This is a genomic window from Tessaracoccus sp. OH4464_COT-324, assembly GCF_003932855.1.
Lineage (GTDB): Bacteria > Actinomycetota > Actinomycetes > Propionibacteriales > Propionibacteriaceae > Arachnia.
This window is the reverse complement of record NZ_RQYZ01000007.1, coordinates 1-89,866: the sequence shown is the minus strand read 5'-3', so window position 1 is coordinate 89,866 and position 89,866 is coordinate 1. Positions and strand designations below refer to the sequence as shown.

The 89,866-nt window shown below is 66.3% G+C and carries 78 protein-coding genes, 1 tRNA gene and 1 pseudogene; 51 read left to right on the top strand and 29 right to left on the bottom strand.

The genetic code is table 11. The annotated features are described in order from the left end of the window. Positions 1–111 precede the first annotated feature (111 nt). Complete coding sequence (locus EII42_RS05985; RefSeq protein ID WP_125171205.1) at positions 112–381, bottom strand: metal-sensitive transcriptional regulator; 270 nt, start codon at positions 379–381, stop codon at positions 112–114. Between the two features lie 59 nt (positions 382–440). On the opposite strand from EII42_RS05985, the gene trxA reads away from it, so the two are divergent. The 5 genes from trxA to EII42_RS05965 all read left to right on the top strand — a co-directional run bounded on the left by trxA (position 441) and on the right by EII42_RS05965 (position 4,414). After that, the gene (trxA, locus tag EII42_RS05980) at positions 441–818 is read left to right on the top strand and encodes a thioredoxin (protein ID WP_125171204.1); all 378 of its coding nucleotides are present in this window, start codon (positions 441–443) and stop codon (positions 816–818) included. Beyond that, on the top strand, positions 818–2,479 hold the full coding sequence (locus tag EII42_RS05975; protein ID WP_125171203.1) for an FAD-dependent oxidoreductase: 1,662 nt from the start codon (positions 818–820) through the stop codon (positions 2,477–2,479). Before trxA ends, EII42_RS05975 begins: the two co-directional genes overlap by 1 nt. Before the next feature lie 41 nt (positions 2,480–2,520). Continuing rightward, a complete protein-coding gene (locus EII42_RS13275) occupies positions 2,521–2,670 on the top strand; it encodes a hypothetical protein (protein WP_199729809.1) in 150 nt (49 codons plus the stop codon). A 159-nt stretch (positions 2,671–2,829) separates the two neighbouring features. Next, entirely contained in the window at positions 2,830–3,306 is a 477-nt protein-coding gene (locus EII42_RS05970) for a SigE family RNA polymerase sigma factor (RefSeq protein ID WP_125171202.1), read from the top strand. A 1-nt stretch (position 3,307) separates the two neighbouring features. Beyond that, on the top strand, positions 3,308–4,414 hold the full coding sequence (locus EII42_RS05965; RefSeq protein WP_125171201.1) for a hypothetical protein: 1,107 nt from the start codon (positions 3,308–3,310) through the stop codon (positions 4,412–4,414). Positions 4,415–4,482: 68 nt separating this feature from the next. Here EII42_RS05965 and EII42_RS05960 read toward each other — a convergent pair whose 3' ends face one another. Further along, positions 4,483–5,355 (bottom strand): ion transporter, encoded by an 873-nt coding sequence (locus EII42_RS05960; protein ID WP_233558293.1) that lies wholly within the window; start codon positions 5,353–5,355, stop codon positions 4,483–4,485. 147 nt (positions 5,356–5,502) lie between these two features. Here EII42_RS05960 and EII42_RS05955 point away from each other — a divergent pair, with 147 nt between their 5' ends. The 6 genes from EII42_RS05955 to EII42_RS05930 all read left to right on the top strand — a co-directional run bounded on the left by EII42_RS05955 (position 5,503) and on the right by EII42_RS05930 (position 11,768). Beyond that, positions 5,503–6,996: a methylmalonyl-CoA carboxytransferase subunit 5S gene (locus EII42_RS05955; protein ID WP_125171200.1), complete on the top strand. Its 1,494-nt coding sequence runs from the start codon at positions 5,503–5,505 to the stop codon at positions 6,994–6,996. A gap of 10 nt (positions 6,997–7,006) precedes the next feature. Then, complete coding sequence (locus tag EII42_RS05950; RefSeq protein WP_125171199.1) at positions 7,007–8,563, top strand: acyl-CoA carboxylase subunit beta; 1,557 nt, start codon at positions 7,007–7,009, stop codon at positions 8,561–8,563. Between the two features lie 13 nt (positions 8,564–8,576). After that, a complete protein-coding gene (locus EII42_RS05945; protein WP_125171198.1) occupies positions 8,577–8,840 on the top strand; it encodes a hypothetical protein in 264 nt (87 codons plus the stop codon). 20 nt (positions 8,841–8,860) lie between these two features. Then, positions 8,861–9,226, top strand: coding sequence for a biotin/lipoyl-containing protein (locus tag EII42_RS05940; protein ID WP_125171197.1), 366 nt, complete (start codon positions 8,861–8,863; stop codon positions 9,224–9,226). A 167-nt stretch (positions 9,227–9,393) separates the two neighbouring features. After that, on the top strand, positions 9,394–10,857 hold the full coding sequence (locus tag EII42_RS05935) for an AI-2E family transporter (protein ID WP_125171196.1): 1,464 nt from the start codon (positions 9,394–9,396) through the stop codon (positions 10,855–10,857). Next, positions 10,857–11,768: a polysaccharide deacetylase family protein gene (locus tag EII42_RS05930; RefSeq protein ID WP_125171195.1), complete on the top strand. Its 912-nt coding sequence runs from the start codon at positions 10,857–10,859 to the stop codon at positions 11,766–11,768. Before EII42_RS05935 ends, EII42_RS05930 begins: the two co-directional genes overlap by 1 nt. 46 nt (positions 11,769–11,814) lie before the next feature. Here the strand turns inward: EII42_RS05930 and EII42_RS05925 are convergent, their stop codons facing one another. Both EII42_RS05925 and EII42_RS05920 read right to left on the bottom strand, forming a co-directional pair. Beyond that, complete coding sequence (locus EII42_RS05925; RefSeq protein ID WP_158676423.1) at positions 11,815–13,014, bottom strand: type II toxin-antitoxin system HipA family toxin; 1,200 nt, start codon at positions 13,012–13,014, stop codon at positions 11,815–11,817. Further along, a complete protein-coding gene (locus EII42_RS05920) occupies positions 13,007–14,719 on the bottom strand; it encodes a DUF262 domain-containing protein (RefSeq protein WP_158676422.1) in 1,713 nt (570 codons plus the stop codon). Before EII42_RS05920 ends, EII42_RS05925 begins: the two co-directional genes overlap by 8 nt. A gap of 242 nt (positions 14,720–14,961) precedes the next feature. Here EII42_RS05920 and EII42_RS05915 point away from each other — a divergent pair. The 5 genes and pseudogenes from EII42_RS05915 to EII42_RS05895 form a co-directional block, all read left to right on the top strand. Further along, positions 14,962–15,486, top strand: a pseudogene (locus EII42_RS05915) (DUF4391 domain-containing protein); the annotation flags it as partial. 2 nt (positions 15,487–15,488) lie between these two features. Further along, the gene (locus tag EII42_RS05910; protein ID WP_199729808.1) at positions 15,489–17,393 is read left to right on the top strand and encodes a site-specific DNA-methyltransferase; all 1,905 of its coding nucleotides are present in this window, start codon (positions 15,489–15,491) and stop codon (positions 17,391–17,393) included. 49 nt (positions 17,394–17,442) lie between these two features. Beyond that, a complete protein-coding gene (locus EII42_RS05905) occupies positions 17,443–19,305 on the top strand; it encodes a site-specific DNA-methyltransferase (RefSeq protein WP_125171191.1) in 1,863 nt (620 codons plus the stop codon). A 13-nt stretch (positions 19,306–19,318) separates the two neighbouring features. After that, positions 19,319–20,968, top strand: a complete 1,650-nt coding sequence (locus EII42_RS05900; protein ID WP_233558292.1) for an RNA-binding domain-containing protein — start codon at positions 19,319–19,321, stop codon at positions 20,966–20,968. 99 nt (positions 20,969–21,067) lie between these two features. Continuing rightward, positions 21,068–24,148 carry a type III restriction-modification system endonuclease gene (locus EII42_RS05895; RefSeq protein ID WP_233558291.1) on the top strand — a complete coding sequence of 1,027 codons (3,081 nt, stop codon included), beginning with the start codon at positions 21,068–21,070 and terminating at the stop codon, positions 24,146–24,148. A 73-nt stretch (positions 24,149–24,221) separates the two neighbouring features. On the opposite strand, the gene EII42_RS05890 is transcribed toward EII42_RS05895, so the two are convergent. From EII42_RS05890 to EII42_RS05875, 4 genes are all read right to left on the bottom strand, one after another. Then, positions 24,222–24,953, bottom strand: a complete 732-nt coding sequence (locus EII42_RS05890; RefSeq protein ID WP_125171189.1) for an SDR family oxidoreductase — start codon at positions 24,951–24,953, stop codon at positions 24,222–24,224. A 111-nt stretch (positions 24,954–25,064) separates the two neighbouring features. Further along, positions 25,065–26,936: a bifunctional UDP-sugar hydrolase/5'-nucleotidase gene (locus EII42_RS05885; protein ID WP_125171188.1), complete on the bottom strand. Its 1,872-nt coding sequence runs from the start codon at positions 26,934–26,936 to the stop codon at positions 25,065–25,067. 147 nt (positions 26,937–27,083) lie between these two features. Further along, positions 27,084–27,830, bottom strand: a complete 747-nt coding sequence (locus EII42_RS05880; protein ID WP_125171187.1) for a phosphoglyceromutase — start codon at positions 27,828–27,830, stop codon at positions 27,084–27,086. Between the two features lie 141 nt (positions 27,831–27,971). Next, positions 27,972–28,457, bottom strand: coding sequence for a hypothetical protein (locus tag EII42_RS05875; RefSeq protein ID WP_125171186.1), 486 nt, complete (start codon positions 28,455–28,457; stop codon positions 27,972–27,974). Between the two features lie 223 nt (positions 28,458–28,680). On the opposite strand from EII42_RS05875, the gene EII42_RS05870 reads away from it, so the two are divergent. The 6 genes from EII42_RS05870 (at position 28,681) to EII42_RS05845 (ending at position 32,523) form a co-directional block, all read left to right on the top strand. Then, positions 28,681–29,166: a CarD family transcriptional regulator gene (locus EII42_RS05870; protein ID WP_125171185.1), complete on the top strand. Its 486-nt coding sequence runs from the start codon at positions 28,681–28,683 to the stop codon at positions 29,164–29,166. A gap of 2 nt (positions 29,167–29,168) precedes the next feature. Then, entirely contained in the window at positions 29,169–29,852 is a 684-nt protein-coding gene (gene ispD, locus EII42_RS05865; RefSeq protein ID WP_125171184.1) for a 2-C-methyl-D-erythritol 4-phosphate cytidylyltransferase, read from the top strand. Between the two features lie 3 nt (positions 29,853–29,855). Further along, complete coding sequence (gene ispF, locus EII42_RS05860) at positions 29,856–30,326, top strand: 2-C-methyl-D-erythritol 2,4-cyclodiphosphate synthase (RefSeq protein WP_125171183.1); 471 nt, start codon at positions 29,856–29,858, stop codon at positions 30,324–30,326. Positions 30,327–30,360: 34 nt separating this feature from the next. Continuing rightward, positions 30,361–31,026 (top strand): hypothetical protein, encoded by a 666-nt coding sequence (locus tag EII42_RS05855; RefSeq protein WP_125171182.1) that lies wholly within the window; start codon positions 30,361–30,363, stop codon positions 31,024–31,026. A gap of 127 nt (positions 31,027–31,153) precedes the next feature. Continuing rightward, on the top strand, positions 31,154–31,495 hold the full coding sequence (locus tag EII42_RS05850) for a hypothetical protein (RefSeq protein WP_125171181.1): 342 nt from the start codon (positions 31,154–31,156) through the stop codon (positions 31,493–31,495). An 86-nt stretch (positions 31,496–31,581) separates the two neighbouring features. Then, positions 31,582–32,523: a hypothetical protein gene (locus tag EII42_RS05845; RefSeq protein ID WP_125171180.1), complete on the top strand. Its 942-nt coding sequence runs from the start codon at positions 31,582–31,584 to the stop codon at positions 32,521–32,523. A gap of 60 nt (positions 32,524–32,583) precedes the next feature. On the opposite strand, the gene EII42_RS05840 is transcribed toward EII42_RS05845, so the two are convergent. Beyond that, the gene (locus EII42_RS05840) at positions 32,584–34,020 is read right to left on the bottom strand and encodes a glycine hydroxymethyltransferase (RefSeq protein ID WP_125171179.1); all 1,437 of its coding nucleotides are present in this window, start codon (positions 34,018–34,020) and stop codon (positions 32,584–32,586) included. 95 nt (positions 34,021–34,115) lie between these two features. On the opposite strand from EII42_RS05840, the gene EII42_RS05835 reads away from it, so the two are divergent. Beyond that, positions 34,116–35,270 (top strand): hypothetical protein, encoded by a 1,155-nt coding sequence (locus EII42_RS05835; protein WP_125171178.1) that lies wholly within the window; start codon positions 34,116–34,118, stop codon positions 35,268–35,270. A 154-nt stretch (positions 35,271–35,424) separates the two neighbouring features. On the opposite strand, the gene rlmB is transcribed toward EII42_RS05835, so the two are convergent. Further along, on the bottom strand, positions 35,425–36,369 hold the full coding sequence (gene rlmB, locus EII42_RS05830; RefSeq protein WP_125171177.1) for a 23S rRNA (guanosine(2251)-2'-O)-methyltransferase RlmB: 945 nt from the start codon (positions 36,367–36,369) through the stop codon (positions 35,425–35,427). Beyond that, on the bottom strand, positions 36,370–37,797 hold the full coding sequence (gene cysS / locus EII42_RS05825) for a cysteine--tRNA ligase (RefSeq protein ID WP_125171176.1): 1,428 nt from the start codon (positions 37,795–37,797) through the stop codon (positions 36,370–36,372). It abuts the gene before it with no gap. A 107-nt stretch (positions 37,798–37,904) separates the two neighbouring features. Between cysS and EII42_RS05820 the strand changes: the two genes are divergently transcribed. Next, positions 37,905–39,287 (top strand): MBL fold metallo-hydrolase RNA specificity domain-containing protein, encoded by a 1,383-nt coding sequence (locus tag EII42_RS05820; RefSeq protein ID WP_233558290.1) that lies wholly within the window; start codon positions 37,905–37,907, stop codon positions 39,285–39,287. 2 nt (positions 39,288–39,289) lie between these two features. On the opposite strand, the gene EII42_RS05815 is transcribed toward EII42_RS05820, so the two are convergent. The 6 genes from EII42_RS05815 to EII42_RS05790 all read right to left on the bottom strand — a co-directional run bounded on the left by EII42_RS05815 (position 39,290) and on the right by EII42_RS05790 (position 46,247). Continuing rightward, positions 39,290–40,267 carry a hypothetical protein gene (locus EII42_RS05815; protein ID WP_125171174.1) on the bottom strand — a complete coding sequence of 326 codons (978 nt, stop codon included), beginning with the start codon at positions 40,265–40,267 and terminating at the stop codon, positions 39,290–39,292. Positions 40,268–40,445: 178 nt separating this feature from the next. After that, entirely contained in the window at positions 40,446–41,480 is a 1,035-nt protein-coding gene (locus tag EII42_RS05810) for a WD40 repeat domain-containing protein (RefSeq protein ID WP_125171173.1), read from the bottom strand. Positions 41,481–41,730: 250 nt separating this feature from the next. Continuing rightward, entirely contained in the window at positions 41,731–43,104 is a 1,374-nt protein-coding gene (locus EII42_RS05805) for a DUF4032 domain-containing protein (RefSeq protein ID WP_125171172.1), read from the bottom strand. A 10-nt stretch (positions 43,105–43,114) separates the two neighbouring features. Continuing rightward, a complete protein-coding gene (locus EII42_RS05800; RefSeq protein ID WP_125171171.1) occupies positions 43,115–44,293 on the bottom strand; it encodes a PLP-dependent aspartate aminotransferase family protein in 1,179 nt (392 codons plus the stop codon). Positions 44,294–44,494: 201 nt separating this feature from the next. After that, positions 44,495–45,070, bottom strand: coding sequence for a DNA-directed RNA polymerase subunit beta (locus EII42_RS05795; protein ID WP_125171170.1), 576 nt, complete (start codon positions 45,068–45,070; stop codon positions 44,495–44,497). Positions 45,071–45,149: 79 nt separating this feature from the next. Then, complete coding sequence (locus tag EII42_RS05790; protein ID WP_125171169.1) at positions 45,150–46,247, bottom strand: ABC transporter ATP-binding protein; 1,098 nt, start codon at positions 46,245–46,247, stop codon at positions 45,150–45,152. Between the two features lie 146 nt (positions 46,248–46,393). On the opposite strand from EII42_RS05790, the gene EII42_RS05785 reads away from it, so the two are divergent. After that, entirely contained in the window at positions 46,394–47,149 is a 756-nt protein-coding gene (locus EII42_RS05785; protein WP_125171168.1) for a DedA family protein, read from the top strand. Between the two features lie 101 nt (positions 47,150–47,250). On the opposite strand, the gene EII42_RS05780 is transcribed toward EII42_RS05785, so the two are convergent. From EII42_RS05780 to EII42_RS05770, 3 genes are all read right to left on the bottom strand, one after another. Further along, entirely contained in the window at positions 47,251–47,856 is a 606-nt protein-coding gene (locus EII42_RS05780) for a trans-aconitate 2-methyltransferase (RefSeq protein ID WP_125171167.1), read from the bottom strand. A 94-nt stretch (positions 47,857–47,950) separates the two neighbouring features. Then, on the bottom strand, positions 47,951–48,538 hold the full coding sequence (locus EII42_RS05775) for a dienelactone hydrolase family protein (protein ID WP_125171166.1): 588 nt from the start codon (positions 48,536–48,538) through the stop codon (positions 47,951–47,953). Between the two features lie 134 nt (positions 48,539–48,672). Further along, positions 48,673–48,748, bottom strand: a tRNA-Thr gene (locus tag EII42_RS05770). Positions 48,749–48,807: 59 nt separating this feature from the next. On the opposite strand from EII42_RS05770, the gene EII42_RS05765 reads away from it, so the two are divergent. Next, positions 48,808–49,695, top strand: coding sequence for a PfkB family carbohydrate kinase (locus EII42_RS05765; protein ID WP_158676421.1), 888 nt, complete (start codon positions 48,808–48,810; stop codon positions 49,693–49,695). On the opposite strand, the gene manA is transcribed toward EII42_RS05765, so the two are convergent. After that, complete coding sequence (gene manA / locus EII42_RS05760; protein WP_125171164.1) at positions 49,684–50,865, bottom strand: mannose-6-phosphate isomerase, class I; 1,182 nt, start codon at positions 50,863–50,865, stop codon at positions 49,684–49,686. The genes EII42_RS05765 and manA overlap by 12 nt on opposite strands. A gap of 120 nt (positions 50,866–50,985) precedes the next feature. Between manA and EII42_RS05755 the strand changes: the two genes are divergently transcribed. The 8 genes from EII42_RS05755 to EII42_RS05710 all read left to right on the top strand — a co-directional run bounded on the left by EII42_RS05755 (position 50,986) and on the right by EII42_RS05710 (position 58,399). Continuing rightward, complete coding sequence (locus EII42_RS05755) at positions 50,986–51,252, top strand: DUF3263 domain-containing protein (RefSeq protein ID WP_199729807.1); 267 nt, start codon at positions 50,986–50,988, stop codon at positions 51,250–51,252. Between the two features lie 101 nt (positions 51,253–51,353). Continuing rightward, entirely contained in the window at positions 51,354–51,962 is a 609-nt protein-coding gene (locus tag EII42_RS05750; protein ID WP_125171162.1) for a hypothetical protein, read from the top strand. A gap of 37 nt (positions 51,963–51,999) precedes the next feature. Then, positions 52,000–53,739, top strand: a complete 1,740-nt coding sequence (locus EII42_RS12885) for a hypothetical protein (RefSeq protein WP_158676420.1) — start codon at positions 52,000–52,002, stop codon at positions 53,737–53,739. Further along, positions 53,736–54,710, top strand: coding sequence for a hypothetical protein (locus tag EII42_RS05730; protein ID WP_125171159.1), 975 nt, complete (start codon positions 53,736–53,738; stop codon positions 54,708–54,710). The genes EII42_RS12885 and EII42_RS05730 overlap by 4 nt, the downstream gene beginning before the upstream one ends. 213 nt (positions 54,711–54,923) lie before the next feature. After that, the gene (gene groL / locus EII42_RS05725) at positions 54,924–56,555 is read left to right on the top strand and encodes a chaperonin GroEL (protein WP_125171158.1); all 1,632 of its coding nucleotides are present in this window, start codon (positions 54,924–54,926) and stop codon (positions 56,553–56,555) included. A 94-nt stretch (positions 56,556–56,649) separates the two neighbouring features. Continuing rightward, entirely contained in the window at positions 56,650–56,994 is a 345-nt protein-coding gene (locus EII42_RS05720) for a VanZ family protein (protein WP_125171157.1), read from the top strand. Between the two features lie 219 nt (positions 56,995–57,213). Then, the gene (locus tag EII42_RS05715; RefSeq protein WP_125171156.1) at positions 57,214–57,918 is read left to right on the top strand and encodes a copper homeostasis protein CutC; all 705 of its coding nucleotides are present in this window, start codon (positions 57,214–57,216) and stop codon (positions 57,916–57,918) included. Next, positions 57,905–58,399, top strand: coding sequence for an NUDIX hydrolase (locus EII42_RS05710; protein ID WP_125171155.1), 495 nt, complete (start codon positions 57,905–57,907; stop codon positions 58,397–58,399). Before EII42_RS05715 ends, EII42_RS05710 begins: the two co-directional genes overlap by 14 nt. A gap of 144 nt (positions 58,400–58,543) precedes the next feature. On the opposite strand, the gene EII42_RS05705 is transcribed toward EII42_RS05710, so the two are convergent. Further along, the gene (locus tag EII42_RS05705) at positions 58,544–59,305 is read right to left on the bottom strand and encodes a hypothetical protein (protein WP_125171154.1); all 762 of its coding nucleotides are present in this window, start codon (positions 59,303–59,305) and stop codon (positions 58,544–58,546) included. A 123-nt stretch (positions 59,306–59,428) separates the two neighbouring features. Between EII42_RS05705 and nagB the strand changes: the two genes are divergently transcribed. From nagB to EII42_RS05685, 4 genes are read left to right on the top strand one after another with little or no spacing between them, the layout of a single operon-like run. Next, positions 59,429–60,181, top strand: coding sequence for a glucosamine-6-phosphate deaminase (gene nagB, locus EII42_RS05700; protein ID WP_125171153.1), 753 nt, complete (start codon positions 59,429–59,431; stop codon positions 60,179–60,181). A gap of 51 nt (positions 60,182–60,232) precedes the next feature. Next, complete coding sequence (locus EII42_RS13755) at positions 60,233–60,616, top strand: cold-shock protein (RefSeq protein ID WP_125171152.1); 384 nt, start codon at positions 60,233–60,235, stop codon at positions 60,614–60,616. 2 nt (positions 60,617–60,618) lie between these two features. Beyond that, the gene (locus EII42_RS05690) at positions 60,619–61,401 is read left to right on the top strand and encodes a DUF3027 domain-containing protein (protein ID WP_125171151.1); all 783 of its coding nucleotides are present in this window, start codon (positions 60,619–60,621) and stop codon (positions 61,399–61,401) included. Positions 61,402–61,460: 59 nt separating this feature from the next. Continuing rightward, the gene (locus EII42_RS05685; RefSeq protein WP_233558289.1) at positions 61,461–62,972 is read left to right on the top strand and encodes an NCS2 family permease; all 1,512 of its coding nucleotides are present in this window, start codon (positions 61,461–61,463) and stop codon (positions 62,970–62,972) included. Between the two features lie 54 nt (positions 62,973–63,026). Here the strand turns inward: EII42_RS05685 and EII42_RS05680 are convergent, their stop codons facing one another. Beyond that, entirely contained in the window at positions 63,027–64,544 is a 1,518-nt protein-coding gene (locus EII42_RS05680) for a M81 family metallopeptidase (RefSeq protein WP_125171150.1), read from the bottom strand. Further along, the gene (locus tag EII42_RS05675) at positions 64,541–65,743 is read right to left on the bottom strand and encodes an ROK family transcriptional regulator (protein WP_158676419.1); all 1,203 of its coding nucleotides are present in this window, start codon (positions 65,741–65,743) and stop codon (positions 64,541–64,543) included. The genes EII42_RS05680 and EII42_RS05675 overlap by 4 nt, the downstream gene beginning before the upstream one ends. A 195-nt stretch (positions 65,744–65,938) precedes the next feature. Between EII42_RS05675 and EII42_RS05670 the strand changes: the two genes are divergently transcribed. From EII42_RS05670 to EII42_RS05645, 6 genes are all read left to right on the top strand, one after another. Continuing rightward, entirely contained in the window at positions 65,939–67,759 is a 1,821-nt protein-coding gene (locus EII42_RS05670; RefSeq protein ID WP_125171148.1) for a peptide ABC transporter substrate-binding protein, read from the top strand. A 64-nt stretch (positions 67,760–67,823) separates the two neighbouring features. Next, positions 67,824–68,780, top strand: a complete 957-nt coding sequence (locus tag EII42_RS05665) for an ABC transporter permease (RefSeq protein WP_125171147.1) — start codon at positions 67,824–67,826, stop codon at positions 68,778–68,780. Next, positions 68,777–69,667, top strand: coding sequence for an ABC transporter permease (locus EII42_RS05660; RefSeq protein ID WP_125171146.1), 891 nt, complete (start codon positions 68,777–68,779; stop codon positions 69,665–69,667). Before EII42_RS05665 ends, EII42_RS05660 begins: the two co-directional genes overlap by 4 nt. A 3-nt stretch (positions 69,668–69,670) precedes the next feature. Then, positions 69,671–71,671, top strand: a complete 2,001-nt coding sequence (locus EII42_RS05655) for an ABC transporter ATP-binding protein (protein ID WP_125171145.1) — start codon at positions 69,671–69,673, stop codon at positions 71,669–71,671. A 5-nt stretch (positions 71,672–71,676) separates the two neighbouring features. Then, entirely contained in the window at positions 71,677–72,594 is a 918-nt protein-coding gene (locus EII42_RS05650) for an ROK family protein (RefSeq protein WP_125171144.1), read from the top strand. Positions 72,595–72,604: 10 nt separating this feature from the next. After that, the gene (locus EII42_RS05645; RefSeq protein WP_125171143.1) at positions 72,605–73,897 is read left to right on the top strand and encodes an alpha-L-fucosidase; all 1,293 of its coding nucleotides are present in this window, start codon (positions 72,605–72,607) and stop codon (positions 73,895–73,897) included. A gap of 28 nt (positions 73,898–73,925) precedes the next feature. Here the strand turns inward: EII42_RS05645 and EII42_RS05640 are convergent, their stop codons facing one another. From EII42_RS05640 to EII42_RS05630, 3 genes are all read right to left on the bottom strand, one after another. Beyond that, positions 73,926–74,636, bottom strand: coding sequence for a hypothetical protein (locus EII42_RS05640; RefSeq protein ID WP_125171142.1), 711 nt, complete (start codon positions 74,634–74,636; stop codon positions 73,926–73,928). Beyond that, a complete protein-coding gene (locus EII42_RS05635; protein WP_125171141.1) occupies positions 74,620–75,516 on the bottom strand; it encodes a HipA domain-containing protein in 897 nt (298 codons plus the stop codon). The genes EII42_RS05640 and EII42_RS05635 overlap by 17 nt, the downstream gene beginning before the upstream one ends. Before the next feature lie 101 nt (positions 75,517–75,617). Further along, positions 75,618–76,124, bottom strand: coding sequence for a GyrI-like domain-containing protein (locus EII42_RS05630; protein ID WP_125171140.1), 507 nt, complete (start codon positions 76,122–76,124; stop codon positions 75,618–75,620). Positions 76,125–76,201: 77 nt separating this feature from the next. Between EII42_RS05630 and EII42_RS05625 the strand changes: the two genes are divergently transcribed. Next, the gene (locus EII42_RS05625) at positions 76,202–79,600 is read left to right on the top strand and encodes a pyruvate carboxylase (RefSeq protein WP_125171139.1); all 3,399 of its coding nucleotides are present in this window, start codon (positions 76,202–76,204) and stop codon (positions 79,598–79,600) included. A 164-nt stretch (positions 79,601–79,764) separates the two neighbouring features. Here EII42_RS05625 and EII42_RS05620 read toward each other — a convergent pair whose 3' ends face one another. Then, positions 79,765–80,376 carry a hypothetical protein gene (locus EII42_RS05620; protein ID WP_125171138.1) on the bottom strand — a complete coding sequence of 204 codons (612 nt, stop codon included), beginning with the start codon at positions 80,374–80,376 and terminating at the stop codon, positions 79,765–79,767. A 186-nt stretch (positions 80,377–80,562) separates the two neighbouring features. Here EII42_RS05620 and EII42_RS05615 point away from each other — a divergent pair, with 186 nt between their 5' ends. The 3 genes from EII42_RS05615 (at position 80,563) to EII42_RS05605 (ending at position 85,741) form a co-directional block, all read left to right on the top strand. Then, on the top strand, positions 80,563–81,519 hold the full coding sequence (locus tag EII42_RS05615; RefSeq protein WP_125171137.1) for a hypothetical protein: 957 nt from the start codon (positions 80,563–80,565) through the stop codon (positions 81,517–81,519). Between the two features lie 122 nt (positions 81,520–81,641). Further along, a complete protein-coding gene (locus tag EII42_RS05610; protein WP_125171136.1) occupies positions 81,642–84,641 on the top strand; it encodes an ExeM/NucH family extracellular endonuclease in 3,000 nt (999 codons plus the stop codon). An 83-nt stretch (positions 84,642–84,724) separates the two neighbouring features. Further along, complete coding sequence (locus tag EII42_RS05605; protein ID WP_125171135.1) at positions 84,725–85,741, top strand: alpha/beta fold hydrolase; 1,017 nt, start codon at positions 84,725–84,727, stop codon at positions 85,739–85,741. Here the strand turns inward: EII42_RS05605 and serC are convergent. Further along, entirely contained in the window at positions 85,725–86,738 is a 1,014-nt protein-coding gene (serC, locus tag EII42_RS05600) for a phosphoserine transaminase (RefSeq protein WP_233558288.1), read from the bottom strand. The genes EII42_RS05605 and serC overlap by 17 nt on opposite strands. A 182-nt stretch (positions 86,739–86,920) precedes the next feature. Here serC and nagA point away from each other — a divergent pair, with 182 nt between their 5' ends. The 3 genes from nagA to EII42_RS05585 all read left to right on the top strand — a co-directional run bounded on the left by nagA (position 86,921) and on the right by EII42_RS05585 (position 89,534). Further along, on the top strand, positions 86,921–88,042 hold the full coding sequence (nagA, locus tag EII42_RS05595) for an N-acetylglucosamine-6-phosphate deacetylase (protein ID WP_125171133.1): 1,122 nt from the start codon (positions 86,921–86,923) through the stop codon (positions 88,040–88,042). Between the two features lie 63 nt (positions 88,043–88,105). Continuing rightward, the gene (locus EII42_RS05590; protein WP_125171132.1) at positions 88,106–88,795 is read left to right on the top strand and encodes a metal-dependent transcriptional regulator; all 690 of its coding nucleotides are present in this window, start codon (positions 88,106–88,108) and stop codon (positions 88,793–88,795) included. Then, complete coding sequence (locus tag EII42_RS05585) at positions 88,788–89,534, top strand: class I SAM-dependent methyltransferase (protein WP_125171131.1); 747 nt, start codon at positions 88,788–88,790, stop codon at positions 89,532–89,534. Before EII42_RS05590 ends, EII42_RS05585 begins: the two co-directional genes overlap by 8 nt. The last annotated feature ends 332 nt before the right edge of the window (positions 89,535–89,866 follow it).

Below are 89,866 nucleotides of genomic sequence, written 5' to 3'. Positions count from 1 at the left end.
GCCACCACAGCCTCCGCACCCACGCCATGCCCCATCCTCCCGCACCCACCCCGCCCCCGACGGCACCCGCCCCAAAATGAGCAGCCAAACTTCGGGCCCGGGCGTAGCTGGCTAGGACAGCGTGAGGAAGAGCTTCTCCAGTTCGTCGGGGGTGAGGTCGGCGTCGTCGCTGGTGAGGCAGTGGTGCATGGCCTGCGCGACGATGGCGTAGCCAGCCTTGTCGAGCGCCGACGACACCGCCGCCAGCTGCGTCACCACGTCGCGGCACTGCGCCCCTGACTCGAACGACTCGATCAGCGCGTTCAGCTGCCCGCGGGCGCGCTTGAGCCGGTTGAGGATCTTGCGCTGCGCCTGAGCCTCCTCGGGGGTGCGGGGTTTCATCCTGCCTCCTTCGCGGTCCAACATTGCCCAAGTATACCCCAGGGGGTATATTCGGTGGCATGGCAACCATCAACATCACCGGAGAGAACTTCGATTCCACCATCGCCCAAGGAATCGTGCTCGTCGACTTCTGGGCCTCCTGGTGCGGCCCCTGCCGCATGTTCGGACCCATCTTCGAAGCCGCCGCCGAACAACACCCCGACATCACCTTCGCCAAGCTTGACACCGAAGCCAACCAGCAATTCGCCGGCTCGCTGGGCATCATGAGCATCCCCACCATCATGGCCTTCCGCGACGGCATCCTGCTGTTCAACCAGCCCGGCGCGCTCCCCGCCGCCCAGCTCGACGAACTCATCAAACAGCTGCGCGAAGTAGACATGGAGAAAGTGCGCGCGGAAGTAGCCCGCCAGGAAACCCAGTCGAAGGAGGCCAAATAATGCGAGCCATCGTCGTGGGCGGCGTCGCCGGCGGTATGAGCGCCGCCGCGCGCCTGCGTCGCCTCCAAGAAGACGCCGACATCATCGTCCTCGAACGCGGCGGCGAAGTGTCCTTCGCCAACTGCGGCCTGCCCTACTTCGTCGGCGGCGAAATCACCGACCAAGCCAGCCTCCTCGTGCAGACCCCGGCGTCGCTGCGCGCCGCACTCAACCTCGACGTGCGCATCAACTCCGACGTCACCGCGCTCGATACCGCCACCCGCACCGTCACCGTCGCCAGCGCGGCAGGCACCTACGAGCTCACCTACGACGAGCTCATCCTCGCCCCCGGCGCCAGCGCGCTACGCCCGCCCATCCCCGGCATCGACTCCCCGCGCGTCAGCACGCTGCGCACCGTCCCCGACGCCCTCGAACTCGCCGCCCGCGTGCCCAAAGCTAGCCACGCCGTCGTGCTCGGCGCGGGCTTCATCGGCCTCGAAGCCGCCGAAGCCCTCAGCCACCGCGGGATCAAAACCAGCATCGTCGAGCTGGCCCCCCACGTGCTGCCGCCGCTGGAGAACGAGATGGCCGAACTCGTGCGTGCCGAGCTCGCCCGCCTCGGCATCGCCGTCCACGACGGCGTGGCCGCCACCGCCATCGAAACCGGCGAAGCCAGCGACACCGTCGTGCTCGCCGACGGCACCCGCCTGACTGCGGACATCATCGTGCTGAGCGTCGGTGTCCGTCCCGACACCGCCATCTGGGAGGCCGCCGGCGTGGCCTGCGAGCGCGGCGCCATCATCGTCGACGAACACGGCCGCACCAACGTCGAACACGTGTGGGCCGTCGGCGACGCCACCCTCAGCGTCGACGCCGTCACCGGCCAGCGCCGCCCCGTCGCGCTCGCCGGGCCCGCCAATCGCGCCGGCCGCCTCGTCGCCGACGCCATCTCCGGCAAGCTCGGCCACCGCGTGCCCAGCGCCGCAGGCACCGCCATCGTGCGCGTCGGCGAACTCACCGCCGCCCTCACCGGCGCCAACCGCCGCGCCCTCGACGACGCCGGGATCCCCCACCACACCATCCACCTGCACCCGCTCAACCACGCGGGCTACTTCCCCGGCGCCAGCCAGATCCACCTCCTCATGCACTTCGGCGCCGACGGCCAGGTGCTCGGCGCGCAGGCCGTGGGCCGCGACGGGGTGGACAAGCGGATCGACGTCATCGCCGTCGCCATCAAGGCCGGCCTCACGGTGCACGACCTCATCGACCTCGACCTCGCCTACTCCCCGCCCTACGGCTCCGCCAAGGACCCCGTGAACATGGCCGGCATGCTGGCCGCCAACGTCCTCGACGGCACCATGCCCGTCTGGCACGCCGCCGACCTCGACGACGTGCTCGCCAACAAGCTCATCCTCGACGTGCGCAGCCCCGCCGAGTACGCCACCGGCCACCTGCCCGGCGCGCTCAACATCGCGCACACCGAGCTGCGCGGCCGCCTCGACGAGGTGCGCGCCGCCGCGAACGGCCGCGCCATCGCGGTGCACTGCCAGTCGGGGATGCGCTCCTACCTGGCGCACCGCCAGCTCGTGGCCGCAGGCTTCGACAGCGCAAACCTCTCCGGCGGCATGCTCACCCTGCGCGCCGAGCTGGGCGCCCGCGCCGCCGAAGTGATCGTCAACTGAAACCCACCCAAGAGAAGGAAAAGAAAAATATGTGCCGCAAGGTGAATTGCAAGAAGTGCGGAAAGCCGACGTGGGCCGGGTGCGGCCAGCACGTTGAGCAGGCGCTGGCCGGCGTGCCCAAGGGGGAGCGCTGCCAGGGGCACGCCCAAGAGCCCGGCCAGGGCTTCTTCGGCAAGCTGTTCTCGCGCTGACCCGCGCTTCCCGGATCCGCCCGGGCCGTCGTCGCACCCCTGCGGCCGGCGGCCCGGGCGGACCTGCGTCTTCCCCGGGCAGGTGGGCGCGAAAAGTGTTTGAGCCGGTCAACCTCCCGGGCCGGCCAAGCGGTTTGAACAGGTGAAGGAGGTGTTGACGTGGACAAACTTGGATTCGACGAGTTCGTCACCCGCCGTGCGGGTGTGCTGTGGCAGTCTGCATGGTATCTCACGGGCGACCGCCACAAGGCCGAAGACCTGGTGCAGACGGCGCTCGCCCGAACCTACGGCCGCTACTCGAAGTGCGCCACCGACCGGGCATTCGAGGTCTACCTACGCACGACGATGTACCGCGTCTACTGCTCGTGGTGGCGCAGGAAATGGAACGCCGAACGCCCCACGGCCCAGCTGCCGGAAACCCACTGGCAGGACCAGAAACCAGACCTGGACCTGCGCCGAGCCTTGGCAGCGCTACCGAAGATGCAGCGCGCGGTGCTCGTGCTGCGCTATTTCGAGGATCGCACCATCGCCGAGACGGCGCAGCTGCTCGGGATCTCTGCGGGGAGTGTGAAGACCCACGCTTCGCGGGGCATCGCGAGCCTGCGCCTCTCGCTCAAGCTGGTTGAGGAGGAATGAAATGGACCGGCTGACAGATGCTTTTCACGACCAGGCCCCGCTGCCGCCCGACACCACAGGGTGGGCCGACGTGGCGCGCCGCCGGCGCACCATTCGCAACTCCGCCATGGCGGCTGCGCTCTTCGCCACCGTGCTGCTGATTCCAACCGGCCTGCTGCTATCCGGGTCGGACAGCGCGATCCCGGCGGCCCCGTCGTCGCCCGCCACCGCCCAGACGCCGTCGCCGAGCCACAGCGAAGCGGGGGGCGAACCCCCCGGCCCCGACGCATCGACCGCGACCGACCCGGCAAACGAGTCGAACCCCTGCACCGCACTGCCCGGCGGCAAAGGGGTGGCGTTCAACTGGGAGCCCGTCGAGCGTCTGCCCGACGGAGCGAACCGGGTGTGGCTGTGCCCGTCACCTGCCGCGCCAGAGCTGTCGCTGCTCCTCCCCGACCGGCCGCTCGACCACCCGGACAAGGTGAGTTCCGCCGTCGAGCTGTTCAACTCCCTCGGCGAATTCGAGGGCGAGTGGCCCTCGCCCGGATGCGACCGGGCAGAAGTCGGCCCCTACGTGGCGCTCTATGGCTACCCCGACGGACGGCTGATCCCCGTGCGCGGTGCGCTGGACTCCTGCGACCCAGTGATCACCGGGCAGGGCGACAACGTTCGGCTGCACAGCGACTGGGTGAACTCGAAGAACCGACCGGAGGGCGAAACAGAATACTACTTCTACGGGCTGCGCGGGCTCTGGCCGGCCGAGCAGCTGAGTTCTCCCGAAGGCTGCCCGGCGGCGACCGTCAACCCCGGCAAAGAGTTCCCGCTTGCCGACGCGGTGGAGGGCTGGCTGTGCCCGCTAGATCTCAAAGCCCAGCCTTTTGAGAAGCTGACGCCGCAGCAGCTGGAAAGCCTGCTGGCATCGGACAACGGCTACATCGGGGACGGCGGTCCGGAGCCCATTATTCGCATCGTCCTGCGCAACCGCGAGGGCCAAGTGGCCGACGCCTGGTTCGACGGGGAGGCCTTCCAATGGGCGGGGCCCCTGCCCGATGAGAACTCGGGCCCGACCATCTTCCCCTCGAAGAAGCTAGCTGAGCAACTCTCGGAGGCCGCCAAACGCATCCGCTGACCAGCCCCGGCCCACCGACGATGGCGCGAGTCCCCACCGACCCGCGCCATCGTCGCGGCGGGCGGGGCCTACCTGGGCTCCGGCGGTACGAGGATGGAGTCGCGGCGCAGCTGCGCCAGCTCGGTGCGCACGGCCGCCAACTGGCGTAGCACCTCGGCCATCGCTTCCTCAGATTCCGGGCCTGCGACGACGGCCTCCGACTGTGCGCGCTCCACCTCTTCGGCGTCGGCCTTGAGGGCTTCGCTGTGCATGTTCTGCATGGTGTCGACAATGACCGCGATGAACAGGTTGAGCATCGTGAACGCCGACACGAGCACGAACGGCACGAAGAAGAGCCACGCCCAGGGTGCGCCCTCCATCGTCGGGCGCACGACACCCATCGCCCACGACTCCAGTGTCATCACTTGGAAGAGTGTGAACAGCGACTTGCCGATGTCGCCGAAGAACTCCGGCTGCTGGGCGCCGAACATCACGGTGGACATCACGGCGGCAACATAGAACAGTAGACTGAGCAGCACGCCGATGGCCCCGATGCCGGGGATGGCACGCAGCAGGGCCTCGACGACGCGGCGCAGCTGCGGGAAGAACTTCACCAGCCTCAGCGCCCGCAGCACGCGCAGGGTGCGCAGCATCGACAACGGCCCGCTGCCCGGCACGAGCGCGACGGCGACGACGGCGAAGTCGAACACGTTCCAGCCGTCACGGAAGAAACGCAGCGGCCCGAACGCGACCATCTTCAGGGCGATCTCGATGATGAAGATCGCCAGCGCGGCGAGGTCCAGGGCATGCAACGTGGGGTAGAGGCCGGTGCCGGGACCCCAGGCGGTTTCGAGGCCGATGGTGGCGGCGTTCACGAAGATGACCGCCATCACGAAGTACTGCACGGGCGTCGAATCGACGAATGCGCCCAGCTTGGTGCGCCAAGTTTCGGTTGAAGTCACCCGCACAGTATGACGGTGCTCCGGCGCAGCGGCCACGACGTCCGCCGCCGCACCCCGCCCGAATTGGTCCGAACAATTGACGGTTTTGGGCCCCTTAGCCCGGGGGTACCGCTAGCCACGGTTTCGTGACGTGGTTGGATTGTCTCCATGAGTGCGCGAAAGATTGGCGTCACCGAGCTGGCTCTCCGTGACGCGCACCAGAGTTTGCTGGCAACCCGCATGGCCATGGAGGACATGGTTGATGCGTGTGAGGACATTGATAAGGCCGGTTACTGGTCTGTTGAGTGTTGGGGCGGTGCAACCTATGACTCCTGCATCCGCTTCCTGAACGAAGATCCTTGGGTGCGGCTGCGGACGTTCCGCGAGTTGATGCCGAACACCAAGCTGCAGATGCTGCTCCGTGGGCAGAATCTGCTCGGCTACCGGCACTACGAGGATTACGTCGTCGACAAGTTCGTGGAGAAGTCCGCCGAGAACGGCATGGACGTCTTCCGCGTGTTCGACGCCCTCAACGACCCCCGCAACATGGCCCGGGCGATGCAGGCCGTGCGCAACGCCGGCAAGCACGCGCAGGGCACGATTTGCTACACGATCTCCCCGGTGCATACCGTCGATGGTTATATCAAGCTCGCCGGGCAGCTGCTCGACATGGGTGCCGAGTCCATCGCGCTCAAGGACATGGCTGCCCTGCTCCAGCCGCAACCCGCCTACGACATCGTTAAGGGCATCAAGGACACCTACGGCGACGTGCAGATCAACGTGCACTGCCACTCCACGACGGGCGTCACGATGGTTTCACTGATGAAGGCCATCGAGGCGGGCGCAGACGTCGTCGACACCGCGATCTCGTCGATGTCGCTCGGCCCCGGCCACAACCCCACCGAGTCCCTGGTGGAGATGCTGGAAGGCACCGGCTACGAAGCCGACCTGGACATGGAGCGCCTCCTCAAGATTCGCGACCACTTCGCGAAGGTCCGCCCGAAGTACGCCGAGTTCGAGTCCGCCACCCTCGTGGACACCAACATCTTCAGCTCTCAGATCCCTGGCGGCATGCTCTCCAACATGGAGTCGCAACTGAAGGCTCAGGGGGCGGGAGACCGCATCGACGAAGTGATGGCCGAGGTGCCGAAGGTGAAGGCCGACGCCGGCCACCCGCCACTGGTGACCCCGTCGTCGCAGATCGTCGGCACTCAGGCCGTGTTCAACGTGCTCATGGGCCGCTACAAGGTGATGACCGGAGAGTTCGCCGACATCATGCTTGGCTACTACGGCGAGTGCCTGGGCGAGCGCAACCCTGAGGTCATCGAGCTGGCCAAGACCCAGGCCAAGAAGGATCAGATCACCTGCCGCCCGGCAGACCTGATGGCCCCGGAGTGGGATCAGCTTGTCGAGGAGGCCAAGAAGCTGGACGGCTTCGACGGCACCGATGAGGACGTGCTCACCCACGCCATGTTCCCGAACGTGGCCAGCAAGTTCCTGGCCACTCGCCACGAGGGGCCGAAGAGCGTGGCCAAGTCGCCGGAGCAGCTGGCCGCAGAACGCGCCAAGGCTGCGGGCCCTGCCCAGGGCATCACCGCCCCCGTCAAGTACAACGTCAAACTGGCCGGCCGCGAGCACAGCGTCACGGTCGAGCCGGCTTAAGGAGCAGCAGATGGTTCACGAACACACGATGGCCGAGCGCCTCGAACAGCTGAACGAGCGCCGCGCCAAGGTTGAAGCCGGCGGCGGCGAAGACAAGTTGGAGAAGCAGCGCGCCAAGGGCAAGCTGACCGCGCGCGACCGCATCGCGGCCCTCCTCGACGAGGGCTCCTTCCAGGAGACAGGGGCGTTCAGACGCAACCGCACCACCACCTTCGGCATGGACAAGGCTGACATGCCCGCCGACGGCGTGGTTACCGGCTCCGGGTCCGTTTTCGGCCGCCCGGTGCACGTCGCGAGCCAGGATTTCACCGTCATGGGCGGCTCGGCTGGCGAAGCTCACTCGATCAAGGTCACCGAGACCCTGAAGGCGTCGCTGCAAACCGGCACCCCGTTCATCTTCATCAACGACTCGGGCGGCGCCCGCGTCCAGGAGGGCATCGACTCCCTGTCCGGCTACGGCAAGGTGTTCTACGCCAACGTGCTGCTCTCCGGCGCTGTGCCGCAGATCTCGATCATCGCCGGCCCCTGCGCCGGTGGCGCGGCCTACTCCCCGGCGCTCACCGACTTCATCATCCAGACCCGCAAGGCCCACATGTTCATCACCGGGCCGGGCGTGATCAAGCAGGTCACCGGTGAAGAGGTCACGCAGGACGATCTGGGCGGCGCGGACGCGCATATGAGCCGTTCCGGCGTCGTACACTTCGTTGCCGACGACGACGAGCAGGCTATCCTGATCGCGCAGAAGCTGCTCAGCTTCCTGCCGCAGAACAATACCGAGGAGCCGCCGATCGTTGACCCCGACGACGTTGTGGAGATGAACCCGAAGCTGCGCGAGATCATCCCCGTGCAGGGCAACAAGGGTTACGACATCCGCGACGTCATCGCGGAGATCGTTGACCACCGCGACTTCCTTGAGGTGCAGGCCGGCTGGGCGATGAACATCGTCGTGGGCTTCGCGCGCATCAACGGCCGCACCATCGGCATCATCGCGAACCAGCCTTCGGTGATGTCGGGCGTGCTGGACATCGACTCCTCTGACAAGGGCTCGAAGTTCATCCGCTTCTGCAACGCCTTCAACATCCCGCTGCTTAACCTCGTTGACGTGCCGGGCTTCCTGCCGGGCGTGGCGCAGGAGCACGGCGGCATCATCCGCCACGGCGCGAAGATGCTCTACGCCTACTCCGCCGCCACCGTGCCGAAGATCACCGTGGTGCTGCGCAAGGCCTACGGCGGCGCCTACCTGGCGATGTGCTCGAAGGACCTCGGCGCCGACAAGGTGTTCGCCTGGCCCACTGCCGAGATCGCCGTGATGGGCGCGGAGGGTGCAGCCAACGTCGTGTTCCGTCGCGAGATCGACTCCGCCGAGGACAAGGAAGCGCGCCGGGCCGAGCTGGTGGAGGAGTACCGCGAGACGTTCTCGACGCCGTACATGGCAGCGTCGCGGGGTCTCGTCGACGACATCATTGACCCGGCCGACACCCGCCGCCAGGTCGCGTTGTCACTGGAACTGCTCATCGCCAAGCGCGAGGTGCGCCCCGCCAAGAAGCACGGCCTCGGCCCGGCCTGATCGGAGCCTGAGAATGAGCGACAAAGTGTCCGAGCGAGAGCTGCAGGAGCAGCTCGCTGCACTCACCGAGCGCGTGGCCTCGCTGGAGGCTCAGCTTGCTGCCCTGGACTCCCACAAGCAGATCCCCGAGCAGCACTTGGTGGCGATCGGTGCCGCTGTGGCCGCCTACTTCGGCCACAAGGCGAAGGTGCGCGCCGTTCGGTTCCGCCAGCAGTCCCGCTGGGCTGCCGCGAGCCGCGGGCGTGTCCACGACCGCAGCGTTCCCCACGTCCGTTGAGCGTAAAAGAGTAGAGAAACATGAAACTGAAAGTGACCGTCGACAAGACGGAATACGAAATCGAAGTAGAGGTCATGGAGGAGGAGCGCCAGGGTCTCGGCCCCGTCGTCATCGGCGTCAACGCCGGCTCCAACCCCATTCCCACCAAGGCTTCCATGCCGGCCGCCAGCGCGAGCGCGATCGTCGCCCCGCTGGCCGGCTCCGTGTCCCGCATCCTTGTTGAGGAAGGCCAGGATGTGGAGGCGGGCACCGTCGTGCTGGTTCTGGAGGCTATGAAGATGGAGACGGAGATCACCGCGCCGAAGTCGGGCAAGGTGGAGTCCATCCTCGTCAGCCCCGGCGAGGCGGTGCAGGGCGGTCAGCCGTTGATCGGGATGGCCGACTGATTCCCTTTTGATTGGCGCGACGGCGGCTCGGATTCCCGGGCCGCCGTCGGCCCGTTTGGGGCTTGGTGGAGACAGGAGACGGTTCGGTTGTCTCGCGCCTCGTCGACCTCTCTCGGGCGCGGGCGGGCGGTGGTGTTCGTGATGCCCAGTAGCATTGGGGCCGACGATTGGAGAAGCTTGTGAACAATGGCGAGGACGAGCCGACGCAGCCGCTCTACCTAGAGGAGCTGGCGGCCGAGATGCGCAAGCGGGCCGAGCAGGCCGATCCCGCTGACCACTCGGACCCGCTGCCGGCACCGGACCCGAAGCATCCCGTCGACCGGGCGGACGTGATCGGCGAAGGCGCGCGCAGCCTAGCCGCCTGGAGTGGCCGCTTCCTGCTGGTGGTGGCCGCCGTCGGCGTCACCGGCTACGGGTTGTCCTACCTGGGCGGCGCGATCATCCCGCTGCTGATGGCGCTCGTCATCTCGTCGGTGCTGTACCCGATCACCGCCGGACTCAAGCGGATCGGGCTACCCTACGGCGTCGGATCCGTCCTGGCGTTGTTGACGGGCGTGGCGGTGATCGGCGGTTTGGTGAGCTTGGTGGCCCCGAGCATCGTGAGCCAGTGGCAGACCCTGGCAACGCAGACGGCGCGCGGTCTGCAACAGGTACAGAAATGGGCCGCCGGCCCGCCGCTCAACCTGCACGACGACCAGCTGAACAACTACGTCCAGCAGGTGACCACCTGGCTGTCCGGGCACTCCGGCGACCTGGTCTCGTGGGTGGTGAGCATCGGCGGCAACGTGTCGGGCGCGCTGGTGACGCTCGCGATGACGCTGGTGATCGTGTTCTTCATGATGAAGGACGGGCACAAGTTCGTCGGCTGGGCCCGCACCATCGTCGGGCGGCGCGGCGGCTTCCATGTGGCGGAGCTGTTCACCCGCATCTGGAACACTCTCTCGGGCTACATCCGGGCGCAGGCGCTGGTGTCCCTGGTGGACGCGGTGTTCATCGGTCTGGGGCTGTGGCTGATGAAGGTGCCGCTGGCCTTTCCCATCGCGATCCTGACATTCATGGCCGGCTTCATCCCGATCATCGGTGCCGTGACCGCGGGCGCCGTCGCAGTGCTGGTGGCGCTGGTGACGGGCGGACCCATCCAGGCGCTGCTGGTGATCGGCCTGGTGATTCTGGTGCAGCAGCTGGAGGGCAACATCCTGCAGCCGGTGCTGCAGGCGAGGGTGATGAAGCTGCACCCGGTGATCATCATCCTCTCTGTGCTGCTTGGCGGCGGCTGGTTTGGTATCACGGGCGCGTTCCTGGCCGTGCCGGTTGCGGCGTCGATCGCGGTGGTGCTGCGCTACCTGGGCGACATGATCGACCTGCGCACAGGCGACCGGGTGGCGGCGGACATCGCCTGGGCCACCGACGACGGGGTGTACGTCGGCGGGCAGCAGGAGAAGAGCGCGAAGTTCTTCCAGGACCTGGTGCGGCGCCGGCTGCTGGCCAACCCGTTCGCGGGCGAGAAAGCGAAAGAGAAAGAGAAGGAGCCCGAGCAGCAGGATCAGGCCGAGGTGAAGCCGCAGGAGGCCCCTGGGGGCAGGCTTCGGCAGGTTATCCAGCGGTTCCGGCGTCGGCGTCCGGAGGAGTGATGCCCACCCGGCGGGCGCTGCTCTGTGTGGGGTTAGGGGTGTCGGCGGGCTGCGCGCCCGCCGCGCCGCGCCCTCCGCATCCTCCGGCGCAGGAGTCTGCATCGTCGAGCCCGCCCACGCCCGCTGCTAGCTCACTTGCCTCGGCCAGCCCAACCTCGCCACGGCCAAGCGGCGCGCCTGCTGCCTCGGCGTCGCCGACCAGCCCGGCAGGGCTGCCCAGCCGAGCGGACATCGTCGCGGAGTTCGGTGGGCGTGAGGCGGGCCAGTTCGGGATGGAACTGGCCGGGGTGGTGCTGCGCACCGCGTCGTCGAGCGTGTGCTTGACCTTCGACGCGTGCGGCGGCCAACGCGGCAGCCAACTCGACGAGGCGCTGATCGGCCACCTGGAGGCCGCCCACGTGCCCGCGACGCTGTTCCTCAACTCGCGCTTCATCGACGCGAACCCCGAGCGGGTGGCTGAGTTGGCCGAGCATCCGTTGTTCGAGTTGGCCAACCACGGCACTCGGCACGTGCCGCTCAGCGTCTCCGGGCGCTCCGCCTACGGCATCGCAGGCACCAGCGGCGTCGGCGAGATCTACGACGAGGTGGTCACCAACCAGCTGCGGCTCGCCCAACTGGTGGCGCGGCCGCTGCCGTTCTTCCGCTCGGGCACGGCCCACGTCGACGACGTGGCGGTGGCGGTGTGCGAACGGCTGGGGATTCGGGTGGTGAACTTCGACGTGAACGCCGACGGCGGTGCCACCTTCAGCCCCGGCCAAGTAGTGGCGGCCCTCAGTCGGGCCAAGGCCGGTTCCATCTGCATCGGGCACTGTAACCGGCCCGGCAGCGGCACGGCCCAGGGGGTGCGCGACGCGCTGCGTCGGCTGCTCGACCGGGGCACCACCTTCAGCACACTGAGCGCCGCGCTGTAGCCCCGGCTGCGCAAGCCACGCCGGCTGAGCCTTCGCGACGTGCTGGTCAAGCGAACTGTCTGCTCACCCTGGGGAGTCGCTCGGCCAGCCACCGTTGATGGGTGGGGAGAACAGCCATCAGATCGGCGAACGAGGACCAGGCCTGCTCCAGCCGAGTTGCGGTCTCGGAAACCACTTGCATAGTCTCTGGCACCGGTGCGCCCACCCGGTCCGCCAGCAGCTCAAAGCTTCGGGGTGTCACCTCCGCGAACCTTCTGGACCGGGATAGCTTCAGCCCGAGATCCTCGCTGAGCGGGTCGTCTCGGTACGGAGCGGTGCAGAGCAGATCGTAGGCCGGTGAGATGACGGGGTTGCGGGGGTTACGGTAGATGAGGGAAGTGTTCTTGAGGTGCATGTCCCCGTTTCCGACGGCGAAGGAGAAAAACAGCCGCCGGACAAACTCCAGATAGGAGGCGATATCCCTGTCGCGATAGATGAGCGCAGCCACCGTATCAAAGGTGCCCTTGTACTTATCGTCGGGATAAAAGCCACGCACCTGGGCCAGATCCTCGATGTGGATCCGACGCTGGCCTTCGCGATCGAATCGTCTGATCGCGTAGGCCCACTCCTGGCGAGCGGGCCAGACGCTGGGCGGCAGCTCCAGTTGGTCGCGGTGAATCAGTCTAATCTCGGGTATCTCGATCCCGCAGTCCCTGGCCATCAGCATGGTCGCGTACTCGTTTTCAGGCACGTGCGGGTGGGTGTCGTCGGGCAGCTTGACGATCCATTCGCCCTGGGTGTCGTGGGCTGGCAGGGTGAGGCGGTCTCCCTGCTGCAGCATTGAGAACTTCAGAGCCACTCCGGCGAGGCTGAACCGGATCGGTTGGGCGGTGGTTGATGAGCTGGTCGGCTCTGGCGACGGTGGCGCGGCGGTGGGTGCTCCGTCGCAGGGCGCCACCGTGACGGCGCCGGGCAGGCTACCGCCCAGATGCGCCAGCAGCTGCATCTCCCGTTGCTCATTCACCCCGGCGTCTCGGGCCACCCAGGCGCGCAGCTTCCCCTCCGGCAGGAGGTTGGAGAACCAGGGCGGCAGGCGAAGCGCCGACGAAACCCGCCCGGCTCTGTTGTGTTCGAAGCATAGCCCCAGCACAGGGTGGTTGTGTTCCTCCCAGTAGCCCTCGTCCCACTCCAGCCAGACGTGGTCGCCCTTCGCGAACAGCCGCGCGACCGTTCGCCCCGACAGCCCCACCTCGTATGCGTCAGCCATCGACCAGCCCATGGGATTCTTCTGGGATGGAAAACCCATCACCCTCGGACGGCTCCTCGTCGGCCAGGTCCAGGTTGTAGGCCTCCAGCGGGCGGGAGTCGTCGGAGCCTCTCGCCATCTTGTCGTCTAGCAGGCGCCGCAGGCTTTCGTCGAGGAGTTCCAGCCGCCTGTGCACCAGCTTATCGGGCGGCAGCTGTGGATCGATCAGGTTGGCCTCCAAGGCGGTATCAGCCCATGAGCCGAAGTCGCGCAGCACCTCGTCGGGCACGTCCGGCGCGATGAGGCGGTTGGCCAGGGAACCATACAACTCGTCTGTGAGCTGCGATCCGGGGAAGAGCCTCGGGCAGGCCTGGCTGGGGGTGGCGGCGTCCCCGATGGTCTCGGTCAGCAGGGAGGCCGAGACGGGGGTGCCGTCCGGGTTTTGCGGACGCATGGACCACAGTGCGCACAGCATGATTCTGGTCTCCGCGCTGGTGGCGTTGAACTTCCTCGGGTTGGGGTAGTGGAGCGGTAGGCCGCTCACCTTGTCGAGCAGCCGCTGCACGGAATCATCCTCCTGATGCTCCTGGACGCAGCCGCACAGCTCCCGGTTGGTTGACGTGGTGCTGCCCCGGGCCAGCGCGGGCCCGACCAGTAGGGTCCGCCAGTACCAGCGCTGCAGCAGGTCGAGATTTCGCGGGTGCGGTTTGGGGAAGAAGGCGAAGAATCGGGTGAGCACGATCAGGATGAAGCTGTTGGGCAGAAAGGAGAAGTGCGGCACATTGACGTGGTCGCGCAGGAAGGTGATCGCCCTGCGCAGCGCGTCGAAGGCCCCCTCGTGCGCGGCTTCCTTGGTCTCCTGAGCAAAATCGCCCAAGCTTTCTCGCTCGCCGTCGAACTCGATGTGGATGTCTCGAAACACGTCGGGTCCGCGTCGCGCGAGGAAGGAGTGCAGCAGCGTTGCTGGGTCTATCTCGCCCCACGCGAGTTCGTCGCGCAAGCGTTCCCGAATGGTTTGCAGGGTTTGCGCCTGCTTGGCTTTCTCGTCGGGGGCGTGCAGGCCCCAGAACGCTTCGGCCCGGGAGAGCCGCTTGCCCGCGTTGTTCATCCGGTCGTAGATCTCGCGCAGTACCTGGTCGTCCTGCGACGACACCTCGTAGACCGGGACGTTGTACTGGCGCAGGCGCTGCGTGGCCTCGTTGATCCTGTCTACGGAATCAACGTTCCGCGGGTGCTCCCCTACCCAGCGCAGCACCTTGGTCAGTTCGAACAGGTCCGGCAGCGGGATCGCATCATTCGTGTTCTCATCTGACTTGCGGCGCAGCCTCACCTTGAAGGGCTCCTTCCCCAGGTCATAGACCAGGGCGAAGTCGCCCTCCCGGCCGGCCGTGTCGTCGAAGACATTCAGGAAGCTGACGATCCGCTGTTGACCGTCCACCACGTACAGCGCGGTGGGCATCTCCGGGGCTTCGATGCGGACGTCGTGGAGTTGGACGGTACCGGCGGGCGCATTTTTCTGCCAGAGCAGCAAGCTCCCGATCGGGAAGCCGCGCAGCACGCTGTCGATCAGCTTTACCGCGTCCCTGGGCTGCCATCTGAATCCGCGCTGGAAGTGCGGCACGCGGACCTTTCCCTCGCGGACCAGTTTCACTAGGTCGGCCAGGGGGACAGTGCGGGCGGAGGGCTCCACCAGCAGGTCCGTGGGGGGACGCGTTCCCAGTGTCATGACAGTCCTTTCTCCGCACCAATAGTTTCGCACACGGCCGCCAGCTTTCGTCGACGTTCGGCGTCCGCTAGGCCACCATTCGGTGGCCAGCATTTCCCGATCAAAAAGCGGGCGGGCACACTCGCCAGGGGTGAGGCAGCATCATCGGGCCTGCCCGTGAATGAGAGAGGACGGGCATAGCGGGCATAGCTGAGTGGGGGATCGTCGGGGATCTCGGGGAAGGCGAATAAGTCACGTGGGCCTACACGCTTGCGGAATTGACCATCAATCTTGAGGGTAGCCCGGAGGTGCCTGAGATCCAGGTGTTTGTCATCGAGGCCAAGGGCGACGATGTCAGTGACGCGGTCCTGACCGTCATCGACAAGGCCGTCAAGTTCCCGATCATCTTCGAGATCGTGCGACAGCGAGCGGGCAGTACTGAGGTGCGGATGGTGGCGGCCCACAAGCGGCTGGGCCGCGGCACCCCCAAGCTCAGCGGCTACTACTCGACCACGTGGCGGGCCGCGGAGGAGGCCAGGCAGCCCCTGCCGGTGGCGATCACGCTGCCGCCGCTGTATGCGGCGTTGCTGGCGCCCTTGGCCTCGCTTCCTGCCCGGCCAGGGGAGAGCATGGCAGAACTCGCCGACAGGCTGGCCGCGGTGCGGCAGCTGGAGCGGGAAGTGACCGCCTTGGAACGTCGATTGTTTCGGGAACAGCAGTTCAACCGTAAGGTTGAGCTCAGGCGGACGCTCAAGGCCAGGCAGCACGAGTTGGAGCAGTGGAGGTGACCATGGACAGACTTCGCCCGACCTCATCCAGGCGCGCCAGCGAGCACGTCGATAAGCTGGCCGAGCTGTTCCCGAACATCGTGACCGAGACCTTCGACGCCGAGGGAAAAGTTGTGCGCGCGATTGATTTCGACTCCCTGCGCCAAGAACTGTCCGATCGCGTGGTGGAGGGGCCGAAGGAACGGTATCGGCTGGACTGGCCGGGCAAGCGGAAGGCTGCGCTTGCCGCAAGCACACCGATTGCGAAGACACTGCGACCAGTGCGTGCGGAGTCGGTGGATTTCGACACGACGCGTAACCTGTTCATCGAAGGCGACAACCTGGAGGTACTCAAGCTGCTTCGGGAGTCGTACCTGGGCCGCGTGAAGCTCATCTACATCGACCCGCCGTACAACACCGGCAGGGACTTCATCTACGACGACGACTACGCCGAGACCGTTAGTGACTACCTGCAACGCTCCGGTCAGGTGGACGGCTTGGGCGGCCGGATGGTGGCCAACAGCGAGACCAGCGGTCGATATCACTCGGACTGGCTGAGCATGATGTATCCGCGGCTGAAGCTGGCCCGCAATCTGCTGAAGGACGACGGCGCCATCTTCATCTCCATCGACGACCACGAGGTGACGGGCCTGCGCTCCCTGTGCGACGAAGTCTTCGGGGCCCAGAACTTCGTGGCCCAGATCATCTGGCAGAAGGTCTACTCACCCAAGAACTCCGCCCAGTGGTTCTCCGAGGACCACGACTACATCCTCTGCTATGCCCGGAACAAGGCTTCGTGGCAGCCCAACCAGCTGCCCCGGACCCCCGAGATGGAGGCGCGCTACAAGAACCCGGACAATGATCCACGGGGGCCATGGAAACCAGTAGACATGACAGCCCGGAACGCTTATGGTGAGGGACTCTACTCAGTGGTTACGCCTTCCGGCAGGGTTATTGATGGGCCGCCCAGGGGACGCTACTGGGTGATGTCGGAGAACAAGCTCAAGGAGCTTGCTGCCGACAACCGGATCTGGTGGGGATCGGACGGGAACAACATCCCGGCTGTGAAACGATTCCTTTCCGAGGTGTCGGGCGGCCGGACCCCGCAAACCTTGTGGCCCTACCAGGAGGTGGGGCACACCCAGGATGCGAAGAAGGCGCTGCTGAAGTACGTCCCTTTTCAGCACACGGAGAACGTCCTCAACTCGGTGAAGCCGGTGCAGCTGATCCAGCGCATCCTTCAACTGGCGACCACGGTGGACGGCGAGGACATCGTGCTGGACTTCTTCAGCGGCAGCGGCACCACGGCCCATGCCGTCCTCCAGCAGAACCACGAGGATGGCGGCAACCGCCGCTTCGTGGCCGTGCAGGTGCATGAGCAACTGACTATGCCGGAGCCGGGGTTCAATTCGATTCTCGGCATGAGCATCACTCGGCTGAAGAACGTGGCCGCCGAGCTTGAGCAGAACGATGAAACGGGAGCCGCACTGGATTCGGGGTTCAGGCTGCTCACGGTCGACAGCAGCAACAGCCGCGATGTGCTACTGTCGCCCGACGCGACGAGTCAAGCCGAGTTGACCGGTCTGGAGACCAGCATCAAGCCGGACCGCACAGGTGAGGATCTCCTGTTCCAGGTGCTGCTGGACTGGGGGCTGGAACTGACGTTGCCGATCAGGAGGGAGGACCTCGATGGGTTCGAGGTGTACGACGTGGAGGAGGGCGCGCTGATGCTCTGTCTGCGACAGCGTAAGGTGACCAAATCTCTCTCTCTCTCTCTCTCTCTCTCTCTCTCTCTCTCTCTCTCTGGCGGCCGAGGCCGTCGCACGACGACGGCCGCTTCGCGCGGTGTTCCTCGACGCGGATTTCGTCGACGACGCGGAGCGCATCAACGTGGAGCAGATCTTCCAGGAGCTTTCGCCGCACACTGAGGTCAGGACCCTGTGAACCGGGTCGGCGCGCCATGGCGGGTGAGGCGTGATGGAGAAACGCATCATGCACTCGCCCGATCTGGTGGCCCGCAACGTCGAAAAGATCGCGGAGCTCTTCCCAACCGTGGTCACGGAAACCCGTGACAAGGACGGCAACGTGACCACCGCCATCGACTTCGACCTGTTGCGCCAGGAACTCTCCGACCACATCGTGGAAGGCCCACAAGAACGCTACCGGCTGGACTGGCCGGGCAAACGAGCCGCGGCTCTCGCCGCCAACGCCCCGATCGCCAAGACCCTGCGCCCGGTCCGAGAGGAGTCGGTGGACTTCGACACCACGAAGAACATCTTCATCGAAGGAGACAACCTCGATGCGCTGAAGCTCCTCCAGGAGTCCTACCTCGGCAAGGTCAAGCTCATCTACATCGACCCGCCCTACAACACAGGCAACGACTTCATCTATGAGGATGACTTTGCGGAGACGGTCGACGAGTACTTGGCTCGCTCGGGACAGGCCGATGAGCTGGGTGGGCGACTGGTGGCCAACAGCGAAGCAAGTGGTCGCTATCATTCAGACTGGCTCAGCATGATGTACCCACGCTTGAAGCTGGCGCGTTCGCTGCTTTCTGACCGGGGGGTTTTGTTTGTTTCAGTTGACGATCATGAACGAGATAACCTGAGGCGCTTGTTGGATGAAGTTTTCGGTGAAAAGGCTTTTGTGGGGGCAGTGGTTTGGAGGAAAAAGGCTTCTCCTGATGCTCGGTCCAGCATTGGTTCAGTGCATGACTACATTTTGTGTTATGTGCGCAATGGTGCGTATGTAAAAGAAGCCTTAGGCAGGATGTCGCTCAGCGCTGCGCGAGTTGCAGATTATGTTAACCATGATGATGATCCGAGGGGGCCGTGGGTTTCGGTTGATATGACTGGAATGACTGGTCGGGCAACCAAAGAACAGTACTTCGAGGTGAAGTTGCCTAGTGGGCGCGTGGTGGGTCCTCCTGCGGGGAGGGCGTGGGGAGTGTCAGAGGGGACTTTTCGATCTCTTCTTGAGGATGGGCGTATCTGGTTTGGGAAGAATGGGGATGGCGTGCCCAGAGTCAAGAAATTCTTGAGCGAGTCGAATGGTCAAGCGGTTCCAACTTACTGGGATTTTTCTGAGGTCGGAAGTAATGAAGAGGGCGCGGCCGAACTCAATGATTTGTTTGGCGCTCCGCATGTTTTCGATGCACCTAAGCCCACTCGCCTCATGCTTAGGATTCTTGAAATAGCTACTGCTCCTGCTCGAGGTGATATCGTGTTGGATTTCTTCGCGGGGTCTTCTTCGATGGGTGATGCTGTTTTCCGCGCCAATTTTAAAGATGGCGGAGATCGACGCTTTCTGATGGTTCAAATTCCTGGATCAGGTTCGGGCAAGTCGGGTGGTGTTGTGGGGAATCGTTCGCTTTCTTCGATTTCTCTCGAACGGCTCCGTAGGGCAGCTGCCAGATTGAAGGAGGGGAAGGTGGATCTGGGGTTCCGCTCTTTTCGAGTGGACTCCACTTCGATGCGACAAGTTTTTTGCTCTGGCGAAGAGGTGGGGCAAGCCGAGTTGACAGGTTTGGCTCCCAGCATCAAGCCTGATCGAACCGCCGAGGACTTGCTGTTCCAAGTGATCCTCGACTGGGGTTTGGAGCTCTCGCTGCCGATTACCCGGGACGAGGTGGACGGCCGGGAGGTATTCGACGTCGATGACGGAGCGCTGCTCGCCTGCTTCGAGGATGCGGTGACGCCGGAGGTGGTCCGGGCTATCGCGGAGCGGGGACCGCAGCGGGCGGTCTTCCGGGATGACGCTTTCGCTTCGGATGCGGCCCGGATCAACGCGGAGCAGGTCTTCCGTGAGCTGTCACCCGGCACCGAGGTGCGGACCATCTGAGATCATGGCTGTCATGACTGACCCCCTCACCGATCTGCTGGAGCGGCTGCTTGCTGGATGGGAGAACGAGGTCGTCGAGTTCAAGGAAGCCGCACGGCAGTTCTCCGTGGATCGAACCGGCGAGTACGTCTCCGCGCTGAGCAACGAGGCCAACCTGCGGGGGCTGAGCTCTGGATGGCTCGTCTTCGGGGTCTCGAACGACCGGCAGGTGCTGGGGACCACCCATCTGGTGGATGCCCAGCAGCGACAGGCCCTGAAGCAGCACATCCACCAGTCGATCGACCAAGGCCTCACCATTCGGGAGATTCACGAGGTCGTCCACGAGGGGCGCCGCGTCGTGATGATGGAGGTCCCCGCGGCTCCCCGAGGCATCCCGATCTCCTGGAAGGGCACCTATCGGGCCCGGGCGGGGGAGAGTCTCGTCCCGCTGTCCTTGGACAAGCTGGACGAGATCAGGCGGCAGACCATCGACGCTGACTGGACCGCCGTCGTCGTTCCCGAGGCGACGCTGCGGCACCTCGACCCGGCGGCCCTGGCGAGAGCACGCCAAGGGTTCGCGGAACGGCATGCCCCGCGCATCCCGGCCTCAGAGATCGAGGCGTGGGATGACGCCACCTTCCTGGCCAGGGCCAGACTCACCCGTGACGGACGCATCACCAAGGCCGCCCTGTTGCTGCTCGGTGCTGACACCTCCACACACCTGCTCACCCCGCATCCGGCCGAACTGACCTGGAAACTGGTGGGGGAGCAGCAGGCCTACGAGCATTTCCATCCGCCGTTCCTCCTGGCCGCCAGCGCGTTGGCCAGCCGCATCCGCAACGTCCAGCTGCGGCTCATGCCGCCCGATGAACTCATCTACCGGGAGGTCAGCAAGTACGACGAACGCAGCCTGCTGGAGGCACTGTACAACTGCATCGCGCATCAGGACTACACCCAGCGCGGCCGAATCCTCGTCACGGAGCACCCCGACAAGGTGGTCTTCAGCAGCCTCGGAAACTTCTACGACGGCAGCCCGGAGGACTACGTGCTCGGTGAACGCAGCCCGCAGCGTTACCGCAACCCGTTCCTCGTCGAGGCGATGACCGAGCTGAACCTCATTGACCACATGGGATACGGCATTCATCGGATGGCCCGGGACCAGATCCGTCGCTTCCTCCCGCTCCCGGATCACGACCTCAGCACACCGGGAGAGGTTCGGCTCACCATCCCCGGAGCGGTCATCGACACCGCCTTCAGCCAGCTGCTCATGGTGCGCACCGACCTGCCCTTGGAGGATGTGCTGGCACTGGATCGGGTGCAGAAGCGGCTGCCCATCAGCCCAGAAGCCATGACTCACCTCCGCAAAGCCAAGCTGGTCGAAGGGCGCAAACCTCACGTGCGGGTTTCGGGTGAGATCGCGAGTGCCAGTGGGCGGCTGGCGGACTACGTGCGCACGCGCCCACAGACGGATGCGCACTACGCGACCTTGGTCAGGGACTATCTGAAGCGCAATGGGAGTGCAACCCGCCAGGAGATCGACATGTTGCTGCTGCCACTGCTGCCTGAGGTGCTCTCCGTCAGGCAGAAGGAGGTCAAGGTCTCCAACCTGCTCGCCAAGCTTCGTCGCGAGGGCTCCATCGTCAACGCAGGCACTCGGGCCCAGCCGCGATGGAAGCTTTCATAAATCTGGTGGTGGACGGGTGCAAGGTATGAAAGGAAGAGGTCCCTTCGAGGAGGAAAACTCCTTGTCAGCGGGATTCAGGCTTTTTTAGAGTAGGGGGCGGTGCAGAAAGAAAGAGGTGTGATGAAGCTCCAGTTCAAGGTTCAGCAGTACCAGAGCGAGGCCGTCGATGCGGTCGTGGACGTTTTCGCGGGCCAGCCGAAGCACGACGGCATCTCTTACCGGATCGACCCCGGACGGGCAGCAGGTGCGCAGGGATCATTGCTGGAGATGGACGCGGGGCTGCGCAACGCTGAGATCGCCCTGTCAGAGGCCCAGCTGCTGGAAAACATCCACGCGGTGCAGCGCTCCCGGAACCTGCCGTTGTCCGCCGGGATGGTTTCCAGCAAGGCCGCTCCGGGCGCCCCGAACCTGGATGTCGAGATGGAAACCGGCACCGGCAAGACCTACGTCTACATCAAGACCATCATGGAGCTGCACAAGCGCTACGGCTGGTCGAAGTACATCGTCGTGGTGCCGTCGGTCGCCATCCGGGAGGGGGTGAAGAAGACTTTCGACGTGACCGCTGAGCACTTCCAACAGCACTACGGCACCAAGGCCCGCTCCTTCATCTACAACTCCTCCCAGCTGCACGAACTGGAGCGCTTCAGCTCGGATGCCGGGGTGCAGGTGATGATCATCAACATCCAGGCCTTCAATGCCACCGGCAAGGACCAGCGCCGCATCTACGACGAGCTCGATGACTTCCAGTCGCGTCGACCCATCGACGTCATCAGCGCCAACCGGCCTGTCGTCATCATCGACGAGCCGCAGAAGATCGGTGCGGACAAATCCCTCCAGGCCCTGGCGAGATTCAACGCTCTCCTGGCGCTGCGCTACTCGGCCACCCACAAGAAGGAGCACACCAAGGTCCACCGGTTGGACGCGGTGGATGCCTACAACCAGAAGTTGGTGAAGAAGATCGCGGTGCGCGGCATCGCCGTCAAAGGGCTGGTCGGAACCAACGCCTACCTCTACCTCGATGCGATTGAGGTTCGGAAGGGAGCCAAGCCGCGCGCCAGAGCGGAGATCGAGGTCCAGACCAAAACTGGCATCAAGCGGCAGACCAGATGGCTCGACCACGGCACCAACCTTCACGCGGCCTCCAACGGACTGGAAGCGTACAGGGGGCTCCTCGTCACCGACATTGACGCCACCCGGGACATTATCGAACTCAGCAACGGCGACGTCGTGGCCGCTGGTCAACTGGCCGACCGCGACGTCACCGAGGACGCCAAACGGCGCATCCAGATTCGGGAGGTGATCCGATCCCACCTGGCCAAAGAACGCGAACTGTTCAGCCAGGGCGTCAAGGTGCTCTCCCTGTTCTTCATCGACTCCGTGGCGAAGTACCGCGACTACAGCCGCGAGGACACGCTGGGCGACTACGCCCGGATGTTCGAGGAAGAATACGCCGCCATCCGCGGAGAGCTGCTCGACGAACTGCCTTATGAAGGACCTGCGGCACGATACCGGGCCTACCTGCAACGCGATGACGTGACGCAGGTGCACCGAGGCTACTTCTCCATCGACAAGAACAAACGCCTGATCGACGGCAAGGTCTCCGGACGCGGCGACGACAAGGGACAGTCCACGGACACAGAAGCCTACGACCTCATCCTCAGGGACAAGGAACGCCTGCTCTCCCTTGAGGAACCGGTGCGGTTCCTCTTCTCCCACTCGGCGTTGCGGGAGGGGTGGGACAATCCCAACGTCTTCGTTATGGGGATGCTGAAGAAGAGCGACAACACCATCTCCCGCCGCCAGGAGATCGGACGCGGGCTCAGACTTGCTGTGAATCAGCACGGCGAGCGCATGGACAACCCCGTCACGGTGCACGAGATCAATCAGCTCACCGTCGTCACCGACGAGTCCTACACCGACTTCGTGAAAGGCCTCCAGGAGGAGATCCGCGAATCGCTCACCGCTCGGCCGAGGCGAGCCAGCGACCAGTACTTCGAAGGCAAGACCATCCACACCCCTGGCGGGAAGCAGACCATTGACAAAACCCAGGCCAGAGCGCTGTACAAGTACCTGGTGCGCAACGACTATCTCAACGACGACGACACCATCTCCGAGGCCTACCGCCAGGCCAGGGAGAGCGGAACCCTCGCCGCGCCGACCTCAGAGGCGTTGAAGCCAATCATCGACTTCGTGTGGCCGCTCATTGACAGTCTCTACCTCGACCTGCCGGACTTCGCCGACGACCGCAAACCGAAGAAGATCCCGCTCAACGAGGCCAACTTCGCCCGCAAGGAGTTCCAGGAGCTGTGGGCGAGGATCAACCACAAGGCCGTATACCAGGTGGAGTTCGACTCCGCGGAGCTGATCCGGAAAGCCGTCCACCATCTGAACCGGCACCTCCACGTCGCGCCCTTGCAGTACGTCGTCCAGGCGGGAGAGCAGCGCGAGCAGCTGGGGGTCGAGGATCTCGCGCAGGGCACAGGATTTTCCGTGCAGAACACCCGCACTCACACCGAGACCGTCAGCGCAGGCTCCCAGGTGAAGTACGACCTGCTGGGTGAGATCAGCGCGAAGACCCAATTGCTCCGACGCACCGTCGCCGCCATCCTTACCGAAATCATGCCGTGTACCTTCGCGAAGTTCCGGCAGAACCCCGAACAATTCATCACGGAGGCCGCCCGGCTCATCAACGAGCAGAAGGCGACGGTCATCGTCGAGCATCTCACCTACGACGCCCTCGAAGAGCGCTTCGACTCGGCAATCTTCACGGAGAACCAGACCGCCCAGGATTTCACCAAGGCCGGGGAAAAGTTGCGCAAACACATCTACGACTACGTGATCACCGACTCGACGACGGAGCGTGATTTCGTCACAGAACTGGACAGCAGCCATGAGGTGGCGGTCTACGCCAAGCTTCCGCGCGGCTTCTTCATCCCAACCCCGGTGGGGGACTACAACCCCGACTGGGCTATCGCCTTCACCGACGGAAGCGTCAAACACGTGTACTTCGTCGCCGAAACCAAAGGCTCCCTGTCGACCCTGCAGCTCAGAGGGATCGAGGACGCCAAGATCGAGTGTGCGCGCAGGTTCTTCCGCTCCCTCAGCGCCAAGAACGGCGAGAACGTGAAGTACGACGTTGTGAGCAGCTACACCGAACTCATGCAGCTCGTCACCGCGTAGCGCCCCGGCCGGAAACCGGGCCGCCCCGAGGCCGTCGCGTCGCAGCCCGACACGGTTTCCGCAGCCGTCCCGGTCAGGGCACCCGGTGCACTTTGTGCTTGGCCTGGGCCTGCGGCCGCAGGGTCAGCTGGTCGATGCTGACGTGGGGCGGGCGGGTGGCCATGAACGAGATCACGCTCGCCACGTCGTCGGCCGTCAGCGGCTGCGCCACCCCGGCGTACACCGCGTCGGCGCGGGCGCGGTCGCCGCCGAAGCGCTGCAGCGAGAACTCCTCGGTGGCCACCATCCCCGGGCAGATCTCCATCACGCGCACCTGCTGGTCGTAGAGCTCCAGGCGCATCGACTCCACCAGCGCGCGCTCCGCCGCCTTGACGCCGCAGTAGCCCGCGCCGCCCTCGTAGCCCGCCTCCGCGGCGACGGAGGTGACGAAGATGATGGCGCCTCCGGCTGCTTTAAGCGCCGGGAACAGCGCCTTCGTCACCCGGGTAGTGCCGAGCACGTTCACGTCGTACATCCACTGCCACGCCTTGAGGTCGGCCTCGACGACGGGCTCCAGCCCGCGCGCGCCGCCGGCGTTGTTGACGAGGACATCGACGCTCGGGCCGGCCAGTTCCGCCAGGCGTGCGACATCGTCGGGATCCGTGATGTCGCAGGGGGCGGCGACGCCGCCGATCTCGCGCGCGAGCGCCTCCACCCGGTCCACGCGGCGCGCCGCGCACACGACACGGAACCCGTCGGCGGCCAACTGGCGGGCGGTGGCTTCCCCGATGCCGATGCTGGCGCCGGTCACAACAGCTGTCTTCATGCCCCCAGCCTACTTCCGGCGTCGGCCCGACGTGGTGTGTGGCGAGCGGGAAAGGAAAGCTGCCCCGGCCGGGGCCGAGGCAGCTTTCGTCGGTTGGTTAGTGGTCGGGAATCAGGCGCCGGTCTTGGGCAGCTTCGGCTTGGGCTTGGCCCCAGGCTTGTCGGGTGCAGGTGCAGGTGCAGGCTTGGGCGCGGGTTTCGCCGGGGCGTCCGGCCACACGTCGTCGGCAAACACCGGCTTGCCGTTGATGACGAGGCGCCAGTTGCGCACGAAGAAGTCGGCGCTGTTGATGCGCTTCTTGGCGATCGCCCAGTCGATCAGCTCCTGGCGAATCTCCAGCAGGTCGTTGTACACCACGGGCGCGGTGCTGACGTGCGGGAAGTTGCCGCCGCCGCTGCGCCGGTAGTTGTTGATGGCCACCACGAACTCCTGGTCGTCGGCGACGGGGGTGCCGTCGGGCATCTGGAGGGTGATGATGCGCTGCCCCACGGGCTTGGCGAGGTCGATCTCGTAGCGCAGCCCCGAGATGATGTCGTAGTGGTAGTCGCGCACGGGTTCGCCGCCGCGCTCCACGCCCGTCATGGTTTCGGGATCGAACGCGGCACCTGGCGGGAGGTCGGCGAAGTACTTCGCCGAGTACTCCAGGAAGTCGCGCACCTGGCTTCCGGTGAGTTTCACGGCCTCCAGGGTGTTGTCGTAGATGTACAGGCCCGCCATGTCACGGATGGTGACGTCGCCCTTGGGGAAGATGGCGGTGCGGCTGAAGGGCGCGGCCAGGCTGAGCACGGGCAGGTTCGCGTGCTCGGTGGTGGCGAGCGCCTTCTGCACGGTGGCGGTCTGCACCATCTGGATGTAGTCAATGATTGGGGTGTCGCGGTAGCGCGACTCGGTCGCGGGCAGCTCCTCGTCGGAGGTGGCGATCTTCGTGTTCACATGGCTGATGGTCTTCTCGTGGGCGTCCTTCGTGGCCGCGCTCACGGCTGGGTCGGCGTCGAAGTCCTTCGAGTAGTGCGCCTTCGCACCCGACTTGGTCAGCTGCCAGCCGCCGTCGTTTCTGGTGAGCTCGAAGCGCAGGTCGACGATACCGGAGCCCCAGTAGCGGGCCTGCGAGATCAGCACTTTCTTGCCGGTGGTTTCGTTGGTTTCCCAATGCTCGGGCGCGTCCTTGTGGGTGTGGCCGATGACGATGGCGTCAATGCCGGGCACCTTGCGGGCTATGTCGTCGGCCGGGTTCTCGGGAGGCAGACCGCCGACGCTCGACACCCCGATGCCGGCGTGGCTGAGCACCACCACGAGGTCGGCCCCGGCGGCGCGCACCTGCGGCACGAACTTCTGCGCGGAGGCGACCATGTCCTCGATGCGTACGACGCCTTCGAGGTGGGCCCTGTCCCACACCATCGAGCCGGGCGTGGTGAGCCCCAGGAAGCCGACGGTGACCTCCTTGCCGTCGATGGTTCGCTTCTCCAGGTGGTAAGGCTGGTAGGCGGGCAGCCCGGTGGACAGCTTGGTGACGTTCGCGCCCAGCAGCGGAGCGTCGAGCTGCTCCTCGTACTTGGCCAGGAAGTCGAGGCCGTAGTTGAACTCGTGGTTGCCGACGTTGGCCGCGTCGTAGCCGATGGTGTTGAGCGCCTTCGCCATCGGGTGGGTCTCCCCGGTGGTGGTGATGGGCGCGGTCTTGGCGTAGTAGGTGGCCAGGGGGCTGCCCTGGATGGTGTCGCCGTTGTCCACGACGATCACCTTCTCCGCGCCGCGCTCCGCCCGGATCTGGTTGATTGCGGACGCGGCGTGCGCGACGCCGATCCGGTTGCCGGTCTTGTCGCTGTACGGCTTGTCGCGGAAGTAGTCCCAGTTGAAGATATTGCCGTGCAGGTCGGTGGTGGCCAGCACCGTGACCTCGACGGTGTCGTCCGCGTGGGCCTGCGGGCTGCCGAGCGCGCCCAGCCCGAGGACCAGGGCAGCTGCCAGAGCAATGCTTCTGCGCATCAAGGCTCCTTTTGGATTGAGTGTTCTGCTCCAGCCTAAACAGAAAACGCTTGTAGCGCTCACCTTTTGCCCCGACGATGGCTCGGGGAAAGCGAGGGCCGCCCCATCGGTGCGCGGCGGCGACGGGACGGCCCTCGACTCGTTGGTCTACTTGCCCTGGTTGGCGACTGCCTGGATGGCGGTGGCAGCGGCCTCCGGGTCGAGGTAGCGTCCGCCCTTGGTCACGGGCTTGAAGTCGTCGTCGAGTTCGTAGAACAGCGGGATGCCGGTGGGGATGTTGAGCCCGGCGATGTCCTCGTCGGAGATGTCGTCGAGGTGCTTCACGAGCGCGCGCAGCGAGTTGCCGTGGGCGGCTACCAACACGGTCTGCCCGGTGGCGAGGTCGGGTTTGATGTCCGACTCCCAGTAGGGCAACATGCGCGCGACAACGTCCTTCAAGCACTCGGTCAGCGGGCGCTCATCCTCCGGGATGTCGGCGTAGCGGGGATCGGCGAATTGGGAGAACTCGTTGTCGACGTCAATCAGCGGCGGGGGGACATCGTAGCTGCGGCGCCACAACATAAACTGCTCGTCGCCGAACTGCTCGCGGATCTCGGTCTTGTTGAGTCCTTGAAGCTTGCCGTAGTGACGCTCATTCAGGCGCCAGGAACGCTTCACGGGGATCCAGTGCCGGTCGCAGTTGTCGAGCGCGATGTTCGCGGTGTTGATTGCGCGGCGCAGCAGTGAGGTGTGCACGACATCGGGCAGCAGCCCTTCTTCCACAAGTAGTTGGCCGCCGCGCTTTGCTTCGGCGAGGCCCTTCTCGTTCAGGTCTACGTCCACCCAGCCGGTGAACAGGTTCTTGGCATTCCACTGGCTCTCGCCGTGGCGGAGCAGGATCAGCTTGTAAGTCATGGTCAAAGACTAGCCGGGGCCATGGTGCCGATGATGGGCAGGGGCGAGACAAACCGACGACACCCCGCACCGCCCGGGCCCGCGAACAGGCCTGGGCGGTGGCTGGTTCGGACCCGGGACGGTTTTCCCGGCCGGGCGCGGCTACTTGGTGGCCTCGGCCCAGACGTCCTTGAAATCCTGGTGGTCGTTGGCGTAGACGGGCACGTCGAACTTGATGTCGCCGGTGCTGAGCTTGAGTTCCAGCGTCGCCAGGTGGCCGGCGGACAGGTTGGGGTCCGAAACCTGCACCGGGACCTCCTCGAAGCGCAAGGCCTTGCCGGGGCGCAATTCCTTGGATACCTCGACGATCTGCGGCTGGCCCTTCGATCCGTCGGGCTTCTCCGGCGTGTAGTGCAGGGCCTGGAGCTGGGTGCCGTCGACGGTGGTGAGTGTGCCGATCAGCACGCCCTTGCCCTTGTCATCGACGACGAACAGTACGTTGCGCGCTTTGTCGCGCGAAGGGAGCTCGGCCTGGGATCCGGCCGCCGGGGGTGCCTGGGGAACCCAGCCGGAGGCGGTGCAGCCGGTGAGCGCCAGCGCTGCGGCGACGATACCTGCGGCGGTGGCCTTGCGAATGCGTGCGGACATGATGAACCCTTCGAAGTGGTGTACGGGCGCCATCCTAACGAATAACTACGCTGTCGGTGGTGTGATCGTGAGCGAGGCGCTACGCGAAGACTCGCATATGAGACCGTTGTGGGGCAATCCTGCCCGCCGCCTGGCCGAGCCAACGGGGGGCGGCCCTGAATGGGCGGAGCAGGAGCCGGCCGGAAAACCTGCTAGAATTGGGGCAGAAAGGGGTCTGTATAGTATGACTTTCTCCATCGGTGAAACGGTGGTCTACCCGAACCACGGTACGGCCGTCATCGAAGACATTGAAAACCGCACCATCAAGGGCGAGGAGCGACTCTACCTCGTGCTGCGCATCATCGGCCAAAACGATTTGGTGGTGCGCGTCCCCGCCTGCAACCTCGATCTCGTTGGCGTCCGTGACGTGGTGGACCAAGACGGGCTGGAGCGCGTGTTCGACATCCTCCGGGCAGAGCACACTGAGGAGCCCTCGAACTGGTCTCGCCGGTTCAAGGCGAACATGGAAAAGCTGCACTCCGGCAACGTCATCAAGGTGGCCGAGGTCGTGCGCGACCTGTGGCGTCGCGACCGCGACAAGGGCCTATCGGCGGGTGAGAAGCGCATGCTCACCAAGGCACGCGGCATCCTCGTCGCTGAGATGGCGCTTGCCGAGAAGGTCGACGACGCTCGGGCCGAGCAGCTGCTCGACGAAGTGCTCGCCTCCTGACAGTGACCACACCTAGCAAGCCGGTCGCCGCCATCGTGGTGGCGGCCGGTTCTGGTTCCCGGCTCGGGCACGAGCTGCCGAAGGCGCTGGTGCCGCTGGGAGGCATTCCGCTGGTGGTGCGCGCGGTGCAGGCGATGCGCGACGGCGGTGCGGTCCGCGTGGTCGTCGTCGCCCCGGCTGCTGAGTTCGACGCCTTTGCCGAACTCTTCGCTGGGCGTCCCGAGGTGACGGTGGTCGTCGGCGGGGCGGAGCGCGACGAGTCGGTGCGCAGGGGGTTGGCCGTCGTCGGGGATTCGCCGATTGTTCTGGTGCACGATGCCGCGCGGCCGCTGGTGCCGAAGCAGGTGGTGGCGGAGGTGATCGCGGCCGTGCAGGGCGGCGCCTCGGCCGTCGTTCCTGTGCTGCTGGTGGCGGATTCGGTGCGTCGGGTGACGGGCGCGGGAAGCGTGGCGGTGCGCCGCGACGAGTTGCGGGCGGTGCAGACCCCCCAGGGCTTCGACCTGGACACGCTGCGCGCCGCACATGCTTGGGTGGCGGCATCGGGTCTGCCGGTGACCGACGACGCATCCGCCTGCGAGGCCTGCGGGGTGCCAGTGGTCCTGGTCCCCGGGCACCGGGAGGCGATGAAGATCACTGAGCCATTCGACTTGGCGGTGGCTGAAGCAGTTCTGGCTGGGAAGGGTTGACGAATGTTGATTGGGATCGGCACCGACGTCCACCGGCTGGTGGCCGGCGGACAGATGTGGCTCGCCGGGCTGCATTTCCCCGACGAGCCGATGGGCTTGGAGGGGCACTCGGATGGAGACGCGGCCGCTCACGCGGCGTGTGATGCGCTGTTCTCGGCCGCCGGCCTGGGAGACATGGGCAGCAACTTCGGCACCAGCGACCCCGAGTGGGCCAACGCCTCCGGGGTACGATTCCTGACCGAGACCGCGCGCCGGGTGCGGGAGGCCGGGTTCGAGATCGGTAACGTCGCTGTCCAGGTGATCGGCAACCGGCCTAAGATGGCGGGCCGCCGCGTCGAGGCCCAGCAGGTGCTGAGTGAGGCCCTCGGCGCGCGGGTGACAGTGTCTGCCACCACCACCGACGGGCTCGGGCTGACCGGTCGCGGTGAAGGCGTGGCGGCCATCGCGGTGGCATCATTGGTGCAGAAAGCGTGATGAGTCTTAGAGGTTCGTGCGGGCGGGAGGTGCCGTGAGCAATAGTCCTATGGGAGGCGGCTGGGGTGCGCAGTCGGGTGGGCGGCCGCAGCCGCCGAATCGCCCCGTCGCGCCGCAGCCCCAGCAGGTGAACTATCCAACGAACCCCACCTATCTGCCTACAAGCTATGCCAAGTCGCCGGACCCGGGTGGCAAACCCGGCTGGGTTGTTGGGATGGTGGTCGCGGTGCTGGTGGTATTGGGCGGTGTCGGTGGCTGGTTCGCCTGGGTCAATCTTGCGCGGCCCGCACCTACGGAAGTGCCCCAAAGCGGTTCGCCGGAGCCGGTTCACACGACGGAGCCTCCCGGCCCGGCTCCGGCTCCTCCGGTGGGCGTCAAGTCGGTGCCGGTGCCGGACGCGCTGCCGCAGACCGTGGGGGACTGGACGCTGTTGCGGGGAATCAGCACCGTCTACGCCAACGATGCGGGGGAATACGTCAACGTCGAAGCATACGAGGCCAAGCCCGGCTGGGAGGGGTCCTTCAAGTTGGGGCTGAAAGACATCGCGAACCTTGCCACAGGTTTCTGCGGCGGCGATGATCTGCGTTACCACTGCTACATGGCAGACCCGAAAGGAAACTCGCTGGTGATACAGCTCTCCAGCGTCGACGCGGCCCCCGAAAAGGTCCGTTCTCTCGCGGAAACCGTTGAGAAGGGATGACTTCTGGCCCCCGCACCTGTTGCATTCAACAACCCGGGCGGGGCAAGGGGAAAGCGTCGAACCGGATAATCTAGCTGGTGGAGTTTCCACTGTCTGAAGCTTCCACTGTTTGAAAGCGAGTCAACGAATGAATGGACCTTCTTACGGCGCCCCGGGCGGATTCCCCCCAGGCGGACAGCAGCCGGGCGGCTACCCACAGCAGGGGGGATACCCGCCGGGCGGGGCGCAGCCGGGCCAACATCCCGGGAACTATGCCCAGCCGGGCGGGTATCCGCAGCAGCCCGGGCCTGGCGGGCAGGGCCAGTGGGGAGCGCAGCCGGGCGGCTGGGCGCCGAACGTCCCCGGCCAACCAGGCCCGATGGTGCCGAACCAGCCGGAAAAAAGCGGGCCTCCGCTGTGGATCATCATCACGATCATCGCGCTGGTCATCGCGATCATTGTCGTGGTCATCTGGGGATTCATCCTTTAGAGGTGCCGCAGCGCGGATAAGGTTCAACGGCCCGGAGCCTGTAGTCTGGACGCCGTTGACATTCTTCGTTGCCTAGGAGGGAACACATGAGCACACCGCACAGCGGTGGCCACGCCGGCCCGGACTTTACCCAGGGTCATCCGGGCGCGCATCCTTACAACTGGGGGAACGCCGGGGCTGGCGGCTACCAGCCTCCTGCGGCCGGGTACAACCCGCAGTCGCAGGGCAACCCATACCCCCCGCAGGGCAGCCCATACCCGCCGCAGGGAGGCCCGTATCCGCCGCAGGGAGGCCCGTACCCGCCGCAGGGTGGTCAGACCCCACCAGCGAACAAGACTCCGGTGGCTCTCATCGCCGTGGTGGTGGTCTTGGTGGTGGCAATCATCGGTGTCGCCGTGTGGGGCATCTTCTTCCGTGGCTCCGGTCAGGCTGCTGCTCCGGCGCCCGCAGCTCCGGCCACCTCAAAGGCGGCGGACAACAGCGACGGAAGGCAACCCGAGGAGACGAAGGAGTCTGAGGCGGCTGGAGGAGCTAGCCAAGACAACAGGCCCCCCGATCCCTCCCCAAGTTTTGGCCTTGAGAATCCGTTCACCGGAGAGACATACGAGCCGGAACCCCCGGAAGACGTCCCTGACTCTCTGATGGCTCCTGTGCGAGAGGGCCAATTCGGGGAGTGCGTTTTCGAACACAAAAGGGCTTCGCCGAGCAAGCTTGGGGCGTGCGTTCCTATGAAGATCGCTGACTGGCCGCTCCTCACCGCAGTCATGGGTGGACAGCGTCTGTACACATACGATCTGGGAAACGCGGAGGGTGTTGGGATTTCCGACATCGGTGCCGCAGAGACCAGGTTGCTGACGTTCATGGGAATGAAAGAGGTAGAGCCGGGGATCTTTTGCGCGGACGACCAGTCCTCCTGCGCCGCTGCCCTGGGTAAGTTCCCTGAACGATGGGTCATGACGTTCAAGTCGGCCGGCGTCGGGAATGACCAGCAGATGACCGTCCTCCGGGCCATCCGAGATCACAAGTAACCGTAATGCGGTGTGGGGGCGGACATGTCCGCCCCCACACCGCATTCCAGCGCCCAAACCTTAGATTTCGAACCCCGGGTACAGCGGGTGGGCGGCCAACAGCCGCTCAGCCTCGGCCAAGGAACGCTCCTTGGCGTCGGTAGACAGCTCATACTTCGCCTTGCTCGGCTTTCCCTCGCTGGTCGTGGTTGGCTTGGCCGATCGGAGCACACCGGCGATCATGTCAGCGACCGAGTCCATGTCGGACGTGGTGAAGCCGCGCGATGTCAGTGCTGGGGTGCCCAGGCGCACACCGGTGGTGTACCAGGCCCCGTTGGGATCGTTGGGCACCGAGTTGCGGTTCGTGACGATCCCCGACTCCAGCAGCGCCGCCTCGGCCTGCCGACCGGTCAGACCGAAGTCGCGCACATCCAACAACACGATGTGGTTGTCAGTTCCGCCCGTCACCAGCCGCACACCGCGCGACAGCAGCCCCTCGGCCAACGCCTTGGCGTTGTCGGCGACATTCTGTGCATAGTCGCGGAAGGCTTGGGTGCGGGCCTCAGCAAGCGCCACGGCCTTCGCGGCCATGACATGCGACAGCGGCCCGCCCAGCACCAGCGGGCAGCCGCGATCCACGTCAGCGGCGTACTCCTTCTTTGCCAGGATGAGGCCACCGCGCGGGCCGCGCAGCGACTTGTGGGTGGTGGACGTCACGACGTGCGCGTGCGGCACAGGATCCTCGTCGCCAGTGAATACCTTGCCGGCAACCAGCCCGGCGAAGTGAGCCATGTCTACCATCAGCACGGCCCCGACAGAGTCCGCGATCTCCCGCATCTTCGCGAAGTTCACCCGCCGCGGGTAGGCGGAGTAGCCGGCGACGAGCACCAGCGGACGGAACTCCGCCACCTGGCGCGCCACCGCGTCGTAGTCAAGCAGCTGGGTCTCGGGGTCGGTACCGTAGGCACGCTGATGGAACATCTTGCCCGAGACGTTCGGGCGGAAGCCGTGCGTCAGGTGACCGCCAGCGTCGAGGCTCATCCCCATCAGCCGCTGCTCACCGAACTTGCGGCGCAGGTTTTCCCAGTCTGCCTCGCTGAGGTCGTTCACCGTCTTGGCGCCCAACTCCGCGAGGGAAGGCCCCTCAATGTGGTGGGCCAGGATTGCCCAGTAGGCCGTCACGTTCGCGTCGATACCGGAGTGGGGCTGCACGTAGGCGTAGTCGGCGCCGAACAACTGACGAGCATGCTCCGCCGCGACAGCCTCCACGGTGTCAACATTCTGACAGCCCGCATAGAACCGGTGCCCCACCGTGCCTTCAGCGTACTTGTCACTCAGCCAGGTACCCATCGCGGCAAGCACCGGAAGGCTGGCGTAGTTCTCGCTCGCGATGAGCTTCAGGGAGGCGCGCTGGTCGGCCAGCTCGTTTCGGGTTGCTTCGGCGATCCGCGGCTCCACCTGCTCGATCAAGCCAAGCAGGGTGCGGTAAGCCTCGGACACAGTGGTGAGATCGCTCACTTTTCTCCTTCAAAGGGCTTGTGGATGTGTCCAAATCTATCCCTGAGAGACCCGGGAAACCACATTTGTCCCGAGGCACGGTAGTTTAGGGGATCGTGACGATTTCTCGACGTGCATTGGTTGGTTTTGCTGGCGCCCCCCTGCTCGCGAGCTGCGCCCCGATCCGGTTCGGGCCTTCCGAGGCCCCGATCAACTCAGAGGAGAAGAAGGAGAGGACCGTTGAGGTGGGCTACCTCCGTCGTTCTCCCACAGGTAGACGCCTCGATCTGTCGCACGCCACGCCGATAGGGCTGGTCATCGCCAGCCCCCATTTCGACGCAAAACTCGTCCAGACCCACATCGCTGAAACCCTCCCGATCGAGATCAGCCGGGAGTTTGAGGAGAACGTGCCGTTGCGCGCGCCCGAGGGGAGCGTCTTCGTGCTGGTGGTGATGCAGGCTGGCTCTCCGCTGTTCCAGGAAACAGCCGAGAACCCCGTCGTGGTGCAGCTGCGCAACGACACGCAAACCATCCAGATGACCGCCATGTTCGGCGGCATCGCGCCCAAAGCCAAGGAATCCGATCCGGTGCGCTACAAGAGCCGCTGGGAGTGTTTCGTGGTCTGCGTCAAGAAGGAGTCCTCACTCGATCTGCAGGTCAGCGACGAGGGCAAGGTGCTCGTCGTGGATCTGCGCACGGGCCTGCCCTCGGACGACGAAAGCTGGCGCACCACCGAAGGCATTCGCGAGCGACGCCTGGTGCGAGTAAACCCCGTCGATGGGGTAACCCAACGCAGCTTCGAGGCGCAGCCCCCGGGCTACGGTCCCTCGCAGGGCACGATGAAGATCGGACTCAGCCCGCAGGTCACGCTGATGACACCCTGGAATCCGGTGCACGGCTGGGCCACCGCGGGTCAGATGTGGCTCACCATGAAAATGAATACGAAGGTCGTGTTCGTCGACCTGCCCGGCACCGTCAACCTCGACCTGGCGAACTCCTTCAGCTACACGTCCGCCGACGGCAGCCCCGCCCGGCTGGTGAAGCCGCTGCACATCAACACCAACGAGATCCAGCTGGGCAGGACGGATCTCATCCCCACCTTCGAAGTATCGGGCCAACACACCGGGGCGGTGCTCTCCTTCGTGCCCAACGGATCACTGACCGTCAAATTCCAAGAAGTGAACACCATCACCGGAACCTTCACCACCAACCCGGAACCGATCCGATTCGAGCTTCAACTCGTGAAGGACCAGAGCCGCTTCGAGGAATAGGACCTGCTCCGAAGGGCGATGCGAGGCGCAGCCCTGGGCGGGTGCGGTGGGCTCTCAGAGCCCGCCACTCGCGCCGGGCAAGCGGCTCAGGGCTGGGAGCCCGTTTCGTCCCATCCGGTGGCCGCAAGCGCGGCCGGGTTCGCTGGGCGGGCCGCTACTCCGTCGGGCGCTGCAGGCTGGCCTCGTAGAGCGCGATCGAGGCCGCCACGGACGCGTTCAACGACTCGACCGACGACGCGATCGGGATCGACACCAGGGCGTCGCAGTGCTTGCGCACCAGCCGGGCCAAGCCCTCGTCCTCCGAGCCGACCACCAGCACCAGCGGCCCATCAACGCCGGGCACCGCCCCCAGCTGCGTGTCTCCCTCGCCGGCCAAGCCGACGATGGTGTAGCCCAGCCGGGACGCCTGCTCCAGCGCGCGGTTCAGGTTGCCGGCTTTCGCGATCGGGATCCGAGCCGCCGCACCCGCCGACGTCTTCCACGCGGCCGCGGTGAGCGAGGCGGAGCGCCGCTCTGGGATCACCACACCAGCGGCGCCGAAGGCCGCGGCCGAGCGGATGATCGCGCCCAGGTTGCGTGGGTCGGTGATGCCGTCACAGGCCACGATGACAGCGTCGGAGTGCACCACGTCGGCCAGCAGCTCCTCGGGGTCCGCGTACTCGTACTGCGGCAGCTGCAGTGCGACGCCCTGATGGACGAGCCCGCCCGTCACCCGATCCAGTTCGGAGCGGGGAACATGTAGCAGCGGCACCGAGTGCTCGGCCGCGAACTTCAGGATGTCGCGAATCCTGTCGTCACGTTCTGCGCCCTCCGCCAGGTAGACCTGCTTCACCGGCATGCCGGCTGTGAGCGCCTCAAACACGGGATTACGGCCCACCACCCAGTCGGTGCCCGGCTTGTGCCTGATCTGCCGCTTCGGCTTGGCGGCCTGGCGTCGCAACGCCTCCTGCTTCGCTTTGTACGCCTTGTGGTAGACGCGATCCTCCGCTTTCGGCGTCGGGCCACGGCCCGCGAGCCCCTTGCGGTTGCGGCCGCCGGAACCCGCTGCCTTGGAGATGCCGCGCTTGCCCGCACCACGTCGGGAAGAGTTTCCTGCCATCTAGTTCACGCTCCATTTCGCCCCGTCAGGGGTGTCGGTGATGGTGAGACCGGCTTCGGCGAGCGTGTCGCGGATCGCGTCGGCCGTCGCCCAGTCCTTGGCCGCCCGGGCGTGGGCCCGCTGCGCCAGCAGGGTGGCGACGAGCTTGTCCACGACGGGGGTGAGATCGTTTTGTGCCTGCGCGCCCCACTCGGGGGCGTCGGGGTGCAGCCCGAATACGTCCAGCATCGCGCCCACCGCCCAGTGGTAGCGGCCCGCCGCGGCATGGTCGCTCGCGGTCAGGGCCTGGTTGCCCGCACGGATCGCGTCGAACAGGGCCGCCACGGCCTGCGGGGTGCCCAAGTCGTCGTTCATCGCGTCGACGAAGGCGCGGTACTGCGGCAACTGGCTCGCCCCGTCGGGCTCCTCGACGGGGCGAGCACCCGCCCGCTCCAGGAAGGAATCGATGCGCTCGATCGCCTTCTCGGCCTCCGCGAGCGAGCCCCGGGTGGCATCGTCGGCGGGGGAGAACTCGATGGTGGAGCGGTAGTGCGGCGCCAGCAGGAAGTAGCGCACCGCGCGCGGATCGAACTGTTTGGTGACCTCGCGCACCAGGGCGGTGTTGCCCAGCGATTTGGACATTTTCTCGCCGGACATCGTCACCCAGGCGTTGTGCATCCAGTGGGTGGCGAAGGGCCGCCCGGCGGCGCGCGACTGGGCCAATTCGTTCTCGTGATGCGGGAAACGCAGGTCGATGCCGCCGCCGTGGATGTCGAACGCGGGCCCGAGATACTTGCCCGCCATCGCCGAGCACTCGATGTGCCAACCCGGCCGGCCACGCCCCCACGGCGCGGGCCAGGAGGCGGTTTCCGGCTCGTCCTTGTGCCCCTTCCACAACGCGAAGTCACGCGGGTCGCGCTTGCCGCGCGGGTCCGCGTCCTGCGCCGGCTCCATGTCGGCCACCCGCTGCCCCGACAGCTCGCCGTAGCTCGGCCAGGAACATACATCGAAGTACACGTCGCCCGAGCCGTCCGGGGCGACGTAGGCGTGGCCGGCGTCGATGATCTGCTGGATCAGCTCCACCATCTCCGGGATGTGCCCCGTGGCGCGCGGCTCGTAGCTGGGAGGCAGGCAGCCGAGACTCGCGTAGGCGTCGTGCAGCTCGCGTTCAAACTCGTAGGCGTGCTCGAACCAGTCGACTCCGCGCTCAGCGGACTTGGCGAGGATCTTGTCGTCGATATCGGTGACGTTCGCGACGATCCGCACCCGGTAGCCCTCATGCATCAGCCAGCGGCGCAGCACATCGAACACCACCTCCTTGCGGATGTGCCCCAAATGCGGCGACGACTGCACCGTCAGCCCGCAGTGGTAGATCGATACCTCGTCGGCGACCAGCGGGCGCAGCTCGCACTTCGTGCGGGTCGCGGAGTCGTAGAGTTGAAACGTCACCCGCCCAGTCTACTTGGGGCCGCGCCGGAGGCGTTCAATCGACGCTGTCGCGCCCGGTTTGGCGGGTTTGCGCCCGAACGGCACGAATTTGGGGCACATTCATGGGTATGAGCAACGAACCAGTGACCCTGCAGTTCTTGGGCGCGGCCGGCACCGTCACCGGCTCCAAATACCTGCTGGAGCAAGGAGAGTACCGGCTCCTCGTCGACGCGGGCCTCTACCAAGGCGAGAAGCAACTCAGGCTGCTGAACTGGGAGCAGTTCCCCGCAGACACGATCAACTCCATCGTCCTGACGCACGCGCACGCCGACCACGTCGCCTACCTGCCGGTGCTGGTGGCGCAGGGCTACAGCGGGCCGATCTGGTGCACCGAGGGCACCGCCCGGCTCACGGAGATCGTGCTGCGCGACTCCGCCTACCTCCAGGAGAAGGCCACCGAGGACGCGATCCGTGGCGGCTACTCGAAACACGTGGACCCCCGACCGCTCTACACCACGCAGGACGCCGAGCAGGCCATCCGGCTGCTCAGATGGGTGGACTACGACACCAACCTCGACCTCGACGGCGTGGCCTGGGCGAGGTGGACGCGGGCCGGACACATCGTCGGCTCAGCATCGGTGCGGATCGATATCGGCGAGACCAGCGTGCTGTTCTCCGGCGACCTCGGCCGCGACAACCCGACGCTGCTCAGGCCCCGCGAGACACCCGAAGGGGCGCAGTGGGTGGTGTGCGAATCCACCTACGGCGACCGAGAGCATGAGGAGCCAGCGGTGCCGCACGAGCCGCTGGCGGAGGCCATCAACCGAACGATCGCGCGCGACGGGACCGTGCTGATCCCCGCGTTCGCCATCGACCGCACCCAACAGGTGATGTATGAGCTGGGCCGCATGCAGCGCGACGGGCGCATCCCGGACGTGCCCGTCGTCGTTGACGGGCCGATGAGCATGCGGGCCCTCGACGTGTACCGCGCGATGCCGGAGGAGTTCCGTTCCGACCTGGCCATCAGCGACTTCACCAACCTGAAGAACTTCGTCGAGGCCCGCGGCAGCCGCGAATCCCACAAGGCGCTGCATTCCAACGAGCCCCGCATCGTCGTCAGCTCGTCGGGCATGTTGGAAGGTGGGCGGGTGCTGGCCTACCTGGAGCGGCTGCTGCCTGAGGAGCGTAACACCATCCTGATCTGCGGCTACCAGGCCACCGGAACCAGGGGCCGACGACTCCTCGACGGCGCCCGGCACCTGAAGATTCGTGGCCGGTATGTGCCGGTGCGGGCGGAGATCGCGCAGGATCGCGGCTTCTCGGCGCACGCGGACTCGTCGGAGCTGCTGGGCTGGCTGGGCGCACTCCGCCCGCGCCCCGAGGTGGTGTTCCTCACCCACGGGGAGCCGCACGCGGCGGCCGCGCTGGAGTTGCGCACGGAGACCGAACTCGGGCTCGACGTGGTGGTGCCGAAGCTCGGGGAGAAGGTACTGCTCAGCGAACGGTCGTAGGGCTACTCGCCGGGAACCGCGAACTCGCGGGCTTCCCCGGTCTTGAGGCTCACCTCCAGGATGGGATCGGTGTATCTGAGCAGGTAGGCGGTGTCGCCGTCGGGGGCAAAGGCGAAGTTGACCCATTCTTGGCCGAAGGCTTCGGCGGTCGATTCCCAGATGTTTTGGCGGTCAATGATCGCGAAGTGGGAGTCTCTGATGGCGAGCAGCTGTCCGCTGCTGGCCACCCGAAGGCGCTTGTAGTAGGTCTCGGTGATGCGGTTTGGCTGCTGGTTGTCCCGCAGCAGCCAAACCCCTTCTTTGCCGGACCCATCTCCGCAGGCCGCTAGCGTCCCGTCCGGCATCGGGGCCCACGGCTCCAGGACCGTCGGGAGGTCGCCTCTGATGGTGTAGGTGCTGAGCGAGTCGGGATCGAGGAAGACGACCTGTTGGCCACGATTTTGGCTCAGCACCAGCCTCCGGTTTGCTGCGTCCCAAGCAAGTGAGGATGGCCAGTTCGACAGGGGGAGGCGCACCTGGTCAATCAACCGCAGACTGGCGGTGTCCCAGACGCAGACCCGGCCGTAGTTGTCGAGACCGGCCACGCGGCCCTCGGGGAGCGCACAGAGGTAGTCAGACCGGGTGCGGTGGGTGCTGTTCGGTGCGCTGGCGAGATAGCCGGTGAGGCAGCCGTTTTGGTCGTGCACGGCGATCCTGTCGTCGGTTGTTGCCGCGACGGTGTGGCTGGGGGTGCGGGTGAAGGCTCCGATTGTGGTGCGTGCCGCTCCGAGGAGCCGGGTGGGTTTTCTGGTGGTGAGATCCCACTCGACTATCGCGTTTCGGTAGTAGGCGGAGAGCACTCCGTCGCCGAGGATCAGCTCGAAGCCGTAATCCCTGGACGGAAATACGTAGTCTTCGTCGCTGCGGGGGCTGGAGCAGAGATAAATGGCGGAGAAGTCGTGAGTCTCCAGCGATACGCAGTTCGGAGGATCGGAAGGCACACAGGAACTCGGCAAGGGAGCACGGGGCGGCGGGGCTTCCTCGGGGGAGCAAGCTGTCAAAGTAGCCAATCCAAGCGCTCCTAGTAAAGTGCTTCTGCGGTTGATTCTCATGTCTTTTCCTAAAGGGTTGTGCGGCTGTTACGGTTCAGGGTGCCATCGCTTGGCCTCCTGGGAAGGGCTACTCCCCAGGCGTGGCGAATTCATGGGTTTCGCCTGTGCTCAGATCTACTTCCAGGATGGGCTCGGTGCGCCTGAGCACGTAAGCGGTGCCGCCGTCGGGCGCCAGGGCGAAATCGGGTGGATCGTTTTGCAGCTCGCGGGTAGGCGGTTCGCGCACCACATCGCCGTCAAACAATAGGGTGGCGTCCTTGCTGGTCAGAGCGAACGCGCCCGATTCTGCTGCGCGCAGGCGATCATAATTCGCGAAAGTGACGCGGTGAAAATCCAGATTGCTGTCCAGTAGCAGCAGCCCGTCGATGCCATTTCCACTCCCGCAGGCCGCAAACTGCCCGTCGGGCAGAGGAAGCCAAGCCTCGTTGATGAAGGGCAAACCGCTGTGCGCGGAATGCACGACAAGCGGGTCGGGATCCAGGAAGAAGATGTCTCGCCCTTGGGTTGCGGTCACGACGAGTTGGTGCCGGGTGGCGCTCCAGTGCAAACCGCTGGAGGGGCCGCCCACCGGGAGCTGTAGCCGGCCTGTGGGCCTCAGGTTCGCGACATCCCAGACGCACACCCAGCCGTCCTGGCCGGTCGAGGCGACCCGGCCGTCGGGGAGCGCGCAGAGCGATTCGGTCCCGGTCTTGTGAGGCGATACGGGGTGGCCGGTGAGGTATCCGGTGAGGCAGCCGTTTTGGTCGTGCACGGCGAGCCTGCCGTCGGTTGTTGCCGCGACGGTGTGGCTGGGGGTGCGGGTGAAGGCTCCGGGCGCGGTATGTGCTGCTCCGAGGAGCCGGGTGGGTTTTCTGGTGGTGAGATCCCACTCGACTATGGCGTTTCGGTAGTAGGCGGTGAGCACCCCGTCGCCGAGGAGTAGTTGGTGCCCGTACCAGGTGGGAGGGGTCCTGTCCTGGTCGGAGTGCTGCGCGCCGCACTCGTAAGGGGCGGAGAAGTCGTGGGTTTCCAACGAGACACACCTCGGCGGCTCAGCCACCGAGCACGAGGAACCGTGCGGCGGGGGAGAAGCCGACTCGTCACCCAAAGAACAAGCAGTCAAGAAACTCAGGCTGACCGCGCCGAGTAATGTTCTCCTGCGGCTCACATCCATGAAAAATCCCTTTCGATAAGGCCTGATGGGCTCGCCGCGAATGTGTCGGAGGTTCGCCTCAGCGCAGACAAAATCCAACGAGATCCCGAGACAAGGTTAGGCCAGGAAAGGGTCATTCAGGCGGTCTGGTATTCCGGTCAACGGTCTGAAACAGCCAAGGCTCGCCTCGTCGCAGCCTGGCATTAGTCTCCGACGGGCCCTAACCCTGCTCGCGGGCCCTGGCGCGGAGCGCCTCGATGTCGAAAGAAGCCAGCACTGGCACGTCGGGGTCGTTCGCCGCGTCCTCCCACGGGTCGTAGGGTGGCTCCTCCTCGTCGTCCACGAAACCCTGCGACGGATCGTACTTGTTCACGAGTTCCCGCTCGCTCAGCGGTTCAAACGCGCTCAGGTGCTCGTCGGGCAGGCTGCGTAACACGTCATTGATGTAACCCTGCACCGCTTCCTCGGTGGGAACCGAGCGATTCTCGCGCTGCGACTGATACCAGCGGTAGTCGAGCATTTCGTGGAAGAACTGGGCCGGGTCGCGCTTGCCGGTCAGATCCGGCGGGATGGCGTAGACGGCGGGCTCGAACACCTCCGTCAGCCACTTATGCGCGGCCACCGACTCCGGTACCTCGTAGGGCAGGCTGGCCCGATATGTGTCCATGTCGTTCAGCAGGCGCCTGGCTTGATGCTCCTCGGCATCGATCCCGCACAGCCGCATCAGCCGTCTCGTGTGATGTCCCGCATCCACCACCTTCGGCTGCATGCGCACCTTCTTGCCATCCGCCGACGTCGAGACGTCGATCTCTGCGACGTCGAACCCAAGGCGATTGAGCCGTCGCACACGCCCCTCAAGCCGGTAGAGCTCGGACTCGTCGAACTCCTCAACTGCGGTCAGTTCGTTCCACAGCTGGTGATAGCGCTCGACGATGGTGCTCACGAGCCAGCTGGGTTCCAACGACTGGTCCAACAGTCCGCCAGCCTCCAGATCGAGGAACTCGCCGAACAGGTTGGTGTTGGCGATGTCGAGATCGTGCATTCGCTGCCCGTCCGTCAGGCGAGGGTGCACTTCGCCCGTCTCGGCATCCACCAAGTAGGCGGCGAACTCGCCCGCGTCCCGGCGGAACAAGATGTTCGACAGCGAAACGTCGCCCCAGTAGAAGCCGGTGAGGTGCAGGCGCGCCAGCAACACCACCATCGCGTCCAGCAGCCGCTGCACCGTCTCGTGTTTGATTCCGCGATGAAACAGCGTCCGGTACGGCAGCGAGAACGGCAGATGCTTCGTTAGCAGGATCGGATCCAACGGGTTTCCCGCAGCGTCGGTGCGCCCCAACACCACCCCGATCGGCTCCACCGCAGGCACCCGCAGGCGGCGAAGCTCGGTGAGCAGCCGGTACTCCCCGACGGCCGAATCCTCAATCACCTCTTTGGCCGCGACGATGTCCTGGCCCACCTGGATGAAGCGCACTACGTGGCGCGAAATGCCGCGCGGCAGGGCGACAAGCAGGTCGGTTGGCCAGTCGGAAAGCGGCAGCTGCCAAGGCAGTCGAAGCAGGTTGGCGTCGGGCTTGGCAGCGAGAAACCTGGGCATGCCAGCCAGCCTACCCCGCGCAGTGACCCACACCGAGCGCCCGCTCCGTGGCGGACGAAAGCGCCTCGACGATGTCTCCGCGGGCCTCCAACCCCACGCTCAACTGCAGCAGGCCCTCGGTGATGCCTGCGGCATGGCGCGCGCCAGGGGCCAGCGCGGCGTGCGTCATCGTCGCGGGATGACATACCGACGACTCCGCGCCGCCCAGCGACCCCGCCAGCTGGAACACCTCCAGCCCGTCGAGGAAACGCTCCACGGCGGCGCGTCCGCCGCCCAGTTCGAAGGAGACGATCGAACCGGGCGAGGCCATCTGCCGCTGAACCACTTCGCTTTCCGGGTGGTCCGGGAGCCCGGGGTAGTGCAGCGCCGCTACTGCGGGATGGCCGTCGAGGGTGTCGACCACAGCGAGGGTGTTCTCGGCGTGCACCCTGAGGCGCGCGTCAAGTGTGCTCAGCCCCCGCACAGTGAGGTAGGCGTCGAACGAACCTGCAGCGATCCCCAACGCGCCCGCCCAGCGTGCCAGCTCATCGGCCAGCTGCGGCTCGCGCGCAATCGCGGCCCCGCCCACCACGTCGGAGTGCCCGGCGATGAATCTCGTCGTCGAATGCACCGCCACGTCCGCCCCCAGTGTCAGCGGCTGCTGCAGTAGCGGGGTGCAGAAAGTATTGTCGACGACGACCGTCGCCCCCGCCGCGTGGCCGAGCCGAACCGCCTCTGCGATATCGGTGACCCGAAGCAGCGGATTCGACGGCGTTTCCACCCACAGCAGGCTCGCCTCCTCGGCCAGTGCGGCGCCCAGGGCCTCCGGGCGATGGGTCGGCACCAGCGTGAGCCGGAGTCGGCTCCGCTCGGCGAACATGGTGAGCAGCCGCCAGGCGCCGCCATGGCTGTTGGCGGATGCGACCACGCGCCCACCAGCCGGCACCAGTGCCTCCACCAGCAGCGTCGCTGCAGCAGGCCCCGAAGTCACCGCGACGGCGCCGGCCCCGCACTCCAAGGTCGCTAACGCGGCGTTGAGCGCGTCCCATGTGGAATCCCCGGCGAGCAAGTGGCGGTCTTCCGGTCCCTGGCTGAGCAGGGCAAACAACTGGTTGGGCTGTCGACGGCTGGGTGCGGCCGCCGCTTCCCAGCCGGTGTCCGCGCCCAGTCCCGAACCCACGGCCCTGGTCCAGCGGCTTGAATTCGACATGAGCGTCTCCTGAAAATCTTGGGAGACAACACTAACGCGGCACTGGCTCAATCCGACGATGCGTCCAGGAACGACAAGATGAAGGGGCCGGACCGGGGAACGCCTCTCGGCGCGAGGCCGCTCGAAGCGGCAAATATTGGAGCCCGGGGTTACCGCGGCCCGGCAACACCACTCTACTGGCCTCCGGGCGAAGACCCAAGCTCAGCTCAGCTTGCCCGCCCGCCACAGCTGTGCCGCCCGACCCAGCTCCTCGGCGTAGCGCGCGTAGCCGTCGGAAAGCTCGCCCAAGGACTCCGCCCCCGCCGCCTGAACGCGACAGAACGCGGCCGCCCGGTCCAGTGCGGCAGCGAAGTCGCCGACGAACGCCCCGGCCAGCACCTCGTCGGCGACGCGCACCACGTCGTCGGGAGCGGGCAGGTGCGGGGCACCCGCAACCGCCGCATCCACGTCGGAGGCCAGCGGCTGCCCGGCCCGGTGCAGCAGCCCCGCATGCTCCGCGTCGCCCGCGACGATGTGGCGCAGCGAATAAACCCGCCAGAGCGCTCCCGGCAGCGAATCAGCCGGCCTGCCAGCCCAAAGCTCCGCCACGTCGTCCACGCCATGCTCGGCCGCATACCCGACGATGCGTTCCGCCAACTGCGGATCAGCGGCCGCGCGTACCCGGTGCAGCAAAGCAGCGGCCGAATCATGGGCGAGCGACTCGGATGGATCGCCGGCACCGACCAGCGACTCCAGGAAATCGCCGGGGCGACGAACAGGCTTATGAAACTCACGCACACGTGAATCCTACGCCGTGCCGACCAGTGGGTAAACGAAAAAGGGGCCCGAGCGGGCCCCTTTCCCTTTGCGAACGGCATCAGGAGATGCGCAGCTCGGAGACGTTGGAGAAGACGTGCACGTGGGACGGATCCGCGGCCAGGCGGACGACCTCACCCTTGTGCGGAGCGGTGCGGCCGGCGACGCGGGCCACGATCTGCTGCGCGGACAGGCGCTCCTCGTCGGTCAGACCGGAGAGGGTGCCGTACAGGTAGGAGTCGGCGCCCAACTCTTCGACCACGGCGATGTCGACGCCGATGCCCTGCCCATCGTGTGCGACGTGCAGCGCCTCGGGACGGATGCCGAGGGTCAGGGTCTCTTCGCCCGCGGCCTTGGCCAGGATTTCGCGGGCGACCGGAACGACGTAGTCGCCGATCTGGACGCCGCCCTCGACCTGCTTGCCCTTGATGAGGTTCATGGCGGGAGAGCCGATGAAGCCAGCGACGAACAGGTTGACCGGGGCGTCGTAGAGTTCCAGCGGGGAGGCCACCTGCTGGAGCAGGCCGGCGCTCATGACGGCGACGCGGTCGCCCATCGTCATAGCCTCGACCTGGTCGTGGGTGACGTAGACGGTGGTGACGCCCAGGCGCTGCTGCAGGGCTGCGATCTGGGTGCGGGTGGAAACACGCAGCTTGGCGTCGAGGTTCGACAGCGGCTCATCCATGAGGAAGACCTGCGGCTCGCGAACGATCGCGCGGCCCATGGCGACGCGCTGACGCTGGCCGCCGGAGAGCGCCTTCGGCTTGCGGTGCAGGAACTCCTCCAGGCCGAGCAACTGCGCGGCCTTCTTCACCCGCTCCTCGCGCTCCGCCTTCGACTTGCCCTGCATCTTGAGCGCGAAGCCCATGTTGTCGGCGACGGTCATGTGCGGGTAGAGGGCGTAGTTCTGGAAGACCATCGCGATGTCGCGATCCTTCGGAGGCAGATCGGTGACGTCGCGGTCGCCGATGAAGATGGAGCCCTCGTTGACCTCTTCGAGGCCGGCGAGCATGCGCAGCGAGGTGGACTTGCCGCAGCCGGAGGGGCCGACGAGAACCATGAACTCGCCATCCTCGATTTCGAGGTTCAGCTTGTCAACGGCGTTGCGGTCGGCGCCGGGGTAGCGGCGGGTAGCTTCACGAAAACTTACGGTGGCCATGCCACATTTCCTTTCCACGGGCAGGTACGTGCCCGACGATCCGTAGTGGAGGTGAGCCTCTTCCAAGGCCCAATCAAGAACGATACACCGGGAGGGGCGGGTTTGCGTCATCGGGGGGTTAAGCGGACGTTGATACTATGCACCGCGTGAGCGCCGAACCGAATGCCGTGGACAGCCCCGAACCGGACCCGAGTGTCGACGACACACGGGAGAAGCCCTGGTGGGACGACGAGGGCATGCCCTGGAAGAAGGAACCGACCAGGGCCGACTACTGGTGCATGGGCTGGTTCGGCATCATCGCCGTTTTCAGCCTGATCCTCATCCCGACGCGCGCCTACCTGCTGGCCGCGGCCCCGGGACTGCTCGCCGTGATCACGGGCGGACGCACGGCCGTCACGGCGTCCGGCGCGCTCGCCGCCGTCGGTCAGATGGATTACTGGGCCGTGATCCTGTTGGGCGCGACGATCATGAGCCTCAAGTTCGATTGGGTCTACTGGTGGGCGGGCAGGCTCTGGGGCCGGGGAATGATCGAGGTCTGGGCGGGCTCCAGCAAGCGAGCAGCCAGGGGATACGCGCGGGCCGAGAGGTGGGCGGAGAAGCTTGGACCGTTGGGCTTCCTGATCGCCTACATCCCGATGCCGCTGCCGTTGATGCAGGTGGTCTTCGTGCTTTCGGGCGCCAGGGGGTTGAGCCTGAGGCGCTTCCTCATCTACGACTACTTGGCGAGCACCGCCTGGCTGCTGTTTTACTTCTGGCTCGGCTGGCAGCTGGGTGAGCCTGCCGTCGATGTCCTCGACGCCTACGCCAAGATCGCGGGCTACGTCGCCATCGGCCTGCTGGTGCTGGTCGTGGTGTCCGCGTTCTGGAAGCAGGGCTCCCGCGCGAGGCAGCAGGGGCAGTAGGGCGACCCGCGACGCCTCCGTGAGGTGCCAAAGGGACCCTCGCGGAGGCGGTGGCTACTGCGTCCAGGTCCAGCGCGCGGTGTCGATGGTGCCGCCTGGGCTCAAGGGCGGGAGAAGATGGCCACCAGGAAGGTGGACTCCGGGGTGAACGGCTTGAGGTCCCAGCTTTCCAGCGCCACGTCGAGGCGCAGACCGGCCGACTTCGCGTCGGCGAAGAACTCGTTGAAGTCGTATCCGCGGCCGGCGCCGAAACCGACGATCGCCCGCCCGCCCTCGGTGAGGTGCCAGGCGAACCTGCGCAACACCTCGACCCGCGTCGAAGGGGCGAGGAAGCCGATCACGTTGCCGGCGCACACGATGACATCGAACGGGTCGGTGATGCCCGCGGCCGGGAGATCCAGCTCCGCGAGATCCGCCACCACGTAGGTGGGGCCGGGATGGTCCTCCTCGGCCGCGGCGATCAACGTTGGGTCCACGTCAACGCCAACGACGACGTGGCCGAGATCGTGCAGGAACTTGTCTAGTCTGCCCGGGCCACAGCCGGCGTCGAGGATTCTGGAGCCGCGCGCGCACATGGCGTCAACGGTGCGCGCCTCACCGAACAGGTCGTGGCCGTTCGCGGCCATCCTCTTGAAGCGGTCGATGTAGCGCTGAGAGTGGGCAGGATCCTGCTCAATGATGCGTGTCCAGCGGCTGGGCTCCACCATCGTGGCTCCGATCGGTTGCGGATTGGGTCAGACTGAAGGATAGCGCCCGCCGGCAACCGTCGAGTGGAGCAACCCGCCAGCGCGCCGGGGCCCGTCAGATTGGGCTGGCCGCGCGCATTCCCTGAACCGCGTCGATGACGTGGTCGAGCACCTGCTGCGTCGCAAAGGCGTCGTAGTCGCCTGTCGAAGAGTCGGTGAAAAGGTGCTTCCTGCCCTCGAACAGGTGCAGTTCGAGCTGGGGCAGGACGGCCTGGGCCTCCCGAACGGCCTCGATGTCGCCGTCGCCGACGAACAGCGGGTCCTCGGCCATGGCGTAGACATGCATGGGCAGTTGCGGCCAGTCGCTCGTATCGGCCTCGAACGGCGTGAAGCCGTGGAAGAGTAGCCCACCGATGCTGGGCTTCGCCAGCATCATGTGCTGCGCGGGTACCACGCCCAGCGAGAACCCGCCAAAGATGATCCGGCCGTGGATTTCCACGCAGCTCTCTTCCGCGCGCTGCAAAAGAGTCGCGCAGCTGACCCGCTCCACGTACTGGAAGGCTTCCTCAACGCTGCTGAAGACCCGGCCCTCGAACAAGTCGGGGGTGCGAACCGCGAAGCCGCGCGAACGCAACTGATCCGCGAACTGACGCACGCCGTCGGTGAGGCCGAGGGCGTGATGGAACAACACGATCTCTGTCATGGCCAGACGCTAGCAGCCTGGCTGGGCAGATTACGTGATTCACGGATAGTGGATTTATTTCGGACCCGGGCTGGTGAGGGGCGCGATCGACGCGCGGTCAACTGCCCGGGACGAGGGGTCACCGAGGGGTCAAATGGAGCCCCCTGAGGGAGTCGAACCCTCGACCCTCCGCTTACAAGGCGGATGCTCTGGCCGCTGAGCTAAGGAGGCGTGGGCCCTATTGTGCCCTATTCGGGCGACCGTTGCCACGCGACGCTAGGCTCATGGGCGTGGATCGAACGCGCGGATTGTTCGTCGGGTTGGTCACGCTGGATGTCATCCAGCTGGTCGATCGACTGCCGCAACCCAACGAGAAGATCAAGGGCCTGGCCGACGAGTTGGCCGCAGGCGGGCCGGCGACGAACGCCGCGGTCGCTTTCTCCGCTCTCGGCGGGTCAGCAACCCTGCTGACTCGGGCAGGGGACTGCCCGGCCTGGGCGCTGGCAGCCGCGGACCTGGCCGGGCGTTCGGTGCGTTGCGTGCGCGCGCCGAGCGTGGCCGGCCGGGGCCTGACCGCCGCGACGGTGCTGGTCACCCGGGCGACGGGGGAACGCGCCGTCGTGTCCACCCACGATCGCAGCCCCGCGGGCAAGACGCAGCCCGACTTCTCCGCCACCATCGAAGGGCTCGATCTGGCCGGGTTCGGCGTCGTCGAACTCGACGGGCACGAGGCGGATCTCGCGGCGGCGGTTGCGCGGCGGGCGCGGGCGGCGGGTGTGCCGGTAGTGCTGGACGGGGGCTCGTGGAAGCCGGCAACGTCCTCCCTGTTGCCCCTCACCGACGCGGCGATCGTTTCGGAGGACTTCGCGCCTACCGGGGTTGCCCCCGAAGCGGTGCTGGACTTCCTCGTCGAGCAGGGCGTGCGGCATGCGGCGATCACGCGCGGTCATCTGCCGATTCGCTACGTCAGCGACGGCGTGTCCGGGGAGGTGCGGGTCCCGGCCGTGCAGGCGGTGGACACCCTGGGGGCGGGGGATTTCTTCCACGGGGCGGCCTGCCATCATATCGCGCGGGCTGGGCTCACGCGGGAGTCCTTCGTCGCGGCGCTGGCTCTTGGCGCGGAGGTCGCGAGCCGCAGCGTGCGGTCCTTCGGTACCCGGTCGTGGCTAGACGCCTGAGGCGGCGACGAAGACCTGCCCGGCTCCGATAACCTCCACCTCTTCCCAGGCTGGGATGAAGACGGCCTCACCCTGTTTGAGCTTCAACTCGTGGTTGCTGCGGAAGGTGAAATCGCCGTCCGTGACGAGGGCCACCCGGCCGGTGTCGCCGCGGGGCATGGTGACCGGTGCGGCGGTCATCGGGGTGAGGAGCCACACCTCGAACTCGGGGAAGTCGGTGGGGTAGCGGTAGACGCCGTCGGCCCCCTCGGGGCGGAGCGTCTCGGGTTTCAGCGCGGAGAAATTGGCCAGCCCGAGCAGGCCGTCTACGTCGATATGCTTCTTGGTGAGTCCGCCGCGCACTATGTTGTCGGATGAGGCCATGACCTCGACACCAGTGCCGCGCAGGTAGGCGTGCAGCACGCCCGCCTCCAGCGCGACGGCTTCGCCGGGTTCGAGCCGGAACCGATTGAGGAGCAGGGCGGCGAGAATACCTGGGTCCCCGGGGAAGTGCTCGTCCACCTCGACGGCGGTGCGGGCGAAGTCGCCCAGCGCGCCCCCGGCGTCGAGGAACTCGACGGCGCGGGAGAGCACCAAGTCGACCAGGTGCCGGCGCTTGCGGATGGTGAGGACGTCGAGGAACACCTCCTGCAGGGCGAGTGTCTCGGTGCGTTCCCGCAGCGGGCCGATCACGGAGGTCAGTTCCTGCGCGACGCCCAACTGCTCGAACAGCTCAACCGTTTCCGCCGGGTCGCGGAAACCCAGCAGCCCTTCGAAGGGGGTGAGCGCGATGATCGCCTCCGGCTTGGGCCAGTCGTCGCGGTAGGACCGTTCGGGGTGGTTCAGCGGGATGCCCAGGAGGCTCTCCTTGGCGAATCCTTCGACGGCCTGCTCCCGCGATGGGTGTACCTGGATGCTCAGCGGGCTTGCTGCGGAGAGCAGCTTCATCATGAAGGGCAGCTTCTCTCCATGTGCAGCCACGGACTCCGCGCCGATCTCCTCTGGATGATGTTGCAAGTAGTCGGCGAGCGTTTCTTCGGGCGAGTCAGCGAAAGTGGCCGGGCCCGCGTGGTGCGCGCCGAGCCAGTATTCGGCCCACGGTCTTCCATCCGGGGTGCGTCCCAGAACCCTAGGAAGCTCCGAACGGTCGCCCCACGCGAAGTGTTGGACGGTGCCATTGATAACACGCATTCGGTTGCTTCTCCTCCTCCGAACCGGAAACAGTGGCCATCGTACCCAACCCCGATGGATCGGGGTTGCTGGCCCTGAGGCTCTCGTCCTCCGTCGTCGAGCCAGCTAGAATCGCGCATCGTGGGAAACGGCGCGAACGACTGGGGGCAGCTGTCCGCGCACGACGCGGCGGTGCTCGACTTCGAGGACAGCTGGGATCGGACATCCTCGCCGAAGGATCAGGCAATCATGGAGCGCTTTGGTTGCTCCTCCGCCGCCTACTATCAGCGTCTGAACCTGCTGCTCGATGACCCGGCCGCGCTCTCCTACAAGCCGGTCCTGGTGAAGCGCCTACTCAGACTACGATCCCAGCGCCAAGTGGCTCGCGGGTCTGAACTGCTGAGGTGAACTCCGGGAGCGGTGTGAAAATACTCGGGTCAGCTACTCAGAAGAAAATTAAGTCTGCGTACCTACACCGAACGAACCCCTGACCTGCAAGAGTTCTCCTTATGACGAATCCGCAGTTTGCGCAGGACCCCGAGGCGTTCCTGGCGCTACTTGACGAACAGATAAAGGAGTTGGTTCAGCTCAGCGCCCGCGTCGGCGCCATTGAGGCTCCTGGTTCGGCCACGGATCCGACGGGTTCCGTGACTGTGACCTTCCTTGAGGGAGGGCGGCTGGACACGATCACCGTGGCCAACGGCTGGGAGAAGAACATACCGGCCGATGAATTGGCTGGTGTGATCGCTCAAACGTTGACCGCAGCTTGGGAAGATGACTCCTCCGGCGGCGAGAAGAGCGACGAAGAGGTCGCCGAGGCTGTGCGCAGGGAGCAGGAAGAAGTGCGCAGGCTGCTCGACATGGGGCCGATCGGGGGAGGTCTTCGTCGTCCGACCGTCCCGAGTTTGGCAGGCCAGCCCTCAGACTTTTCGGAGGAGCAGGAGTATGAGCCGGATCGGGCCTACTCGGCGAACCGGGCCGTGTGGATAGAACACGTTCGTGGCACGGTGTTGGGCGTTGAACTCAGGCAGTCCTGGCCGGAGGGGAAGGCCGGCTCGACCATCACCGAGAGCCTGAATGAAGCCATTGACGCGCTGGCGGCAGTGACAGCGGAATGAAGCATAGACCTAGAACGCAGGAACCAGGAGACCAATTGTGACGGAAAGTACAGCCCACGGCGGCAGCATTGACTGGGATATGGTCCGCAGGGCCGCGCAGTCCCAGCCTGGCCTGTCCGACGAGCAGCAGGGCGCCAGCGGGGCCCCTGCAGAGGCCGAGCCCCCCGCGCAGGAATATGTGGAGGCGGAAGCCGTAACCGCTATTCCGGACGATGCGGTCGAGGTCACGGAAGACGTGACCATTGCCGACGATGTCGTTGCGGTTGCGCCTGACGGCACCGTGATCGACACTCGGGATGATGGCAGCGTGATCTCTACCTCCGACGGGGTGGAGGTCAAGGTGGATGCTGAAGGCAACGTTACGATCGACGGCGATTTCAAGAACGACATCTCCGTGGACGACATCTCGGAGTTGGGCGTAGGGGCCTCTCTCACCACGGAGTCGGGCACCGTCATCACGCGCAACGAGGATGGCTCCATCACCATCGAGCAGGCCAACGGCCAGGTGGTGACCATCAACTCTGATGGCACGGTCGACATCGACGTGCCGAGCGAGTACGACCGGCTGGGTGACGGCGACACCCTTGAAGGCCCGGGCGGGCTGGTCGAGGGCGCCGGTGAGGAAACGGCCCCCGAGGATAGCGGTCTGGGCGGCGGCTCGGGTGGCGGCTCGGGTGGCGGCTCGGACTCGGGTTCAGGTTCGGGAGCTGCGGAAGACGGCGGTCTAGGCGGTGGCGGCCTGGGCGGTGGCGGCCTGGGCGGTGGCGGTTCGTCGGGCGGTTCCGGCGGCGGCTCGGGTGGGGAAGGCCCCGATCTCGGTGGCATCGGCGGCGGCTCCGGCGGTGGTCTTGGCACTGCCGGCTTCACTCCGCCGCCCGCGCCCACTCCACCTTCGACGAGTGCTCCTAGCGGGCCATCGCCGGCAGGGGGCTCATCCGAGGAAATGATCGGCCAGGTGCATCCGGACTTCCCAATGCCTGGCAAGCCGCCCAGATTCGACGCCGATTCCCCGTCGAGGCCGCCGGGCTATCAACCGGACGGTGGATCTGGTGGGGTGCCCGGTGGTCCTGGTGGGGTGCCTGGCGGTCCTGGTGGGGTGCCCGGTGGCCCTGGTGGGATGCCCGGCGGTCCTGGTGGGATGCCTGGCGGTCCTGGTGGGGTGCCCGGTGGCCCCGGTGGGATGCCTGGCGGTCCCGGTGGGATGCCTGGTGGCCCCGGTGGGATGCCCGGTGGTCCTGGTGGGATGCCCGGTGGCCCCGGTGGGATGCCTGGTGGCCCTGGTGGGATGCCCGGTGGTCCCGGAGGCGGTCCTGGCGCCGTGCCCGTCGGTGGCCCTGGCGCTGGCGACGGCGGCTCGGGCGACAACGGTGGACGCACCGACTTTCAGGTGATCACCGAGGACCTCCGTGCCGATTCGCAGCACTTCAAAGGCCTCGCCGAAATGGCCAACAAGATCTCGCAGTGCTGGTCCAGCCTGGCTGCCTTCCCTGAGTTCCAGGGGATCTGGTACGGCGTGGGCGGGCCTTTCACTGAGGCCAGCGAGACCCTCGCGAAGCTGTTCCGCTCCGGCCACGAAGAGATGGAACGCATCAGCGAAGCGTTGAACGACTCGGCCGACCACTACGACATGCAGGAAGACTTCGGCTCCGAACGAGCGTCCTTGATCGGCGCCGATCATGCCGCCGCAGGAGCAACCGAGGCCATGCGTGCCGCTGCTGCCGCCTCGGCGGCTCCGAAGCAAGCTAGGAACGATAACAGCAAAGGAATGACGGTATGAGCGTCCACTGGGACCGTGACAAGCTGAACCGACGCCCACCTTTCACGAGAGGGGAGCCTTACGTCTCGACGATGGGTGTGCGCGATACGGAAACCCACGCCGCTCCCTCATACGAGGGAGACAGGAGCGTCGACAGCGCCCCCTACCGTCGCCCCGACGAGTCAGTCAAGAAGCGGACAGACACGCTCCGGCCAGCCGGGAAACCGCGAACCAAGGTGAAGGACCGGCACTCCATCATCGGAGACTGTGTCCCCGGCTGCCTGTTCTTCAAGGACCGCGCCAGGATGGAGCGTGCCGTCGAGGAAGCCAACAAGGCAGCCCAAGGGGTAAAGGAGGCCGCAACGCGAGCGGCTGCCGCTCTTGCCTTCAGCCCCATCAAGTTGGGGGGCGTTATTGGAGGCCTTTTCGGCGCGGGATTCATCATGCAGGTGATGGTTGTCGAGAAGTACGCGAAGACCTTCCAGGACAGTGCGTTTACGCCGTCGGACCTTCTGGCGGCAGGTGCACAGCTTCAGCGAGATATGCTGAAGCAGGTCCAGGAACTGGTGGAGCAGTTCAACCCGGATCGTTTCCAATCCACCGACAGCTGGGTGGGCATCGCCGGTGAACGTTTCCGTGCCGCAGCCCGACGGCAGTACGACTCCGCGCGTGACCTGGAGAAGCTCATCGGCAGCTTCGCCAAGGACCTCGAAGAGGTCGGCAGGGAGGGCGAGAACGTCTCTCTACGGTTCGCCGACGAGTTCCAGGGAGAATGTCAGAAGCTGGTGGAGGTCCTGACTAAGGTGGCGCAGTTCCCGCCAAGCCTCATCTGGAATATCAAGTCCATTCTGGGGGCCATGCTGCGCATCAAGATGCTGGTCATGGTGTGGTGCCAGCGCAGCCTCATGCTCGCGGAGCGAGGGCGCTCGATCTGCAACGCGGTCAAGGAGTCCGTCGGTGACGGGGCCTGGCCGAAGGTCGTCAAGGGCTGATAGTGGGGTTGCGGGTGGCGCGGCGCTGCCCGTAACCCCGGCTCCCTTTGCACTCTTTGGGTGCGAGTGCTAAGAATGGAGTTGGCACTCGGCCGGGCCGAGTGCTACCGGGTTGGGTGAGGCTCAAGCCGTCCGTCGCGGGCACCTGAAATCCGGCCGAAACCTGAACACCCGGGGCGCCAGCCCCGCATATGGGAGGATTTCCTTTCCACTATGGCAAAGCTGATTGAATTCAACGACGAGGCCCGCCGCGGCCTCGAACGCGGCATGAACACCCTTGCCGACGCGGTGCGCGTCACCCTCGGCCCCAAGGGTCGCAACGTCGTGCTGGAGAAGAAGTGGGGCGCCCCGACGATCACCAACGACGGCGTGTCCATCGCCAAGGAGATCGAGCTTGAGGATCCGTACGAGAAGATCGGTGCGGAACTCGTCAAAGAAGTTGCGAAGAAGACCGACGACGTCGCTGGCGACGGCACCACCACCGCCACCGTCCTGGCTCAGGCCATGGTCCGCGAGGGTCTGCGCAACGTGAACGCTGGAGCCAACCCGCTCTCCCTGCGCAAGGGCATTGACGTCGCTGTGGCTGCAATCGTCGAGCAGCTCGGCAAGATGGCCACCGATGTCGAGACCAAGGACCAGATCGCTGCCACCGCCTCGATCTCCGCGGCCGACACCACTGTGGGCGAGATCATCGCTGAGGCGATGGACAAGGTCGGCAAGGAAGGCGTCATCACCGTCGAGGAGTCCAACACCTTCGGCCTCGACCTCGAACTCACCGAGGGTATGCGCTTCGACAAGGGCTACATCTCCCCGTACTTCGTCACCGACGCGGAGCGCATGGAAGCCACCCTTGAGGATCCCTACATCCTGATCGCTAACTCCAAGATTTCCTCGCTCAAGGACCTCCTGCCGGTGCTGGAGAAGGTCATGCAGTCGGGCAAGCCGCTGCTCGTGATCGCTGAGGACGTCGAGGGCGAGGCGCTGGCCGGCCTGATCGTCAACAAGATTCGCGGCACCTTCAAGTCCATCGCTGTCAAGGCCCCGGGCTTCGGCGACCGCCGCAAGGCCATGCTGACCGATATCGCCATCCTCACCGGCGGCCAGGTCATCTCCGAGGAGGTGGGCCTGTCGCTCGACGCCACCACCCTCGACCTGCTCGGCAAGGCTCGCTCGGTGCTGGTCACCAAGGACGAGTGCACCATCGTCGACGGTGCTGGTGACGAGGCCGCGATCGAGGGTCGCGTCTCCCAGATCCGCAAGGAGATCGAGAACTCCGACTCCGACTACGACCGCGAGAAGCTGCAGGAACGGCTCGCGAAGCTGGCTGGCGGGGTTGCCGTCATCAAGGTTGGCGCCGCCACCGAGGTGGAGCTGAAGGAGCGTAAGCACCGCATTGAGGACGCCGTGCGCAACGCCAAGGCCGCGGTCGAGGAGGGCATCGTCCCCGGCGGTGGTGTGGCGCTGCTGCAGGCCGCTAACGCTGCCTCCGTCGAGGGGCTCGCGGGCGACGAGTTCACCGGCGCCCAGATCGTCTTCGCCGCAGCCAAGGCCCCGCTGCGCCAGATCGCGCACAACGCGGGCCTTGAGGGCGGCGTTATCGCCGAGAAGGTCTCCGGTCTGCCCGCAGGTCAGGGCCTCGACGCAGCCACCGGCGAGTACGTCGACATGGTCGCGGCGGGCATCATCGACCCAGCCAAGGTCACCCGCTCCGCGCTGCAGAACGCCGCGTCGATCGCCGGCCTGTTCCTCACCACCGAGGCCGTCATCGCCGACAAGCCGGAGAAGGCTTCTGCCGTGCCCGGTGGCGACATGGACGGCATGGGCGGCATGGGCGGCATGATGTAACACCCCAACCGGATCGAGGGCCAGCTTCCGAAAGGGAGCTGGCCCTCTTTCGAACTCAGGCACTGGCCTGCCCCAGTCGGAAGGAGGCGCGCGGATGCTCAACTGGCTCGTGCTGGCCGGCACCATCGTCGGGCAGCTCCTGGCGCTTTACCTGCCCGGGTCACCGGAGCCCAGCGCCCCGCTCTTCCCGGGCGACGACAAGGTGGTGCACCTGGTGCTGTTCCTGCTGCCGGCGCTGGCCCTGGGGCGCATCACCCGGGCGTGGTGGCCGCTGGGGCTGCTGGGGCTGCACGCGGTGATCAGCGAATGGGTGCAGCTGAACTACATCCCCCATCGCTCGGGCGACGTGCTGGATGTGCTAGCCGACGTGCTGGGCATCGCGCTCGGCGACGCGTACTGGCGCTGGCGGGACCGTCGAGGATACGCGCTGGATGGCTAGGGCCTGCTTCGCAAGCCATGCATGGCTGCCATCAGCCGGACCGAACGAAGAGGGCCTTCTGGGCTGCAGGCCAGGGGGCGCGAGAGGGCCTTCCGCAGTGGACTGCGGAACAGCTCCGATGGCGTGGCGGGACACGAATCCGCCACGCCATCGACGATCTGTGGGCCCTGGCGGCAGAGTTTCCCCCCGCGCGGCACACGGCTTCGGCACAATGGGCACATGGCGCTGCTAGAAGTAATCGCGATGCACGCCTCCGATGCGAGGAACGCGGAGGAGGGCGGGGCTGACCGGGTTGAGCTTGTTGGCACGATGGCCGAGGACGGGCTCTCCCCCGAACCGCGTCTCGTCGACCGGGTGCGGCTCGTGGCCTCCCTAGAAGTGCGCCCGATGCTGCGGCTGCGAGCAGGGTTCGGCACCGACGGCGGCGAGGTCACCCGCCTGAAGGGGCTGATGCGCTCGTACATGGATGCGGGGGCGAACGGCGTCGTCGTCGGGTTCCTCAACCGACTGAACCAGATCGACATGAGCGTGATGACGGAACTCATGCACGACGTTGACGTACCGTACACCTTCCACCGGGCGATCGACTACTGCCTGGACCCGGATGAGGCTTGGGGCGCTGTGCAGCAGCTTCCCGGCAGACTGACCCAGGTGCTGACCGCCGGGTCGACGCTGGGGGTGGAGCACGGGCTCGACGACCTCATCGCCCGCGCGCGTAATCATCCGGAGGACCGGGAGCTGATGATGGCTGGCGGCGGGCTCGCGGCAGAACACGTGCCCTGGCTGATCAAGGCCGGGGTGCGGGCGTTCCACATCGGATCTCCCGCCCGCCCGGACAGGTCGTGGAAGGCCTACGTTGACGCCGGGCTGGTACATTCCTGGCGAACCCTGATCGACGACCTGGAGAGCCATGAAGCCGAGTGAGCGACCCACCAAGCACCGCGATGCGGTGCGGCTGTTGATCGTCGCCGACGGCTGGGTACTGCTGCAGAACGACCACGATCCCGGGGTACCCGGAAGCGGCTGGTGGGTGCCGCCGGGCGGGGGCATCGAGGCCGGTGAAGGGCCCCGCGACGCCGCGATCCGCGAGGCCTGGGAGGAGACCGGCCTCAGGCTCATGCCCGAGCAACTGGTGGGCCCGGTAGGCGAGCGCGTGGTGCGCCACGGCTACTCCGACAGGATCCTGGTTCAGCGCGAGACCTTCTTCCGCGTTGACGTGGAGCGGTTCGACCCGCGGCCGCAGCAGCTCACGGAGAACGAGAAGATCCGCAAGCTGGGCGAGCGCTGGTGGCCCACGGCGCAGCTTCCGCAGCCGGTTTGGCCGGCCCGCATCGACGAATACCTCCGTTGGGCGGGCGGGCCCGCCGTCGACCTCGGCTTCGTAGACGAGTCCACCATCGACTAGCGCGGGTGGCAGGCACGCCGGATCGGGGGCCGTATGCCCACCATCTTGAGAACTTGGGCGGCAGGCCCATCCCTGACGGACGCTCGGGGCCGAGTTAGTCAGGCAGGGCGGCGGAGCCCTCGCGCCAACAGCAAGCCGGGCAGCCTAGCGGCGCAGGATCAGCAGGCAGTAGTACAGGGCAAAACCCGAAGCCAGCAGGAACAGCGGCCAACTCCAGTCCAGGTGGTTCAGGAGGGAGTAGCCGAACAGGAAGGCGACGCCGAAGGCCAGCGAGATCAGGGCGGGCACGTAGTCGGAAATCCTGCTAGCCACGAGCAACGCGGAGGTGATGAACAAGGCCAGCGGGGTCAGGGCTGGGAACAGCACACACAGCGCGATGAGGCCGAGCGAGGCCCAGACGTAGCCCATCTGGGGGGTGCGCTCGGCTGGAGGAGGCGCCGTCGGGGCAAACCGCCCGGGATAGGGATACTGGGGCCCGCCCGCAGCGCGGCGCGGCAGAGCAGTGGGGGACGGCAGCTGGCTCAACGCTGCGGCACCGCTAGCCGGTTCGGAAGGAGCGGAGAGCCCTGAGTACCCGGCCCCGGGGGAGGTGTTGTTCGTGGAGAAGTGCCGCACGTCGTAGGGCACACGCGGGTCGCGCCGCCCGTCGGCCAGCCGCGGGGCCTGAGTGACGATGGTAGAGCGCACCTCGAAAGGCGCGGAGGGGTTGCGGATCCCGGGCGGCGTCGTGCCCAGCGCCTCCAGTGGGGGAGCAGCAACGGGCGTGAGCGTCGTCGGGCGCGGGACGTTGCCCGGAGTGACCCGGCGCGGCGGATCGGCCACGGACAACGGCTCCGCGAGAGGGGTCGCGAAACCATCCGGTCGTTCCGTCGGCGCATACGCGGCGCCGTCCCGCCAACTAGCCATGGGGACAGCCTACCGACCCGACGCGCAACCTGATTGCACGGTTGCGCCGGTAACACGCTGATCGACCCTGCTTAGTTCTACCTTTGGAGCTACCAAGCGATCGGACATCGACAAGGAGAAGCTGTGGAAGTAATTGTTTGTCGGGATGCGGCCACCGTCGGCGTGCTCGGCGCGAAATATGTGGCCGAAGGCCTTGCCGGTAAGGCCGAACCGGTGATCGGTCTGGCCACCGGCAGCTCGCCACTCGGGCTGTACGCGGAGCTGAGCCGGATGGTGCGCGATGGCGAACTCGACATGTCCGCCGGGCGTGGCTTCGCACTCGACGAGTACGTGGGCATCCCGTTGGAGCATCCGGAGAGCTATCACAACGTCATCCGCCGCACCGTCGTCGAGCCGCTGGGCATGAAGCCCGAGCGGGTCCGGGTCCCGGACGGCCTGGCCGACGACGTAGACGCGGCTGCGGCGGCCTACGACGAGGCGATCACCGCCGCAGGCGGCATCGATGTGCAGGTGCTTGGTATCGGGTCCAACGGTCACATTGGCTTCAACGAACCCTTCACCTCTTTCAGCTCGATCACCCACCGTCTCCCGCTCACCCAGCGCACCCGCGACGACAACGCCCGGTTCTTCGACTCGGTTGATCAGGTGCCCACTGAGGCCGTCAGCCAGGGACTCGGCACCATCATGCGTTCGCGGCGTGCGGTACTGGTCGCCACCGGCGAAGGAAAGGCCGACGCGGTGGCGGCGATGATTGAGGGCCCCGTCAGTCACAAGTGCCCGGCGTCGATCCTGCAGTTCCATCCCGACGTGATCGTGGTGCTCGACGAGGCGGCCGCCAGCAAACTGGAATCCAGAGAACATTTCCGCACCGCCTGAGGGCTGGCTAGACTGGCAAGTCACGGCTCTTGAGTAGAGAGGGATACTGACTTGCCTACCGGAAAGGTGCGCTTCTTCGACGCGGAGAAGGGCTTCGGGTTCATCACCAAGGACGGCGGCGGCGACGTCTATGTGCGCTCAACCGCGCTGGCCGACGGCGTAGCTGCGCTGCACGCCGGCCAGCGCGTCGATTTCGGTGTGGTCGCGGGGCGCCGTGGCGAGCAGGCTCTCAACGTGCGAGTACTGGAACAGCCGCCGTCGCTGTCCAAAGCCTCGCGGAAGAAACCTGCGGAGCTGGCGATCATCATCGAAGACCTGATCCAGTTGCTCGACGGCGTGGGCAATGGATATCGGGCCAACCGCCATCCGGACCCGAAGATGGCGGCAAAGGCCGCGCAGGTGCTGCGCTACGTCGCCGACGAGTTGGAGAAGTGACCTTGGCTACCAAAACCCGTGCCCCGAAGCTGGACCAGATCGTCGCGGAAGCAACCGAGTTGGCGCGCTCCGCGGCCGAGGAGGTCTCGGGTCCTGAAGCCGTTGGCGGCCACCTCGGGGTAGTTGCCGAGCGGGGTGAGCGCGTGGCGACGCACTACTTCGCCTGCGAGCTGTCCGCCTACCCCCAGTGGCGGTGGGCGGTGACGCTGGTGCGCGCGGCTCGCGCGAAGGTGGCTACCATCAACGAGGTGGCGCTGCTGCCGGAGGAGGGCGCGCTTCTGGCGCCGGCCTGGGTGCCGTGGGAGGAACGCATCCAGCCTGGCGACATCGCGCCCGGCCTGCTGATGGCCACGCCGGACAACGACCCTCGGCTGGAGCCGGGTTTCGCGGCAACCGACCTGCCTGCCGACGCCGACACGTCGGAGTGGGTGCAGCTGCGCACCACCGTCGCCGAGCTCGGGCTCGGCCGGGAACGGGTGCTCAGCAAACATGGCCGAGACGAGGCGGCCGAACGTTGGTTGAAGGGAGCCCCGGGCTACACCGACGAGGGGTCACGTGAGGCGCCCGCCAACTGCGGGACCTGCGGCTACTTCGTGCCGCTGCGCGGCTCGCTCGGCACCCTGTTTGGGGTGTGCGCCAACGCCTACTCACCGTCGGATGCGCGCGTGGTGCACCTGGACCACGGCTGCGGCGGGCATTCGGATGTGGTCGAGAAGCAGCGGGCGCGGGAGCTGCCCGCCCCGGTGTTCGACACTATTGGCATCGACGAAGTGTTGTTCGAGTGAGCTGCGCGCACCAGATGGACGATTCTTAACGCACCGGGTCAGCACACTACGCTGGCCACGTGGGAACCAAATCTGCAACTTCTCCGGACGAGGGTTCCGCCCTCGACCGTTTCTTCAGCATCTCCAAGCATGGGTCTTCGGTAGGGCAAGAGGTGCGTGGCGGTCTCGTCACCTTCTTCGCGATGGCGTACATCATCGCGCTCAACCCGCTGATCCTTGGCACCGCCGTGGACATGAACGGCAACCTGATCTCCGGGGCGCCGAAGATGGTGGGCGAACAGGTGGACACGGCCGCAGTCGCCGCCTCCATCGGGATGGTGGCTGCCGCGACGGCGCTGATCGCCGGAGTACTCACCATCTTGATGGGCGTCATCGGGCGCTTCCCGATGGGCCTGGCCGCGGGCCTGGGCCTGAATGCGCTGGTAGCCTACGTCCTCGCGCCGCGCATGACCTGGGGCCAGGCGATGGGGCTCGTGGTTTGGGAGGGCATCCTGATCGCCATCCTGGTGTTGACCGGATTCCGCACGGCCGTGTTCAAGGCGGTGCCGAACGCCCTGCGCAGCGCCATCTCCGTCGGCATCGGCCTGTTTATCGCCTTCATCGGCCTCATCAACGCGGGCGTGGTGCGCCGCGGCGGCGGCACCGCCGTCGAACTCGGCATCGGAGGTTCGCTGAAGGGTTGGCCGATCGCCGTGTTCCTCATCGGCTTCCTGCTGCTCGTCGCGCTGCACGCCCGGAAAGTGAAGGGCGCGATCCTCATCGCCATCGTCGCCGCCACCGTGCTGGCCATCATCGTGGAAACAGTTGCCGCCGTCGGTCCTAACCTGCCCGATGGGAGCAACCCGACGGGTTGGAGCCTGAACGTGCCGTCGTTCGCGGGCTTCAGCTGGCCTGATTTGTCTCTGCTGGGCCAGATCGACATGATCGGCGCCTTCTTCCCTGGCGGGCAGTTCTCGATGGCGAATGCGCTGGCGCTCGTCGTGCTCGTGTTCTCACTGCTGCTCGCTGATTTCTTCGACACGATGGGCACCATCGTCGCGGTCGGCTCCGAGGGCGGCCTGCTCGACGAGGAAGGCATGCCGCAGCGCACCAGCCAGATCCTGCTGGTGGACTCCTTCGGTGCTGTGGCCGGCGGCCTCGGCTCCGTCTCGTCGAACACCTGCTACATCGAGTCGACGGCGGGCGTCGGCGAGGGCGCGCGCACTGGCTTCGCCTCGGTGGTGACCGGCGCGGCCTTCTTGCTGGCGGTGTTCCTGTCGCCCGTGATCAACATGGTGCCCAGCGAGGCCGCCGCGCCCGCGCTCACCTTCGTCGGCTTCCTCATGATCTCGCAGGTGCTGGACATCGACTGGGCCAAGCCCGAGCTCGGTATCCCGGCGTTCCTGACCATCATCTTCATGCCGTTCACGTACTCCATCACCACCGGTATCGGCGTCGGTTTCCTGGCCTACGTCTTCCTCAACCTCGTGCTGGGCAAGGCGAAGAAGGTGCACCTGCTGATGTATGTGGTCGCCGCGATGTTCATCGTCTACTTCGTGCAGGGGCCGATCCTCGACGCGATCACCCGCTGAGCTACACGGCCCGGGAGTGCTGCCGCGCGCCCGGCAGCACTCTCGCAGCATTCCCTAACCGACGAGCAGCGCCAGGGGCGGTTCGTCGTCGAACTCGTCGAACGGGAACATGGGCCGGTCGATGTTCCGGTGGCCCAGGCGCTCCAGGTGCTGGTCGACGCCGCCGGGGGTGAGCGCGAGCAGCCAGTCGGCGGCCAGCTCGTGCAGCTCGGGCTCCAGGTAGCCGATCTTCACGACGACGATGTCGGCGGCGCGCGGGTCGAGGCCGGCGCGCGCGAACTGCGCCATCGTCGTGTACTGGTTGCGCCGGGAGGTGACGATGATGTCGGCCCCGCCGACGGTGAGCACGGCGCTCAGCAGCCCGTCGGGGTCGTCGAACACCCGCCGAACGGTGGCGACGAGGGGCAGCGGTCCGGGCGCCCGGGAGTCGACGTGCCCGCCCAGCTCGACCTGCACCGTCGCGCCCGGGCCGGCGGCCTTGGCGGCGGCGACGGCTGCGGGGTCGTAGAGGGAGGCGACGATCGCGTGCAGTGCGCCGGAGGCCACCTCGGCTCGGGCGAGGACGGCGGCGAGCGCCACGGTCACGTCGTCGGCGCCGCCCGCGCCGGGGTTGTCGCCGGAGTCGGAGATCACGAAGGGACGAGCGGGGCTCTCGACGGCGGCGGCCAGGGCGTCGTCGATGCTGGCGGTGGGCGCCACGAACTCGAACTGGTTGCGCACGCGCCAGAACTCGCGGGCGATCTCTCTGGCCGAGGCCTGCACGGCGGCCGGGTCGTCACCGTAGGCGACGACGGCGGCCTTGCAGCGCGGCTGGTCGGCCCATGCGAAGCCGATCCAGATGCCGGCGTCGGTCACTCCGGCGCGCGCGGCCGCGACGGGCACCATGTCGTACAACGACTTCGCGGGTTCCATCCGGGTAGAGGTCTTCTCGCCGGGCAGCAGGATGGGCACGTGCACCAGCGCCTTCGCTGGCTTGCTGCCCCCGGCCAGGAGACGCTCGGCCAGGTTGCGCGCCGCGCGTTCGCGCGACACCCAGGCGTCCTCGTGCGGAGCCATGCGGTAGCAGGTGAGCAGGTCGCAGCCCGCGAACAGGGCGGGGGACACGTTGCCGTGCAAGTCCATGCTGGCGCTCACCAGAGGATCCGGCCCGACGACGGCGCGGATCGCCTGGATCAGGTCGCCCTCGGCGTCGTCGTAGCCGGGCACGCTCATCGCGCCGTGGATGTCGAAGAAGATGCCGTCGAACGGGCCCTCCTCGGCGAGGCCGCGGCAGATTTCGTCGCGCCAGGCCTCGTAGCTGTGTTGCTCGACGGGACCGCCGGGTAGTGCGGAGCAGTGCAGGATGGGGACCCATTCGACGGCTTCGGCCCAGTCGCGCACGAGCGTCCCGCCCTCGCCTGCGGCGAGTTCCGGGGGAACGTGCTCGCTGCCGGGGATAGGCGAGCGGGTGAGCCACGGGTAGCGGCCGAGCAGTTCCCGTCCGCGGCGGATGGTGAAGTCAGCGGCGGTGGAGAGGTAGGGGGTGAAGGTGCTCGACTCGATGTGGATGCCGCAGATGGCGATTCGTTTCATTTGTTGCTCCGGAAGGGGTGGATCACTAGCTGTCTGGCCAGGACGGACATTCCGATGAGGGGCGCGTCGGGCCCGGCCAGGGAGGTCTCGATGGCGAGTTGCTGCGTGCAGGTCGGCAGGCAGCGGTCGTAGAGCTCGGAGCGGAAGCCAGCGAGCAGCGCGCCCATCTGGGACATGGAGCCCCCGATGACGATGCGGCTCGGGTTGAGGAAGTTGATGATCCCGGAGAGGACCTCGCCGATGCGGGCTCCGGCTTCGCGCACGAGCGCGGTGACGACGTGGTCGCCGCCGTTGGCGGCAGCCACGAGGTCGCGGTTGGTGCGGATGGGGGAGCCGAGCGCGGCCAGCTGGCGCAGGAGGGCGGCGCCGGAGGCCACCGTCTCCAGGCAGCCGGAGTTGCCGCAGGAGCAGGGCTGGGGGTCGTCGGTCTGGATGCGGATGTGCGTCACGTCGCCCGCGAAGCCGTGGGCGCCGCGGTAGGCGACACCGCCTGAGATCCAGCCCGCGCCCACCCCGGTGCCGGCCTTGATGTAGATGCAGGATTCGTTGTGTTCGTCGCGCGCGGACCATTCCCCGATGGCCGCGGCGCGGGCGTCGTTTTCGACGACGGCGGGCAGGTCGGTGGCGGCTTGGAGCGCACCGTTCACGTCGACACCGTTCCAGCCGGGCATGCGGGCCGCGCTGGTGATGCGGCCGTGCTGAGAGACAGGCCCGGGGACGCAGAGGCCGACGGCAAGCACGTTCTGCGTGGGGGTGAAGGAGCGCCATCGCCGTGTGAGCAGTTGGATGACCTGTTCGGGCCCCTCGGTGACGTCGATCTCGATGTCGTCGGTGGCCAGCAGCACGCCGGAGAGGGTGGCGACGCCGATGCGTGCGTGGTGGGAGCCGAGTTCGGCCACGTAGGCGGCGCCGTCGCTCTTGGCGAGTCGAAGCATCGTCGGGCGTCGGCCGCCGGTGGAGGAGGCGTGTTTGAACTCCTCGATCTCGCCGTCGGCGACGAGTCGTCGAACCGTGGCGCTGACGGTCGATCTGGGCAGGTCGGTGAGTTCCACGAGGTCGAGGCGAGTGGCGCCCCCCGCCGTGGCGAGGGCCTGCAGTATGCGGCTGGCGGCGTCTAGTTCTTCGGCGTTGCTGTCCAGTAGGTTCACGGTTGCGCCGCTGGGCTGCGGGTCCCCCTCCCGCAACGGGATGCTATCCATCTTCCCTCCCGAAAGATTCCTCAGCCGCATGATGCCAGACCTAGACAGCTGAATGCCCAGATGTTCATGTTCAAAGTAGCAAAAGATAAAGAAATTATTGGTAGAACTGCCGGAAGTCTCGGTGAGATGTTACTGTTTGTGCGTCCGGCAGAGTGGCCGGGCCCCGCGGCGGCGGGTGATTCCTAGGAGAGTCGGATGAAAGCACTCACGCGCGGACTGGCGAAGGCGCTGGCCGTGGCCACTGCCGCAGTCCTGCTTGCTTCGTGCTCCGGGCCAGGTGCGGGCAAGAGCCCCGCTGCCACGGCGGACGGAAGCGCGCAGCCCACGGGCCAGATGGTGGCAGGAGGCGAAGTCACCTTCGCCATGAAGACCCCCACCTGGATCCTGCCCATCTCGGCCCCGGGCAAGACCCAGGGTGAGAACGGCATCTTCATGTCCACCATCTTCCGCTCGTTGTTCGACTACAAGTTCGGCGGCGAAGCCAAGTACAACCTCGACGAGAAGCGCTCACTGGGCGAAGTCCCGGCCGTCAGCGACGATGGCCTCACCTACACGCTGAAGATCAAGGCCGGGCAGAAGTGGATTGACGGTACGCCGGTCACCACGCGCGACGTGGAGTTCTGGTGGAACCTCGTCACGAATAACAAGGAGAAGTGGGCGTCCTACCGCAAGGGTGGGTTCCCTGACAACATCAAAGAGTTCAAGGTCGTCGACGACCAGACCTTCACCCTGACCACCACCGAGGTGTTCAGCCCGGCTTGGTTCGTGAGCAACCAGCTCAACCGCATCACCCCGTTGCCGGCGCATGCCTGGTCCAAGACGGCCGACGACGAGGCGGTGGGCGAGACCGACCGCACCCCCGAGGGCGCGCAGAAGATCTTCGCCTACCTGACCGCCGCCGCCGAGGATCTCTCCACCTACGGCACCAACCCGCTGTGGAAGACCACCAACGGCCCCTTCAAGGTGGACAGTTACGTGGCCAACGGCGACGTGCGGATCGTGCGCAACGAGAACTACACCGGCGAGGACAAGGCCAAACTCGATTCGGTTGTCTTCCGTCCCTTCACCGGCGACGACGCGGAGTTCAACGTGCTGCGCTCGGGTGGCATCGATTTCGGCTACATTCCGGCTGGGTCCATCGCGCAGAAGAGCTACATCGAAGGCCAGGGCTACACCGTCGAGCCCTGGAAGGGATGGTCCATCACCTACATGCCGTTCAACTTCGCCAACCCGAAGTCCGGGCCGATCTTCAAACAGAAGTACATCCGCCAGGCCATGCAGCAGCTCATCGACCAGGAGACCATCGCCAAGGTGGTGTGGCAGGACACCGCCACCCCGACGTGTGGCCCGGTCCCGCAGGCCCCCGACGCGGCCGGCTCGATGGAGGGCTGCGTCTACCGGTACGACCCGGCCGCAGCGGAGAAGCTGCTCACGGACAACGGCTGGAAGGTCGTCAAGGATGGGGTCACCACCTGCGAGAAGCCAGGCACGGGAGCCGGCCAGTGCGGTGAGGGCGTCGAGGCAGGCGCGGAGCTTAAGTTCACGATGATCTCTCAGTCCGGCTTCACCGCCACCACCAAGATGATGGCCGAGCTAAAGAGCAAGTTCGCTGGCGTCGGCATCGTGCTGGATATCAAGGAGGTGCCGGATTCCGTCGCCGAGTCGCAGAAGTGCACCCCGGACAAGGCCTGCGCCTGGGATCTGTCGTTCTTCGGTTCCCAGTCCAGCTGGTACTACCCGGTGTACGCCTCCGGCGACCGACTCTTCCAGACCGACGCCCCCGTGAATCTCGGCTCGTACTCCAACCCGGAGGCCGACAAGCTCATTGAGGCGACGATGCGCTCCAACGACCCGGACGCGCTCAAGAAGTACAACGACTTCCTCGCGGAGGACCTGCCGGTGCTGTGGATGCCGAACCCGGTGGCGCAGATCTCGGCCTGGAAGTCCGACATCGCGGGCGTGAACCAGGACCCGATGCTGGGTATCTACCCGCAGGACTGGTCCCGCACCAAGTAACCCCACCCATCCCCGGCCCCGCCCCCTGCCTCCGGGCGGGGCCGGCCCTCCCTAGGAGCTGACAGTGACCCGATTCATCCTCCGCAGGATGCTGCAGGCGGTCGTTGTGGTGTTCCTGGTGACCGTGATCACCTTCCTGATCCTGCATTCTCTCCCCGGCGGCGCGGCGCGCTCCGCGCTCGGACTCGACGCGACGCAGGAACAGATAGACGCCTACAACATCGAGATGGGCTACGACCGCCCGTTCTACGAGCAGTACTTCGCCTACGTCGGACGCCTGCTGAGCGGCGACCTCGGGCGATCCTTCCAGATGAACATGGAGGTGGCCGACGCGATCGCGCAGCGGCTCCCGAAGACCATGGTGCTCAGCCTGTGCTCGATCACCTTGGCTGTGCTCGTCGCGATCCCGTTGGGCGTGATCCAGGCGGTGCGCCGCAACAGGCTGGCGGACTACGTGATCACCGCCATCGCGCTGCTGGCCTACTCCACGCCGATCTTCTTCATGGGCCTCGTGCTCATCATCCTGTTCTCCCAAGTGTGGCCCGTGCTGCCGCCGGAGGCGCCGCAGGGCTTCACACTCGCGGAGGTGCTGTCCAACTGGCAGGGGCTGATCCTGCCCAGTGTCACGCTCGCCATCGTCACCCTGGCCGCCTACTCGCGCTACGTCCGCTCGTCAATGGTGGACAACCTGGAGGAGAACTACATCCGCACCGCCCGCAGCAAGGGACTCAGCGAGGCCCGGGTGGTGTTCGTGCACGCGCTGCGCAACTCGTTGTTCCCGGTGATCACGCTGCTGGGCATGTACCTGCCCGCGCTGTTCTCTGGCGCGCTCGTCGTCGAGAGCCTGTTCAACTATCCAGGGATGGGGCTCATGTTCTGGCAGGCGGCGCAGTTCCGGGACTACCCGGTGTTGCTCGCGACGACGACCATCATTTCTATTGCCACGGTCGTGGGCGCGCTGATCGCGGACATCCTGTACGCGGTCGCCGACCCACGCGTCCGCTACGGAGGTGTGCGATGAATCCGCGAGTCGACGTGGGGAAGAGTGGGCGTCGCAAGCGCGCGGGCCTGGTCCGCCAGGGCGTCGAGGTGTTCGTCGGCAACAAACTCGCGCTGCTCGGCGTCGTGATCCTCGTCCTGTTCGGGCTTTTCTGCTTCGTCGGCCCCTACGTGTGGGTCACCGACCAGGTACACACGGACCTGTCGAACGCCTACCGCGAGCTAAGCGCGGAACACCCGCTCGGCACCGACGGCGTCGGCTACGACCAGCTGGGCAGACTGATGCTCGGCGGGCAGACGTCGATCATCGTCGGGCTGGCGGCCGGCCTACTCGCCACGTTCATCGGCACCATCTGGGGCGCGATCGCGGGCTTCCTGGGCGGGCCTGTCGACGCGATCATGATGCGCATCGTCGACTCCCTGATGGCCATCCCTGCACTGTTCCTGTTCATGCTGGTGGCGACGATCGTCACACCGACGGTGTCGCTGCTGGTGCTCATCATCGGCATGTTCGCCTGGCTCAACCCGGCGCGCCTAATTCGCGGCGAGTCGCTGGCCCTGCGCTCCCGCGAATACATCGTCGCGATGCGGGGCATGGGCGGCGGCTCCCTGCGGGCCGTGCGCACCCACATCGTGCGCAACGCCATCGGCACGGTCATCGTCAACGCCACGTTCCAGGTGGCTGACGCGATCCTCTACGTGGCTTATCTGTCCTTCCTCGGGCTCGGCGTGCCGCCACCGGCGGCGAACTGGGGCGGCATGCTCTCCCAGGGGCTGGCCGAGGTTTACTCGGGTCACTGGTGGCTGCTGTACCCGCCGGGCATCCTCATCATCATCCTCGTCGTGGCGTTCAACTTTGTGGGCGACGGACTCCGCGACGCCTTCGAAGTGCGACTCAGGAGCCGATGACCCATGACAACAACGAACTTGCTCCGGCTCGACGACCTACAGGTGACCATCACGCTGCGGCGCGGCCAGGTGGTGCCGCTGCAGGGCGTTAGCCTGGAGATCGCGCCCGGTGAGACGGTCGGTATCGTCGGTGAGTCGGGCTGTGGCAAGACGATGAGCGCGCTGGCGATCATGGGGCTGCTGCCCCGATCGGGCGCGGTGTCCGGCGGCGGTATCCTGTTCGGCGGCAAGGATCTCACCAAACTGCCCCCGGCGGAGGCGCGCAGGATCCGCGGGCTGGAAATCGGCATGATCTTCCAAGACCCGCTGACCAGCCTCAACCCGACGATGCGCATCGGCGACCAGGTGTCCGAGCCGCTGCGCGTGCACCGCAAGATGCGCAAGCGTGAGGCGCGGGAGAAAGCCATCGACATTCTGCGCAAGGTGGGCATGCCCCGGCCAGAGAAGATCGTTGACGACTACCCGCACCAGCTGTCCGGGGGCATGCGGCAGCGCGTGATGATCGCGATGGCGCTCGTCTGCCAGCCCAGCCTGCTGATCGCCGACGAGCCCACCACGGCGCTCGACGTCACCACGCAGCGGCAGATCCTCGACCTGATCGACGAGCTGAAGCAGGAGTTCAACACGGCGGTGATCCTGGTCACGCATGACCTGGGCGTCGTCGCCGGGCGCGCCGATCGGGTGGCCGTCATGTACGCGGGCCGGATCGTCGAGACCGCACGCACCGCGGACATTTTCGCCAACCCGCAGCACCAGTACACGCGCTCCCTGATCGCCGCGCTGCCGGAGAACACCACCGACACCCGCGAGGAGCTGTACAGCATCCCCGGGATGCCGCCGGATCTGCGTGAGCCGATTGTCGGCTGCCCGTTCGCGCCCCGCTGCCCGCGCGCCCAGGAACGGTGCCGAACCGAGCTGCCGCAGGTGGTCGCCGTCGCGGATGGCGACGACGGGGCACACACCCACGCTTGCTTCCATCCTGCGGGGGAACCGCTGGAACGCAAGCTCACCATCCGGCCGGATCGGGACGAGACCGAGAGCCGGGTGCTGTGCTCGGTGCGCGACCTGCACAAGGACTATCCGGCGATGAGCAACGGGGTGATCCGCCGCCGTGTCGGCTGGGTGCGAGCGGTGAGCGGCGTCAGTTTCGACGTGCACGAAGGCGAGACACTGGGCATCGTCGGAGAGTCGGGCTGCGGCAAATCGACGCTGGGTCGGGTCATCTCCGCGCTGGAGGGGGCCACGTCGGGCGCTGTGCTGGTGGGCGGCAGCGACCTGGCGAAGGCGACGCCGGGGCAGTTGAAGGGGCTCCGGCGTGACGTTCAGATGATGTTCCAGGACTCCTACGCGGCGATGGATCCGCGGATGCGGGTCGATGAGATCCTCTCGGAGCCGCTGGAGATTCAGCGGATCGGCTCGCGGCTGTCGCGCGCCCACAAGGTGGAGTGCATGGTCGGCGACATCGGGCTGAGCGAGGCCGCGCTCGACAAGTACCCGCACGAGTTCTCGGGCGGTCAGCTGCAGCGCGTCGGGTTGGCCCGTTCTCTCGTGCTGGAACCCAAGCTGGTGGTGTGTGACGAGCCGGTCAGCGCGCTGGATGTGTCGGTGCAGGCGCAGGTACTGAACCTGATGCGGCGCATTCAGTTGGAGCGCGACCTGACCTACGTGTTCATCTCGCACGACCTCTCGGTGGTGCGCTACATGTCCGACCGCATCGCGGTGATGTACCTGGGCAAGATCGTCGAGATCGGGCCGGCCAGCGAGGTGGCGGAGAGCGCGAAGCACCCGTACACGCAGGCTCTCATTGACGCGGTGCCCGTCGCCGACCCGCAGCACAAGCCCACCACCCAGGTGGCGATCACGGGGGAGCCCGCGAGCGCCATCGATCCACCCCCCGGGTGCCGGTTCAAGAACCGGTGTCCCTTCGCCACCGGCGCGTGCGACACCGAGCCCCCGCTCGCGGGGGACAGCCACAAGGTGGCTTGTCACTTCCCGTTGAGGTGAGCGGCATGGGTCAGCCAGGTAGCGAGAGGACGGATCAGCAGCCGATTGTCGGGATTGACATTGGCGGCACGACGATGGTGGCCGCGCGTGTGCTGTCCGACGGCACCATCGTCGACCCCGTGCGCGTGCCGAGCCCCGCGAGCGTGAGCGGCGCCGCCGTCGTGACCGAGCTCCGTCGGCTGGTGCACGAGCGGTGGCCCGGGGCTGCGCGGGTCGGGGTCGGGGCGGCGGGCGTGATTGACCCGGCGAGCGGCGCCATCGTCGAGGCCTCGGACTCGTTTCGCGGCTGGCGCGGCTACCCGCTGCAGGCCGAACTCGCTGCCGCCCTCGGCACCGACGTGCGGGTGGTAAACGACGTGAACGCCTTCCTACTCGGCGAGCAGCGCTTCGGGGCGGCGGCGGGCCGGGCCGACTGCTTGGGCATCATGCTCGGCACCGGGGTGGGTGGCGCCGTCATCCTGGGCGGGGAGCTGTGGTGCGGGGCGCGGGGCGCGGCGGCCGAGATCGGCCACATGCCCGGCTCGGGCGACGAGGACTGCACCTGCGGCGGGGTTGGGCACTTGGAGACGCTGGCGGCGGGCCGGATGATTGCGCGTCGCTTCACCGCCGCCCGGGGCGCGGATGCGGTGGGTGACGCGAGCCACGTCGCGGATGCGGCGGATGGCGGCGACGAGGTGGCACGTCGGGTGTTTTGGGAGGCCGGGCGCGCGCTGGGCGTGGCGATGGTGCAGGCCGCGACGCTGTACGACCTGGACACAGTGGTCATCGGCGGGGGAGTGACGCGGGCCTGGCGGTGGATCGCGCCCGGCCTGGCGGAGTCGTTGGAGCGCTACCCGCTGGTTTCGGGGGCCGTGCTGCGGGTGGTGCGCTCGAAACTGGGGGAGCAGGCGGTGCTGCTGGGGGCCGCCAGCGTCGGCAACTGAGGAGGAAAAGGTGCTTGATTTTGATACGCGCCAGGGTCCGGATTTCGGCGACGATGCGCCGAGCTATCCCCGCCCTGGCGTCCCGGAGTGGTTCACGGACGCCAAGCTCGGGTTCTTCATCCATCTCGGCCTGTACTCGGTGCCGGGCTGGGCTTTGACCGGGGACGGGCCAACGCCGGTCGAGGACGCCTACGCGCTGCATCGCTATGCCGAATGGTACGGCAACACGGTGCGGATCCCGTCGCCGACTCGGGAGCGGCACGAGCGGATCTACGGGGTGGGCACCTCCTACGAGGACTTCGCCGACCAGTGGCGGATGCCCGACTTCGACGCGAGCCGCCTGATCGGGCAGATCGCGGCTGCGGGTGCGCGCTACGTCGTGCCGACGGCGAAACACCACGAAGGGTTCTGCCTGTGGGACACTGGAACCACATCCTTCAACTCGGTGCGGCGCGGACCCGGCCGCGACCTGATTCGGGAGCTGCACGACGCGACGCGCGCGATCGGCCTGCGCTTCGGGGTCTACTTTTCGGGTGCCCTCGATTGGCATGTGAGCGACTTCCCGCCCATCCAATCCGACCGTGAGTTGTTCCTGTTTCGGCGCAACGACGAGCGGTTCGCGCGCTACAGCGCCGCGCAACTCGAAGAACTCATTGACCGTTTCTCCCCCGACGTGCTGTGGAACGACATCGACTGGCCCGACGGTGGTAAGGGCCGGGAGGAGTTCGCACTTGCGGCGCTGTTCCGAAGGTATGTGGCGCGGGTGCCCGATGGCGCGTTGAACGACCGATGGGGTGTGCCCTACCACGGCTTCCTCACCCGCGAATACCGGAACATCCCGCACAAGATCGACCACCCTTGGGAGGCGACGCGCGGGCTCGGCCGCTCCTTCGGCTACAACCAGGCGGAGACCGCCGAGGACTCCCTGAGCGGGGCGGAACTGATCCGACTCCTGGTGGATGTCGTCGCAAAGAACGGAAACCTGCTGATCAACGTGGGGCCACGCTCGGACGGCACCATCCCCGACGTGCAGGCGGCCGCGATGGAAGAGCTCGGCAGCTGGCTCGGCCGAAACGGGGATGCCGTGTACGGCACCCGGCCCTGGCGCGACGGGGTATTCGGCGGGCAGCGGATCGTGTGCCGCGACGGCGTCGTCTACGTGCACGTGCTCGACGGGGCCCGCCTCGATCTGCCCGACGCGCTGCTGGGCCTGCCGGTCACTTGGCTGGGTTCGTCGGCCACCGGCGACGAGGTGCCCGCTGAGCTGGCTTCCTCGCCCGTGGCCGTCGCCCGCCTGGGCTGAACACCCCGTCGGTCGCCCGGAGCGGTTGTCAGCCTCGGGGCCTCGCCACTAGCTTGCTGAGGATAGCCAGGTGCGGTGGGGCGTCCAGGTTGATCCGCTCGATCGTGATGCGCAGTTCCTCGTTGTCGAGCATCTCGTGTACGTCGTTCAGCAGCCAGTCGGGCACCCAACCCAGCTCAACCTCCCCTTTCCCCAGCAGAAGCGCTCTGCTGTTCACCAGGTTGTCCGGCTCCGGAACGATGGTGAGTTCATCACCCGGTTTGAAGCGGCTCAGGTCACCCCGGAAGCGGTGGCGTACCCCCGAGACGAAGAACCGGCCGCACCGCACACCTTCGGAGTCGGGTTCGAAGGAGTCGACCACATGGAAAGTGTCCGTGGCGCGGCCGCCCCCGGTGCGGGCCAGGACCTCGACGGGTGGGGCGTCCGTGCTCAACCCGAGCCAGCCCATGTACTCTGCGTAGTTTTCTCTGCGTTTGGTCATCACCCGATTGGCGAAGAACACGGGCAGGGAGTTGTGGAGGTACACCTTGGTGAGGTCCGGGAACTGGACCAGGGGGTGAAACCCGCTCAGCTTGGCTGCGGCGGCGTCGTAACCGAAGGCGTAGCGGCCGTCGGTCAGCGCTTCGAACTGCCCTACCAAGTGGTACCGGCGGCTTTCGGGATCCTTCCAGATCAGGCGGAACTTGTGTTGAACGAGTTTGGAAGCCTCGGGTTGATTCGCCTCAAGTACGGATTGCATCTCGGACTCTCCCTCTGTTCTCCTCCAGCAACAGCCCGATGAACTCAACATGTTCCCTCGGGAGCACGTGTTCGGGGATACGTCCCGCCACACGCTGGACCGCCTGAACATCCAGATCCTCAAGCTTTCGGAGGACCAAGTCTAGGTCATCCCGGTAGCCGGTTAGGGGTTGCTCGCAGCAATATTTCAAGGCAGCTGCCGCGATGTCCACCAAGGATGGCTGGCCTGCGTGGTGGTGGCTCTTTCCTTTGCGGGCCCAATTTGCCAAGCGGCTGGGGTGGCCAACATAGTTTGTCAATTTGTGCGGTGGGATGTCGCAGCCGAAGGCGTTGTTGTGGTCGTAGGTTGGGGCCAACGCTGGCGGGTTTTGGGCTCCAGCGTCTTGAAGCACCCCCCAGTTATGGTGATGACGATCCCTGCCCGCGACGAGCGCGTCGAACACGAGATACCCGGCGAACTGTCCGGGAGCAGTCGTGAAGCCGCTGCCTTCAGTCGGACTGCAAGTTTCCAAAACTCGCATGATGTTGTTGACCGTGTACACGGGGTTCTCTCGCTTGGGGGTCTCGACTTCGTAGCCCTGAACGGAAGCGACCAGAAGTTCGCTTCCGTGTATCAGCTGTTGTCCGGGTTTACAAAAGTCTTTGATCAAGCTGGCCCGGGCTCCCTCGGGATCAACTGCCAGGCATACGCAAGGGGAAGGCAGCCCCAGCTGGCGGGTGACGAAGTGTGCAAGCCCTTCCGCCCAGTCTTCGCCCCTGGCGCAGCTTGAACTGCTTCCTTGTCCCGGTGCAGGGCCACGAACATACTTGACGAGCCAGCGTTCCTTGTTGCCGGTAGCGGGGGATCTTGTGGTGATCCACAGCTTTTTCTTCTGCCCCATGACTTCGTCCTCAACTTCGACGTCGGCTGTTATCTCTGCCGAGAACTGGGCCCAGCTCCCATCATCGCAAACAGGGCACAGCGGGCTTGTTGGGTTCGAATTCACGTCGAGGTCGGCTGTTCGGCGTCGAGCACGGGGATCGCGAGGGTGGTCTTGTAGCGCTCACTGGTTGAGTCCGGGGTGGGGCCCTCGTCGTAGAACTCCCAGTGTGGCTCGCCGGTGATGTAGCCGCGGTCGCTCAAATCGTCGAGGAACTCTTCCCATGCGCCGTGCAGATCATCGTAGGAGCCCTCGTAGGTGGCGACGGCGGTGCGGCCGGCGGGCAGGGAGGAGGGGAGCACCTTCTCGGCACCGATGCGCTTCGCGTGGTCCAGCGGGTGGGCGACGGGGAAACCCGCCTCCACACTCACATGGTGGGCGATCGGCGAGTCAAAGCGGCAGAAGGCCGGCCCGACGGGCCGAAACAGCCCCCGCCGGATCGCCTCTCCGAGGGCGGTAAAGCAGTCGTCCATGAACTCGACGAGCTCGCCTATCTCCAGAGATTCCCGGCGCACCACGACCGTGTCCATGCCCCGGAACTCCACGAATTCGATGATGTTCAAGCCCATAGCACCACACTAGCGCCGCGCCACGCCCGCCTAAGAACTACCTGGCCGGGACGGGGCGGGCCCTGTAAAGTTTGCGCATGTTCACGAAGGTATTGGTGGCCAACCGGGGCGAGATCGCAGTGCGCGCATTCCGGGCGGCATATGAGCTGGGCTGCGACACCGTCGCGGTGTTCGCCTACGAAGACCGAAACGCGGACCACCGCATCAAGGCTCACGAGTCTTACCAGATCGGCGAAGTTGGCCATCCCGTGCGTGCCTATCTGAGCATCGACGAGATCATCCGGGCGGCCAAGGAATCCGGGGCCGATGCGATCTATCCCGGCTACGGCTTCCTATCCGAGAATCCCGACCTGGCCACCGCCTGCCAGGAAAACGGCATCACTTTTATCGGTCCCTCGCCCGAGGTGCTGACGATGGCCGGCAACAAGGTCCGGGCCGTCGAGGCGGCCCGGGCGGCCGGTGTACCGACGCTCAGCTCCAGCCGGCCCGGCACCGACGAGGACGAGCTGGCGGCGGCTGCGGAGCAGATCGGCTTCCCGGTGTTCATCAAAGCCGTGCTTGGTGGCGGCGGGCGCGGGATGCGGCGCGTCGACGACCCGGCCAGGTTCCGTGACGAGCTGCGTGCGGCGATGCGGGAGGCCGACGGGGCGTTCGGCGACGCCACCGTCTTCATCGAGCAGGCCGTGGCCGCGCCGCGTCACATCGAGGTGCAGATCCTCGGTGACTCCGCAGGAAATATCGTGCACCTGTTCGAGCGCGACTGCTCCATCCAGCGCCGCCACCAGAAGGTGGTGGAGATCGCGCCGGCACCCCACATCTCCGACGAGTTGCGCGCCGCCCTGACCGGCGACGCGGTGAAGTTTGCGCGCGCCATCGGCTACACCTGTGCGGGAACCGTCGAGTTCCTGGTGGAGACTCAGGGGCCGCGCGCGGGCCAGCATGTCTTCATCGAGATGAACCCGCGCATCCAGGTGGAGCACACGGTGACGGAGGAAATCACCGATGTCGACCTGGTGCAGGCGCAGCTGCGCATCGCGGCGGGCGAAACCCTCGACGAGATCGGCATCCGGCAAGACGAGCTGGCTATCCGGGGCGCGGCGCTCCAGTGCCGGATCACCACCGAGGACCCCACCAACAGCTTCCGTCCGGATACCGGCGTCATCACCGCCTACCGCTCCGCCCTTGGCGCGGGTATCCGGCTCGACGGTGGCACCTCGGGCGCGGGCGTCGAGATCTCACCACACTTCGACTCGCTGCTGACCAAGCTCACGGCGCGGGGGCGCACCCTGGAACTGGCGGTGGCGCGCGCCAAGCGGGCGCTGGCGGAGTTCCGCATCCGGGGGATCGCCTCCAACATTCCCTTCCTGCGGGCGGTGCTGGACGACCCCGGTTTCGCACAGCCTGGGATGTCCACGTCGTTTATCGACGAGCGGCCGTATCTGTTGAAGGCGCGCACCCCCGCTGACCGCGCGACGAAGTTGCTGCGCTGGGTGGCCGACGTCACCGTCAACCAGCCGCACGGCCCTGCGCCGACAGAGCTGGAGCCCAGCGAGAAGCTGCCGCCGGTGGACCTCGCGCACCCCGCGCCGCCGGGCAGCCACGACCGGCTGCTGCGGCTAGGGGCCGAGGCCTTCGCCGCGGAGCTGCGCGCCGCGACGAAGGTGCAGGTCACCGACACCACCTACCGTGACGCCCACCAGTCGCTGCTCGCCACCCGGTTGCGCACGCGCGACCTCGTCGCGGTCGCCCCCCACCAGGCACGACTGCTGCCCAACATGTTCTCCGTTGAGTGCTGGGGTGGGGCCACCTACGACGTGGCGCTGCGTTTCCTTGGCGAGGACCCGTGGGAGCGGCTTGCGAAGCTGCGCGCGGCGATGCCGAACCAAAACCTGCAGATGCTGCTGCGTGGGCGTAACACCGTCGGCTATACCCCGTATCCGACGGTAGTGACGGAAGCGTTCGTGCACGAGGCCGCTATCACCGGCATCGACATCTTCCGCATCTTCGACGCGCTGAACGATGTCGAGCAGATGCGTCCGGCTATCGACGCGGTGCGCGCCACGGATGCGGTGGCGGAGGTGGCGCTGTGCTACACGTCGAATCTGCTGGACCCGGCCGAAAGCACCTACACGCTTGACCACTACCTGCGGCTCGCGGAGCGGATCGTGGCCGCGGGCGCGCACATCCTGGCGATCAAGGACATGGCGGGGCTGCTGCGCCCGGAGGCCGCGCGCCGTCTCGTTTCCGCGCTGCGGGAGCGGTTCGACCTGCCCGTGCATCTGCACACGCACGACACGACGGGTGGGCAGCTGGCGACGCTGGTGGCGGCCATCGAGGTGGGGGTGGACGCCGTTGACGTGGCGAACTCCGCGCTCAGCTCCACCACGTCGCAGCCGCCGATGTCGGCGCTGCTGGCCGCCCTGGACGGCACCGAGCGGATGCCCGACCTGGATCAGGCGGCGGTGGCGGATCTCGAACCCTATTGGGAAGCGGTGCGGAAGCTGTACCGGCCGTTCGAGTCGGGCCTGCCCGCGCCGACTGGCCGCGTGTACAAGCACGAGATCCCGGGCGGGCAGCTGTCCAACCTGCGGCAGCAGGCGATCGCGCTCGGCTTGGGGGAGCAGTTCGAGGCCATTGAGGATATGTATGCGGCCGCCGACAAGATCCTGGGGCGGCCGACGAAGGTGACTCCGTCGTCGAAGGTGGTGGGCGACCTGGCCCTACACCTGGTGGCGGTGGATGCGGATCCCGAGGAGTTCGAGTCCGATCCGCAGCGCTTCGACATCCCCGACTCGGTCATCGGTTTCTTGAACGGCGAGCTCGGCACCCCCGCGGGTGGGTGGCCGGAGGAGTTCCGGGTCAAGGCGCTCACCGGACGTAGGCAGCGGCCTCGGCTCACCGACGTCGCTCCCGACGACGTGGCCAGGCTTGCCGAGCCGGGCCGCGAGCGGCAGGAAACGCTGAACCGGCTGCTGTTCCCGACCCCCACCAAGGACTTCGAGCAGCTGCGCGAGGACTACGGGGATGTCTCGCTGATCCCGACGGTGCCGTTCTTGTACGGGATGCGCCCGGGGCGCGAGTACGAGGTGCCGTTGGGCAAGGGCGTGACGCTGCTGATGAGACTTGCCTCGATCGGGGAGCCAGACAAGCGAGCCAAACGCTCCGTGATGACCCTGCTGAACGGTCAGCTGCGTCCGGTGCGGGTGCGGGACAACTCGCTGGAATCCGAGGTGCCGGCGGCGGAGAAGGCCGATCCGGGGAACCCGGGCCACGTTGCTGTGCCGTTCGCGGGCGCCGTGACCCCGACGGTGGTGGAGGGCGACGAGGTGGCTGCGGGCGACCCGGTGGCCACCATTGAGGCGATGAAGATGGAGGCGAGCATCAACGCCCCCATCTCGGGCCGGGTGCTTCGTTTGGCGATCCCCTCGACGACTCAGCTGAGCGGCGGCGACCTGGTGCTGGTGATTCAGGCTTAAAACTTGGTTCGGCCTCGCCGCCGGAGCGGGGCTGCCGCAGGCGGGACCGGCCGGGGCTGCGGCAGCCGCCTTCTGCGTCTGACATGCCGGTCGGGAAGGTACGAACCAGGGCTGCCCGGTCAGGTGCGCCGCATCCCAGGGCAATCTTTGCTTGGGCCTGGGCGTCAGCTTTCCAGGACGACGAGATCGAGCCCCTTTTCGGCCGCCCGTTCGCACAGGTCGAGGAGAGGATCAGCTGCTTCCCGGGTGCCGGTTTCGATGGGCGACTCCTCGTCGTCCGCCTCCAACACGGCGCGCAGTGCGGCGGCTGTCTCGGCGACGTGCACCAGCTTGGCGTAGCCGCAGACGCGCCCGGTGGGGGCGCGCAGCGGGATGCCGAGGGGCCGTTCTCCCAGGCGCCGGATGGAGAAGTGGCTGTCCAGACCGTGGCGTGAGAGGTCGAACTCCGCCTCGTCCAGCTGGCGGGCAGCGATGTCGATTGTGAGGTGCTCCGTGGCGCGGTGGGCGAGCAGCACCCGGAATAGCTTCCAGCTGGCGGCCATGCGTTCGGGCGGGATGAAGCCGCCGCTCAGCATTGTGGTGAGATCTTCGGTGGTGGGGCGGGCGGGGTCTACCCGGGTGGGGGATTGGCGGATCAGCGGCCAGAAGCCCCGTGACCTGCGTGAATGGGAGGGGAAGGCACTCGAAGCAGCGGCAGTGAGCTCGGCCGAAAGCTGCTCGTCCGCGCGGAAGATGTCGCGGGCATCGTCGATGGTGATCGCGTAACAGTCCAGCATGTAGAAAGGCTAGTCGAGGCCGCGTCTTCTGAAGCGTGAATCGGTTGAACAGGTCTTTTCGGCACCGCGTAGACTGTGCGACGATGAACCCCCGCGTGCACCAGAAATTGATCCCGCTCGTCCTGCTCGGCGTCGTAGTCGTCGCGCTGGTCGGCGCCCTGGTGTCTTATTTGTAGGCTGCTGTTGATGAAACGTCTTGTTCTCGCTGTGGGCGTCGGCCTGGTTGCCGTCGCTGCTGGTGTGCTCCCTGCGGTTGCGCAGTACGAGGACATCATTCCGGATGCGGAGGTGTTGGGCCTCGCCTGGGACAAGCAGACGGATCGTGTTTGGCTGGCGGAGGGCACGTCGGGCCGGCTGACGGGCTACGACGCGGAGGGCGAGCAATCGTTCATCGAGTGGGAGCCGGCGGGGACGGTGCAGGCGCTCGCCTCCCACGAGAACAAGCTGTACGCGTTGGAGGTCAGCGACGACGGCAAGGCCCGAGTGCTGCAGTTCAACAATCTGAAGCCGGGCAATAAAGAGCCGCGCAGTTTTCCGGTTGCTTTCCCGGATGATGGGGAGCATCAGCCAACGGCCCTCATGCTGTCCAAGAAGGGAAATATTTATCTGGTCACCTCGGGTGAGCAGCCAGGTGTATACCGCATGGCGAAAGAACCATCCGCCGGCAAGAAGAACGAGCTGAAACGGGTATCCGATGCGCCTGCCGGAGTGCGTGATGGCGTGTTTTTGCCCGACGGGGAGATGGTTGCGCTGCGGACGGCGGATGAGTTGCGCGTCGTTGATGCGTTCGAATGGACCACCTCCGTGGCGGAGACGTATGTGGGCAGGGCGCGTGATGAGTCCGTGACGTTGCGTGGTGGAAGGTTGCTTTTTGCGGCCCGGGCCGGCTTGCGGGAGGCGGAGATTCCAGCTGCCGATGCGGAAATGGAACTGCCGAGGCTGCCCGGCGAGCCGGAGGCGGAGCCTGCCCCGGAGCCGACGACCGAGCCGCCTGCGGGAGAGACGATGGAACCGGCGGTCGATGACATGCCGAGGGAGGCGGAATCCAGCTGGTCGACGAACTCCGGGACCTTGGTGGCGCTCGGCATCGCGTCGGCGATAGCGCTTCTGGCTGGGGCCATCACCTTCTTCGTGAAATCCTGACCTGGGCCGCATTAACGCAAGGACCGGTTTGGATTTGGTTGGGAGGATTCCCCAGCGCAAGTTTCTTGGTTATTGTGCTCGTACAAGCGCATTGTGCGAGCAGGTTAACGAAGGACGAAGAAGTGAGATTCACCCGAAGGGTCTGGGCCGGTGCGGTGGTTACCAGCCTGGTTGCGGCTACCTGGTACGCCGCGCCGTTGGCGAGCGCGACGGCAGCGGACCTCATCATCAGCGAGTACGTCGAGGGCCCGAGCAACGAGAAGGCCATTGAGCTTTACAACGGCACCGGTGCTGCGGTGAGCCTTGATGGCTACAAGCTCAGCTTGTACACAAACGGGGCTACCACGGCGCGCAACAACGAAATGTTGACGGGCAGCCTGGCAGCTGGTGCGGCCTACGTCATCCGGCACAAGGACGCCAAGCAGCTCCCGCAGGGCAACCTGGTTTCCTCGGTGACCAACTTCAATGGTGACGACGCCCTCGTGCTGTACAAGGGAGACACCGTCGTCGATTCGATCGGAACGGTGGGCAGCAAGGACAAGTGGGGTCAGGATAAGACGCTGACCCGCAAGCCCGACGTCACTGCGGGTGACAAGATCGTCGGCGACGCCTTCGATCCTGCCGTGCAGTGGAAGGTTGAGGCGAACTCCTCGACGGTGCACCACACTCTGGGCACGCACGTCATGGAGGGCGGCGGGCCGGTTCCGCCGCCCGCGCCGCCCACTCCTTCCGTCAGCCCTACGCCGTCTGTGACGCCCACCCCGAAGCCTGGTGGCACGTGCCAGGTGGCGGGCAAGAAGATCGGCGAGATCCAGGGCACGGGCGATGAGTCCCCGTTGGTCGGGCACACCGTCGAGATGATCGGTACCGTTGTCGGTGACTTCCAGGAGGGCGGATTCAAGGGCTTCTACCTGCAGGATGCGGGCGACGGCGACCCGGCCACCTCGGATGGCATCTTCGTCTACGACGGCAAATCCAAGGCCGGTGACGTGCAGGTCGGGGACGTCGTCTACGTCAAGGGTGGCGTCAAGGAAAACTACGGCATGACGCAGGTGACGCTGGTCGAGGCGGAGAAGTGCGCGACGGCGGCGCTGCCGGAGCCGACGATCGTCGATTTCCCCAACACCGGTTTTGAGAAGTTCGAGGGCATGCTGGTTTCGTTTGCGAAGCCGCTGACGGTGCTGGAAACCTACCAGTATGGCCGCTACGGGCAGATCGCGGTCGGGCCCGAGCGCCAGTTCCAGCCCAGCGCCGTGCACGCGCCGGACAGCGCCGAGGCACGCGCGTTGCTGGCCAGCAATGCGGCCAACCGCGTGCTGATCGACGACGGCCGCTCGGCCCAGAACGCCTCGCCGGCCCTGCATCCGGCGTCGCTCCGGCCGTTGACCGCGGAGACCACCTTCCGCGGCGGCGACCAGATCAGCTCGCTGGCGGGTGTGCTCGACTACCGATTCAACAACTGGGCGGTTCAGCCAGTGAAGCCGGGCCAGATCAAGGCCGTGAACCCGCGGGCGGGCCGCCCCGACGTCGGCGGCGATCTCAAGGTGGCCAGCTTCAACGTGCTGAACTACTTCACCACGCTGAAGAGCGAGGATCCGAACGCGCGCGGCGCGGACAACGCAGAGGAGTTCCAGCGGCAGGAGGCGAAGATCGTGGCCGCCATCAACAAGGTGGACGGCGCGATCATGGGGCTCAACGAGGTCGAGAACAACGCGACCGCACTGGAGTCGCTGGTGGCGGCCCTCAACAAAGCGGCGGGCAGCGCTAAGTGGGCGGCGCTGAAGACGGGCAGGATCGGCTCGGACGCGATCACCACAGCATTCATCTACCAGCCGGCGCTCGTCGAGCTGGTGGGCGACTTCGACACGCTGACGAAAGCGGATGATCCGGAGTTCAACGACGGGAAGAACCGCCCGACGCTCGCGCAGACTTTCAAGCACAAGGCGAGCGGTGAGACGATCACGGTGGCGGTCAACCACCTGAAGTCGAAGGGTTCCGCCTGCGGCGACCCCTCCGAGGCCACCATGCAGCCGATCGTGGGCAACTGCAACGAGACCCGCACCAAGGCCGCCAAGGCGATGGCCAAGTGGCTGAAGGGTTCCTCGATCGGGGTTACCAAGTCCGAGAACATCCTCATCATGGGGGATCTCAACTCCTACGACCACGAGTCGCCGATCGGGGAGCTGATTGACGCGGGCTTCGCCGATCAGATCAAACGCTTCGGGGGCGAGTTCGCTTACTCTTACGTGTTCAACGGCCAGCTCGGCTACCTCGATCACGCCCTGGCCAACCCCGCGTTGGCGAGCAGGATCGTCGGGGCGGCGGAGTGGAACATCAACTCGGACGAGATGAGCTTGATCGACTACGACACTAGTTTCAAGAAACCTGCCGAGCAGGCGCTTTACCGGGCCGACGAGTTCCGCTCCTCGGATCACGACCCGGTGATCGTGGGGATCCAGTTCGGAAAGAAGCCCTCGCCGGAGCCGAGTGTGACTCCTTCCCCGGAGCCGAGTGTGACTCCTTCCCCGGAGCCGAGTGTGACTCCTTCCCCGGAGCCGAGCGTTACGCCGTCGCCTGCGCCAAGCGTGACTCCCACCGGCTCGCCGAGTGTGACGCCGACGGCGTCCCCTTCGGCCCCGCTGCCGGAACTGCCGCTGGCCAACGACGCGGATGCGAAGGCCTGCGTCGAATCGGGCGGCGTCTACGTGGTGGTTGACGGTTTCGAAGGCAGCAAGGTCTGGGGCGGTTGTGCCCGCCAGTTCGGCGATGCAGTTGAGGCTCTCCGGTCGGCTGGTTTCTCACCTGAGCTGCGCGCCGCCGGCCCCTTCCGCTCGAAGGGCATGGTGGTCGTCGGAATCAACGGCCGAAAGGCGGCTGACGGCGCCAGCTGGAACGTGTTCGGCAAGAGCATCGACACCGCAAAGCAACAGTGGAACCCGTGGTCGCCCTGGTCGCAGAAGCGGGCCGTCAAGGCCGGGACGGTGCTCGGCTGGGCGCTCGGAAAATCTATGGAAGTGGCTCCCCGGTGGGACGGCTACAAGCTGGGCAGCAAGCCATCGGGTAAGCAGCCCAAACCCAAGCCCGGTAAGCCGAGGCCGGGTCTGCCCAAGACGGGCAGCTAGCCAAACCCTTAACGGATTCTGGGGGCGTCCCGCGCAGGGGCGCCCCCGGCTTTGCTTGCGGGCCGGGAGGTAGGCTGGGGGGAGTGGAGCGGAATCCTCACGAACGCTGGCTGGCACCGTTGCCGAATCGCCTTCGGCGGCTCGGGTTCCGGCATTGTTTCGCCGACGTTTGTTCCGGGGCGACGATCAGCTTCGTGCGCGGCCCGGCCAACGGCGAGCCGTTGGTGCTGATCCCGGCCCAGATGGGCACCTGGCAGAGCTACGCGGGCGTTGCCGCGAGCTTGAGCGTCGACTTTGAGGTGTTCCTCGTGGACGTTCCGGGGCACGGGTCGTCGTCGTGGCTCACGGGCCAGTACTCGTGGTCGGCAGTGGGCGAGCGCCTGGCGGAGTTGCTGGGGCGGGTCGTGCGCCGCCCGGCCATCGTTGCCGGCAACTCGTCGGGTGGGATCCTAGCTCTCTGGCTGGCCGCTGAACGCCCCGAACTGGTGAGCGGGATCGTGCTGGAGGACGCCCCGGTGTTCTCGGTGGAGTGGCCCAGATTTCGTGATCGGGATCGCTTTGTCTATCAAGGTTTGGTGCGCGCCTACCAGGTGCTTTCCCAGCCCAATCGGCGGCTGGCTGACTACTTCCGAGGCGCAGAGCTGCCGCTGTCGGCAAAGCGGGTGAAGCGCGTGCCCGACTGGGTGATCGAGCGCATCATCGATCCCGGGGTGCGGCGCTGGGAGTCCCGGCACCCGGGAGAACCCTCGGGCTTCGATGCGTGGTGGGCGCCGTCGTCGTTCGGGGAACTCTTCCGGGCGCTTTCCATGTTCGACCCCGATTTCTCCCTGGCTTTCATTGACGGTCGCATGTACGGCGACTTTCGTCATGCCGACGCGTTATCTGCGGTCAAGCAGCCGATGCTGCTGATGCATGGGCGCTGGCTCCGCCTCGAACCCTACGGCCTGGTGGGGGCCCTGGATGATGAGGATGTCCGACGGGTGTGCGAATTGGCACCACAGTGCGTGGTGCGGCGGTTCGACGTCAACCACGTCGTCCACCGGTTCGCCCGACGCGGGTACACGCGTGCGGTGCGCGATTGGGTCAGATCCGTTCGATGACGTAGTTCAGGCAGTCGACCAGGGCGGCCACGTCCTCCGGGTCCACGGCCGCGTAGCAGCCAATCCGCAGCTGGTTGCGTCCCAGGGAGCGGTATGGGTCGATGTCGGTGATGCCGTTGTCTAGCAGCACAGAGATCAGATAGCTCGCGTCGATGGCCTCGTCGAAGTCGATCGTGGCCACCACGCTGGAGCGATCGGCGGGGTTTGCGACGAAGGGAGACGCGAAGTCGTGTCGCTCCGCCCAGTCGTAGAGGATCCGCGTGCTGCGCTCGCACCGGGTGGCTGCGGCGGTGAGACCACCGATGCTGATCAGCCACTCCAGCTGCGCTTCGAGCAGCAGCAGGGTGGCGATGGCGGGTGTGTTGAGGGTCTGCTGCTTGCGGGAGTTGTCGAGCGCGGTCGTGAAGCTCAGTATCTCGGGAATCCACCGCCCGGACGACGCGATCGTCTCAGCCCGCTCGATTGCGGCAGGTGAGGCGAACGCGAGCCACAGCCCACCGTCGGATGCGAAGTTCTTCTGCGGTGCGAAATAGTAGAGGTCGGTCTCCGCGAGATCGACGGTGGTGCCGCCGGCGGCGCTCGTCGCGTCGACGAGCATGAGGCCCCCAGGGATGCGGCTTACCGGCGACATGGCCCCGGTGGAGGTCTCGTTGTGGGTGACCGCGTAGGTGTCGGCACCGCACTCCGGGGGGAGTGCGACGGATCCGGCCGGGGCCTCGACCACCGAGGCCTTCAGGTGCGGGGAACGGCCGACGGCTGCGGCGAACTTGCGGCTGAACTCGCCGAACACGCCGTGGGCGCTGTGGTGTTGGATCAGCGAGCAGGTGGCGAGGTCCCAAACCAGGCTGGCGCCACCGTTGCCCAAGATCACCTCGTAGCCGTCCGGTGCGTGGTACAGCTCGATGAGCATGGCCTGGATGCGACCGACGAGGTCTCGTACCGGGGGTTTGCGGTGTGAAGTGCCCATGATGTGGGCGCGCCCGACAAATCGCTCCATCGCCTCACTGCGGATTTTCGCGGGCCCGGAGCCAAACCGTCCGTCTTTCGGGAGAAGATGATGAGGAATCTGCACGCCCAATCATTGCATTTGTCGTTGTCGTGTAGGCCCTCGGCCCATATGAAGGACGTAGCCCCCGCCCCGAGGAAATCGGGCTGCTGGGCGGTGGTTGAATTGGCGCCATGGCAACTTTGGATGTTCGTGCAGCTGTTACCCCTGAGGGCGTCGTGGAGAACGCGCGTCTCGCTTTCGAAGGCGACCGAATCGTCGAAGTGTCGCGCGGGGAGGGCAGCGGTAACGGACTGTGGGCGGTGCCCGGCTTCGTCGACACACACTGCCATGGCGCGGTGCAGGTGAGCTTTGGTGACCCGGATCTGGAGGCCAACCGGCGGGCCCGTCGATTCCATCTGGAGCATGGGTCGACGACGCTGTTCGCCAGCACGGTGACGCTCAGCATCTCCGACCTGGAGGAGCAGGAGCGTGTGCTGCGTGCGCTCCACGAGGAGGGCACCATCGATGGGATTCATCTGGAGGGGCCGTTCTTGGCGCCGGAGAAGAAGGGAGCGCATCCGCTTGAGCTGCTCATCGACCCGGATCCCGAGTCGGTTGACCGGTTGATCGCGGCGGGGGGCCCGGCGCTGAAGATGATCACCATGGCGCCCGAGCGGGAGCAGTCGATGGCGGCCATCCGCCGGTTCCGCGAGGCTGGTGTCGTTGTCGCCTTCGGGCATTCGAGCGCGGACGCCGACACGTGCCGGGCGTCGATCGAGGCGGGCGCGACGGCGGCCACCCACCTGTTCAACGCCATGAACTCGATTCATCACCGGGTGCCCGGCCCGGTGCCCGCATTGCTGCACGACGAGCGGATCCTGGCGGAGTTGATCTGCGACGGCGTGCACCTGAACGCGGATGTGGTGCGGATGGCGTACGAGGCGGCGGGGGCGGGGCGGATCGCGCTGGTCACGGATGCCATGAGCGCGACGGGCGCGTCGGACGGCGACTACATGCTGGGCAACTTGGCGGTGCAGGTGCGCGGCGGCGTCGCGCGCCTGGCCACCTCCGACGGTTCACAGGGCGCGATCGCGGGCAGCACGCTCACCATGGACGAGGCTTTCCGCTTCTGCGTGACCGAGGTGGGGTTGCCCATCGTCGAGGTGGCCCGCATGGCGGCCAGCACGCCGGCGCGTTACCACGAGCTGGCGGACGTGGGTGAGCTTGCGGTGGGCAAGCGGGCCGACGTCTGCCTGGTGGATGACGAGGGCCGGCTGCACGAGGTGTGGCACAAGGGTGAGCGGGTTCGGTAACGGCCAGCATTCCCCAGTTTTTGGGAGTACCTTTGTTGTCGTGGGTTCGGGTAAGGAGCGACGATGAGCGATTTGATCGATACCACCGAGATGTACCTGCGCACCATTTTCGAACTGATCGAGGAGCGGGTTCCGCCGCTTCGGGCGCGCATTGCAGAGCGGCTACATCAGTCGGGGCCCACGGTCTCGCAGACCGTTTCCAGGATGGAGCGCGACGGGCTGCTGGCGGTCGCCCCGGATCGGACCATCAAACTTACCCACAAGGGCATGCAGATCGCTCGCGGGGTGATGCGCAAACATCGTCTGGCAGAGCGACTGTTGATGGACGTGATTGGCCTCGACTGGGAGAAGGTCCACGACGAGGCGTGCCGCTGGGAGCATGTGATCTCCACGGACGTGGAGAAACGGTTGGTGAAGCTTCTCGGCCAGCCCACCAGCTCTCCGTACGGCAACCCGATTCCGGCTATGGAGGAGTTGGGGGTTGATGCCAAGCCCGTTCGGTTCAGCGAAGGGGTTGTGCGGCTGTGTGATGTGCCCGATGGGAGGCCCGTCCGGCTGGTGGTTGCGCGGATGAGCGAGCACCTGCAGGCGCACCAGGGCCTGCTGTCCAAGCTCGCGGAGGGCGGAATCCGGCCCGGGGCTGAGGTGAGTGTCACCGACGATGGGCTCACCATCGTCGGCCCGGATGGCCAGGTGCGGTTGACGCCTTCCCAGCTGGAGTTGCTTTTCGTGGCGGTGTCAGACGGTGAGTGACGGCCAGCTGCGGTGGCTGTTGGCGCAGCGCCCCGGGGCGCTGGAGGCTTTGCTGGCGCGGAGCCTGGGGGGTGCGCAGTCCCCGTTCGACTGGTTGGCTCGGGTGGTTTCCGCGAGCGCGAAGCGGGTGCTGGTGGTCGCCTGCGGCAGCGGGGGATTGGTCAAGCGGCTGCAGGCTCGGGGGCGGATCGTCGTGGGGCTGGACTGGTCGGAGAGTTCGCTGAACGCGGCGCGCTCCGGCGGCAGCGAGGTGCTGGTGCGCGCGGACGCCAACCATCTGCCCTTCGCCGATGACGTGTTCGACACCGTGTTGACCGATGTCGGGTTGGCCGTCAACGAGAACCGCGACGTGATGCTGCGCGAGATCGCGCGCGTGCTGCGGGTGGGGGGAATGTTTGCGGGCCTCACCCCGTCGCATCGCCCGCTGAGCGCGGGTGACCTCAAGGTGGTGGCGCCGCTCACCGTGCTGCTTCGTCGGATGCCGCACGTGCCGGGGGAGAGCGAGTTTCGGGCGCGCAAGCTGCTGGAGGCTGCGGGGCTCACCAAGGCGGAGGATTCTCGGGCACGCTTCCACTTCACCGTACGCGACGCGGATGACGCGGAGTTGTTGCTGGCTGGGTTGCGTGCCGCCGACGATCCGAGCCGGGCGCGCAAAGCTGTCGAATACCTCACCGACGCCGCCCGCACTCAGCCGGTGGAGTTTCCGTTGCCCTTCAGGCGGGTGTTGGCGCTCAAGTAGCGCTGACGGCTTCGAGACGAGCCGGCCGGCGGAGCGTGTGACGAGAGTGAGTAGGGGTGCTTAGTGGATGGTGCGGGGAGTGAGTATGTGGGCTCATTTTTCGTGTTGGTTGGGGTGGGGTGGTGGTGTGTGGCCGGGTGGGGTGGCATTCTTGGTGGTGGCCGTTGGCCTGGGCTTGCCTGGCGTTGGTGGGCGGGCGTTTGATCAGAGAGGATTCCGCTGTGCGTGTTGACTATTTTGATGATGAGTATGATCCGCTGGCTCCGGTGTTTTACTCGGATGAGGGTGAGGCTGGTGATGATGGTTTAGGGGATGTGCCGGCCGCGGATGGT

What these genes read in the sequence shown, in the direction of transcription:
- EII42_RS05870 (WP_125171185.1), top strand. Translation starts at nt 28,681, where the DNA reads ATGACTTTCTCCATCGGTGAAACGGTGGTCTACCCGAACCACGGTACG.
- manA (WP_125171164.1), bottom strand. Translation starts at nt 50,865, where the DNA reads ATGCGTGTTATCAATGGCACCGTCCAACACTTCGCGTGGGGCGACCGT.
- EII42_RS05845 (WP_125171180.1), top strand. Translation starts at nt 31,582, where the DNA reads ATGAGCACACCGCACAGCGGTGGCCACGCCGGCCCGGACTTTACCCAG.
- EII42_RS05720 (WP_125171157.1), top strand. Translation starts at nt 56,650, where the DNA reads ATGCTCAACTGGCTCGTGCTGGCCGGCACCATCGTCGGGCAGCTCCTG.
- EII42_RS05660 (WP_125171146.1), top strand. Translation starts at nt 68,777, where the DNA reads ATGAATCCGCGAGTCGACGTGGGGAAGAGTGGGCGTCGCAAGCGCGCG.
- EII42_RS05850 (WP_125171181.1), top strand. Translation starts at nt 31,154, where the DNA reads ATGAATGGACCTTCTTACGGCGCCCCGGGCGGATTCCCCCCAGGCGGA.
- EII42_RS05940 (WP_125171197.1), top strand. Translation starts at nt 8,861, where the DNA reads ATGAAACTGAAAGTGACCGTCGACAAGACGGAATACGAAATCGAAGTA.
- EII42_RS05670 (WP_125171148.1), top strand. Translation starts at nt 65,939, where the DNA reads ATGAAAGCACTCACGCGCGGACTGGCGAAGGCGCTGGCCGTGGCCACT.
- EII42_RS05945 (WP_125171198.1), top strand. Translation starts at nt 8,577, where the DNA reads ATGAGCGACAAAGTGTCCGAGCGAGAGCTGCAGGAGCAGCTCGCTGCA.
- EII42_RS05930 (WP_125171195.1), top strand. Translation starts at nt 10,857, where the DNA reads ATGCCCACCCGGCGGGCGCTGCTCTGTGTGGGGTTAGGGGTGTCGGCG.
- EII42_RS05885 (WP_125171188.1), bottom strand. Translation starts at nt 26,936, where the DNA reads ATGCGCAGAAGCATTGCTCTGGCAGCTGCCCTGGTCCTCGGGCTGGGC.
- EII42_RS05820 (WP_233558290.1), top strand. Translation starts at nt 37,905, where the DNA reads ATGAGCAACGAACCAGTGACCCTGCAGTTCTTGGGCGCGGCCGGCACC.
- EII42_RS05635 (WP_125171141.1), bottom strand. Translation starts at nt 75,516, where the DNA reads ATGGGGCAGAAGAAAAAGCTGTGGATCACCACAAGATCCCCCGCTACC.
- EII42_RS05730 (WP_125171159.1), top strand. Translation starts at nt 53,736, where the DNA reads ATGAGCGTCCACTGGGACCGTGACAAGCTGAACCGACGCCCACCTTTC.
- EII42_RS05715 (WP_125171156.1), top strand. Translation starts at nt 57,214, where the DNA reads ATGGCGCTGCTAGAAGTAATCGCGATGCACGCCTCCGATGCGAGGAAC.
- groL (WP_125171158.1), top strand. Translation starts at nt 54,924, where the DNA reads ATGGCAAAGCTGATTGAATTCAACGACGAGGCCCGCCGCGGCCTCGAA.
- EII42_RS05985 (WP_125171205.1), bottom strand. Translation starts at nt 381, where the DNA reads ATGAAACCCCGCACCCCCGAGGAGGCTCAGGCGCAGCGCAAGATCCTC.
- rlmB (WP_125171177.1), bottom strand. Translation starts at nt 36,369, where the DNA reads ATGGCAGGAAACTCTTCCCGACGTGGTGCGGGCAAGCGCGGCATCTCC.
- EII42_RS05680 (WP_125171150.1), bottom strand. Translation starts at nt 64,544, where the DNA reads ATGAAACGAATCGCCATCTGCGGCATCCACATCGAGTCGAGCACCTTC.
- EII42_RS05620 (WP_125171138.1), bottom strand. Translation starts at nt 80,376, where the DNA reads ATGCTGGACTGTTACGCGATCACCATCGACGATGCCCGCGACATCTTC.
- EII42_RS05640 (WP_125171142.1), bottom strand. Translation starts at nt 74,636, where the DNA reads ATGCAATCCGTACTTGAGGCGAATCAACCCGAGGCTTCCAAACTCGTT.
- serC (WP_233558288.1), bottom strand. Translation starts at nt 86,738, where the DNA reads ATGGAGCGATTTGTCGGGCGCGCCCACATCATGGGCACTTCACACCGC.
- EII42_RS05750 (WP_125171162.1), top strand. Translation starts at nt 51,354, where the DNA reads ATGACGAATCCGCAGTTTGCGCAGGACCCCGAGGCGTTCCTGGCGCTA.
- EII42_RS05780 (WP_125171167.1), bottom strand. Translation starts at nt 47,856, where the DNA reads ATGGTGGAGCCCAGCCGCTGGACACGCATCATTGAGCAGGATCCTGCC.
- EII42_RS05805 (WP_125171172.1), bottom strand. Translation starts at nt 43,104, where the DNA reads ATGCCCAGGTTTCTCGCTGCCAAGCCCGACGCCAACCTGCTTCGACTG.
- EII42_RS05675 (WP_158676419.1), bottom strand. Translation starts at nt 65,743, where the DNA reads ATGGATAGCATCCCGTTGCGGGAGGGGGACCCGCAGCCCAGCGGCGCA.
- EII42_RS05655 (WP_125171145.1), top strand. Translation starts at nt 69,671, where the DNA reads ATGACAACAACGAACTTGCTCCGGCTCGACGACCTACAGGTGACCATC.
- trxA (WP_125171204.1), top strand. Translation starts at nt 441, where the DNA reads ATGGCAACCATCAACATCACCGGAGAGAACTTCGATTCCACCATCGCC.
- nagA (WP_125171133.1), top strand. Translation starts at nt 86,921, where the DNA reads ATGGCAACTTTGGATGTTCGTGCAGCTGTTACCCCTGAGGGCGTCGTG.
- EII42_RS05910 (WP_199729808.1), top strand. Translation starts at nt 15,489, where the DNA reads ATGGACAGACTTCGCCCGACCTCATCCAGGCGCGCCAGCGAGCACGTC.
- EII42_RS05880 (WP_125171187.1), bottom strand. Translation starts at nt 27,830, where the DNA reads ATGACTTACAAGCTGATCCTGCTCCGCCACGGCGAGAGCCAGTGGAAT.
- EII42_RS05630 (WP_125171140.1), bottom strand. Translation starts at nt 76,124, where the DNA reads ATGGGCTTGAACATCATCGAATTCGTGGAGTTCCGGGGCATGGACACG.
- EII42_RS05590 (WP_125171132.1), top strand. Translation starts at nt 88,106, where the DNA reads ATGAGCGATTTGATCGATACCACCGAGATGTACCTGCGCACCATTTTC.
- EII42_RS05625 (WP_125171139.1), top strand. Translation starts at nt 76,202, where the DNA reads ATGTTCACGAAGGTATTGGTGGCCAACCGGGGCGAGATCGCAGTGCGC.
- ispF (WP_125171183.1), top strand. Translation starts at nt 29,856, where the DNA reads ATGTTGATTGGGATCGGCACCGACGTCCACCGGCTGGTGGCCGGCGGA.
- EII42_RS05790 (WP_125171169.1), bottom strand. Translation starts at nt 46,247, where the DNA reads ATGGCCACCGTAAGTTTTCGTGAAGCTACCCGCCGCTACCCCGGCGCC.
- EII42_RS05615 (WP_125171137.1), top strand. Translation starts at nt 80,563, where the DNA reads ATGAAACGTCTTGTTCTCGCTGTGGGCGTCGGCCTGGTTGCCGTCGCT.
- EII42_RS05800 (WP_125171171.1), bottom strand. Translation starts at nt 44,293, where the DNA reads ATGTCGAATTCAAGCCGCTGGACCAGGGCCGTGGGTTCGGGACTGGGC.
- EII42_RS05925 (WP_158676423.1), bottom strand. Translation starts at nt 13,014, where the DNA reads ATGGCTGACGCATACGAGGTGGGGCTGTCGGGGCGAACGGTCGCGCGG.
- EII42_RS05950 (WP_125171199.1), top strand. Translation starts at nt 7,007, where the DNA reads ATGGTTCACGAACACACGATGGCCGAGCGCCTCGAACAGCTGAACGAG.
- EII42_RS05965 (WP_125171201.1), top strand. Translation starts at nt 3,308, where the DNA reads ATGGACCGGCTGACAGATGCTTTTCACGACCAGGCCCCGCTGCCGCCC.
- EII42_RS05650 (WP_125171144.1), top strand. Translation starts at nt 71,677, where the DNA reads ATGGGTCAGCCAGGTAGCGAGAGGACGGATCAGCAGCCGATTGTCGGG.
- EII42_RS05705 (WP_125171154.1), bottom strand. Translation starts at nt 59,305, where the DNA reads ATGGCTAGTTGGCGGGACGGCGCCGCGTATGCGCCGACGGAACGACCG.
- EII42_RS05775 (WP_125171166.1), bottom strand. Translation starts at nt 48,538, where the DNA reads ATGACAGAGATCGTGTTGTTCCATCACGCCCTCGGCCTCACCGACGGC.
- EII42_RS05975 (WP_125171203.1), top strand. Translation starts at nt 818, where the DNA reads ATGCGAGCCATCGTCGTGGGCGGCGTCGCCGGCGGTATGAGCGCCGCC.
- EII42_RS05905 (WP_125171191.1), top strand. Translation starts at nt 17,443, where the DNA reads ATGGAGAAACGCATCATGCACTCGCCCGATCTGGTGGCCCGCAACGTC.
- EII42_RS05900 (WP_233558292.1), top strand. Translation starts at nt 19,319, where the DNA reads ATGACTGACCCCCTCACCGATCTGCTGGAGCGGCTGCTTGCTGGATGG.
- EII42_RS05955 (WP_125171200.1), top strand. Translation starts at nt 5,503, where the DNA reads ATGAGTGCGCGAAAGATTGGCGTCACCGAGCTGGCTCTCCGTGACGCG.
- EII42_RS05875 (WP_125171186.1), bottom strand. Translation starts at nt 28,457, where the DNA reads ATGTCCGCACGCATTCGCAAGGCCACCGCCGCAGGTATCGTCGCCGCA.
- EII42_RS05920 (WP_158676422.1), bottom strand. Translation starts at nt 14,719, where the DNA reads ATGACACTGGGAACGCGTCCCCCCACGGACCTGCTGGTGGAGCCCTCC.
- EII42_RS05890 (WP_125171189.1), bottom strand. Translation starts at nt 24,953, where the DNA reads ATGAAGACAGCTGTTGTGACCGGCGCCAGCATCGGCATCGGGGAAGCC.
- EII42_RS05710 (WP_125171155.1), top strand. Translation starts at nt 57,905, where the DNA reads ATGAAGCCGAGTGAGCGACCCACCAAGCACCGCGATGCGGTGCGGCTG.